General features: G+C 28.7%; 110 protein-coding genes and 1 riboswitch (2 of these 111 running past the window's edge). Of the genes, 41 read left to right on the forward strand and 69 right to left on the reverse strand.

Translation table 11 applies throughout. From position 1 onward, the window contains the following. Positions 1-950 carry the 3' portion of a glycosyltransferase family 2 protein gene (locus BW723_RS15075; protein WP_068359142.1) on the forward strand. 49 nt of this gene lie to the left of the window's left edge, so 950 of the gene's 999 nt are visible here — the last part of the coding sequence; the start codon falls outside the window, past its left edge; its stop codon occupies positions 948-950. Between the two features lie 133 nt (positions 951-1,083). Here the strand turns inward: BW723_RS15075 and BW723_RS15080 are convergent, their stop codons facing one another. The 8 genes from BW723_RS15080 to nusB form a co-directional block, all read right to left on the reverse strand. Beyond that, positions 1,084-1,704, reverse strand: coding sequence for an L-threonylcarbamoyladenylate synthase (locus tag BW723_RS15080; RefSeq protein ID WP_068359145.1), 621 nt, complete (start codon positions 1,702-1,704; stop codon positions 1,084-1,086). Between the two features lie 70 nt (positions 1,705-1,774). Further along, positions 1,775-2,476 (reverse strand): response regulator transcription factor, encoded by a 702-nt coding sequence (locus tag BW723_RS15085; protein ID WP_068359147.1) that lies wholly within the window; start codon positions 2,474-2,476, stop codon positions 1,775-1,777. 10 nt (positions 2,477-2,486) lie between these two features. Further along, positions 2,487-4,055, reverse strand: coding sequence for a sensor histidine kinase (locus BW723_RS15090; RefSeq protein ID WP_068359150.1), 1,569 nt, complete (start codon positions 4,053-4,055; stop codon positions 2,487-2,489). A gap of 112 nt (positions 4,056-4,167) precedes the next feature. Further along, complete coding sequence (gene coaE, locus BW723_RS15095; RefSeq protein ID WP_068359153.1) at positions 4,168-4,758, reverse strand: dephospho-CoA kinase; 591 nt, start codon at positions 4,756-4,758, stop codon at positions 4,168-4,170. Then, positions 4,759-5,697, reverse strand: coding sequence for a CdaR family protein (locus BW723_RS15100; RefSeq protein ID WP_068359156.1), 939 nt, complete (start codon positions 5,695-5,697; stop codon positions 4,759-4,761). Between the two features lie 104 nt (positions 5,698-5,801). After that, on the reverse strand, positions 5,802-6,095 hold the full coding sequence (yajC, locus tag BW723_RS15105; protein ID WP_068359158.1) for a preprotein translocase subunit YajC: 294 nt from the start codon (positions 6,093-6,095) through the stop codon (positions 5,802-5,804). A gap of 13 nt (positions 6,096-6,108) precedes the next feature. Beyond that, entirely contained in the window at positions 6,109-6,573 is a 465-nt protein-coding gene (locus BW723_RS15110) for a DUF1573 domain-containing protein (protein ID WP_068359161.1), read from the reverse strand. Between the two features lie 51 nt (positions 6,574-6,624). Further along, the gene (nusB, locus tag BW723_RS15115; protein ID WP_068359165.1) at positions 6,625-7,563 is read right to left on the reverse strand and encodes a transcription antitermination factor NusB; all 939 of its coding nucleotides are present in this window, start codon (positions 7,561-7,563) and stop codon (positions 6,625-6,627) included. 148 nt (positions 7,564-7,711) lie between these two features. On the opposite strand from nusB, the gene BW723_RS15120 reads away from it, so the two are divergent. After that, on the forward strand, positions 7,712-9,466 hold the full coding sequence (locus BW723_RS15120; RefSeq protein WP_068359167.1) for an ABC transporter ATP-binding protein: 1,755 nt from the start codon (positions 7,712-7,714) through the stop codon (positions 9,464-9,466). An 80-nt stretch (positions 9,467-9,546) separates the two neighbouring features. Beyond that, complete coding sequence (locus tag BW723_RS15125; protein ID WP_068359172.1) at positions 9,547-9,912, forward strand: PUR family DNA/RNA-binding protein; 366 nt, start codon at positions 9,547-9,549, stop codon at positions 9,910-9,912. A 135-nt stretch (positions 9,913-10,047) separates the two neighbouring features. Here BW723_RS15125 and BW723_RS15130 read toward each other — a convergent pair whose 3' ends face one another. Beyond that, entirely contained in the window at positions 10,048-11,088 is a 1,041-nt protein-coding gene (locus tag BW723_RS15130; protein WP_175335398.1) for a chorismate-binding protein, read from the reverse strand. 3 nt (positions 11,089-11,091) lie between these two features. Next, positions 11,092-11,508: a PaaI family thioesterase gene (locus BW723_RS15135; RefSeq protein ID WP_068359173.1), complete on the reverse strand. Its 417-nt coding sequence runs from the start codon at positions 11,506-11,508 to the stop codon at positions 11,092-11,094. 71 nt (positions 11,509-11,579) lie between these two features. Here BW723_RS15135 and BW723_RS15140 point away from each other — a divergent pair, with 71 nt between their 5' ends. The 7 genes from BW723_RS15140 to BW723_RS15170 all read left to right on the forward strand — a co-directional run bounded on the left by BW723_RS15140 (position 11,580) and on the right by BW723_RS15170 (position 24,805). Then, the gene (locus BW723_RS15140) at positions 11,580-12,068 is read left to right on the forward strand and encodes an IS1096 element passenger TnpR family protein (RefSeq protein ID WP_068359179.1); all 489 of its coding nucleotides are present in this window, start codon (positions 11,580-11,582) and stop codon (positions 12,066-12,068) included. Positions 12,069-12,257: 189 nt separating this feature from the next. Then, complete coding sequence (locus tag BW723_RS15145) at positions 12,258-13,157, forward strand: ABC transporter ATP-binding protein (RefSeq protein WP_068359181.1); 900 nt, start codon at positions 12,258-12,260, stop codon at positions 13,155-13,157. 19 nt (positions 13,158-13,176) lie between these two features. Next, positions 13,177-14,022 carry an ABC transporter permease gene (locus BW723_RS15150; protein WP_068359183.1) on the forward strand — a complete coding sequence of 282 codons (846 nt, stop codon included), beginning with the start codon at positions 13,177-13,179 and terminating at the stop codon, positions 14,020-14,022. Positions 14,023-14,221: 199 nt separating this feature from the next. Beyond that, positions 14,222-19,720: a T9SS type B sorting domain-containing protein gene (locus tag BW723_RS15155; RefSeq protein WP_076686415.1), complete on the forward strand. Its 5,499-nt coding sequence runs from the start codon at positions 14,222-14,224 to the stop codon at positions 19,718-19,720. Between the two features lie 75 nt (positions 19,721-19,795). Continuing rightward, positions 19,796-21,424 carry an acyl-CoA carboxylase subunit beta gene (locus tag BW723_RS15160; protein ID WP_068358238.1) on the forward strand — a complete coding sequence of 543 codons (1,629 nt, stop codon included), beginning with the start codon at positions 19,796-19,798 and terminating at the stop codon, positions 21,422-21,424. A 100-nt stretch (positions 21,425-21,524) separates the two neighbouring features. Beyond that, positions 21,525-23,618 (forward strand): phosphate acetyltransferase, encoded by a 2,094-nt coding sequence (gene pta / locus BW723_RS15165; protein ID WP_068358234.1) that lies wholly within the window; start codon positions 21,525-21,527, stop codon positions 23,616-23,618. Between the two features lie 2 nt (positions 23,619-23,620). Beyond that, positions 23,621-24,805 carry an acetate/propionate family kinase gene (locus BW723_RS15170; protein ID WP_068358230.1) on the forward strand — a complete coding sequence of 395 codons (1,185 nt, stop codon included), beginning with the start codon at positions 23,621-23,623 and terminating at the stop codon, positions 24,803-24,805. Positions 24,806-24,866: 61 nt separating this feature from the next. Here the strand turns inward: BW723_RS15170 and BW723_RS15175 are convergent, their stop codons facing one another. Further along, entirely contained in the window at positions 24,867-26,024 is a 1,158-nt protein-coding gene (locus BW723_RS15175) for a T9SS type A sorting domain-containing protein (protein WP_083139604.1), read from the reverse strand. Positions 26,025-26,179: 155 nt separating this feature from the next. On the opposite strand from BW723_RS15175, the gene BW723_RS15180 reads away from it, so the two are divergent. Next, the gene (locus tag BW723_RS15180; protein ID WP_068358224.1) at positions 26,180-26,896 is read left to right on the forward strand and encodes a YebC/PmpR family DNA-binding transcriptional regulator; all 717 of its coding nucleotides are present in this window, start codon (positions 26,180-26,182) and stop codon (positions 26,894-26,896) included. Positions 26,897-27,138: 242 nt separating this feature from the next. Further along, positions 27,139-28,401: a helix-turn-helix transcriptional regulator gene (locus BW723_RS15185; protein ID WP_068358219.1), complete on the forward strand. Its 1,263-nt coding sequence runs from the start codon at positions 27,139-27,141 to the stop codon at positions 28,399-28,401. Between the two features lie 66 nt (positions 28,402-28,467). Here BW723_RS15185 and BW723_RS15190 read toward each other — a convergent pair whose 3' ends face one another. Continuing rightward, entirely contained in the window at positions 28,468-29,268 is an 801-nt protein-coding gene (locus BW723_RS15190; protein WP_068358256.1) for a TIGR00266 family protein, read from the reverse strand. A 103-nt stretch (positions 29,269-29,371) separates the two neighbouring features. Beyond that, positions 29,372-29,743, reverse strand: coding sequence for a hypothetical protein (locus tag BW723_RS15195; RefSeq protein WP_068358216.1), 372 nt, complete (start codon positions 29,741-29,743; stop codon positions 29,372-29,374). 201 nt (positions 29,744-29,944) lie between these two features. On the opposite strand from BW723_RS15195, the gene BW723_RS17870 reads away from it, so the two are divergent. Next, positions 29,945-30,091, forward strand: a complete 147-nt coding sequence (locus tag BW723_RS17870) for a hypothetical protein (protein WP_169835738.1) — start codon at positions 29,945-29,947, stop codon at positions 30,089-30,091. On the opposite strand, the gene BW723_RS15200 is transcribed toward BW723_RS17870, so the two are convergent. Then, positions 30,088-30,549, reverse strand: a complete 462-nt coding sequence (locus tag BW723_RS15200) for a DUF4442 domain-containing protein (RefSeq protein WP_068358212.1) — start codon at positions 30,547-30,549, stop codon at positions 30,088-30,090. The genes BW723_RS17870 and BW723_RS15200 overlap by 4 nt on opposite strands. Positions 30,550-30,781: 232 nt before the next feature. Between BW723_RS15200 and BW723_RS15205 the strand changes: the two genes are divergently transcribed. From BW723_RS15205 to BW723_RS15235, 7 genes are all read left to right on the forward strand, one after another. Then, on the forward strand, positions 30,782-31,222 hold the full coding sequence (locus BW723_RS15205) for a DUF4870 domain-containing protein (RefSeq protein ID WP_068358208.1): 441 nt from the start codon (positions 30,782-30,784) through the stop codon (positions 31,220-31,222). 11 nt (positions 31,223-31,233) lie between these two features. Then, entirely contained in the window at positions 31,234-31,578 is a 345-nt protein-coding gene (locus BW723_RS15210) for a PadR family transcriptional regulator (protein ID WP_068358205.1), read from the forward strand. Then, positions 31,571-33,256 (forward strand): PspC domain-containing protein, encoded by a 1,686-nt coding sequence (locus BW723_RS15215; protein ID WP_068358202.1) that lies wholly within the window; start codon positions 31,571-31,573, stop codon positions 33,254-33,256. The genes BW723_RS15210 and BW723_RS15215 overlap by 8 nt, the downstream gene beginning before the upstream one ends. Before the next feature lie 96 nt (positions 33,257-33,352). Next, positions 33,353-34,078 (forward strand): head GIN domain-containing protein, encoded by a 726-nt coding sequence (locus BW723_RS15220; RefSeq protein ID WP_068358199.1) that lies wholly within the window; start codon positions 33,353-33,355, stop codon positions 34,076-34,078. Positions 34,079-34,160: 82 nt separating this feature from the next. Continuing rightward, entirely contained in the window at positions 34,161-34,664 is a 504-nt protein-coding gene (locus BW723_RS15225; RefSeq protein WP_226789293.1) for a nuclear transport factor 2 family protein, read from the forward strand. 306 nt (positions 34,665-34,970) lie between these two features. Next, on the forward strand, positions 34,971-35,285 hold the full coding sequence (locus tag BW723_RS15230; RefSeq protein ID WP_068358195.1) for a helix-turn-helix transcriptional regulator: 315 nt from the start codon (positions 34,971-34,973) through the stop codon (positions 35,283-35,285). Between the two features lie 70 nt (positions 35,286-35,355). Next, on the forward strand, positions 35,356-35,916 hold the full coding sequence (locus BW723_RS15235; protein WP_068358193.1) for a carboxymuconolactone decarboxylase family protein: 561 nt from the start codon (positions 35,356-35,358) through the stop codon (positions 35,914-35,916). Between the two features lie 81 nt (positions 35,917-35,997). Here BW723_RS15235 and BW723_RS15240 read toward each other — a convergent pair whose 3' ends face one another. The 12 genes from BW723_RS15240 to BW723_RS15295 form a co-directional block, all read right to left on the reverse strand. Further along, positions 35,998-36,828 (reverse strand): prohibitin family protein, encoded by an 831-nt coding sequence (locus BW723_RS15240; protein WP_068358190.1) that lies wholly within the window; start codon positions 36,826-36,828, stop codon positions 35,998-36,000. Between the two features lie 63 nt (positions 36,829-36,891). Then, complete coding sequence (locus BW723_RS15245; RefSeq protein WP_226789294.1) at positions 36,892-38,919, reverse strand: VWA domain-containing protein; 2,028 nt, start codon at positions 38,917-38,919, stop codon at positions 36,892-36,894. Between the two features lie 179 nt (positions 38,920-39,098). Then, entirely contained in the window at positions 39,099-39,308 is a 210-nt protein-coding gene (locus BW723_RS15250) for a hypothetical protein (RefSeq protein ID WP_068358187.1), read from the reverse strand. Between the two features lie 212 nt (positions 39,309-39,520). Further along, positions 39,521-40,267, reverse strand: coding sequence for a 3-oxoacyl-[acyl-carrier-protein] reductase (fabG, locus tag BW723_RS15255; RefSeq protein ID WP_068358184.1), 747 nt, complete (start codon positions 40,265-40,267; stop codon positions 39,521-39,523). A gap of 96 nt (positions 40,268-40,363) precedes the next feature. Further along, a complete protein-coding gene (locus tag BW723_RS15260; protein ID WP_068358181.1) occupies positions 40,364-43,327 on the reverse strand; it encodes a M16 family metallopeptidase in 2,964 nt (987 codons plus the stop codon). 105 nt (positions 43,328-43,432) lie between these two features. Further along, positions 43,433-44,305 carry a succinate--CoA ligase subunit alpha gene (gene sucD, locus BW723_RS15265; protein WP_068358178.1) on the reverse strand — a complete coding sequence of 291 codons (873 nt, stop codon included), beginning with the start codon at positions 44,303-44,305 and terminating at the stop codon, positions 43,433-43,435. 70 nt (positions 44,306-44,375) lie between these two features. Continuing rightward, positions 44,376-45,293: a UDP-3-O-(3-hydroxymyristoyl)glucosamine N-acyltransferase gene (locus BW723_RS15270; protein WP_068358175.1), complete on the reverse strand. Its 918-nt coding sequence runs from the start codon at positions 45,291-45,293 to the stop codon at positions 44,376-44,378. Between the two features lie 64 nt (positions 45,294-45,357). Then, a complete protein-coding gene (gene efp / locus BW723_RS15275) occupies positions 45,358-45,924 on the reverse strand; it encodes an elongation factor P (protein ID WP_068358172.1) in 567 nt (188 codons plus the stop codon). Positions 45,925-45,933: 9 nt separating this feature from the next. After that, on the reverse strand, positions 45,934-46,719 hold the full coding sequence (gene lpxA, locus BW723_RS15280; protein WP_068358169.1) for an acyl-ACP--UDP-N-acetylglucosamine O-acyltransferase: 786 nt from the start codon (positions 46,717-46,719) through the stop codon (positions 45,934-45,936). Between the two features lie 3 nt (positions 46,720-46,722). Continuing rightward, complete coding sequence (locus BW723_RS15285) at positions 46,723-48,114, reverse strand: bifunctional UDP-3-O-[3-hydroxymyristoyl] N-acetylglucosamine deacetylase/3-hydroxyacyl-ACP dehydratase (RefSeq protein ID WP_068358165.1); 1,392 nt, start codon at positions 48,112-48,114, stop codon at positions 46,723-46,725. Beyond that, positions 48,107-49,147: a UDP-3-O-(3-hydroxymyristoyl)glucosamine N-acyltransferase gene (lpxD, locus tag BW723_RS15290; protein ID WP_068358162.1), complete on the reverse strand. Its 1,041-nt coding sequence runs from the start codon at positions 49,145-49,147 to the stop codon at positions 48,107-48,109. The genes BW723_RS15285 and lpxD overlap by 8 nt, the downstream gene beginning before the upstream one ends. 45 nt (positions 49,148-49,192) lie before the next feature. Continuing rightward, positions 49,193-50,416: an HD domain-containing protein gene (locus tag BW723_RS15295; protein WP_226789295.1), complete on the reverse strand. Its 1,224-nt coding sequence runs from the start codon at positions 50,414-50,416 to the stop codon at positions 49,193-49,195. Positions 50,417-50,626: 210 nt separating this feature from the next. Here BW723_RS15295 and porX point away from each other — a divergent pair, with 210 nt between their 5' ends. The 5 genes from porX (at position 50,627) to BW723_RS15320 (ending at position 54,978) form a co-directional block, all read left to right on the forward strand. After that, complete coding sequence (gene porX / locus BW723_RS15300) at positions 50,627-52,174, forward strand: T9SS response regulator signal transducer PorX (RefSeq protein WP_068358159.1); 1,548 nt, start codon at positions 50,627-50,629, stop codon at positions 52,172-52,174. A 56-nt stretch (positions 52,175-52,230) separates the two neighbouring features. Then, positions 52,231-52,800 carry a DUF1287 domain-containing protein gene (locus BW723_RS15305; protein WP_083139603.1) on the forward strand — a complete coding sequence of 190 codons (570 nt, stop codon included), beginning with the start codon at positions 52,231-52,233 and terminating at the stop codon, positions 52,798-52,800. 149 nt (positions 52,801-52,949) lie between these two features. After that, the gene (gene tsaE, locus BW723_RS15310; RefSeq protein ID WP_068358156.1) at positions 52,950-53,357 is read left to right on the forward strand and encodes a tRNA (adenosine(37)-N6)-threonylcarbamoyltransferase complex ATPase subunit type 1 TsaE; all 408 of its coding nucleotides are present in this window, start codon (positions 52,950-52,952) and stop codon (positions 53,355-53,357) included. 7 nt (positions 53,358-53,364) lie between these two features. Next, positions 53,365-54,561: an alanine dehydrogenase gene (locus BW723_RS15315; protein WP_068358151.1), complete on the forward strand. Its 1,197-nt coding sequence runs from the start codon at positions 53,365-53,367 to the stop codon at positions 54,559-54,561. 48 nt (positions 54,562-54,609) lie between these two features. Beyond that, positions 54,610-54,978, forward strand: a complete 369-nt coding sequence (locus tag BW723_RS15320) for a DUF4258 domain-containing protein (protein WP_068358147.1) — start codon at positions 54,610-54,612, stop codon at positions 54,976-54,978. A 27-nt stretch (positions 54,979-55,005) separates the two neighbouring features. On the opposite strand, the gene BW723_RS15325 is transcribed toward BW723_RS15320, so the two are convergent. Together BW723_RS15325 and BW723_RS15330 are read right to left on the reverse strand one after the other, a co-directional pair. Continuing rightward, on the reverse strand, positions 55,006-55,599 hold the full coding sequence (locus tag BW723_RS15325; protein WP_317197690.1) for a YdeI/OmpD-associated family protein: 594 nt from the start codon (positions 55,597-55,599) through the stop codon (positions 55,006-55,008). After that, on the reverse strand, positions 55,596-56,273 hold the full coding sequence (locus BW723_RS15330) for a TrmH family RNA methyltransferase (protein ID WP_068358140.1): 678 nt from the start codon (positions 56,271-56,273) through the stop codon (positions 55,596-55,598). The genes BW723_RS15325 and BW723_RS15330 overlap by 4 nt, the downstream gene beginning before the upstream one ends. 65 nt (positions 56,274-56,338) lie before the next feature. On the opposite strand from BW723_RS15330, the gene BW723_RS15335 reads away from it, so the two are divergent. After that, a complete protein-coding gene (locus BW723_RS15335; protein WP_068358137.1) occupies positions 56,339-57,034 on the forward strand; it encodes an SIR2 family NAD-dependent protein deacylase in 696 nt (231 codons plus the stop codon). Here BW723_RS15335 and BW723_RS15340 read toward each other — a convergent pair. The 12 genes from BW723_RS15340 to rpsF form a co-directional block, all read right to left on the reverse strand. Beyond that, entirely contained in the window at positions 57,027-57,299 is a 273-nt protein-coding gene (locus BW723_RS15340) for an STAS domain-containing protein (protein ID WP_068358133.1), read from the reverse strand. The two genes, BW723_RS15335 and BW723_RS15340, sit on opposite strands and share 8 nt — an antisense overlap. Before the next feature lie 51 nt (positions 57,300-57,350). Beyond that, entirely contained in the window at positions 57,351-57,530 is a 180-nt protein-coding gene (locus BW723_RS15345; protein ID WP_068358131.1) for a hypothetical protein, read from the reverse strand. A gap of 108 nt (positions 57,531-57,638) precedes the next feature. Beyond that, positions 57,639-58,343 carry a LytR/AlgR family response regulator transcription factor gene (locus BW723_RS15350; RefSeq protein ID WP_068358127.1) on the reverse strand — a complete coding sequence of 235 codons (705 nt, stop codon included), beginning with the start codon at positions 58,341-58,343 and terminating at the stop codon, positions 57,639-57,641. A 12-nt stretch (positions 58,344-58,355) separates the two neighbouring features. Continuing rightward, a complete protein-coding gene (locus BW723_RS15355) occupies positions 58,356-58,679 on the reverse strand; it encodes an Hpt domain-containing protein (RefSeq protein ID WP_068358123.1) in 324 nt (107 codons plus the stop codon). Positions 58,680-58,681: 2 nt separating this feature from the next. After that, positions 58,682-59,728 carry a sensor histidine kinase gene (locus tag BW723_RS15360; protein WP_068358120.1) on the reverse strand — a complete coding sequence of 349 codons (1,047 nt, stop codon included), beginning with the start codon at positions 59,726-59,728 and terminating at the stop codon, positions 58,682-58,684. After that, positions 59,728-60,867, reverse strand: a complete 1,140-nt coding sequence (locus BW723_RS15365) for an FIST signal transduction protein (protein WP_068358117.1) — start codon at positions 60,865-60,867, stop codon at positions 59,728-59,730. The genes BW723_RS15360 and BW723_RS15365 overlap by 1 nt, the downstream gene beginning before the upstream one ends. A 223-nt stretch (positions 60,868-61,090) precedes the next feature. Then, positions 61,091-61,504: a response regulator gene (locus BW723_RS15370; RefSeq protein ID WP_068358114.1), complete on the reverse strand. Its 414-nt coding sequence runs from the start codon at positions 61,502-61,504 to the stop codon at positions 61,091-61,093. Between the two features lie 144 nt (positions 61,505-61,648). Beyond that, positions 61,649-62,116 (reverse strand): DUF6495 family protein, encoded by a 468-nt coding sequence (locus BW723_RS15375; RefSeq protein ID WP_068358112.1) that lies wholly within the window; start codon positions 62,114-62,116, stop codon positions 61,649-61,651. 61 nt (positions 62,117-62,177) lie between these two features. Beyond that, a complete protein-coding gene (locus BW723_RS15380; protein ID WP_068358109.1) occupies positions 62,178-65,306 on the reverse strand; it encodes a TonB-dependent receptor in 3,129 nt (1,042 codons plus the stop codon). Positions 65,307-65,408: 102 nt separating this feature from the next. Beyond that, positions 65,409-65,855 (reverse strand): 50S ribosomal protein L9, encoded by a 447-nt coding sequence (gene rplI, locus BW723_RS15385; protein WP_068358104.1) that lies wholly within the window; start codon positions 65,853-65,855, stop codon positions 65,409-65,411. Positions 65,856-65,870: 15 nt separating this feature from the next. Further along, positions 65,871-66,167: a 30S ribosomal protein S18 gene (gene rpsR, locus BW723_RS15390; RefSeq protein WP_015480245.1), complete on the reverse strand. Its 297-nt coding sequence runs from the start codon at positions 66,165-66,167 to the stop codon at positions 65,871-65,873. A 3-nt stretch (positions 66,168-66,170) separates the two neighbouring features. Further along, a complete protein-coding gene (gene rpsF / locus BW723_RS15395; protein ID WP_068358101.1) occupies positions 66,171-66,512 on the reverse strand; it encodes a 30S ribosomal protein S6 in 342 nt (113 codons plus the stop codon). Between the two features lie 123 nt (positions 66,513-66,635). On the opposite strand from rpsF, the gene BW723_RS15400 reads away from it, so the two are divergent. Beyond that, positions 66,636-67,538 carry a sterol desaturase family protein gene (locus BW723_RS15400; protein ID WP_068358098.1) on the forward strand — a complete coding sequence of 301 codons (903 nt, stop codon included), beginning with the start codon at positions 66,636-66,638 and terminating at the stop codon, positions 67,536-67,538. 42 nt (positions 67,539-67,580) lie between these two features. On the opposite strand, the gene ald is transcribed toward BW723_RS15400, so the two are convergent. The 4 genes from ald to BW723_RS15420 form a co-directional block, all read right to left on the reverse strand. Continuing rightward, the gene (ald, locus tag BW723_RS15405; protein WP_068358095.1) at positions 67,581-68,663 is read right to left on the reverse strand and encodes an alanine dehydrogenase; all 1,083 of its coding nucleotides are present in this window, start codon (positions 68,661-68,663) and stop codon (positions 67,581-67,583) included. A gap of 202 nt (positions 68,664-68,865) precedes the next feature. Further along, entirely contained in the window at positions 68,866-69,981 is a 1,116-nt protein-coding gene (locus BW723_RS15410; RefSeq protein WP_068358093.1) for a hypothetical protein, read from the reverse strand. A 126-nt stretch (positions 69,982-70,107) separates the two neighbouring features. Continuing rightward, positions 70,108-70,911, reverse strand: coding sequence for a hypothetical protein (locus BW723_RS15415; RefSeq protein ID WP_068358091.1), 804 nt, complete (start codon positions 70,909-70,911; stop codon positions 70,108-70,110). After that, positions 70,898-71,458 carry an RNA polymerase sigma factor gene (locus tag BW723_RS15420; RefSeq protein ID WP_068358089.1) on the reverse strand — a complete coding sequence of 187 codons (561 nt, stop codon included), beginning with the start codon at positions 71,456-71,458 and terminating at the stop codon, positions 70,898-70,900. The genes BW723_RS15415 and BW723_RS15420 overlap by 14 nt, the downstream gene beginning before the upstream one ends. Positions 71,459-71,612: 154 nt before the next feature. Here BW723_RS15420 and BW723_RS15425 point away from each other — a divergent pair, with 154 nt between their 5' ends. Continuing rightward, a complete protein-coding gene (locus tag BW723_RS15425; RefSeq protein ID WP_076686417.1) occupies positions 71,613-73,250 on the forward strand; it encodes a carboxypeptidase-like regulatory domain-containing protein in 1,638 nt (545 codons plus the stop codon). A gap of 95 nt (positions 73,251-73,345) precedes the next feature. Here the strand turns inward: BW723_RS15425 and priA are convergent, their stop codons facing one another. Then, positions 73,346-75,766 carry a replication restart helicase PriA gene (gene priA, locus BW723_RS15430; protein ID WP_068358086.1) on the reverse strand — a complete coding sequence of 807 codons (2,421 nt, stop codon included), beginning with the start codon at positions 75,764-75,766 and terminating at the stop codon, positions 73,346-73,348. A gap of 111 nt (positions 75,767-75,877) precedes the next feature. Between priA and BW723_RS15435 the strand changes: the two genes are divergently transcribed. Next, positions 75,878-76,762: an alpha/beta hydrolase gene (locus tag BW723_RS15435; protein WP_068358083.1), complete on the forward strand. Its 885-nt coding sequence runs from the start codon at positions 75,878-75,880 to the stop codon at positions 76,760-76,762. Between the two features lie 18 nt (positions 76,763-76,780). Continuing rightward, positions 76,781-77,635: an alpha/beta fold hydrolase gene (locus BW723_RS15440; RefSeq protein WP_068358080.1), complete on the forward strand. Its 855-nt coding sequence runs from the start codon at positions 76,781-76,783 to the stop codon at positions 77,633-77,635. Positions 77,636-77,720: 85 nt separating this feature from the next. On the opposite strand, the gene typA is transcribed toward BW723_RS15440, so the two are convergent. From typA to BW723_RS15495, 11 genes are all read right to left on the reverse strand, one after another. Then, a complete protein-coding gene (gene typA / locus BW723_RS15445) occupies positions 77,721-79,493 on the reverse strand; it encodes a translational GTPase TypA (protein ID WP_068358077.1) in 1,773 nt (590 codons plus the stop codon). A gap of 125 nt (positions 79,494-79,618) precedes the next feature. Further along, on the reverse strand, positions 79,619-80,671 hold the full coding sequence (moeB, locus tag BW723_RS15450) for a molybdopterin-synthase adenylyltransferase MoeB (protein ID WP_068358074.1): 1,053 nt from the start codon (positions 80,669-80,671) through the stop codon (positions 79,619-79,621). Between the two features lie 10 nt (positions 80,672-80,681). Then, positions 80,682-80,984 (reverse strand): DUF1330 domain-containing protein, encoded by a 303-nt coding sequence (locus BW723_RS15455; protein WP_068358071.1) that lies wholly within the window; start codon positions 80,982-80,984, stop codon positions 80,682-80,684. Between the two features lie 18 nt (positions 80,985-81,002). After that, complete coding sequence (gene thiH / locus BW723_RS15460) at positions 81,003-82,115, reverse strand: 2-iminoacetate synthase ThiH (protein WP_068358068.1); 1,113 nt, start codon at positions 82,113-82,115, stop codon at positions 81,003-81,005. A gap of 3 nt (positions 82,116-82,118) precedes the next feature. Then, complete coding sequence (locus BW723_RS15465; RefSeq protein ID WP_068358065.1) at positions 82,119-82,889, reverse strand: thiazole synthase; 771 nt, start codon at positions 82,887-82,889, stop codon at positions 82,119-82,121. 100 nt (positions 82,890-82,989) lie between these two features. Further along, entirely contained in the window at positions 82,990-83,595 is a 606-nt protein-coding gene (thiE, locus tag BW723_RS15470) for a thiamine phosphate synthase (RefSeq protein ID WP_068358062.1), read from the reverse strand. Continuing rightward, complete coding sequence (locus BW723_RS15475; protein WP_068358059.1) at positions 83,595-84,356, reverse strand: hydroxymethylpyrimidine/phosphomethylpyrimidine kinase; 762 nt, start codon at positions 84,354-84,356, stop codon at positions 83,595-83,597. The genes thiE and BW723_RS15475 overlap by 1 nt, the downstream gene beginning before the upstream one ends. A gap of 183 nt (positions 84,357-84,539) precedes the next feature. Beyond that, complete coding sequence (locus BW723_RS15480; protein WP_068358057.1) at positions 84,540-85,142, reverse strand: thiamine phosphate synthase; 603 nt, start codon at positions 85,140-85,142, stop codon at positions 84,540-84,542. 229 nt (positions 85,143-85,371) lie between these two features. Beyond that, on the reverse strand, positions 85,372-87,231 hold the full coding sequence (gene thiC, locus BW723_RS15485; protein WP_068358054.1) for a phosphomethylpyrimidine synthase ThiC: 1,860 nt from the start codon (positions 87,229-87,231) through the stop codon (positions 85,372-85,374). A gap of 167 nt (positions 87,232-87,398) precedes the next feature. Further along, the gene (gene thiS / locus BW723_RS15490) at positions 87,399-87,599 is read right to left on the reverse strand and encodes a sulfur carrier protein ThiS (RefSeq protein ID WP_068358051.1); all 201 of its coding nucleotides are present in this window, start codon (positions 87,597-87,599) and stop codon (positions 87,399-87,401) included. A gap of 71 nt (positions 87,600-87,670) precedes the next feature. After that, positions 87,671-87,765, reverse strand: a riboswitch (TPP riboswitch). 32 nt (positions 87,766-87,797) lie between these two features. Further along, positions 87,798-88,109 (reverse strand): LETM1 domain-containing protein, encoded by a 312-nt coding sequence (locus BW723_RS15495; protein WP_068358048.1) that lies wholly within the window; start codon positions 88,107-88,109, stop codon positions 87,798-87,800. A gap of 405 nt (positions 88,110-88,514) precedes the next feature. Between BW723_RS15495 and BW723_RS15500 the strand changes: the two genes are divergently transcribed. Further along, complete coding sequence (locus tag BW723_RS15500) at positions 88,515-90,206, forward strand: T9SS type A sorting domain-containing protein (RefSeq protein ID WP_068358046.1); 1,692 nt, start codon at positions 88,515-88,517, stop codon at positions 90,204-90,206. Positions 90,207-90,348: 142 nt separating this feature from the next. Here BW723_RS15500 and BW723_RS15505 read toward each other — a convergent pair whose 3' ends face one another. Further along, positions 90,349-91,512, reverse strand: coding sequence for a proline dehydrogenase family protein (locus BW723_RS15505; RefSeq protein WP_068358043.1), 1,164 nt, complete (start codon positions 91,510-91,512; stop codon positions 90,349-90,351). 89 nt (positions 91,513-91,601) lie between these two features. Here BW723_RS15505 and aroB point away from each other — a divergent pair, with 89 nt between their 5' ends. Further along, on the forward strand, positions 91,602-92,660 hold the full coding sequence (aroB, locus tag BW723_RS15510) for a 3-dehydroquinate synthase (protein WP_068358040.1): 1,059 nt from the start codon (positions 91,602-91,604) through the stop codon (positions 92,658-92,660). A gap of 79 nt (positions 92,661-92,739) precedes the next feature. Here aroB and BW723_RS15515 read toward each other — a convergent pair whose 3' ends face one another. Further along, positions 92,740-95,256 carry an outer membrane beta-barrel protein gene (locus BW723_RS15515; RefSeq protein ID WP_068358036.1) on the reverse strand — a complete coding sequence of 839 codons (2,517 nt, stop codon included), beginning with the start codon at positions 95,254-95,256 and terminating at the stop codon, positions 92,740-92,742. A gap of 435 nt (positions 95,257-95,691) precedes the next feature. Continuing rightward, the gene (locus BW723_RS15520; RefSeq protein WP_068358033.1) at positions 95,692-96,144 is read right to left on the reverse strand and encodes a cold-shock protein; all 453 of its coding nucleotides are present in this window, start codon (positions 96,142-96,144) and stop codon (positions 95,692-95,694) included. A 302-nt stretch (positions 96,145-96,446) separates the two neighbouring features. Between BW723_RS15520 and BW723_RS15525 the strand changes: the two genes are divergently transcribed. The 4 genes from BW723_RS15525 to BW723_RS15540 are packed head-to-tail and all read left to right on the forward strand — an operon-like array spanning position 96,447 to position 101,587. After that, the gene (locus BW723_RS15525) at positions 96,447-97,118 is read left to right on the forward strand and encodes a TetR/AcrR family transcriptional regulator (protein ID WP_068358030.1); all 672 of its coding nucleotides are present in this window, start codon (positions 96,447-96,449) and stop codon (positions 97,116-97,118) included. A 4-nt stretch (positions 97,119-97,122) separates the two neighbouring features. Further along, the gene (locus BW723_RS15530; RefSeq protein ID WP_068358028.1) at positions 97,123-98,787 is read left to right on the forward strand and encodes a peptidase domain-containing ABC transporter; all 1,665 of its coding nucleotides are present in this window, start codon (positions 97,123-97,125) and stop codon (positions 98,785-98,787) included. Positions 98,788-98,796: 9 nt separating this feature from the next. After that, positions 98,797-100,161, forward strand: a complete 1,365-nt coding sequence (locus BW723_RS15535; protein WP_068358026.1) for an HlyD family secretion protein — start codon at positions 98,797-98,799, stop codon at positions 100,159-100,161. A 28-nt stretch (positions 100,162-100,189) separates the two neighbouring features. Then, positions 100,190-101,587 (forward strand): TolC family protein, encoded by a 1,398-nt coding sequence (locus tag BW723_RS15540; protein ID WP_083139602.1) that lies wholly within the window; start codon positions 100,190-100,192, stop codon positions 101,585-101,587. A 4-nt stretch (positions 101,588-101,591) separates the two neighbouring features. Here BW723_RS15540 and BW723_RS15545 read toward each other — a convergent pair whose 3' ends face one another. Together BW723_RS15545 and BW723_RS15550 are read right to left on the reverse strand one after the other, a co-directional pair. Beyond that, positions 101,592-101,792: a helix-turn-helix transcriptional regulator gene (locus tag BW723_RS15545; protein WP_068358023.1), complete on the reverse strand. Its 201-nt coding sequence runs from the start codon at positions 101,790-101,792 to the stop codon at positions 101,592-101,594. A gap of 1 nt (position 101,793) precedes the next feature. Further along, complete coding sequence (locus BW723_RS15550; protein ID WP_068358021.1) at positions 101,794-102,237, reverse strand: hypothetical protein; 444 nt, start codon at positions 102,235-102,237, stop codon at positions 101,794-101,796. A 112-nt stretch (positions 102,238-102,349) separates the two neighbouring features. On the opposite strand from BW723_RS15550, the gene BW723_RS15555 reads away from it, so the two are divergent. Continuing rightward, positions 102,350-102,781 (forward strand): hypothetical protein, encoded by a 432-nt coding sequence (locus BW723_RS15555; RefSeq protein WP_068358019.1) that lies wholly within the window; start codon positions 102,350-102,352, stop codon positions 102,779-102,781. 15 nt (positions 102,782-102,796) lie between these two features. Here BW723_RS15555 and BW723_RS15560 read toward each other — a convergent pair whose 3' ends face one another. Next, positions 102,797-103,261: a MaoC family dehydratase gene (locus BW723_RS15560; protein WP_068358016.1), complete on the reverse strand. Its 465-nt coding sequence runs from the start codon at positions 103,259-103,261 to the stop codon at positions 102,797-102,799. Positions 103,262-103,333: 72 nt separating this feature from the next. Between BW723_RS15560 and BW723_RS15565 the strand changes: the two genes are divergently transcribed. Continuing rightward, a complete protein-coding gene (locus BW723_RS15565; protein ID WP_068358011.1) occupies positions 103,334-106,588 on the forward strand; it encodes a S41 family peptidase in 3,255 nt (1,084 codons plus the stop codon). Between the two features lie 106 nt (positions 106,589-106,694). Here BW723_RS15565 and BW723_RS17640 read toward each other — a convergent pair whose 3' ends face one another. From BW723_RS17640 to BW723_RS15585, 5 genes are all read right to left on the reverse strand, one after another. Then, positions 106,695-106,991, reverse strand: a complete 297-nt coding sequence (locus BW723_RS17640; protein WP_068358008.1) for a type II toxin-antitoxin system RelE/ParE family toxin — start codon at positions 106,989-106,991, stop codon at positions 106,695-106,697. Beyond that, positions 106,992-107,237, reverse strand: a complete 246-nt coding sequence (locus BW723_RS17645) for a type II toxin-antitoxin system ParD family antitoxin (RefSeq protein WP_068358241.1) — start codon at positions 107,235-107,237, stop codon at positions 106,992-106,994. A 93-nt stretch (positions 107,238-107,330) separates the two neighbouring features. Then, positions 107,331-107,954: a trimeric intracellular cation channel family protein gene (locus BW723_RS15575; RefSeq protein ID WP_068358003.1), complete on the reverse strand. Its 624-nt coding sequence runs from the start codon at positions 107,952-107,954 to the stop codon at positions 107,331-107,333. Then, positions 107,955-109,076, reverse strand: a complete 1,122-nt coding sequence (locus BW723_RS15580) for a DEAD/DEAH box helicase (RefSeq protein ID WP_068358000.1) — start codon at positions 109,074-109,076, stop codon at positions 107,955-107,957. Positions 109,077-109,198: 122 nt separating this feature from the next. Beyond that, on the reverse strand, positions 109,199-109,597 hold the full coding sequence (locus BW723_RS15585) for an acyl-CoA thioesterase (protein ID WP_068357997.1): 399 nt from the start codon (positions 109,595-109,597) through the stop codon (positions 109,199-109,201). A 93-nt stretch (positions 109,598-109,690) separates the two neighbouring features. Here BW723_RS15585 and BW723_RS15590 point away from each other — a divergent pair, with 93 nt between their 5' ends. Further along, the gene (locus tag BW723_RS15590; RefSeq protein WP_068357993.1) at positions 109,691-111,034 is read left to right on the forward strand and encodes an MATE family efflux transporter; all 1,344 of its coding nucleotides are present in this window, start codon (positions 109,691-109,693) and stop codon (positions 111,032-111,034) included. 185 nt (positions 111,035-111,219) lie between these two features. Then, positions 111,220-112,833: a carboxypeptidase-like regulatory domain-containing protein gene (locus tag BW723_RS15595; protein ID WP_068357991.1), complete on the forward strand. Its 1,614-nt coding sequence runs from the start codon at positions 111,220-111,222 to the stop codon at positions 112,831-112,833. On the opposite strand, the gene BW723_RS15600 is transcribed toward BW723_RS15595, so the two are convergent. After that, on the reverse strand, positions 112,834-113,508 hold the full coding sequence (locus BW723_RS15600; RefSeq protein ID WP_068357988.1) for a DUF2461 domain-containing protein: 675 nt from the start codon (positions 113,506-113,508) through the stop codon (positions 112,834-112,836). Positions 113,509-113,564: 56 nt separating this feature from the next. Between BW723_RS15600 and BW723_RS15605 the strand changes: the two genes are divergently transcribed. Next, positions 113,565-114,380 carry a DUF1853 family protein gene (locus BW723_RS15605; RefSeq protein ID WP_068357985.1) on the forward strand — a complete coding sequence of 272 codons (816 nt, stop codon included), beginning with the start codon at positions 113,565-113,567 and terminating at the stop codon, positions 114,378-114,380. 88 nt (positions 114,381-114,468) lie between these two features. On the opposite strand, the gene BW723_RS15610 is transcribed toward BW723_RS15605, so the two are convergent. Continuing rightward, positions 114,469-115,343, reverse strand: the 3' portion of a protein-coding gene (locus BW723_RS15610; protein WP_068357982.1) for an efflux RND transporter periplasmic adaptor subunit. Its footprint extends 241 nt past the window's final position; the window shows 875 of its 1,116 coding nt (coding positions 242-1,116); its start codon lies off the right edge, out of view; its stop codon occupies positions 114,469-114,471.

Below are 115,343 nucleotides of genomic sequence, written 5' to 3' on the forward strand. Positions count from 1 at the left end.
AACAGTTCTTGCCATCTATCGTAAACTTTAGTATCAATGAAGCTGAAATTTACGTGGCAGATAATGCGTCTACAGATATTTCCATTTCTTTTATTAAAGCAAATTTCCCATCAGTAAAAATTATTAAAAACGCCGTAAATGGTGGTTATGCAAAAGGTTATAATGATGCTTTGCAAAATATTGAGGCAGATATTTATTGCCTAATTAATTCTGATGTAGAAGTTACTAAAAACTGGCTCTCTCCTATTTTAGATGTTTTTAAAAGCGATGAAAAAACGGCTATTATTCAACCAAAAATTTTAGATTACAAAAACAAATCTAAATTCGAATATGCAGGTGCTGGTGGTGGTTTTATAGATTTATATGGTTACCCTTATTGCAGAGGTCGTGTTTTTAATCATTTAGAAACAGATGAAAATCAATTTAATGATATTTCAGAAATATTTTGGGCTTCTGGTGCTTGTTTATTTATTCGCTCAACCATTTATCATAAAATAGGTGGTTTTGATGAAGATTACTTTGCACATCAAGAAGAAATTGATTTATGTTGGAGAACTCAAAATATTGGTTATAAAGTAAAATATGTAGGTACTTCTACAATTTATCACGTTGGTGGTGCAACTTTACAAGAAACAAATCCACATAAAACCTATTTAAATTTTAGAAATAGCTTATTAAATGTGGTAAAAAATGTACCAAAAAAATGGTTTCTGTTTGTTGTTTTTTCTCGTTTGATTTTAGACGGAATCGCAGGTATCAAATTCATTTTTGAGTTAAGACCAATACATACTTGGGCAATTTTAAAAGCACATTTCAGTTTCTACGCGAACTTTAATAAGTTCTTAAAAAAGCGTAAAAGCTTACAAAAAAAGCAAGATTACAACTTACACACAAGTATTGTTTGGCAATATTTTGTATTAGGCAGAAAAGAGTTTAAGAATTTGAGATAGTTTTTAGAATTTAAAAAACAAATTCTTTAAAAACTAAAACTCCCACAACTTTAAGAGCTTTGCTACTATGCAACTTCGAGACTTTGAAGCTTTGAGACTTTGAGACTTTGAGACTTTGAAACCTAAAAAAAAATTAAAGTATATCTAAACTTCCTTTACCTTCTCTAATAACTTCTGGCTCAGAATCTGTTAAATCAATAATTGTAGAAGCATAATTATCTCCATAACCTCCATCAATTACCACATCAACTAAATTACCCCATTTTTCATAAATCAATTCTGGATCTGTAGTATATTCTAAAATATCATCTTCATCTCTTATAGAAGTCGATACAATAGGATTACCTAAAGTTGATACTAAAGTTCTTGCAATATTGTTATCTGGAATACGAATACCTACTGTTTTTCTTTTCTTGAAACCTTTTGGTAAATTATTACTACCTGGTAAAATAAACGTATATGGACCAGGTAAAGCGCGTTTTAATAGCTTAAAAGTAGGCGAATCTATTTGCTTTATATAATCTGATAAATGGCTTAAATCATTACAAACAAAAGAGAAATTAGCCTTTTCTAGCTTAACACCCTTAATTCTCGCTATTTTTTCTAACGCTTTGGTATTTGTAATATCGCACCCTAAACCATAAACAGTATCCGTAGGGTAAATAATTAACCCACCTTTTTTAAGAATGTTTACAACCTTATCAATTTCTTTTTGATTTGGGTTCTCATTATATAATTTAATGAATTCTGCCATATTATAAAAATACAAAAAAACTCAACTTAATACAAAGTTGAGTCTGTTTTTGTGGAAGTAATTCTCTTATTTATGATTTATCAACCAATCTAAATCCTTCTCCATGAATATTTAAAATTTCAACATTTTCGTCTTCTTTTAAATACTTACGTAATTTTGCGATGTAAACATCCATACTTCTAGAAGTAAAATAATTATCATCTCTCCAAATTTTGGTAAGTGCTAATTCTCTTGGCATTAAATCGTTTTTATGAATGGCTAGCATTCTTAACAATTTACTTTCTTTTGGCGATAATTTGCTTGGCTCACCCTCTTTACCAATAGATAAATGACGTAATTTAGAATTAAAGAAAAAAGAACCAATTTCAAACTCAAATTGTTCTGATTCAGCAGATTTATCTGTTTCTTTACGCTGTAAAATTGCTTTAATTTTATGCAATAAAACTTCAGAATCAAAAGGTTTGTTTAAATAATCATCTGCACCAACTGCATAACCTTTTAAAACATCTTCTTTTAATGTTTTAGCGGTTAAAAAAATAATTGGCACTTCTTTGTTTGTAGTTCTAATATCTTGTGCTAAAGAAAAACCATCTTTTCGAGGCATCATTACATCTAAAATACAAAGATCAAAATCGCTGTTTTTAAACATAATTAAACCTTCTATACCATCTTTTGCATGCGTAACGTTATAATCGTTTAACGCTAAATAATCTTTTAAGACTGTTCCGAAATTTGGATCATCTTCGACTAATAAAATCTTTTTACTTCCCATTTTTAAACTTTTAAATTAAAGGTAATTTCACTGTAAATATGCTTCCTTTTCCTTTTTCACTTTCAACAAACACTGTACCATGGTGTTTTTCTACAATTTCTTTAACATAGGCTAAGCCTAAACCATGACCTTTTACATCATGGACATTTCCTTTTTGTTCTCTATAAAATTTATCAAAAACATTTTTTTGAACGTTTTTGCTCATTCCTATTCCTTGGTCTTTTATTTTAACAATAAAAAACTTATTAGTACTTTGTGTATACACATCTATTATTGGTGCGCCTACTGTATATTTAATTCCGTTTTCTAAAATATTTACGAAAACATTGGTTAAATGAAACTCATTACCAGATATCTCAGAAACAATTGCTTCAAAATGGGTATGTAAAGTTCCATTTCTATCTTTTATTAATAAACTAATGTGATTCATTGCATCTTCTATCACATCATGAATATCGATAACACTTTTACTTATATCTAATTGATTTTTTTCTAACCTAGAGATTCGTAAAACATTTTCTACTTGCGTATGCATTCTTTTATTTTCGTCTCTAATCATATTAATGTAACGCAAAACTTTTTCGTTATCACTAATAATTTTTGGGTTTTTAATAGAATCTAAAGCCAAATTAATTGTTGCAATTGGCGTTTTAAATTCGTGTGTCATATTATTAATAAAATCAGTTTTAATTTCTGATATTTTTTTCTGTTTTGTTAATTGATATAATGAACTAGAAAAAGCAATAATTATTATAAAAATAAAAAATAAAGACAGTAATAATATATTAGAAATACCTGATAAAATATGCTTATTTTTGAACGGAAACGAAATATATAATAAGTATTCTGGATTACCTTCACCATCACTAAATAAAGGATATTTAATACTATCATCCTTATTTATCGTATAATAACCAGATTTTAATTTTGTTGCTAAACCATCATTACTATATACACCATATTTAAAATCTAAATTGATATTTCTTTTTTGTAACTCGTCTTTTATTGTTTCATTTAACTCTCTATTACTAACTCTACTATGAATTGGTTTAGTTTGTATAAACTCTTTAAAAATTAATTCAAACTCACTTTTTTCTATACTTTTTAATCTAGATGTAAAAGAATATCTTTTTTCGTCTATTGAAGAAAATAGGTTATCTGGACCTTTGATTAATTTTGATTGAAAAAAATCGTTTTTGCCAGTAATTCTTTTAACGATAATACTATCATTATCTAAAAAATCAGTAGGCATTTTAAAATTTTCTTCTAAAATTGTACCTCCATATGTGAATTTTTCATTGGTTGTTGTATCTATTTCTTGAAATAGAAAATTTTTAATTTGGGCCTCATCTGCAAGTACCGTATTTTCTAAAATGCCTTGATATTTCTTTTGTAAAGAAGCTCTTTCATTTTCATTAATTCTTTCGGCAACACTACCCAAAGAGATCTGAACATCGTTCTTAAATTGTTCGCGCCTACTTTCTACGGCATTGTTAATCCAATAGAGCTGAACAGCAATAATTCCTATTAAAGAAATACTCATTAAAATAACAATAAGCACAAACATTTTTTTGCCCATAAATCAAAGTTAAGTCATTAAAAAATTGCATTTCGCGTTTTTAACGTTGATTAACAAAAAAGAAAGAATTTTAAGAGTAATTTAACAATAACCTTGCAAATAAAGTAACGTATTAAGTATTTAGTGTTAAAATACTATGGATTTTACTCACTTGACTTTTAGTATCGTCAAGCTTTTCGTTATAAATAATGTAATTAGATTGAAACATTTTTTTTTGGTCATTCCACTGATTCTTCATCCTGTTTAAAACTTCTTTTTTGGTTGAAGAATCTCTTGCAATAACTCGATTAATTTTAGTATCTAAATCCGCATAAACCGTTATTATAATATCGCAATTTAAACTACTTTTACTTTCGAATAAGATTGCATTCTCATAAATAATGTAATCTTTATCATTATTTTTATTGACAAATTCCTGAAAGTGCTTTTTTACTTCTGGATGCACAATTGCATTTAATTCTGATAATTTTTCTTTGTCTTTAAATACTATATCAGCAATGTATTTTCTATTTAAAATATTATCTTTATAAGAATTTTCACCAAAATTGTTAATTAATTTCTGTTTTATAATTCCTGATGAATTCATCAACTTTTTTGCTTCAACATCAGCAATATAAATGGCAACATTATTATTTTCTGCAAAGAATTTTGCCACTGTAGTTTTACCACTACCAATACCACCAGTTAAACCAACAATTTTCATTTATTTTTGAATTAAGAAATCAATTTTAGTAGGTGTAATTTTAATATTCTTTAAGAAATCTGGTTTCGAAATTACTTTCGGAATTAAATATCCCAAATTATTTTTCTCTGCCAAAGCATAATCGCACTCAATAACAAATGAAGATGCAGATACTTTAGAAAAATTAGACAAAGCAACCACAAACACCACTTCAATACTTTCTGTTAAAGTGGTTAAATTAGTATTGTCTGGTAAATTAACAATTACAAAAGGTACTTTTAGCGTACCTTCTGTAAACTTATCTACTTTTCCAGAAATTGTTGCTTTTTTTACCTTATATTTTAAATTATTACTTTTTAAAGGATTCAAAATTTTGACTTCTTTGCTAAAATCAGTTTTTACATCTTTTAATATTAACTTACTTAATTTAAGATGATTAATGTTTTTTACTTGAGATTCGGGACCAGAAATAACAATAGAATCTGGCTGATAACTCACTTCTTCTAAAAGATCGTAACCAATATGATAATTAATTTCTAGATCGGGTTGTAAAGCTACTTTTTTAGAGGATAAAATTCCTAGATCTAAATAAATAGTATCTTGAATAATTTCTTGCAGTTCTACACCAGAAATTAGTTGCTTCTGAATTTTTAAAGATTGATTTCTAGGTAAAAAATAAAACTTAGCATTGTTTTTTCTTTTTAATCTAGATGCATCTAAATTAATTTTTTTATTTCTAATTTTAGATCTTAATATCTTAAAACCTGTAGCTTTTACAGCAATATCTATTTCTTTTATTGGGGTTTCTTGCAACAATTTATCTTGTGCAATATTTGTATAATTTACAGCAAAAGTAACTACAGAAGTATATTCTTTAGAAAAGGTAATTAATAACCAAATTAATGATGAGATGATTAAAAAGGTTATAAATGTTTTCGGTATTTTCTTTGTAGTTTTCACCTATAAATTAAATTTAATGCAATCTACTGAAAAAGCTTGTAAACAAAAAAAATGAGCTTTATCTAATTAAAGAAAAAGCTCATTTTAAAATATTTTATTAGATATTATTTTGTAGCTGGTGCTGCATATTTTTTACTCATTTCCATAGAAATTGCAGAACGTTCAAATTTAATTTTTCCTGCTCCAGTTTCTAAAGTAATGGTATTATCATTAGCATTTATCTCGATAATTTTACCGTGAATACCACTAGTGGTAATAACTTTGGCTCCTTTTTTAATTTCCGCTTGAAAAGCCTTTTCTTTCTTTTGACGGTTAATTTGTGGTCTTAAAATAAAAAAATATAAGACGATAAACATTGCCACGAATGGCAACATACTTGCTAATGTTCCTGAATCCATTATAAAAATTAAATTATGATTTTACTTTTGGTGTTACCATACCTTTAAGAGTTAAAATCTCTCTTCCTGTTTCGGTATTTGTGATTAAAGTAATATTTTTTTGTTGTCTATTTCTTTTACCACTAGTATTAAATCTTACTTGAATGTTTTCAGTTTCTCCTGGTTTAATTGGTTTTTTAGGCCAAACAGGTACTGTACAACCACAAGTTACTTTTGCATCTGTAATAATTAAATCTGTTTTACCAGAGTTAGTTACTTTAAAAACAGTTTCTACAATTTCACCTTCGTTTACAGTTCCAAAATCAAATTCTTTATTTTCGAAAGCAATTGAAGCTGCTCCTTTTTTAATAGCTACATCTCTAGATTTTGCTACTTCTAAATTCTCTTTATTAATCTTTGCACTAGGGTTTGCTTTATCACAAGAAATATATAAACTTGATGAAACTACGAATGCGAATAAAATTGTTATTTTTCTCATAATTCTTAAAATTTGGGTAAAAATAATAAATAATTGTTTAAAAGGAGCGTTTTACAGTAATCCTCTACCTATTTTAACAATTCTTTTTTCTTTTGTAAACTCTTTAGATATTTTATCTAAAACACCATTTATAAAATAACTACTTTTTGTAGTTGAGTAATCTTTAGCTATTTCTATAAACTCGTTAATAGTTACTCTTACTGGTATAGAAGGGAAACTTACAAACTCTGTAATTGCCATTTTAATTAAGATCATGTCTATATCTGCAATTCTATCAGTTTCCCAATTTGGTGTTTTTGCAGTAATATCTTCTTCGTAAGTTTTGTGTTTTAAAACTGTTTTCCTGAACAATTTAGACACAAACTCTTCATCATCTTTATCTTTATACAATCTACTTAGTATAAAAGTTTTGTCTAATTTACATTTACTAAGAGTCTTAACAACCCAAGTATTTACAAACGGAATATCATCTACCCAAGAAATCATTTTATCTTCATAATACTCTGCTAACTTTTCGTTAGGAGCAACAATTTCTTTAAAAAAGTCGATAACAAAAGCTTTGTCTACTTTAAAAGAATCATCAACAGTATTTAAATATTTCTTGTATAAATCACTTTTCTGTAATTCATCAAAAATAATTTTTACATATTCATCATCTAACTCCCAGTTATCTAGTTTATTTAACTCAACATAACCTTCTAAACTTACACTCTCTGTAAGTTGATTGATTAGTTTATTGTCTATAAATTTAGTATTTGGCTTTAAATCTGCTTGAGTAGCAAGAATTTTCTTTTTAGAAAGCGCTATTTTTTTGGCTGCCAGTTTTTGAACTTCAATTAATAATTGAAAATTTAAAACGTACAAATCGTACATTTTTAGAATACTGTGCTTTAAAAACTTCTCTTCTCTAATAATATCATCATTATGAGATTGTTGTATAGCATACACAGATTGCATTACTTTAACTCGAATATGTCTTCTGTTAATCATTGTAAAGAACTTAAAATAGCTTTTTAATTTGCTTTGCAAAAATAGTATTAATTTAGTTTCTCAACATTACTTTTTTAATTCTTTTTTAAGAAAATATATCTTTCTGATTCTCGTATATTCGTGCTTTATTTTTAATTCAATATCTCTTTTGAAAGCATTACAATATTTAAACAAATATTTTTCTAAATACAAATGGCGCATTTTAGCAGGATTGTTAATAACAGTCTTATCTAAACTACTTGCGCTTCAAGTACCTAGAATTATAAAAGAATCTTTTAATGCTGTAGAAGATTATTTAAATGGTACTATCACAGACTTAGCTATTGTTAAAGAAGCTTTGTTAATGAACGTACTTTTAATTGTTGGTTTGGCATTATTAAGTGGTTTTTTTACTTTTTTAATGAGGCAAACAATTATTGTAACTTCTAGATTAATTGAGTTCGATTTAAAAAACGAAATCTATCAGCAATACCAAAAGTTATCACTTAACTTCTATAAACAGAATAGAACTGGTGATTTAATGAACAGAATTAGCGAAGATGTTGGTAAAGTAAGAATGTATGTTGGGCCAGCTGTAATGTACACTATGAATATGATTGTGCTTTTTGCTGTCGGTTTTACACAAATGGCAAGAGTAGATTTAAAACTTACCTTATATACACTAATTCCTTTTCCTTTATTATCAATTTCTATTTTTATTTTAAGTAGAGTTATTCATAAAAGAAGTACTATAGTTCAACAATATTTATCTAAACTAACTACTTTTAATCAAGAGTTTTTTTCGGGAATAAATGTGGTAAAATCTTATGGAATTGAAGCATCAATTATTAAAGATTTTGATATTATTTCTGATTTAAGCAAAGAGAAAAACATAAACCTACAAAAAGCAAATGCTTTATTTTTTCCTTTGATGATTTTTTTGATCGGAATTAGCAACTTAATTGTAATTTACGTTGGTGGAAATCAATATATAAATGGCGAAATAAAATCTGGAGTTATCATTGAGTTTATCATGTATGTAAACATTTTAACTTGGCCAGTTGCAGTTGTGGGTTGGGTAACTTCTATGGTACAACAGGCAGAAGCATCGCAAGCTAGAATAAACGAGTTTTTAGATCAAGAACCAGAGATTAAAAATGATAGTGAAACTGCTACAGAAATTCACGGAAAAGTAACTTTTAAAGATGTTACTTTTACTTATGATGATACAAATATTACTGCTTTAAAGAACATTAATTTTACAGTTGAATCTGGCGAAACTTTAGCTATTTTAGGGAAAACTGGTTCTGGTAAATCTACAATTATAGAGCTAATTTCTAGATTATACGACACTACAAAAGGCACTGTTTTATTAGATGATAAACCAATTGAAAAAGCAAATTTAAATGATGTAAGAAGTCAGATTGGTTTTGTGCCTCAAGATCCATTTTTGTTTTCTGATACTATTGGTAACAATATTAAATTTGGTAAAGAAGATGCTACAGAAAATGAGATTATAGAAGCTGCTAAAAATGCAGTAATCCACAGTAATATTTCTGATTTTACAAACGGATACAATACTATTTTAGGAGAACGTGGAGTAACACTTTCTGGCGGACAAAAACAACGTGTTTCTATTGCCAGAGCTATTATTAAAAATCCTAAAATTTTAATTTTTGATGATTGCTTATCTGCAGTTGATACAGAAACAGAAGAAAAAATACTTTCTAACTTAGAAAAAGTTTCAAAAAACAAAACTACCTTTATTATTAGTCATCGAGTTTCATCAGCAAAAAATGCAGATAAAATTATTGTTTTAGATGATGGTAAAATTATACAACAAGGAACTCACAATCAACTTATAACTGAAAAAGGATATTATAAAGATTTGTACGAACAGCAACTTTTAGAAAAAGAATTTTAAGGTTTAACATTGCTACATTAATTATTTTGTTAGATTTGTACACATAACAAACAAAAGATAACTACTATTTAAAAAAGATTATGGCAGAGAGAGTTGAACAGGAGGAAATTTTTTCGCAAGTACTAAGAGCAGGACGAAGAACCTATTTTTTTGATGTAAGAGCTACAAAAGCAGACGATTATTATTTAACTGTTACAGAGAGTAAAAAATTTACGCATGATGATGGATCTTTTCATTATCAAAAACATAAAATTTATTTATATAAAGAAGATTTTTCTGATTTTCATGAAATGCTAAAAAAAGCAACTGATTATATTATTACAGAAAAAGGTAATGAGGTAATTAGTGAACGTCATCAAAAAGACTTTAAAAAAGAAGATAATACTGCTACAGAAGAAACGAATTCTGCTCAGAGTTTTACAGATGTTTCTTTCGATGATATTTAACAGCTAACTACTGTTTAAAAATCAACTTTTTTGGTGAAATATTTTACCCAAATATGTAGCATAAAAATATAGTATATAATTCAAATTCAATTTACACGTTTCAAAAAACTGTAAGCAATTATGCTTGCAGTTTTTTTATAAAACTTTTTTCATTGTTTTACTTTTAGAAACGGTTTCTTGCCACTCATTTTTAGCATTACTATCTTTTGTAATTCCACCACCAATATAAATAGCAGCAGTTTTATTTTTGATAGCCATACATCTTAAATTTACAAAAAGTGATGATTTTTTATCTAAATTTAATTCACCCAAAAAACCAGTATAAAAACTTCTATCGTAATTTTCGTTTTCTAGAATAAAATCTTTAGCCAAATTTCTAGGCAAACCACAAACAGCAGGTGTTGGATGCAAAGCTCTAATTAAAGATTTTAAATCTGATTTTTCACTCAGCTTCCCTTCTACTTTGGTTCTTAAATGCAGTAAATTACCTGCTTTTATAGTTTCTGTTTTATTAATTTTTAAGTTTGTTGAAATATCTTTTAATTGATCTTCTATAAAATCAGTAACTAATTGTTGCTCTTCTAATTCTTTGCTTTTCCAGATTGGTTTTATTTGACCTTCATCAACCTGAGTACCAGCCAAAGACATTGTTTTAAAATCATCATTTTTAATATTTAAAAGTGTTTCTGGCGTTGCCCCAAACCACAAACCAACTTTAGGATGAAACCAACAATACACAAATGCATTTTTATAATTATGCAGTAATTTTTTATAAATTTCTAGCAAATCAAAATCACTGATTTTAACCAACTCTTTTCTAGAAATAACAACCTTTTTTAATTCTGATTTGTTGATTTTATCAATTGTTTTTTCAACAATATTTATATGATTTTCTTTCGAAGTTTCATCAACCAAAAAAGTATTTTCATTAGCATTAATATTTTCTATTTTAATTTCTTCAGTTAAGCATTCTGATTTTTCTATAGGAAATAAAATGGCTTTTTCATTGGCATTAAAAGGCGCAAAAACAAAACCTGATTCTTTAAAATTACTGGTAAAATGTAGCTTATCATCAGTAATAAAAAAACTAGAAACCGTATTTTTTTTTGGTTTTCTATATACTACAAAAGGTAAATTTTCGTCGTAAAGACGAATTACTTTATCAAAAATTCTCATCAACTACTTTTTGTCTAAAACAATATTGGTTAGTTTACAAATAGAAATTAAGTTGTCTTTTTCATCAACAATTTTAATTTCCCATAAATGTGTAGTTCTACCTTTATGAATTGGTTTTGCAATACCAAAAACATAACCTTCTTTAACACTTTTTACGTGATTAATACTCAACTCAATTCCTTTAACAATTTTAGTTTTTGTATCTACAAATAAAGCAGATGCACAACTACCTACAGTTTCTGCTAAAGCTGCAGTTGCACCTCCATGCAAAATACCATAAGGTTGGTAAACCTTTGAATTTACAGGCATTTTTGCAGTTACAAAATCTAAACCCACATCTACAAACTCTATTTCTAAAGTTTCCATTAAGGTGTTTTTATTTAAATTATTTAAAGTAATAAGTGTTTTTTCTTTATCCATTTAAGCGTGATTAAGAATGTAAAAATAAGCATAATTTATTGTATTTTTGCAGCTCAATATTTAACGAATTTATGTACAAAATACGAGTTATCTTAGATACCAAAGAAGATGTAATTAGAACTATTTTGGTTGATGAGCATATTAATTTAGAAGTTTTACACAATTCAATTGCAACTGCTTTTGGTTTTGAAGGTCAAGAAATGGCCTCTTTTTACAAAACTGATGATGAGTGGAACCAAGGTGATGAAATTCCGTTGTTTAATATGGCAGAAGCTGGTGAAGCAATTTCTATGCAAACTTGTATTTTAAATGAAACTTTACCATTAGAAAATGATAAGCTAATTTATGTTTACGATTTTTTAAATATGTGGACATTCTATGTTGATGTTGTTGAAATTTCATCAGAAAAAAGAGCAGATTTACCACAAACTATTTTATCAGTTGGTGAAATTCCTGCAGAAGCACCTGAAAAAGAATTTATTGCTGATAAATTAGAAGGTGAAGATCATGATGATGATGAATTCGATATTTTTGATGAATTCGATTTTAATGAATATTAATTAGTATTCTGTTTCCAGTTACATTCTTTAACTTTACATTAATATTTTATTATTAGATAAAATTAAATAGCATTATTTCTATAATGTTTATAACTATATACTGCCAACTGTATACTAAAAACTGTTTTTCTACGTAACAAAATTGTATTTTAGTCGTCTTACTTTTTATAACTGACTAAATCAATTTCTTTGGAAACAATCTTATCTCTTAAAAATTTAGACAAAAAATACGGAGTTGTTCACGCTGTGAATAATCTTTCTTTTGATATTCAAAAAGGAAACGTTTACGGAATTCTAGGACCTAATGGCTCTGGAAAATCGACAACTTTAGGTATTATCTTAAATGTTGTAAACCGAACTTCTGGCGAGTTTTCTTGGTTTGATGGAAAACTATCTACCCATGAAGCCTTAAAAAAAGTAGGTGCAATTATAGAACGTCCTAACTTTTACCCTTATATGACAGCAACTCAAAATTTAGCTTTGATTTGTAAAATAAAAGGAATATCAACAGAAAAAATTAATGAAAAACTAACTACAGTAAACCTTTTTGAAAGAAGAGATAGTAAGTTTAAAACTTTTTCTTTGGGTATGAAACAGCGTTTGGCAATTGCATCTGCCTTGTTAAACGATCCAGAAATATTAATTTTAGATGAACCTACAAATGGTTTAGATCCGCAAGGAATTCACGAAATTAGAGAAATTATTAAAAAAATTGCAGCCAATGGAACTACAATTTTGTTAGCCTCTCACCTTCTAGATGAAGTAGAAAAAGTCTGTAGCCATGTAGTTGTAATAAGAAAAGGTGTAAAATTATACGCTGGTAGAGTTGATGAAATGACAGCTTCTAATGGTTTATTAGAACTTAAAGTTGAAGCTAAAGAAGAGCAATTAATTGAGTTTTTAGAAAATCACGAATCCATTTTAAAGGTTTCTAAAGATCATGAAACTATAATTGCAACTTTGAGTAAAAATTTATCGGCATCAGAAATCAATAAAGATTTGTTTAATAAAGGTTTTGTTTTAAGCCATTTGGTAAAACGTAAACCAAGTTTAGAACAACAATTTTTAGATTTAACAAAAAACAACTAATCAACAAAAACATAAAGTCATGTTAAGACTACTTACTATAGAATTTCACAAATTAAAGTATAATAGAGCAAGTAAAGTGCTGTCTATTATTTACTTTGGTTTACTTACATCAATCGCATTAATTGCTGCTATAAAATTTGAATTTGGTAATTTTAAATTACACTTAGCAGATGCAGGAATCTTTAATTTTCCATATATATGGCACTTTAATACCTACATTGCTGCTATTTTAAAATTCTTTTTATTGTTGGTAATTGTATCAATGATGAGTAATGAATACAGTTATAAAACACTAAAGCAAAACCTTATAGATGGTTTGAGTAAAAAGGAATTTATATTATCTAAATTCTATACCGTTATTGCTTTCGCAGGTATTTCTACTGTTTTTGTATTTGTAGTTTCTTTGGTTTTAGGTTTAGTATATTCAGATTATAATGAGTTTGCTATTATTGTTTCTGATCTAGAATACTTGCTAGCTTTCTTTATAAAATTAGTCGGTTTTTTCTCTTTTGGCTTATTCTTAGGTATTTTAGTAAAACGCTCTGCGTTTGCTATTGGTGCTATGTTTGTTTGGCTAATTATAGAAAATATGTTTAGAGGTTATCTTTTCTGGCAATTTAATGAGAATGAACACACTAGTAATACTGTAGATAAATTTATGCAATTTTTGCCTTTAGAATCTATGACTAATTTAATTAAAGAACCTTTTTCTAGATTAGGTGCTGTAAGATCTGCTGCAAATACTATGGGCGAAACTTTTACAAAAAGTTACTCTGTAGATTTTACAAACATCTTAATTGTTTCTTTCTGGACATTCGTATTCATTTATTTGTCTTATAAATTATTATTAAAAAGAGATTTATAATCCTCATTTATTAAATCTATAGTTTAGATTTAGGAATAACATTTCAATATAAAATGAATCAAAATCATATACTCAAAAAGTATATGATTTTTTTTAAACTATTTAGAACGTGAGTGGTCTAATATTGTAATAAGATTGGTTAATTTTTATTAATTTCTTATTATTTTTAGCAGATAATTCCTAATTAAACAATTACTCATTGAAATCTAAACTATCAGTATTCATTTTTATCCTTTTTATTTTCTATTGTAAAGATGTAAAAGCACAGTTAAGTAAAAAACATTTTATACCACCATTAACTTATGCTGAAGAAGGAAATGCAAATCCTGAAAGTCAGTATTTTTACATTTCAACACCTACAAATAAAGACGTTAGTTATACTATAAAACAAATAGGGCAAGACAATGATATTACAGGAATTGTATCAAGCTCAAATCCGCAAGAAATTTTTATTGCTACCGGAGACAGTCAATTATTTGTAAATGCCAATGAAACAGGAACTGTACATACCAATAAAGGTTACATTATAGAAGCTACAGACGTGATTTATGTTTCTGTAAGAGTTTTGGCAGGTGGTGGAGCGCAAGCAGGTGCTTTAGTAAGTAAAGGATCATCTGCTTTAGGCACAACTTTTAGAGCAGGTATGTTTACAAATGAAAATCCTCAAAGTAATTACTTAAACTTTGTTTCTGTAATGGCTTCTGAAGATAATACTCAAATTACTTTTGATGATATTACACCAGGTTTAGAGATAAAAAACTATACAAGTACTTTTCCTTTTTCTGTGGTTTTAAATGAAGGTGAAAGTTATATTGTAGCAACAAGTGCAGATGACGTTATTGTAAATAGAGATGGTTTAATTGGTACTTTAATTTCTTCGGATAAAAATATTGTAGTAAACACGGGTTCTGCAAATGGTAGTTTTCATAATGGTGGTGGACGTGATTATGGTATAGATCAAATTGTTGGTGCAGATAAAATTGGTACAGATTATATTTTTGTAAAAGGTGATGGTAGCAATGGTTGGGAAAATGTTTTAATTGTTGCTCACGAAGATAATACTGTAGTAAGCAGAAATGGAATAAACTCTACTATAAATAAAGGTGAATATACTTTAATAGAAGGTGATGAATTTAATGCAAATGGAAACTTATTTGTAAAAACTTCTAAACCTGCTTTTGCCTATCAAGGAGTTGGTGCTAATACAAGTGAAGCGAACCAAGGTATGTTTTTTGTACCTCCGTTAAGTTGCGAAAGCAGAGGAAAAGTAGATAATATACCTAATATAGAAAGTATTGGTAACACAACTTTTACAGGCGGTATTACAATTGTTACCAACGTAAATGCATCAGTAAATATCAATTCTCAACCTATCACGAATTTTGCTACTTCTGGTCCTTTTTCTATAGACATTGATAATGACGGAATTGCAGATTACGAAACTTATAAAGTAACCAACCTTACAGGAAACATTTCTGTAGATAGTAGTGATGAACTCTATTGTGCATATTTTAATGTTAATGGTGCTGCAACTTCTGGTAGTTTTTACTCAGGTTTCCCTACAGCTCCAGAAATTAATTTCGATACTACAGTTTCAACTTTAGGTAATTGTATTCCTAATCTTACTTTAGAAGCTGCAAACACCAATTTATTTGATAGCATAAAATGGGAATATTATAATGAAACTACTTCAACTTGGGAAGAAAGAAGTTCAAATAACACTTATAAACCTATAGAATCTGAACCTGGTAAATATCGTTTAATTGGTACTATAGATTGTACTGGAGCTACTTTTGAATCTATTGAAATTCCTGTTAGCATTTGTCCTGATGATTTTGATGGCGATTTAATTATAGATAATTTAGATGTAGATATTGATAATGATGGAATCCTAAATTGCGATGAATCTTTAGGCAATGCCACTTTAAATCTTGCAGATGCTGATAATCCTGAAATTATTTTTCAAGATAGCTCTACAAATTCAGCAATTCTTTCTCGAGTTTATTCAGAATCTGATGTTACAAATACATACACAGGTCAGAATAATGGAAATTTTCAATCCATCATTTATCCTTCTGTAGATTCTAAATTACAATACGAACTCAATTTTACGCAAAATGTAAATTTTAAATTCACACAAAACAGAAATCTAGATCACACCATTTCTGATGGCGAATTTTTTATTCTTAAAATTGGTCCAAGCAATAAAAACGTAACCCTTTTAGATCCTGATGATCAACTTTTAATTGATTCTAATTTTGATGGTGAATTCGAATCTGGTATTACAAATATCTCTGCTTCAGAAATCCATTTTAAGTATAAAGCCAATACAACTGGTGCTTCAAGTAATTTTAAGTTTGTTGCAAATCAAGTAGATCAAATCGATTTTAAACATCAATCTACAGGTCTTGCAGCTTCATCCACTTTTAGTGGAAATCTTGAATTAACTTGTTTTACATTAGATTCTGATGGTGATGGAATAGAAAATATGTTTGATCTTGATTCTGATAATGATGGTATTCCTGATATTTCAGAATCATCAGCAACCAAAATAATTTTATCCAATACAGATGCAGATTTAGATGGTTTAGATGATGTTTTTATAGGAATTATCACAAATATTGATACTGATAATGATGGCATTCCTAATCATTTAGATGTAGATGCAGATAATGATGGAATATTTGATTTTGTAGAAGCTGGCATAACCGAAACTGATGCAAATAATGATGGGATTTTAGATGATGCAACTACCGCAAATGTTGGTTTAAACGGATTGTTAAATGCCTTAGAAACATCCCCAGATAATAATATCTTAGCATATACAATTCTAGACACAGATGCTGATAATATTTACAATTTTTTAGAATTAGATGCTGATAATGACAATTGTTTCGATGTTTTTGAAGCTGGTTTTACAGATAATAATGATGATGGAATTCTAGACGCAACTCCTTTTTCAGTAAACAATAATGGAAAAATAATTAACAATTCTGATGGTTATACCACTCCAAACTCAGATTACATAACAAGTGCACCAATAGAAATAAATACTCCTTTTGAAGATGTTATTTTTTGCGAAAACGATACTGATGTAATTACAATAGATACAACAGCAGATAGTTTTCAATGGCAAATTTCTCCTGATGGTTCTACTTGGTCTTCAATTACAGATAATGCTGTTTACAGCAACAGTACTTCAGCAAGTTTACAGATTACAAATACACCTTTAAGTTATCATAATTATCAATACAGAGTAATTTTAAATAGAACTGGTAATGCTTGTACAGAAACTTCAAATTCAATTACACTAACTGTAAATCCCTTACCAATTTTAAAAGCAAACCCAGAATTAAATCAATGTATAGAGGTTGCTGACACCAATACAACAGTTAATTTAACGCTAGCAGAAATCAATATTTCTGAAACTACTAATGTTACTTTTGAGTATTATGAAGATATGGCTGGAGCTAATTTAATTGCAGATCCTACCTCCTATCCTGTACAAGTTAATATTACAGAAACTGTTTATGTAAAAGTAATTTCTGAGTTTTCTTGTGAAACAGATTTAAGTGAATTAACTATAAATGTTGGGCAAACAATAAGAAATTCTTACAATGATCTTCAACCACCCGTTTGCGATGATTTTTTAGATGTTGATGGAAATGATACTGCAGTCAATTCAGATACAGATAACATTACTAATTTTTATTTGGATAAAACTGCTATTATAAATGGTATAAATCCACCAATGAATACAGAAGTTTTCTTTTATGAAAATGAATCTGATAGAGACAATTCTTTGAATGAAATTGATGTTACTAATTTCAGAAACAACATTTCTAAAAATGAAGTTATCAATATTCCAAACGGAATTCAGTTCCCAATTTTCTATAAAATTCTAAGTACAATTAATAATGATTGCCAAGGAATAGGCGAATTTTACGTGCAAATTGATACTGTACCAACAGCAGAAGTAGTTCCAGATTTAGAACTCTGTGATGATGCAATTGATGGTAATGCAACAAACGGAATTGTACAATATTTTGATTTAGAATCGCAAACCACAGCCATTTTAAACGGTCAAAATGCTGCGGATTTTACTGTAACCTATCACGATTCTGAAACTGATGCGAATGCAGGAATTGACGAACTTACTTCTCCTTTTGAAAATTCAGTTCGTGATTCTCAACCAATTTATGTGCGTGTTACAAATAACACAACTGGTTGTTTTACAGATCACACTTCTTTTAATGTAATTGTAAATCCTGTGCCAATTGCCAATTTTGTGAATGATTTAGAAGTTTGTGATGACAATTCTGATGGTTCTGCAAGAAATGGTTTTTCACAATCTATTGATTTAGAATCGCAAACTGCTGGTATTTTAGGTGCTCAAGATCCAAATATTCACATTGTAACTTATCATCGTTCTTTAGCTGATGCTCAATCTGGAAATCTGCCTTTGGTTTCTCCATACACAAATAATACTATTGATAGAGAAACCATTTATGTTCGTATTTTAAACACAAATTCGATGTGTGTTAACGGAATTTCTAATTTTGATGTGATTGTAAATCCAGAACCAACTTTTGAAACTCCTACTAACTTAGCCTATTGTGATGACGATTTAGATGGTGATGATGCCAATGGAATAGTACAAAACATCGATTTAGATAGTAAAATAACAGAAATTTTAGGCGCTTCTCAAAGTCCGAATGATTTTTGGGTTACCTTTCATAAATCGCAAGCGGATGCTACTTCTGGTAATGATCCTGTAGTTTCTCCTTATCAAAATACAAATACAACAGAAACTTTTTATGTTCGTATTCAAAACAAACAAACACTTTGTGTAAATGATGATGCTACTTTTGATGTAATTGTGAATCCTCTACCAGATTTTATGGTAACTACTCCACAAATTTTATGTTTAAATGATTTACCATTAAATATAGCAGTAGAAAGTCCTAGAGATGTTTACACTTATATTTGGAAAGATGAAAATGGAAACACTTTAAACGCTACTTCTGTAGATAATATTGATGTAACAACTGCTGGTAAATACACAGTTACTGCAACTACAACCAATGGAACTTTTTGTGAAAGAACAGAAACCATTGAAGTAAATGCATCTAACATTGCTACTTTAGAAAACAGTTTTATAACAATTATTGATGAATCTAACAACATTAGTAGTGAGGATAATTCATCGATTTCTATTGATGTTATCAATAACGATTTAGGCCCTGGAGATTATCAATTTGCAATAATAAACACAACAGAAAACAACGAAAGAACACCAATGATTGGCTTTCAAGATGAACCTCTTTTCGAGAATTTAGAAGGCGGAATTTATACTATCATCGTAAATGATAAAAATGGTTGTTCACCTGATACTACTTTAGAAGTTTCTGTAATTCAATTTCCTAAATATTTTACGCCTAATGCAGATGGTTATAATGATACTTGGGTAGTAAAAGGGGCAAATAAAACATTTTATCCGAATGCGAGTATCAATATTTTTAATAGATATGGTAAATTAGTAGCACAAGAACCAATAGACAGCCAAGGTTGGAATGGTATGTACCAAGGAAAACTATTACCTTCTGATGATTATTGGTTTAATATTACTCTAATTCCTGCTGATACGAATAAACCAACTATTAATAAAAAAGGAAATTTTTCACTTTTAAGAAAATAAAAAGTCTAAATATTTGTAAAAAAAAAGCCGCTAATATTTCTTAATTTAGCATAAAACTTAAGAAATCATTTTTCAATGGATATCAACTTCAACAAAAACGAAGATTATAATAAATTATTAGTATCAGATTTAAAAAGACGTTTTGCAAAAGTAAAATTAGGTGGTGGTCAAAAAAGAATAGAGAAACATCATCAAAAAGGAAAAATGACAGCTCGTGAAAGAGTAGATTATTTATTAGATAGTAACACAAAATCGATTGAGATTGGTGCTTTTGCTGGTGAAGATATGTATGCAGAACATGGTGGTTGTCCTTCTGGAGGTGTTGTGGTAAAAATGGGTTACATAAAAGGCAAACAATGTATAGTTGTTGCAAATGATGCAACTGTAAAAGCTGGAGCTTGGTTTCCAATAACTGGAAAAAAGAATTTACGAGCACAAGAAATATCCATAGAAAATAAAATTCCGATAATTTATTTAGTAGATTCTGCAGGAGTTTATTTGCCAATGCAAGATGAAATTTTTCCTGATAAAGAACATTTTGGACGCATTTTTAGAAACAATGCCATAATGAGTTCTATGGGTATTACTCAAATTTCTGCAGTGATGGGAAGTTGTGTTGCAGGTGGCGCTTATTTACCAATTATGAGTGATGAAGCTTTAATTGTAGATAAAACAGCAAGTATTTTTTTAGCAGGCAGTTATTTAGTAAAAGCTGCAATTGGCGAATCTATTGATAATGAAACTTTAGGTGGTGCAACTACGCATTGCGAAATATCTGGTGTTACAGATTACAAAGCAAAAGACGATAAAGATGCTTTAGACAAAATTAAATTTATTGTTGATAAAATTGGTGATTATGATAAAGCTGGTTTTAGTAAAACAGAAGCTTATCCACCAAAAGAAAACGAAGATGATATCTTTGGAATTTTACCAAAAGAAAGAAATGCACAATATGATATGCTAGAAATCATAAAACGATTGGTAGACAATTCTGAATTTGAACAATACAAAGAAGGTTATGGAAAAACTATAATAACAGGTTATGCCAGAATTGATGGTTGGGCAGTTGGTATTGTTGCAAATCAACGTAAATTGGTAAAAACTAAAAAAGGAGAAATGCAATTTGGTGGTGTTATTTATAACGATTCTGCTGATAAAGCAACACGCTTTATTGCCAATTGTAATCAGAAAAAAATACCTTTAGTTTTTTTACAAGATGTTACAGGTTTTATGGTAGGTTCTAAATCTGAACATGGAGGAATTATAAAAGATGGTGCTAAAATGGTAAATGCAGTAAGTAATTCTGTTGTACCAAAATTTACTATTGTAATTGGTAATTCTTACGGTGCAGGAAATTATGCTATGTGTGGCAAAGCTTACGACCCAAGATTAATTGTAGCTTGGCCAAGTGCAGAATTGGCTGTAATGAGTGGTAATTCTGCTGCAAAAGTTTTATTGCAAATAGAAACAGCTTCCTTAAAAAAACGTGGTGAAGAAATTACACCAGAAAAAGAAGCTGAATTATTTGATAAAATAAAATCGCGATACGACAAGCAAATTTCCCCATATTACGCAGCTGCCAGAATTTGGACAGATGCTGTAATAAATCCGTTAGAAACCAGAACTTGGATTTCTATGGGAATTGAAGCAGCAAACCACGCTCCTATTGAAAAACCATTTAATATGGGTGTATTGCAGGTGTAATAAATTTTATGCCAAATTATTATCAATATTTAATGACTAATATCATAAATCGCACTTGATATAACTATTATTTTTGTAATCTAACAAATTATCACACAATATGAGTAAAGCTATTTACATTGCCACTATTGAATCTGATAGTGGTAAATCTTTGGTTTCATTAGGTCTTTTAAGAATGATGTTAACCAAATCTTCTAAAGTTGGTTATTTTAGGCCAATTATAAACGAAGTAAAAGACAGTAAGTTTGATGACCATACAAACACTGCTATTAATTTTTTTAATTTAGACATTGACTATGATGACTGTTATGCCTACAAACAAAGTGAGGTTGTAGAGTTATTAAGTGAAGGTAAATCTGATGATGTAATTCATAACGTTATCAAAAAATATAAAAAATTAGAAGCCAAATACGATTACGTATTAGTAGAAGGTACAGACTTTTCTGGTGAAGGTGGCTTTACAGAATTAGATGTAAATCTAATGATTGCCAAAAACTTAAATGCACCAGCATTAATTGTAGGTGCAGGAAATGGCAAAAAAAAGAAAGACTTTGTAAATACTATGCAACTTACCTACCAATCTTTTATCAATAAAGAAGTAGATGTAATTGGTATAGTAGCCAATAAAATTGAAGTTGATGAAGTAGAATACATTTGTAAAGAACTAAAACATAGTTTCCCTAAAGATTTACAAATAGATATTATTCCGAAAGTAGATTTCTTAACATTCCCAACTGTTAAAGAAGTTGTACAAGCTTTAAACGGACGCGTTTTATTTGGAGAACAATTTTTAGATAATGCCATTGGTAGTTATAGTACAGGTGCTATGCAATTGCGTAATTACTTAACACGTATTAAAGAAAATGCTTTAGTTGTAACACCTGGAGATAGAGCTGATATAATTTTAGGTGCTTTACAAGCAAATGCATCTAGCAATTACCCAAAAATTGCAGGTATTATTTTAACAGGTACGTTAACACCAGAAGAATCGATTCTTAAATTAATTGAAGGTGTACAATCTACAGTGCCAATTATTTTAGCTGATGGTGGAACATTTAAAATAACAAACAAAATAGGTTCTGTTAAATCAAAAATTTACGCTACACACGAAAAAAAGATTTTATTGTCTTTAGATACTTTCGATAAATATGTAAATGCAGAAGGTTTAACAAAAAAATTAACTTCTCACAAATCAGATAAGTTAACGCCAAGTATGTTTCAATATAATTTATTGCAAAAAGCAAGAGTTAAAAAGAAACATATTGTTTTACCAGAAGGCGATGATGAAAGAATTATTAGAGCTGCAGCACGTTTACAATTATTAGATATTGTAGATTTAACTTTATTAGGTGATAAAAATACCATTCAATTAAAATGCGATCAAATTGGTTTACAAATCGATTTAGACAGTATTAATATTTTAAATCCTGAAGATTCTATTCATAATGATGATTTTGCCAAAACCTTATATGAAGCTCGTAAACATAAAGGAATGACAGAAACTACTGCAAACGATTTAACAAGAGATGTTTCTTATTATGGAACTTTAATGATAATGAATGGTTTAGCAGACGGAATGGTTTCTGGTGCTGTTCATACAACAATGCATACCATTAAACCTTCTTTACAGTTGATAAAAACAAAACCGGGTGTTTCTGTAGTATCTTCAGTATTTTTTATGTGTTTGTCAGATAGAGTTTCTGTAATGGGAGACTGTGCTGTAAATCCAAACCCAAATGCAGAACAATTAGCAGAAATTGCCATATCTTCAGCACAATCTGCAGAAGCTTTTGGTATTGAAGCAAAAGTAGCAATGTTATCTTACTCATCAGGAAGCTCTGGAAAAGGAGAAGAAGTAGAAAAAGTAAGAAAAGCAACAGAAATTGTTAAAGCAAAAAATCCTAATTTAAAAATTGAAGGACCTATACAATATGATGCTGCAGTAGATATGTCTGTAGCAAAAACTAAAATGCCAAATTCTGAAGTCGCTGGTCAAGCATCCGTATTAATTTTTCCTGATTTAAATACAGGAAACAACACTTATAAAGCCATACAAAGAGAAACAGGCGCATTAGCTATTGGACCAATGTTACAAGGTTTAAACAAACCTGTAAACGATTTAAGTAGAGGCTGTACAGTAGACGACATTTTTAATACAGTATTATTAACCGCAATTCAAGCAGAACAAGAATAATTATGAAAATTTTAGTTTTAAACGCAGGATCATCATCCTTAAAATATCAATTGATAGAAATGCCTGCAGAAACTGTAAAATGCGTGGGTATTGTAGAAAGAATTGGTATGCAAGATGCTATTTTTACACATGAAAAAGACGATAAAAAACATACTGAAGTTTTACCAATTTTAAATCATGAAATAGGGTTAAAAAAAGTAGCTGAGGCTTTACTAAATAAAGAATTAGGTGTTATTTCTTCTGTTGATGATATTGAGGCTGTTGGCCACAGAGTAGTTCATGGAGGAAATAAATTTAGCAAAACAGTTATTGTAAATCAAGAAGTTAAAGACAACATAAAAGAATTATTTGATTTAGCTCCTTTGCATAACCCTGCTAATTTAACAGGCATTGAAATTGCCGAAAACATCTTTACATCAGCTAAACAAATTGCTATTTTTGATACTGCTTTTCATCAAACAATGCCTAGAGAAGCTTACCAATATGCAATTGCAAATTCTTATTTAGATGAGCATAAAATTAGAGCTTATGGTTTTCACGGCACAAGTCATAAATACGTTTCTGAAAAAGCAATTGAATATTTAGGTAAAAAGTCTAAAAATTTACTTTCTATTCATTTAGGAAATGGATGTAGTATTACTGCCATTAAAGATGGTAAATGTATTGATACTTCTTTAGGTTTAGGTCCTGCAAATGGATTAATTATGGGAACTCGTTCTGGAGACATAGATCATTCAGTAGTTTTCTTTCTGATGAAAAAATTCAATAAAACTGCAGAAGAAGTAAATAATTTATTACAGAAACAATCTGGAATGAAAGGCTTAACTGGTTTTTCTGATTTAAGAGAAATTTCTGAAAAAGCTGCAAGCGGAAACGAAGATTGCCAAAATGCTTTAAACTTAGCTGCTTACCGAATTAAAAAATATATTGGTGCATATGCAACTATTTTAAATGGGTTAGATGCAATTATTTTTACAGCAGGAATTGGAGAAAACTCGGCAATTATGAGAAAATTAGCCTGTGAAAATTTAGATTTTTTAGGCATAAACTTAGATGAAAAAAAGAATAAGGTTCGCTCTAAAGAAATTAGAGAAATCCAAACAGAATCATCTAAAGTAAAAGTTTTAATTATACCTACTAACGAAGAGATTGAGATTGCAAAACAATCTTACAATTTAATCAAGTAATAAATAAAGGTATTTCTGAAGTAATTATCTTCAGAAATACCTTATAATTTTGGGGAACTATTTATTTTTTTACAATTCTTTTGGTAGCAATAATTCCTTTTTCTGTTTCAACTTTTAATAAATATACTCCACTAGTTAAGTTTTGGATATTTATTTTATTTTCTGATGAAGTCAATACTTTTTTACCAAGTACATTATACAATTCTACTTTTTTAAGGGTAAAATTAGCATCATCAATAGTCAAAAAAGATGTTGCCGGATTTGGATATACATCAAAATCTACCATTGTTATATCTTTAGTACTTGCAGTAACTTCATTATAATTATAAGTAGTTCTATAATTTGTGTTTGATCTACTTAAAATTTTATTTACAATTCCGTTTGCAGAAAATATAAAATCTATACCGGTTTTATCTTTATAAGGATGTGAAAAATTAGCCATAAGTTGACTAGTATCAAAAGTAATGGTTTCTACAGGTTGCTCAGTTAGTACACCATTATCTAAATAAGATTCTTTTTCTGTAACTGCATTTCCATTACTATCATAAGTATATTCAGATTTATAGTCAGTTACCCAATTAGTACCATCCCAAGATTGTCCATCTTCAATTATAATTCTATCATTAGAATCGTAAGTATACACAGTTCTATCAGAATCTACCCACTTCGTATTATCCCAACTATCAGACTTAGAAATACTAACTTTATTATTTGAATTGTAACTTAAAGTTATTTTAGAAGAATCTTCACCAAATACCCAATTAGATCCATTCCATTGATATGCTATAGCTCCTGAAAGCTCATTATTTGTATTATACTCTAAAATAAACTTATCTTCAATTTCCCAAAGGCTACCACCATTAAACTCATATAAAATTTCAATTAATTTCCCATTAGAATCATAAGCATTTGTCGTTCTATATTGTGAAAATAATGTGCCATTGGTGTTATAATGTTCAGAAAGCTCAATAGTAACTTTATTATTGGCATTATAAGTATAAAAACTTGCGTAAGACTTTGTCCATTTAGAATTAGAATAATCCCAATAAAACTCAGTTTCTGCAGTTAGATTTTTATTGCTGTCATAAATAAATTCAGATTTGTTATTGTTTACCCAATTTGAATTATCAAAGTACTCTCCTAAACTGGACGTGAGTTTGTTTTGACTTACTATAATGGTTGTCATAAATGTGAAAAGCAGTAATGTAATTTTTTTCATATCAATTAAATTTTAAATTTATCAACCAAAACTATTGTTTATTATTAGAAAGGTCAATACCTATAAATAGGTATATTTTAAATATGAAACTTCAAAAAAATTGCAAGACTAATTGCGAATTTTTACCTTTGTGAGCATTTAAAAAATCAATAGAAATGGGTAGAGCATTTGAGTTCAGGAAAGCAAGAAAAATGAAACGCTGGTCAGCAATGGCAAAAACTTTTACCAGAATTGGTAAAGACATTGTTATGGCTGTAAAAGAAGGTGGTCCTAACCCAGATTCTAACTCACGTTTAAGAGCTGTTATACAAAATGCAAAGGCAGCAAATATGCCTAAAGATAATGTTGCAAGAGCTATAAAAAAAGCAACAGATAAAGATACTGCAAATTATAAAGAAGTTTTATTTGAAGGTTATGCTCCTCATGGTGTTGCTATTCTTTTAGAAACTGCTACAGATAACAATAATAGAACAGTTGCTAATGTTAGAGCTGCTTTTAATAAATGCGATGGTAACCTTGGTACTTCTGGTTCTGTAGTTTTTATGTTTGATCATACGTGTAACTTTACTGTAAAAAAGGAAGACATTACTATTGATATGGAAGAACTAGAATTAGAACTCATCGATTTTGAAGTTGAAGAGGTTTTTGATGATGAAGAAGGAGTTATCATTTATGCCCCTTTTGAGCAATTTGGTTCATTACAATCTTATTTTGAAGAAAACAATATAGAAATTTTATCTTCTGGTTTCGAAAGAATACCAACTACCACTGTTAAATTAAATGAAGATCAAAAAGCAGATGTAGAAAAATTATTAGAAAAATTAGAAGAAGATGATGATGTAAATTCTGTTTATCATTCTATGGAAGAATAATCAGTTAAATTCTAATTTTTAAACAAAAGCAAAAGTCGTGATTTTTAACAATCACGACTTTTTTAATTTAATGTAAAATATCCCCCAATATTCAATACACTAATATAAATATTAATACCACAAATATAACATAGTATTTAGCATATGTTAAAATTATATCACTACTAAGCTACTACATAAGTTATTTTTTAACTATAAAACTACTATATTTACACTCTAAAGTATATACTAAGTTAAAAAAAATGAAAATTCTTCATAAAATTAAATCTATTAGGTTTGTTTTAATATTTCTTAATATTTCTTCCGTTTTATCTCAAGACATTCTAATTAAGAACGAAGAAACATGGTATTATTACGATCAAGATTATTTAGAAACTGATTGGTATAAAGATTTAAATTTGTCGAATTGGAAAACTGGTATTACTCCTATTGGTTATGGTGATAGAAAAAATAATACAACTATTCATACAGAAAAAGATAAAAATGTAAGAAAAGTAACTAAATATTTTGCTAAGAAAATTTTTATTAAAAACACACATTTAGCCTATGAGTTTAAATTACTTAGAGATGATGGAGCTGTAGTTTATGTTAATGGTAAAGAATTATTTAGAGATAATATGCCAAACTCTACTATTGGTGCAAAGACTGTAGCAATTAGTACCGTTAAAGATAAAGATGAGCATAAATATTATCAACACTTTTTTGATAACAGTATTTTTAAAGAAGGAGAAAATACAATTTTAGTATCTGTACATCAATCTTATATTACCTCTAGTGATTGCATATTTAGTTTAGAGTTATTAGGTCATGAAAGTTTAGAAATTTTATCTTTTGTAGTGGAGAATAAAAATAAAACAACCTCAAATTTAGAAAATAGAATTGAACTATTAAATTTAAAATTTGAAAACGAAAAAACACTTAGTAAAAAAGAAAATTTAGAAAATGTAAAATTCAGTTTACAGATTTTAGTTTTTATTTTAAGTGTACTTTTAATAATTTCTATAGTAGTTATTTATTTTACTTTGCAAAATGGTAAAAAAAGAATTGCAGAAATAAATCAAAATTTAATTGCTTCAAAGTCAGAGCTTTTAGAGAAAGAGAAAGAAATGGTTTCATTATCTACAAATTTACTGCATCATAAACAATATTTTAAAGAGATTAAAGCTGATGTAAAAGGAATTAAAACAGAAGACAAATCGTTAATTAAAAGTATTAACCATCAAATCGATTATGTTTTAGAGAATGATGAAGATTGGCAAATTTTAAAACAACACTTTAATGCTGTTCATGAAAACTTTTTTGATAAACTATTAGCAAAACATCCTTCGATAACAGAAACAGAATTAAGGCATTGTATGTTTATAAAACTGCATTTACAAACTAAAGAAATTGCAAGAATTTTATTAATAGATCCTAGATCTGTACAAACTGCCAGATATCGAATAAAAAAGAAAATGGATTTAAATGAAGAAATAGATTTAAGAGACTATTTACTTAATATTTAAAAATCTGATAAAAGATAAAAATCCCAAACTTAAAAGTTTGGAATTTTTTATGAGTTATTAAAACTATTAAAACTTATTATCACCATCTAAAATATCTCCTATTCCTCCTAAAATAGAGCCTTCTCCTCTACTTCCGTTACCTGTTTTTGGTGCCATAGCCAAAACTCTACCTGCTAATCTACTAAAAGGTAAAGATTGAATATAAACAGTTCCTGGACCAGTTAAATTTGCAAAAAACAAACCTTCTCCTCCAAAAACGGTATTTTTAATTCCGCCAACAAATTCAATATCATAATTTACGGTTTGTGTAAAACCAACAATACAACCTGTATCTACTTTTAAAACTTCGCCAGGTTGTAGAACTTTTTTTGCCATTGTACCTCCTGCATGAATAAACCCTAATCCATCACCCTCCATCTTTTGCATGATAAAACCTTCTCCTCCAAATAAGCCTCTACCTAGTTTTTTAGAAAATTCAATACCTATAGAAACTCCTTTTGCTGCACATAGAAAAGCATCTTTTTGGCAAATAAATTTTCCTCCAAATTCATTTAAATCAATGGGAATAATTTTCCCTGGATAAGGAGAAGCAAACGAAATTTGTTTTTTACCTACACCATCATTCGTAAAAACAGTCATAAACAAACTTTCTCCTGTTAAAATTCGTTTACCAGCAGAAAATATCTTTCCTAAAATTCCTTTATCTTGATTAGATCCATCACCTAAAATAGTATTCATTTTAATATGATTATCCATCATCATAAAAGTACCAGCTTCTGCAACAACACCTTCTTGAGGGTCTAATTCTATTTCTACAAATTGCATTTCTTCACCGAAAATTTTATAATCAATTTCGTGAGCGTTCATATTATTATTTGACGAGTTATTTGGTAATCTATCTTGGAACATATTTTTTAAGTTTTACTATTAGAATAACAAACTAAACTTTTGTTACAAAAAAATATTGTAATTACTCAAATTTAAGAAATTTAGCCTCAATAAAAAGTTTTTCAGAATCTCTAGCAACTATTCTATCTGGTATTTCTTGCTGAACATTACTAGAAAATTTTGTTACTAATACAGCATCTGCACCTACTTCTTTACCTTTATTTACTATTAAAGTTGTAATCTCATTTCTATCATCATTATCATAAATTGGTTCAGCATTAAAGGTTAATAAACCCATTACTTTATATTTTTCTTGTATTTCATTTTCATCAAAATAAACAGAAACATCTGTTGTGGGCGCATAATTATTACCTAAGTAATTTAATGTTGGGCTACATTGAATAAGTAGCAATGCTGTTAAAATTAAAAAAATTAATTGTTTTTTTTGTTTCATTTTTATAAGGTTTTGAGGTACCTAACTACAAACTTTATACCAGTTTATAAGTTTTAAAATGAATTTTATATTTAAATTATTGTCTTAACATTATAATCTATTATAAACATAGATTTAAAATTAAACAGTGAATTTTAAAGTTTTCTTAACTTAACAGTTTTAACAAAACAATTACTTTTGGTCTAAAATTAAACAACAAATATGAAATATTTAACTCCTGAAATCGAAGCGTTATCAAAAGAATTTGAAATCACTAAATCTCTAGCAAGAACAAATGTGTCTTGTGGAATTTTTCAAGATTGTGATTATAATGAAGAAAGACCTCAATTGTATCAAAAGCAAAGTTAAGCTTCGCTTTTTACTTTTATACTCCAATGAAAATGGAAATTAGACACTTCAACTCCTTCTGTGTTTCTTCCAATAGAAGTTAAAACAATCAACTGCCCCTCACCTGTTTCTATAGATTTTTGAATTGCTTCTCTAATCTCATTACCTCCAGAGCAAGTGAATACAATTCTACCAGTTGCCTTTTTGTAAAAATTGGCTTCTTGATGTGTAACTAACATCGATACTTTTCGTTTAGAATCGTAAATGGCTTTCATTACTAAAATACCTGTTGGCATTTCTGCAGCCATACCTTGTGCAGCCCAAAACATACTTTTAAACGGATTTTGATTCATCCATCTATGTTTTATAGTTACAACTACTTCAGAATCTGTAATCGATTTTACTCTTACACCTCCAAAAAATGCTAAAGGCAGCTTTATTAGGTTAAAAAAATTGACTTTTGCAGGTGTAAATTTCATTTTTAGTTTGTTAAAATTGATAATAAGTATTTTTTAATCTTTTTTTTAAAATCAATTAGCAAGATAGTTATTTTATAATTAAACTCAATCATACCAAACGTTTTCAGCAATAATCATTACAAATAATTTCAAATCACAATTGTTAAAAAAATGTTAATTATAGTACTATGTATTGCATAATACCTTTTTTAGGATATATATTTGCATAAGAAAGTATTATATATTTTAGAAAATGAAAAAAAATAACGAAAACACCAATGCCTTTTTAATTCATATATCTGCATTTGCGGGTTTTATGTTTCCTTTTGGTAATATCATTACACCTTTAATTGCTTGGCAAACTCTAAAAGATAGAAGTGTATTTTTAGATGAACAAGGTAAAGAAGCTGTAAACTTTAATATTAGCTATACACTTTATGTATTTCTAATTTCTATAGTATTTATACCTTTTGCCTTCGGATCTATTTTTAACAATCATCGTCGTCATTTTAATTGGAATAATTTTAATCTAAATCTAGATTTTGACACCCATAATTTATTTGGCTTTTTAGGTTTTGGATCTGTTGCAGGTTTGGTATACATTATAGGTATTGCACTGGTAATTATAGCATCGATTAAAGCAAGAGAAGGTGAAAATTACAAATACCCTTTAACAATAAAATTTATAAAATAAAATCACAATATATGAAGATTGAAAACACAAAAGCGCAAATGCGAAAAGGTGTTTTAGAGTTCTGCATTTTATCTATCCTAAAAAATGGTGATGCATATACTTCTGAAATACTTTCTACGCTAAAAAGCGCAGAAATGATTGTGGTTGAAGGTACTATCTATCCACTACTTACTCGCTTAAAAAACGCAGGTTTGTTAACTTATAGATGGGAAGAATCAACTTCTGGACCACCAAGAAAATATTACGTTTTAACCGAAAACGGAGGTATGTTTTTGAAAGAATTAAGCAAAACATGGAATAATTTAGTAAACGCAGTACACCAAGTAACTAGTAAAAAATCGACTACCAATGAATAAGACAATAAATATAAATTTAGGCGGATTTTTCTTCCATATAGATGAAATTGCCTATCAGAAATTACGAAGATATCTAGAATCGATTTCTAGATCTTTAAGTGATGATCCGCAAGGAAAAAACGAAATTATTGCAGATATAGAAGCTAGAATTAGTGAGCTTTTATCAGAAAAAATAACAGATGCAAGACAAGTTGTTAATGAAGGTGATATAGATGATATCATTAAAATTATGGGACAACCAGAAGATTATGCAGATGCTGAACAAGAATATAGCGATTCTAGCTATTCTTATAAAAGAAATAGCGCATCTGGTAAAAAATTATTCAGAGATGGTGATGATAAGTTTCTTGGAGGTGTTGCCTCTGGTATTGCTCATTATTTTGATATTGATACCATTTGGATTCGTTTAGGATTATTAGCTTTATTCTTTGGTGCTGGTTTTGGAGTGTTACTTTACATTATACTTTGGATTTTACTACCTGAAGCAAAAACAACTTCAGAAAAATTACAAATGGAAGGCGAACCTGTAAATATCGATAATATTGAAAAAAAGATTCGTGAAGAGTTTAGTAATGTATCAGACAAGGTAAGTGTGGTTGCCAAAGAAGCATCAGAAAAAATAAAAGATGGTGCTAATGAATTTTCTGATAAAATGAGTAAAACTTTTTCGGGAAAGACCAAAAAAAATAACGGAGCAAGTGATTTTTTAGATACTATTGGTAAAATTATTTTAACCATTTTTAAGGTTATTGGTAAGTTTATTGGTATCCTAATTATCTTTATTTCTGCTGCTGTTATTTTATCTCTAATTGTTGGAGGGTTTTCTTTAGGTAGTTTAGAATGGTTAAATGTTGATGCTAATTTACAGTATCCACCATTTTTCTACGATTCTGTAATACCAACCTGGGCGCTTACTTTATGTAGCTTTTTACTAATAGGTATTCCATTTTTACTATTGTTTATTTTAGGTTTAAGAATCTTATCTAGCAATGTAAGAAAGCTAAGTAAACCAACATCTTTAACACTTTCTGGAATTTGGATTGTTTGTTTATTAGTCATCATATTTACAGGGATTGAGTTTGGTACATCTCATTCAGTTGATGGTCAATCATCAGAAAAAAAGAGTTTAAATATTATTAAAAATGACACTTTAAATTTAAAAATAATCAATGATGATGAGATTTATTATAGACATAATCTAAGGTCAAATTCTTATAGAGAAGAAGTTTATGTTGATAATAAAAAGATGGTTTACAGTAATAATGTAAATGTTGATGTTAAAAAGAGTAATTCTGATGAGAGCTATATGATTATCTTAAAAAAATCTCAAGGTAAAAATAGAGGTAATGCTAGTCATAATGCAAAAATAGTAAGTTACAATTATAAAATTGAAGGTAACACAGTAATTTTAGATGCTTATTATTTGTCTTCCTTTAAAAATATTTGGAAGGATGAAGAAATAGAAATCACCATTTATTTACCTGAAGATGTAACTATTTATTTTGATAATTCTACCAAAAACTTTTTAGATGATGTTAAAAATGAAGGTGATATTAAAGATAGAGATATGGCGAACCAACACTTTATAATGACAGATAGAACTTTAAAATGTACAGATTGCGAGATTGAGTTTGATGATGAAGAAAATACTGAATCTGAATTAAAAGAAACTTTTTAAAACAATTCATCATAAAAAAACAACAACTGAGTAACCTTAGTTTCTTTTTAAGCGTCTAATAAAAGACCTTTACAATGTAAACTTAAAACAAACACCATGAAAACATCAACCAAATCATTTTTCGCAATCTTATTTTTAGCAACATTATTAAGTTCTTGTAATGTTAATATGTTCAATAGAATTAACGGAAACAGAAACGTAGTAACTGAAGACAGAAGTTTAAAAGAAGATTTTACTAAAATAAAAGTAAGCACTGGTTTAGACTTATATATTTCTCAAGGAAAATCAACAGAGATTACTGTAGAAGCAGATGAAAATTTGCAAGACATTATTATTACAGAAATTAATAATGGAGTTTTAAAAATTTATTCAGAAAAGAATATTTGGAAAGCAAAAGCAAGAAAAGTATATGTTACTGTTACCACTTTAGAGGGTGTTACTGCAACAAGTGGTTCTGACGTATATACCGAAGAAACTATTAAAGTAAACAACATTTCTGTTAGCGCAACAAGTGGTGCAGATATTAGAATGGCTTTAGATGCAAATTCAGTTTCTAGTAGTGCAACAAGTGGTTCTGATGTAGAAATATCTGGTATTACAAACCAACATTCTGCAAGTGCAACAAGTGGTGCTTCTATAGATGCTTACGATTTAGAAAGTAAAAACGTAACTGTAAAAGTTACAAGTGGTGCAGATATTAATGTTTATGCGTCAGAAAGTATCGATGCTAAAGCTACAAGTGGTGGAGATATCGACTTTAAAGGAAGCCCAAAACAAGTGAATAAAAAATCGTCTTCTGGTGGAAGTATTTCTGCTAAGTAGATTTTAATTACAATAAAAATCAATCAACCAAAGATTTCTTGAGGCTGGAAACAGCCTTGAGATTTCAATTAAAAAATAAGCTATGAATTCATTTATCGAAGCTTTTAGAGATTCTTTTATCATAAAAGTATTTATTGCCATTATTATGTTCTTACATAGCTTTTTTACATCTGCTCAAATAGAAGAAATTCCTGAATATAAAATTGTAAATACTAAGTTATACAGCGAAATTGTAAAAATGGATAGCATTTATTTTACAGCTTATAATAAGTGCGATATAAAAACTCAAGCTTCTATTTATAACGAAAACATTGAATTCTTTCACGATAAAGGAGGTTTAGCTACAGATAAAAAACAACTTTTAAAATCTATTGAAGAAAATATCTGCAATAAAGTTACAAGAACATTAATTAAAGGTAGTCTAGAAGTTTATCCTATACATAATTATGGTGCTATCGAAATTGGGTATCATAAATTTTATAATGAGGAAGAACCAAATGCAAAATCGGTTCCCAGTAAATTTATTGTTACTTGGAAAAAAGAAAATGAAAATTGGACAATTACTAAAGTAATTAGCCTTCATTAAAATATTTAAAAAACTGTAAAAATTAGAATAGCTAACTCTAATAACAGTACTAATACTTGGTTTTATTAGTTTACTTGGTAAGTCGTCGTTTTGTAAAAAGCGACGCTTACTTTTTTTTTGCTGATATTCTTTTTAAAAATAAAATCTTATAAATCCATTAAAAAATCATTTTTAAACTTTACATTTTAAAATTGATTCTCCTCAAAAAGCATCACCCTAAAAATTTAAGATTTTTTAAAGACACTTTCAATTTTAAATAAACGAACTTGTGCTTAAAAGCTACAAAGCCATTTAAATATTTTAAATATGGAGATTATAGATAAATTTAATGCCTTAGTTGATGAACATTTTATAGAAGAACATCACATTTCATTTTATGAAAAGAAACTAGATTTAAAACCTAAATATTTAAGTAAATTATCTAAAAAATACAACTCTCCTCCTCCTTGTCAAGTATTGCTTCAAAAACAAATTACACATTGCCAAGATCTATTAAAAAACACCAATAAAAACATTAAAGAAATTGCTTTAGAAATGAACTTTAAAGATGAGTTTTATTTTAGTAGAATCTTTAAAAACAAAACAGGAATAACGCCTACAGCATATAGGCTTGCCAAATAGTGAACCTTTGTCCATTGTTTGTAAAAGGAGTTCGTTTTAACTTTGTGTCATCAAATTAAAAGATAAAAAAATGAAAGAATTTATAAAACATACTATTGAAAGTGCACCAGAAGCATCAAAAAAAAACCTAGAATATGGGCAAAAAAAATACGGAATGTTGCCTAATCTTTTTAGATATATGGCTGGAGCTCCAGCTGCATTAGATGCTTATATTAATTTATCTAAAATATTTAATGATACTAGTTTTTCTGTTGGTGAACAACACGTAATTATGTTGGCTGTAAGTGTTGTAAATAACTGCGATTACTGCACAGCTGCACATTCTAGAGCTGCAAAAGCAAACGGAATTTCATCTACAATAATAAATGCAGTTCGCAAAGGAAAAGAAGTGCCAGATGCAAGATTAGCAGCTTTGGTTGCTATTTCTCAAAAAATAACAGAAACTCGTGGTCATATAGAAGGTGAAGATTTAAGTACTTTTTATAGCCAAGGTTTTTCACCAGAAAATGTTATGGAATTAATTGTAGGTATTTCTATAAAAACAATAAGTAATTACATTAATCATATTACAGAAAATATTATTAATGATGAGCTAAAACCTTTTGCTGTTGGTAAAGAAATTGAAGACTAATTTATTTCTAAACAGCATTAATAACAACAAAAAAATCCAGCTTTTAGCTGGATTTTTTAATATCTTAAAAGTAAAAACTACTTACTGGTTTCCTAAAATAATTGGCATACCAGATTTACCAGAACCAATTACTACAACTTTACTATTTGGTGATTCTGATAGTTTTAAAGTTGCTTCAATACCTTTTTCTTGTAAAATTTTATCGGTTAAAGACGCACTTAAAATCTTATTTGCAGTTGCTTTACCTTCTGCATCAATTTTTTGTCTTTCAGCCTCTTTTTTAGCTTTTGCTAAACGAAACTCATATTCTAAAGATTCTTGTTCTTGCTTTAATTTAGTTTCAATTGCAGTTCTAATTGTAGTTGGTAATTTTACATCTTCTACCAAAACTCTTTTAACTGATAAATACTGTCCTTTTAAAATATTCTGAACTTCGTCTAAAATTTCTTGCTCTATAACATCTCTTTTGCTAGAATATAGTTGTTCTGGTGTATATCTACCAACAACGCTTCTTGCAGCTGCATTAATTGCAGGGTCTAATAATTCACGCTCATAATCTTCACCTTTAGTCTTAATAAGTTTCCCTAAGTTTTCAAATTCTGGCTCATACCAAATTGTACCATTTACTTTAACTTCTAGTCCGTTTACAGAAAGTACATTCATCTCATCAGAAATAGATTGCTGACGTACTTTTCTAATGATCATCTTGTTCCATGGTAAAACAATATGAAAACCTTCTCCATAAGATTTTTCTGTATTAATACCTTTACCTAAAGATTCGAAAATTACACCTCCTTCTCCAGGACCAATTGTAACTGTAGATTTAGAGAATAGTATGATTGCAGCAACTGCAATTATGATTAAGAAAACTCCACCTTTTGGAAAGTTTAAATCAATTTGATTATTTGCCATTTTAATATTTTTTAAATTTTATCAAATTTACAATTTCTATTGCTGAAACCCAATGCATATATTTTATATTTTACCAAAGTATTTTCTCAAAAACCATTCTGCAGTTAAAAGTGCAATTATCAAAAATAGAATCCATTGCCAATCAATTAAATTTACTTGCTTTTTAGTTGATTTTTGTACTGTGTAAAATGATTCATTAGCCAACAATTCCTTGGTAATTTCATCAACTTGATTTTTATAAAATAGCCTTCCTCCTGTTTTGTCTGCTAACTTTTGTAATTTTTGAATATTAGCATTTGTAAACTGTTCTTCTATATTATAATCTGTTATTTTAAAACGACCATTTTTACTGATATTCTGACCCAAAACTGTTACCTGATAAGTATAATCTCCAGGATTTAAATTTTCAATTTCTGTTTTAAAAGCATTATTTACTAAAGAAAAAGGAACTTTAGTAATTGCATTAGTAGAAGTATTTGTTAACGTTATTTCTAAACTTGCTCTAGGATCAAATTGATAATTTTTATCTGTATAAAATGCCGAAATTTTTATTGTAGAATTTGCAGGATATAAACTTTCTGCATCTACTTCTAATCGATTTCTTTTTTTGTTTGATGCCAAAAACTGAACGATATTCCCAATAAATTTATCGAAATCTTCGAAAGAATTTGTGTTTAAAAAACTGTTGGCTCTCCATCTCCAAATGCCTTCTCCAAATAAAATTCCAGATTTTTGATTGTTGATATCAAAAGTAGCTAACAAAGGTTGTTGCGTTTCTAAACCATTCATATTTTGATACAATAAAGTTTGATGTTCTTTACTAATATTCACCTCTCCAAATTTATCCATTAAAGGCGGATAATTATCAAAACCAATATCTTCTTGTAAAAAAGTTAGAAAACCATCATTAAAAACAGCTCCATAATTTTCAGTTTCATTAATCGCATTTTTTCTAAAACCTAATTGTTTTTGGTTGATAAAATTCCAGTCTGTATTAGCTCCAGAAACAAATAAATAATTACTATTATTTTGTTTTATCCGACTAAGAACATCATTAAACTTATCATTTAATTGATATAATATAATTAACTGATAATCATATAATTTATTATTAAAATTTTCAATATTTACAATGTCTACAGAACGTTGTTTATTACTTTCTATCGCCTTTTTAAATACCCCCAAATCTGGATGTAAAACTGAAGTTAATAATAAAACCTTAGTTTGTTCATCTATAACTTCTACTGAGAAACTTTTTGAATTATTCTTAATGTTTTTCTCGTTTTCTATTTTAGATATTGATGCGGTATAATATTGCAAACCTTCTTTGGTTGATGTTAAATTTGCAGTAACTGTTGCCGATTTTTTAGAATCAGAAAAACGTACATTTTTTCTAAAAACTGTTTTTCCTTTACTAAATATTGAAAACTGCGCGGTTACATTTTTACTCCCTTCGTAATTTAAAATGACTTCTACAGGAAATTTATTTTTAATATAACTGTATTTATTTACGTTTAGTTGACTGATTTTAACATCAACATATTTTGTAGTATCACCAATTACAATTGGATAAATAGGTTGTTTTGCATTAATAAATTCGTAATCTTGACCAATAGTTTGATTACCATCTGAAATTAATACAATGGGTGAAATTTTATCATTCTGCAATTCATTTACACCAAGTATTGCATCAGAAATATTTGTTTGATTTTTTGCAAAAGAAAGACTATCTAAAACCTGTAAATCATCAGCAAAAGAAAACTTTTGAACATCAAATTTATTATTGATTACTTTATTACTTTCTAATTCTTTTATAAAAACCTCAACATTATTATCCTCTTTAAAAAATGAAACAGAATTAGAATTATCAACCAAAAAAGATAAAACCGGTTTTATATTGGTGAAATTGGTCTTTTCTATGTTTGGGTTTATCAATAATAAAATCAACAAAAACACACTTAATGTTTTCAAAACAAAAAGAATAGCTGTAATTTTTAGCTTATTTTTTACTTTAAAATAATATTGAAAGTAAGCAATTGCTAAACCTAATAACAATGCTAAAATGAGAAATAAAATTAAAGTAGTTTGCAATAGATTTATTTTAATGGGAAAGATATAAAGAACTATTTAAAAAAGAAAAAACCTACAATATTTATATTGTAGGTAATTCTTAATTCTCAATTTACTTAGAGGTAAATTTAGGAGTTTTTTAGGGTACTAGGGGTTCACTTTTGGGGTGCTATTATAGTTCTATTTTTAGGGTATTAATTTTAATTTGACTCTATGTAATGATATTTAACATTCTGTTTTGTATAACTTTTTAGTATTCCCTTATTTTTAAGTTCATCTAAAACATTATAAACTACAAGTATTAATTTAAAACTATTGATTCTATTTAAAATTTGAAAACTTGTTAAGTGTTCGCTTTTTAATTCGTTTACAACTGCTAATTGTCTTGTTGATAATTCTTGTGTTTTCATAAGTTTTTTTGTTTTACACTGTAAAGATACTACCCTTTAAAGCTTTAAAAACTGAAAATTAGACAGGTAATAAGTTAGGTTAGGTGATTGGTATTAAAATGTAGACGAACAAAAAAACACCTGTTTGCACAGGTGTTAAGTATATGTTAATTAAATATTTAAGATCTTTTAAAAAAAAAATATTTAAATTGATAAATTGTAGATTGTAAAAACTAGGTTAACATTCCACCATCTACAGATAAAGTTTGCCCAGTTATATAAGCACTCATATCTGAAGCTAGAAATACACAAGCATTTGCAATATCTTCTGGCTTACCTCCTCTTTTTAAAGGAATTGAATCTCGCCAACCTTGAACTACCTTTTCATCTAATTTTTCTGTCATTTCAGTTTCTATAAAACCAGGAGCAATTACATTACTTCTAATATTTCTAGAACCTAACTCTAAAGCCACAGATTTAGAAAAACCAACAATACCAGCTTTTGATGCTGCATAATTAGTTTGACCTGCATTACCTTTTAAACCTACCACAGAACTCATATTAATAATAGAACCTGCTCTCTGTTTCATCATTGGTCTAATTACCGCTTTTGTTAAGTTAAATACAGATTTTAAGTTAACTTCAATTACTTTATCGAAATCTTCTTCAGAAATACGCATTAACAAATTGTCTTTGGTAATACCTGCATTATTTACTAAAATATCTATAGCTCCAAATTCTTTTTGAACTTCTTTTGCTAATTCTTGAGCAGCAGTAAAATCTGCAGCATTAGATTGATATCCTTTTGCAGCAACTCCAAATGCTTTTAATTCGTCTTCTAAAGCTTTTGCAGCATCTACAGAAGAACTATACGTAAAAGCTACATTTGCACCTTGTTTTGCAAATTCGATAGCAATTCCTCTTCCTATTCCTCTAGTTGCCCCAGTAATTATAGCTGATTTATTTTCTAGTAATTTCATATTTGTTGGTTATTTTTAAGGCTTCAAAGATACTAAAATAAAAAAACTCGTAAAGTAAATTTACCTTACGAGTTTTAAATTTAAAATTAGATAAAGTTAAGATTTTACCTTTTTCTCATCAATATAATTAAATAAGTAATCTACTTCTAATTCTTTTATATTACCTAGTTTCTGAAGCGATTTTACATCTAAATCTTTCTTGTTACCAATTACCATAACATTATATGATTCTCCTTTAACGTTCTTGTCAAAAAAGGCTTTTAAATCTTCCATTGTCATATTCTTTATGGTGTTGTACATAGCTTCTCTATTGTCATTATCAATCCCTAATTTTTGTAATCTTTCATAAGACCAAAATATATTAGATTTTGTAATTCTTTGCGCTGCTAATTTTTTTAATGTAGATTCTTTTGCAGCTTGAAACTGTTTATCTGCCTCTGGCATATCATTCATCAATTCCATCATTGCATCTACAGCTTGCTCTAATTTGTTAGCTTGTGTACCCACATATGCCATAACATAATTTGGTGAGTCTTTTTTTGATGCTCCTTGATAAGCTGCAAATGCAGAATAAGCTAAAGATTTAGATTCTCTAATTTCTTGAAATACAATTGATGATAAACCACTACCAAAATAAGTATTAAACAATGTTGATGCTGCCATATTTTCTGGTTTAAAAGGATCTCCTTTTGCCAAAAACAACATTTCTGTTTGTACCATATCATAATCTGTAAAAAACACATTACCTCCAGTTTCTGTTTCTTTGTATTTTTTTGCTATAGGATATTCTTTTAATTCTCCATAAATTTTATGTTGATTGTTTAAAGCTGCAACAGCATTATCTACATCTTTTCCATAATAAAAAACACGTTGCTTATAATTTTTCATATCTTTAATTAGCGCTACCAATTCTTCTGGATTAATTGACTTTAATTCATCTATTTGCATAATATCTCTTAAAGGAGAATTCTCTCCATATTTACCATAATTCATTAAACCATTCCAAAGGATATTTCCTTTTTGGGTTTTTCCATCTTGGCGCCCTTTATAGATTTTTTCTACATATTTATTATAAGCCTCTTCATCTGCTTTAGCATTATCCCATAAATGTTCTAACAATTCTAAACCTTTAGGTAAATTTTCTTTTAATCCGTTTAAACCTACATAGGTTTTATCACTTCCTGTACTTACATAATAAGAGATTCCTAATTTATAAAATTCTTTCTTTAACTCTTCATTTGTATATTTATCTGTGCCTATATATTCTAAATAACCAGCAGCTAAAGATAATTTTTTATCATTATCACTACCCATATCAAAAATTATATTCATATCAAACAAATCATTTTTATCATTTAAAACATAAGAAACTTTAATATCATTTTCTGTTTTCGTTTCTTTAATTGCTGTTTTATAATCTACAAACTGAGGTTTTAGCTCTTCAGATTCCATTTTATTAAATGCCTGTATGTATTCTGAACTTTTGTCTCTATTAAGATTTACTGGAGTAATTCCTGGGTTTTCAACTTTTACGATGTTATTATCTTCACCTTTTCTCTTATAGGTAACTACATAGTTATCTTGATAAAAAGTGTTTGCAAAGGCAACTAATTCTTCTTTAGATACTTTTTTTAAATCATCTAAAAATTTTACTCTATCAGACCAATTTTGCTGATAAATAAAAGCTTCTACATATTTATCTGCCAAAGCTGAATTGTTTTCATATTGACGGGTTTCATTTAATTTTAGATCATTTACTACTGCTTCTATCATCCATTCATCAAACTCACCATTTTTTAATTTAGTAACTTGTTCTAATAATAAATCTTTTACTTCATCTAAAGTTTGTCCTGATTTTGGAGAGCCTGTAAATGTATGATAACCATAATCATTTAAAAATGTTGGTGAACATGATGCTCTTTGTACTACTTGTTTCTGATTTAAATTTAAGTCGATTAAACCTGCATTACCATTGGCCATAATCATATCAACTAAAGTTACCATCTTTTCATCTTCAGTATTTACACCTCCAGATCTATAAGCTATGGAAATATTTTCTGATGTAGGCCCAAAAACTTCATTTATAACAGGTTGAGTAATTGGTTCTTCTTTTGGTAAAGTAGGATGAGTCAGTTCTTTCTTTTCAAATTTACCAAAGGTTTCATTTATTTTTGCTATAGTTTTATCGAAATCTAAATCACCCACTAAAACAATTGCCATATTATTTGGCACATAATATTTATCAAAATAATTATGAATATCTATCATTGAAGGGTTTTTTAAATGCTGTCCTGTACCAATTGTTGTTTGTTGTCCATAAGGATGATTTGGAAATAAACCATCTAACATAGCAGCATAACGCTTTCTAAAATCGTTATCTTGCCCTCTATTAAATTCTTCAAAAACTGCTTCTAATTCTGTGTGAAACAATCTTAACACTAACGTACTAAAACGTTCTGACTCTAAAGTAATCCATTTATTAAATTCGTTTGCCGGAATTTTATTTGTGTAAACAGTTTGCTCAAACCACGTATATGCATTTGTTCCTGTAGCTCCTAAAGAAGCCGTCATTTTATCATATTCATTTGCAATTGAATAATTAGATGCTTCTAAAGAAACTTTATCAATTTCTTGGTACAGTGCTTTCTTTTTCTCTGTGTCTTCTTCTGTTCTGTGTTTTTCATACAAATCAGAAATTTTCTCTAAATATTCTTTTTCTTTTTCCCAATCTACAGTACCTACTTTGTGAGTTCCTTTAAAAACCATATGTTCTAAATAGTGTGCTAAACCAGTAGATTCTTTTGGATCGTAATTAGAACCAGCCCTTACAGCAATATAGGTTTGAATTTTGGGTTCGTCTGCATTTTTGCTTAAATACACTTTTAAACCATTGTCTAAAGTATATAGCCTTAAACCTGTAGGGTCATTTTCTACAGTTTCATAAGTTATTCCGTTTGTGTCTTTTTGCGCAGTTACTTTGTAGCTTTTATTGTTATCGGTATTACAACTAATGGCTGTAATTAACAACAAAATTAAAGCAAGTCGTTTAATTTGTTTCATAATAATTGAATTTGGTTGAATAAAAAAATCCGTTGAATTTACAAATTCAACGGATTTTAATAAGATTTATTATAAAAGTTTAACGATTATTTAATAAAATAAAGTTTACTTTAAAACATTCGCAACCATTTCTCCAATTTTAGCAGGTGAACTTACTACGTGTACACCATTTGCTGCTAAGATTTTCATTTTAGCTTGTGCAGTATCATCTGCTCCACCAACAATAGCTCCTGCATGCCCCATAGTTCTACCTGCAGGTGCAGTTTGCCCAGCAATAAAACCAACAACTGGTTTTCTATTACCATCAGCTTTAATCCATTGTGCAGCTTCAGCTTCTAAATTTCCACCAATTTCACCAATCATTACAATGGCTTCAGTTTCATCATCATTCATTAACATTTCTACTGCTTCTTTGGTAGTAGTTCCAATAATTGGATCTCCACCAATACCAATTGCTGTTGTAATTCCAAAACCTTGTTTTACAACTTGATCAGCAGCTTCGTAAGTTAAAGTACCTGACTTAGAAACAATACCTACTCTACCTTTTTTAAAGATAAAACCTGGCATAATACCAACTTTAGCTTCATCTGGAGTAATAACTCCAGGACAGTTAGGACCAACTAATCTTGTGTCTCTATCTGCAATATAAGCTTTAACTTTTACCATATCTGCAGTAGGTATACCTTCTGTAATACAAATAATTACTTTAATACCTGCATCTGCAGATTCCATAATTGCATCTGCAGCAAATGCTGGTGGTACAAATATAATTGAAGTATCTGCTGCTACTTTTTCTACAGCTTCTGCAACTGTATTAAAAACAGGTTTCCCTAAGTGTTCTTGACCACCTTTTCCTGGAGTTACACCACCAACAACATTGGTTCCATAATCAATCATTTGACCTGCGTGAAAAGTACCTTCACTACCAGTAAAACCTTGTACAATAATATTTGAATTCTTATTAACTAAAACACTCATTTGCTCTGATATTTTTTTTGTTTTACAAAAATAGTTTATTGTTTACTTTTATAAAAAAGTTATTTACTATTTATTTTTCTTTTAGCAATCTTTTTAAGCCTGCTAATTGTTTTAATTTTTCTCTTGATTCTTCTATCGGAGTCCCAAAATAAGATTTACCACCAGATACAGATTTTGTAACTCCAGTTTGCCCAAGAATCACTGCTCCTTTACCTATTGTAATTCCGCTGTTAGTACCAACTTGCCCCCAAATAGTAACCTCATCTTCAATAATTACACAACCTGCAATACCTGTTTGCGAAGCAATTAAACACTTTTTACCAATAACTGTATCATGCCCTACATGCACTTGGTTATCGATTTTTGTACCTTCTTTTATAGTTGTATCTCCTGTTACACCTTTATCAATAGTACAAGAAGCGCCTAAGTCTACATAATCTTCTAAAACTACTCTACCTCCAGAAATCAATTTATCGAAACCTGTTGGTCTGTTTTTATAATAGAAAGCATCTGCACCTAAAACTGTATTTGCGTGAATAGTGCAATTATTACCAATAATTGAATTATCGTAAATGGTTACATTTGGATGAATAACACAATTAGCACCAATTTGAACATTATTACCAATAAAAACATTTGGCTGAATTACAGTACTTTCTCCAATAATTGCACTTTCTGAAATACTTTCTTTGGATGCTATAAAGGGATTAAAATGTTTGGTAATTTTATTAAAATCACGAAAAGGATCATCAGAAATTAATAAAGATTTACCTTCTGGACAATCTACTTTTTTGTTGATTAAAACAGTTGTAGCGGCAGAATTTAATGCTTTATCATAATATTTTGGATGATCTACAAAAACAATGTCTCCTTTTTCTACAACGTGAATTTCATTAATACCAAGAATTGGAAAATTTTTATCACCAATAAAATCAACCTCTAATAAAGAAGCGATTTCTTGTAATGTTTGTGGAGTTTTGAATTTCATAGTTCGCTATTAAAAATTGGCTAATCATTTTTAGAAAAACCTAAAAACAAAAAGCAATTTCCAATTATTCTTTAATACGTTCTTGGTAAGTTCCTTTTGTAGTTTCTATCTTAATTTTATCACCTTCATTAATAAATAAAGGTACATTTACAGAGGCACCAGTTTCTACAGTTGCTGGTTTTGTTGCATTTGTTGCTGTGTTTCCTTTAACTCCTGGCTCTGTGTGAGTAACTTCTAAAATAACACTTTGCGGCATTTCAACAGATAATGGCATATCATCTTCAGAATTGATTATGATAGTAACAACTTCTCCTTCTTTCATTAATTCAGGAGTATCTAAAGCATTTTTTTGCAATTGAATTTGAGAATAATCTTGCTCATTCATAAAATGATAGGTATCTCCATCATTATATAAATACTGAAACTTGTGTGTTTCTACTCTTACATCATCAATTTTTCTACCAGCAGGAAAAGTATTATCTACTACTTTGCCATTGGTTACACTTTTTAATTTTGTTCTTACAAAAGCAGGACCTTTACCAGGTTTTACGTGTAAAAATTCTACAATTTTATAGATATCATTATTATACCTAATACATAATCCGTTTCTAATATCTGATGTTGTTGCCATTTATATAATTTAATTTGCTTTATAATATCCTTTCATTATCCCTCTGTGAGAATCTTTAATAAATTGAATGATTTCATCACGTTCTGGAGTTGCTTCCATTTCTGCTTCTATAATATCTATTGCTTGAGAATTATTGTAGTTTCTCTGAAATAGAATTCTAAATATTGCTTGAATTTCTCTAATTTTTTCTGTGGTATAGCCTCTTCTTCTTAATCCTACTGAATTAATACCTACATAGGATAAAGGTTCTCTTGCTGCTTTTACATAAGGAGGTACATCTTTTCTTACCAAAGAACCACCTGTAACAAAAGCATGATTACCAATAGATGCAAATTGATGCACAGCAACCATACCTGCTAAAACCACATGACTACCAATAGTTACATGACCTGCTAAAGTTGTATTGTTAGAAAAAATACAGTTATCGCCAACTAAACAATCATGTGCAATATGGCAATAAGCCATAATTAAACAGTTGTTACCTACAACAGTTTTCATTCTGTCTTTAGTACCTCTATTTATAGTTACACATTCCCTTACAGTAACATTGTTACCAATTTCTACTGTAGTTTCTTCGTCGTTGAATTTTAAATCTTGTGGAATTGCAGAAATTACAGAACCCGGAAAAATTCTACAATTCTCTCCAATTCTTGCACCTTCCATAATTGTTACGTTAGAACCAATCCAAGTTCCAGAACCAATTGTTACATTATTATGTATGGTAGTAAAAGGTTCTATTACAACATTTCTTGCAATTTTTGCTTGGGGGTGTACGTAAGCTAAAGGTTGATTCATAATTTATTTTTTTCTAGCTATTTGTGCCATTAATTCTGCTTCTGCTACTAATTTTCCGTTTGCATAAGCGTACGCTTGCATATGACAAATACCTCTTCTAATTGGTGTAATTAACTCTGCTTTAAAAGTTAAAGTATCTCCAGGTAAAACCTTTTGCTTAAATTTAACATTATCCATTTTCATGAAATACGTTAAGTAATTCTCTGGATCTGGAACTGTACTTAATACTAAAACTCCACCACATTGCGCCATCGCTTCTACTTGTAAAACTCCTGGCATAACTGGCGCTCCTGGAAAATGACCTACAAAGAAATTTTCATTCATTGTTACATTTTTCATTCCCACAACGTGTTTGTCTGATAGCTCTAAAATTCGATCTATCATTAAAAATGGTGGTCTGTGAGGTAAAATATCCATTATTTGATGAATATCTAATAATGGTGGCGCATTTAAATCGTATTGAGGAACATAGTTTCTCTTTTCTGTTTTAATAATTTTTGCCAATTTCTTTGCAAACTGAGTATTTACTAAATGCCCAGGTTTATTTGCAATTACTTTACCTTTTATTCTTGTACCTACTAAAGCTAAATCGCCAATAACATCTAATAATTTATGACGAGCAGCTTCATTTGCCCAATGCAAAGTTAAGTTGTCTAAAATTCCGTTTGGTTTTATAGAAATATTGTCTTTTTTAAATGCCTTTTGCAATTTTTGCATTGTACTATCAGACAATTCTTTATCAACATAAACAATAGCGTTGTTTAAATCGCCACCTTTAATAAGGTCATTTTCTAGTAACATTTCTATTTCATGTAAAAAACTAAAAGTTCTTGCAGCTGCAATTTCTTCTTTAAAATCAGCAATATGATCTAAAGTAGCATTTTGAGTTCCTAAAATTTTAGTGCCAAAATCTACCATAGTTGTTACTTGATATTCATCCGAAGGCATTAAAATAATTTCGCTACCAGAAACTTCATCTTTATAAGAAATAATTTCTTTTACAACATATTCTTCTATTTCTGCTTCTTGTTCTTTAATACCTGCTTTTTCTAAAGCTTCTACAAAGTATTTTGATGAACCATCCATAATTGGTGGTTCTGATGCATTTATTTCTATTAATAGATTATCGATATCTAAACCAACAGCTGCTGCTAAAACATGTTCTGAAGTTTGAATTTGAACACCATTTTTTTCTAAGTTAGTACCTCTTTGCGTGGTAACTACATATTCAGCTTTTGCCTCAATGATTGGAGATCCTTCTAAATCGATTCTACTAAAAGCAAAACCGTGATTTATTGGTGCTGGCTTTAACGTCATTGACACATTATTACCAGTGTGTAAACCAACACCTGATAAAGTAATTTCTGATTCTATTGTTTTTTGTTTCTTACTCATATTTTTCACTTAGAGTATTAAGTCTTTTTTCTATTTTATTAACTGATTCTACTACTGTTGGTAAGTTTTTAAAATGCACATAAGCTTTAAAATAATCACCATAATTAAAAGCTGGTGTACCTTGTACTTTTAAACCATCTTTTAAATTTTTGCTGATGCCTGATTGTGCTTGTATTTGTAAATTATTACCTAAAATTAAATGTCCTGCAATACCAACTTGCCCTCCAATCATACAATTCTCGCCAATTTTTGTAGAACCTGCAACTCCTGTAAGCGCAGCAATTACAGTATTTTTACCTATTTCTACATTATGAGCAATTTGTATCTGATTATCTAGCTTTACACCTTTTCTTATTATTGTAGATCCTAATGTAGCTCTATCTATAGTAGAACCAGAACCTATATCTACATGATCTTCTATAATAACATTTCCTATTTGTGGAATTGCCTTAAACTCTCCTTTTTCATTGGGTGCAAATCCAAAACCATCAGATCCTATGATACAACCTGAATGTATTTTACAGTGTTTACCAATCTGAGTTTCTGAATAAATTTTTACTCCTGCGAAAATTACACAATCATCACCAATAGTTGTATTATCACCTATATAACAATTAGGATATATTTTTACATTATTACCAATAGTTACATTTTCTCCTATATAAGAGAATGCTCCCAAGTATTCATTTGTGCCTACTTTTGCAGAATCTGCTATAAAATGTGGTGCTTCTCTACCTGTTTTATTATTTTTTACTTCGTTGTAAAATTCTAATAATTTAGAAAAAGATTTATATGCATTTTCTACTTTTATAAGTGTTGTAGAGATTTCTTTTTCTAACAGAAAATCATCATTTACAATAGCAATAGAAGCATTTGTAGTATATAAATAAGGATTGTATTTTGGGTTCGATAAAAAGGTTAAAGAGCCTTTTTCACCTTCCTCTATCTTAGATAATTTAGAAACTTCTTCATCAGGATTACCAACTACTTTACCTTCTAAAATATCTGCTATTTGTTGTGCTGTAAATTTCATCAACCGCAAAAGTATAAAATTTATAGGTATTTGGCTAATATCATTTTACTTTGGGTAACAAATAAAATGTTTAATTACTGGTTTTGTGAGTGCTTGCAGGTTTAATTGATCTGATGCTTTTGCAATATCTTTTAACTTTCCTTTTTTATTTAATATATAAATTGGTTTATCTGTCTGATATGCTAGGTTTCTTATTTCTTGAGAAAAGATAAAATATGCTACATCTTGTTCTGATATTTCTAACTTCTTAGAAAACTTATTCTTCTTTTTACTGATGTAAGCTTCAGCAAATGGTTTATTCTGAATTTCTATTCTTAATAATTTACGATCTACAATCATTTTACATAATAAGGATAAAACTTTATCTTTATGATGTACCCATTCTTTTATGGCAGATAAAATATCGTAATCATCTAGTTTAGAAAACATTTCTAAAGTTTGATCTGTAAAATTATCTTGATTTATTTGATGATATAAAAAGTAGTTTAAGGCTGTACTTGCATACAATTGCTCTCCTTTTTCTGCCAATTCTTTTGCTCTTTTTAAAACATTAACCAACATATTTTCTGCTACCAAACCAGTTTTATGCAAATACACTTGCCAATACATTAAACGTCTAGCAATCAAGAACTTTTCTACAGAATAAATTCCTTTTTGTTCTATAACTAATTCATCATCTTTAACATTCATCATGGCAATTAATCTGTCTGATGAAATATTACCTTCTGTTACACCCGTATAAAAACTATCTCGTTTTAAATAATCTAAACGATCTATATCTAATTGACTAGAAATTAACTGACATAAAAATTTTCGATGATATTTCCCTTCAAAAATTTCTATAGCTAAATCTAATTTGCCATCAAATTCTTCGTTTAATTTCTTCATAAATTTTAACGAAATTTCTTCATGAGAAATTCCGCTAACAATACTATGCTCTAAAGCGTGAGAAAAAGCGCCATGACCAATATCATGTAATAAAATAGCAATGTATACTGCATTTTCTTCATCCGTAGAAATAGCAATTTGCTTAAAACGTAAAACTCTAACTGCTTTTTCCATTAAATGGATGCAACCTAAAGCATGATGAAAACGTGTGTGATTCGCTCCTGGATATACCAAATTAGATAAACCCATTTGCGCAATTCTTCTTAATCTCTGAAAATAAGGATGTTCTATGATATCAAAAATTAAAGAATTCGGAATTTGTATAAATCCGTAAATAGGATCGTTTAATATTTTGAGTTTATTGGGCTTTTTTTTCTTCAAAAGACGGGTTTTATCAATATGATGCAAAGTACGAAGTAATGCCTTTAAATCGCAAATTTTAAATATTTAATTTCATATTTTCAGTTATTTTCTGATTGATAATTATCCTTTCAATTTATTATTTTTAGCAATAATTTATCATTTTATACCATTAAAAAACATATCAAAGCAGTACATTTAACCTTAAATGTTAAAATTTAAAAACAATATATGAGCAGTATACAAATTTTATGGGTGGATGATGAGATTGAATTATTAAAACCTCATATTCTTTTTTTAGAACGTAAAAATTATAAAGTTACAAAATGCACAAATGGTGCTGATGCTATAGATTTAGTAGATGAACAGAATTTTGATATTGTATTTTTAGATGAAAATATGCCTGGTTTAACGGGTTTAGATACACTTGCAGAAATTAAGCAAAAACAAGCCAATTTACCTGTGGTTATGATTACCAAAAGTGAGGAGGAATATATTATGGAAGAAGCCATAGGTTCTAAAATTGCTGATTATTTAATTAAACCTGTAAATCCGAGTCAAATTTTATTAAGCCTGAAGAAAAATTTAGATCATTCACGTTTAATATCAGAAAAAACAACTTCTAATTATCAACAAGAATTTAGGAAAATTTCTATGGATTTGGCTATGGTAAATTCTTACGAAGAATGGATTGATTTATATAAAAAACTAATTCACTGGGAGCTAGAATTAGAAAACATTAGTGACCCTGGAATGTTGGGTATTTTAGAAAGCCAGAAACAAGAAGCTAATAATCAGTTTTTTAAATTTATTAAAAAGAATTATGAAGATTTTTTAACAGCTCACGATAAACCAACTTTTTCGCATACTTTATTTAAAGATTATGTGGTTCCTGAACTTAATAAAGACCAAGGTGTTTTATGGGTTGTTATAGATAATTTACGTTATGATCAATACCGAATTTTAGAACCATTAATTAATAATCATTACAAAAAAGACGAGGAATATTCTTATTTTTCTATTCTACCAACAGCAACTCAATATGCTAGAAATGCAATTTTTTCTGGCTTAATGCCATCAGAAATGGAAAAACGTCATCCAAATTTTTGGAAAAATGATACTGATGAAGGTGGAATGAATATGTATGAAGATGAATTTTTATCAGCACAAATAAAAAGATTAAGTCTAAATATTAAACACGACTATTATAAAATTACTTCGTTAAAAACTGGAAAAGAATTGGCCGATAATTATAACGGCACCAAACAAAACGATTTAACAACAGTTGTTTATAATTTTGTTGATATGCTTTCGCATTCTAAAACCGAAATGGAAGTAATTAAAGAATTGGCTGGAGATGATAAAGCGTATAGAAGTTTAACATTGAGTTGGTTTAAAAATTCGCCTTTGTTCGAAATTATACAGAAAGCGCAAAATCTAGGTCAGAAATTAATTATTACTACAGATCATGGAACTATTAACTGTAAAAATCCTACTAAAGTAATTGGTGATAAAAACATCAGCTCTAATTTACGTTATAAAACTGGCAGAAGCTTGAGTTATGAAGAAAAAGATGTTTATGCGGTTCGTAATCCTAAAGATATATTCCTACCAACTGTAGCTATGAATAGCCCGTTTATATTTGCCAAAGAAGATTTGTTTTTTGCTTATCCTAACAACTTTAATCATTTTGTAAAGTATTATAAAAACACTTATCAACATGGAGGAATTTCTTTAGAAGAAGTTATTATTCCTTGTGCTGTTTATAGTCCGAAGTAAAAAATTCAGTAGTCAGTAGTCAGTAGTCAGTAGTCAGTAGTCAGTAGTCAAAGCTAATGAAAAAGTTATTTTTAATTTTATTGATATGTTTATTTCAATTTTCTTTTGCACAAGAAGATAAACTGTCTGCAGCTGCTTTAGAATTGACAAAAGATAAAGTGGTTTATGACCCAAGTTATTTTTCTATAGATTATCCTAATGGAGATGTTCCTAGTGATAAAGGTGTTTGTACAGATGTAATTATTAGAGCGCATAGAAAATTGGGTATTGATTTACAAAAAGAAGTTCATTTAGATATGAAAAATAACTTTAATCTCTATCCTAAAATTTGGGGATTAAAAAGAACTGATAAAAATATAGACCATAGACGAGTGCCCAATTTAATGACATTCTTTTCTAGAAAAGGTACTGTGAAGCCAATTACTAAAAACCCAAATGATTACAAACCTGGAGATATAATTTGCTGGAATTTAGGTGGTGCAATTACACACACAGGAATTGTTGTTAATAAAAAATCTGCCGATAATAAACGCTTTTTAATTGTCCATAATATTGGTTCTGGGCAAGTTTTAGAAGATTGTTTGTTTAGTTTTAAGATTATTGGTCATTATCGGTATTTGAATTAGTTTTCTAAAAACCATAAATTATAAAAAAAGAGGAACTTAAATGCTCCTCTTTTTTTTAAAGATTTTCTATAAATCAATATTTATACACTATAAATTAAGATATTCATAAAATCTGTAATTATTAAATAACTTCACTATTTTTGTACAATATGAACAAAAACTATTCTTTACATAATTTATCCCAAATTGCTGCTGAAGTTATTGCATCAGCAGAAAATAAAATTTTACTGTTTTATGGAGAAATGGGTGTGGGTAAAACCACTTTAATTAAAGAAATTTGTAAGCAATTGGAAGTTTTAGATACTATTTCTTCTCCTACCTTTTCTTTGGTTAATGAATATCGATCAGAAAAAAATGAAAAAGTATATCATTTTGATTTTTATAGAATAAATGACGAAGAAGAAGCTTTAGATATGGGCATTGAAGAATATTTTGATAATAATGCTTGGTGTTTAATTGAATGGGCAGAAAATATCAAAAATTTATTACCTTTAGATGCTGTTGAAATTCATCTTAATTTATTAGAGGATAACCAACGTAATATTCAACTAAAATAACCAAACTATGAGTTCATTTTCTCCTTTTAGCAAAGAAGAATTAATACCACAAACAGAAATGTTAGAGGTTAAAAAGAAAAAAGGGGAATTATTTATAGGCTTGCCTAAAGAATCTTATACAGGTGAAAAACGTGTTTGTTTAACTCCAGATGCTGTTACTGCATTAACTGCTCACGGACATCGAATTGTAGTTGAAACTGGTGCTGGAGATGGCGCAAATTACACAGACAAAGAATATTCTGAAGCTGGAGCAAAAATTTCTTATAATGTAGAAGAAGCTTTTAAATGTAGTATTGTTTTAAAAGTTGCTCCTCCTACTGAAAAAGAAATAGATTATATTAATCCACAGACTATTTTAATTTCTTCACTTCAATTAAAAACACAGTCTAAAAAATATTTTGAACTTTTAGAGAAAAAAAGAATTACTGCTGTTGCTTTCGATTATATTAAAGATGATCATGACACATATCCTGTTGTAAAATCTTTAAGTGAAATTGCAGGAATTGCTTCTATATTAATTGCGGGTGAATTAATGAGTGGAGCTAATAAAGGTAATGGTTTACTTTTAGGAAATATTGGTGGTGTACCACCATCTAGCGTTGTTATTTTTGGTGCTGGAACTGTAGGAGAATTTGCTGCAAAAACTGCATTAGGTTTAGGTGCTCGAGTAAAAGTTTTCGATAATTCAATTTCTAAATTAAGAAAATTACAACATTGTTTAAATGCACCTATTTATACATCTACAATTCAGCCAAAATCTGTTGCAAAAGCTTTAATGCGCTGCGATGTTGCTATTGGTGCTATTAGAGGTAAAAATAGATCGCCTATTTGTGCAACTGAAACTATGATAGAGACTATGAAAGAAGGCGCTATTATTGTAGATGTTAGTATAGACAGAGGTGGGTGTTTTGAAACTTCTAGTGTAACATCTCACAACAATCCTACTTTTGTAAAACACGGCATTATACATTATTGTGTACCAAACATTCCTTCTAGATATGCAAGAACAGCTTCTGTTTCAATCAGTAACATTTTTACACCTTATCTATTAAATATTGCTGATGAAGGTGGTTTTGAAAATGCTGCACGTTTTGATAAAAGTTTAAGAAACGGAATGTATTTTTATCACGGAATTTTAACAAATAAAACTGTTGCAGATTGGTTCGATATACCTTACAGAGATATTAATTTATTAATTTTATAAGCTCTTTTTTAATTGTAAAAAAGTACATTTGCAGTTCAAAATTTTACAATGTTACTTAAAAGAATAGGGTATTTTTTAGTGGGCGTTTCTATCAGTTCAATTGGGGTATACTTTTTTTGGCAAAAGAAAAATGCAACTTTCGATTACGGAATGGATGCAAGAACACTAAAGACAATTAGAATAAAAAAACGTTTTTATTCTGAAGATGCTAAAAAAGTAATGCTAAATTCTGATATTGATACACTTAAAATTGCTACTATTTTATATAATGGCGATGTTGATTTTGGCAATAGCAAACCTAGACAAAAACCTTGTGCAGAATATTATATTACAGGTAAAAGAGAATTAGAAAATGTAAGCTTATACGTTTCTAGATGCGATTCTACTGCAACTATAGAAAAGATAATTCTAGATTAAATTTTATTTTTCTGATAAAATCTAGGTTTAACAATTCTTATACTTATCATACAAACCTAAACCATTTAAAATCATTGGAATAATTTTTTCTAATCTAGTTTGTTTTGTACTTGCTCTTTTTGCTGATGAAATATATTCACAAAATTCTCTCTGTTTACTGTTTGTAAAAGTTTCAAATTTTGAATTTAATTCTTCATTTTCTGATAATTTTTCGGCTAATTCATCAGGAATTGTTACCTCTTTTTTAAATCTATCTGCTTTAATTTCTTTGCCTAATTTTACATTTTCGATAGCTTCTAAAACGTAAGTCTTAATAAATTCAGCATTTATATCTTCTATAGAATAAAACCGCCATTGCAACATTGCTTTTGTTTTTCCTTCTTGTGCATTAATAAATACTTTTTGTTCATCTTTTAATAAAGCACCCTGAAAAAACCACAAACCACAATAGTTTTTAAAAGCTGCTAAACCCACAATATTTTTACCTTTATAAACATAAGTAGGCGCTCCCCATTTTATAGTTTCTTCTAAAGGTAAACTGGTTATTATTGCTCTTAATAATTCTAATTCTTGTTTCCAGTTATCTTTTTTAGCAATATATTCTTCAATTTTATTCATCATTTATCCTTTAAATTTTCTAAATAATGTGTTTCAATTTTATCAACATTTTTAATTGTTTTCTTAACCCAATCAAAATATAAAATTTCTTTTTCTTCTTCGGATAATTGCCAATCTAATTCAGAATTTCTAAGTTTTGTAGTAACATCTTGTAAAATAATTGCAGCTGCCACAGAAATATTTAAACTTTCTGTAAAACCAACCATTGGTATTTTTAAAAATCCGTCTGCATTATCTTTTACATAATCAGAAACTCCTTCTGCTTCTGCTCCTAAAACAAATGCAGATTTTTGATTAATATCAAAATTATGCAATAAACTAGAATCACTATGAGGTGTTGTAGCAATAATTTGATATCCTTTTTTCTTTAAATCATCTAAACAATTTTTGGTATTATTTCCATCCGTTTTATAACGATGAGAAGTAATCCATTTTTGTGAACCTTTGGCAACATATCTAGAAACTCGATTGATATATCTATTTTCGATAACCTGTAAATCTTGAATTCCGAAAATATCGCAAGTTCTTACAACAGCACTAGCATTATGAGCTTGATAAATATCTTCTAAAACTACAGTAAAATGACGAGTCCTATTTTCTAAAACTGTTTTAAAAGTATTTTTTCTTTTATCCGTTAAAAAGCTCTCAAAATATGCTAATAGTTTTTTATCAATCATAAATACAAAATTATGATTTTATTCTTATTTTTATACACTTAGTCTTTTTTTTTAAAATATAGTGAATGAAAAAAATTGTTGTTTTAACAGGTGCAGGTATATCTGCAGAAAGCGGTATACAAACCTTTAGAGATGCAGATGGTTTATGGGAAGGTCATGATGTTATGGAAGTTGCATCACCAAAAGGTTTTGCTGATAATCCTGAATTAGTCCTAGATTTTTATAATAAACGTAGAAAGCAGCTATTAACGGTTAAGCCTAATAAAGCACATTTAAATTTAGCGGAATTAGAAAATCTTTTTGATGTTGAAATAATTACACAAAATGTAGATAATTTACACGAAAAAGCAGGCAGTACAAAGGTTACTCATTTATATGGCGAACTTTTAAAAGTAAGAAGTACTGTTGATGAAACTTTTGTTTTAGATTGGCAAAAAGATTTACTTCTTGGCGATTTATGCATACACAATAGCCAATTAAGACCTCATATTGTTTGGTTTGGAGAAATGGTGCCAATGCTTGATAAAGCTATAGAAATAACTCAAAAAGCAGATATTTTAGTAATTATAGGAACCTCTATGCAAGTATACCCTGCTGCGAGTTTAATAAATTACGCGCAGCAAAATATTCCTATTTATTTTATTGATCCAAAACCTTCAGTTTCTGAAAATAATTTTAATAATCTTAAAATTATTAAAAACTTAGCTAGTTCTGGTACAGATGAATTAATTAATTTATTAAAAGCTAAAACTTTTAACTAGCTTCATTAAAATGATCGTAAATTTCTTTACAACCACCACCCACTATAGAAAAGTTTTTGTCTTTAGAAGTTGCTAGCGTCATTAATTCTTGAATTGCATTTAATCCATTTCTATCAATTTCAATAGCTTGTTCAATGTTTAAAGTAATTTTGTTTTTCTTATCAATTTTAGTTGTAAAGTAATTCAAAAACTTAGGGACATTTAACGTGTTTACATTACCTATTAGATGATAAACATTCTTCTTTTTAGAGATTTTTAAGTACATAGGGTAAAATTTTAGGGTTAATTTTTAACTTTTCTACTGCATTTATTAATATTAAAATTTTATATTTAAAAATAAATTTGAAATTGGAAAACTAGTGGTTTTAGTAGTTACCATATCTTTATTAATATCAGATGTAATTTCTTCTAATTGTTTATCACTTAATTTACCATAACAATTAATGTTTAAAACTGTTTGTGACAATAAAACTACAATAATTAATATATTTTTCATAATATATATTTATATCATAAAAGTAATTATTAATTAAACTTTAAATTTAATTACTCGTTTTACATCAAAATATGTTCGATGAAAGGAAATTAAACTGCGATAAATTAATTATAATAAATCTAAACGTTTCATTAGCTCAGGTCTGTTAGATCTGCTTACTGGTATAACATCTTTTTTAATTAAAACGCTATTATCTTCTATATCTATAATCTTTTTTACATTTATTATGTAAGAACGGTGTACTTTTAAAAACATAGAATCTGGCAGTTTTTCTTCAATCTTTTTTAAAGTTGAATGTACAGTATAATCTTTGTTATCAGTTTTAATATCGATATAATCTCCTTTTGCCTTTATTAAATAAATACTAGATAAATCAATTTTAATTAATCTACGATCAATATTAACATAGAAATCATTCTTTATTGCTAACTCTTTTTTAGCTTCTATTTTAGCATCTGATAATTGTAGTTTTTCTGCCTTTTTAATTGCTTTTTCGAACCTTGGTAACTCAATTGGTTTTAAAAGGTAATCTGCAATAAAATCATATTCAAAGGCTTCTATAGCAAATTTAGGGTCTGATGTTGTGAAGATAATTTTTGGTGGGTCTTTTAGTGTTTTAATAAAATCTAAACCACTAAAATTTGGCATATGTATATCTAAGAAAATTAAATCTACGCTATTTTCGTTTAAATATTTCATAGCATCTATTGCACCTGAAAATTCTTCAACGAGATTTAATATTTCTACTTCATTGCAAAGAGTTCTTATAATGACTCTTGCCATTTTTTCATCATCAATAACAATACAATCCATGGGGGGAAGCGTCTAAATTGTTTTCAAAAATAAAGATATATCTAATAATGTCTGGTCAAAATGTGCTTTCTGCATTGGATCTAAATTGTGTTCTCGAAGATTTTTTTCAAACTCATTCGCCTTCTCGTAACTAGTTTCAAGTCCTAAAATACTAAATTTATGTTTAATGCGATGAACATTATCTTCAATTTCTTTAAAATCTTTTTTCTCGATACTATTTTGATACTTTTTTTTCTCTTCTGGAAACTCTGTTTTAATAACTTCAATCAAAGTATTTCTTATAGATTCGTTGCCTCTAGCTAGTTTTTCGATGTATTCTAAATTTGGTATTTCCATAGTTATTTTTTTAATGTAAAAATAAAGGTTGTTCCTTTACCAGCAATAGATTCTAAAGATATTTTTCCATTATAAGCTTCTACAATCTTTTTTACAATAGATAATCCTATACCCGTAGATTTATAATCATTTTCGAGTTTTTGAAACGCAATAAATATAGTTTCGAAATAATGTTTTTCTATTCCTTTACCATTATCTCTTACCTTAAATTTCCAATAATTACCTTCATCAGAAAAAAGAATTTCTACTACACCATATTCTCCTTTATCATTAAAATTAACAGCATTGCTTATTAAATGATAAAACAAAAGTTCTAATCGATGTTGATCTCCATAAATTGACGGCAAATCTACTGGAATATAAATCTCAATATCGTTAGGATTGTCTAGTGTTAGAATTAAATCATCTATTAAAGAATTTAAATCTACCTTATAACGTTTCTTTTCTAAGTTACCAATGGTAGAATACTCCAAAATACCTTTAATTAAAGTATCCATTTTTTCTACATTTTCTTTAATTAAATTTACTATTTCTCTACCTCCTTCCCCTAAGTTTTCGTAATAGTCTTCTTTAATCCAACTTGTTAAAGCATCTATACTTTGTAATGGAGATTTTAAATCATGAGAAACCATATGAGCATAATCATTCAATTCTTGATTTTGCTGTTCTAAACTTGCTACTAATTTATCTTTTTGTTTATTAATTTCGATAATTTCTTTAGTTTGATTATCGATAAAGTCTACTAATTTTAATGAATCTAAAGCATCATGATTTTTTACATCATCTAATTCATAAAACTTTAAATTATTAATAACATTATTTAATTTAGAAATAATTTCTCTTTGTGCTAATGACTCTTTTTTTAATTTTTGATTCGATTGAAAAAGTTCTTCAGAACTTATAGAAGCTGCTCTTTGTAGCATTACAAACTGATCTTCTGAAGTAATATAAGATCTATTTACGGCATCTAAAAAAGCTTCTAAATCTTTGCTAGATTGAAGTTCTTTGGGTAAATATTTTCTTATTTGTCTTTTTAAAAGGGAGTTCATTATTCACTAATTAAAGTAATAGCCATAGTTTGGTTATGTAATTGACAACTTATTTCGTCATTAAAAGGGGCAATTTCGCCATATGAATACAAGCCACATACAGTAGCATCTTTACCCAAAACTTCAATTACTTCTTCTACTTCTTCTTCTATTCTTTGATCTAAAACTAATTTTCTACCAATACAGCTGATTAAAATTGCTAATTCTGGCTTAGTTTTTCTATAATTTAAAGCTTTTTGGGCTCCTATTTCTGCTGCATTTACAATACTATCTACATTCGTCATCATCAACTGCACTTGAGAACCTTCTTTTATATCACCGGCTAAAATTACTGAATTATTTTCTTCATTAATATTAAGAATAGTTCTTACAATAGATTTAGTTTCGTCTGAAGATTTTACCTTTAATGGATACAATAAAGCTGCACCTGGCAATTCTTTACTTTTTTCTCCTAAATAGGTTTTGTATAAATCTAATGCAGGTTGCCCATCTAATTCGAATAAAATATTACCATCAGATTTTGTAACAATTCTTTCGGGTCCAAAAGGTGTCCAACCTCCTTTTGTTGCAAAAGAAACTTCTAAAGAATCTCCATATAAACCAATGGCAACAATTTTACCTTCTTTTGGTGATTCATTGTAAGAGGTTAAAGTAGTTTCAAATCTTGGACCATCACCACACAATGCACCAGTAATTAGCAAGTTGTTTTGTGTAGCTGCATTCATTCCTTTAGTTAACTGGCTTCCGTTTATAAAACTACCATCAGAAAGTACAAAAACATATTTTAAATTTTCTTTAGGTAATTGTCTTATTAACTCTCTACCTGTTCTAAAACTATCAATTTTAATATCAGAATTTAAAACATTGGTTGTTTTTATTGCAAAAGTACTTTTCTCGAATTCTATGGCTGTAATAGCAATAGTTTCATCTTCTACAGATTCTGAAGTAATGTCTCCGGCTGTAGATCCAAAAACAATATGTCCATCTTTAAAAATTTCTCTTATTTCGTTGTAGATATTCTTGTCTTGCAACATAAACCTATTACCAAATACAAATACCAAAGGTTCTATTAAAATGAGTTTTTCTGATAAATAAGTTATTTCATCATTCTTACTCTTTTTTAATTGAACAATTTTCATTTCTATATTTTTTGAAGGTTGAAATAAATTTTATGCAAAATTTGCTTAAAAAGAAAATATTTCTGGTAACTATAAATTTACAAACTTTTTAATAATTGATATATAAAATGCGTAAAAATTACTAATCATTACACTATTAAATCATCAAAAACTTTAGAAATTCTTATAACCTTTGTATTTCTAAATCAAATAATTGTAAAAAGTAAAAAGAGAAAGGAAAAGCTTATAGCTTTCTTAGTTCATTTACACTCCAATAAGCTAAAACTGTTTCAATTTTTTTAACATAATCTTCGTATTTTAAAGGTTTTAAAACGTAACCAGACATACCAGTTCTGTAACATTCTAACAAATCTTTCTGATTACTAGATGTTGTTAAAATTATGGTAGGAATATGTTTTAAATCATCATTAGCCTTGATAATTTTTAAAAACTCGATTCCGTTTATTTTAGGCATATTTAAATCTAACAAAATAATATCTGGAATATTAGATTTATCTTCTAAAAATTGTAATGCTTCTTCACCATTTTTTGCTTCGTGAATTGTATGTTTTAATTTTAATAATGAAATGGTTCTTTTCATTTTCATTATTTCAATTAAATTGTCTTCGACCAATAAGACTTTTAATATATTCTCCATTTATGGTTAAAGGTTATAAGGATTTATAAACATACAAAATACGTTTAAAGTTTCTATTTTTTGTTAGTAAGCGTGTTTAAAGGTTAAAAACCTTGGTTAAAATACAAAAAAGTGTCGATAAGCTGTTTTTTATAAAATTAACAATTAATTAATAAGTTGATTAAAATATTCAAAAATTTCTCCTTTAGAAATTGAACTTCCTTTTTCAATTAAGTCAAAAACTTCTTTATTTCGTTTGTTATTATAAGGTTTAGAGCCTTTAAAAATATCTACAGAATTGTCTAACGGATTTTTCATTAACCACTCAAAACCTTCTTGTTTTAATAAATTAATATCCCAATTTACCTTAATTGCTATTCTTTGAATTTCTTCTTCACCGCATTTAAATAAATTTACTGATGTTTCTGAAAAGTGTTCTAAATAGTTTGTTTTTTTTAAAACATCATCCCAAACAATATCAGAAAAAATATTCATTTCTTCTTCTGCAACCTCTGGTTTATCTTTTTTAATTAGATTCCATTCTTTTGCATCTATACTTTGTGTTGCTAAAAAATGAGCAAACTCGCTATGTAAGCTTTCAAATTGTTCTTTGGTAAGTTGTCTGTACTTCATATATTTTTATAAAAAAACCGCCCAATTTTGGGCGGTTCAAATATCTTAAAAATTTATTCTATTAGAAAATATAACGTAAACCAACTTGTGCTTGCCAACGTGAATCTAAATTAGATGAATATCCAAATGTACTTGTTTGAGTACCATCAAAAGTATAAACTGGTGCACCAGCAGCATCAAAACTAACACCTATTGGTTGTACACTATTTGGTTGCTGAATTAATCCCCATTTAGAGCTTAATAAGTTACCAAAGTTTAATATATCTACACTAAATTGAATTGTATTTGTTTTATCATTACCAACGTTGATATTTAAATCTTGTAAAAATTTAATATCCCATCTACCTCTCCAAGGTGCTAAAGCTCCATATCTTTCTGCATATTGACCTCTTCTATCACTTAAATAATCATCTTGTTCAATAAAAGCATCAAAAGCTGCTCCTTGACCTGCTGCAGAAAATTGCATTTGAGAAATTTCGCTAGTTGTTGGTACATAAATTAAATCGTTACCAAAAGCACCATCACCATTAATATCTCCACCATAAGTATAGTTAAAACGACCACCTTGTGCGTACTCAAAAAATGCAGTTAAGGTAGTTGCCCATTTATCATCTGTACCATAAGTCCATTTTTTACTAGCAACACCAATAAAACGATGTGTATCTCCATATTTAGAATAACTTAATTGCTCATCATTTACATTATTTAAAGCAGGATTAAATGCAAATGCATCTCCAGTAATTTCTGCTTCTATAGAGTTAACATCTTTAGCATTTAAATAGTTATAAGCTAAACTTGTATATAAACCATCATCAAAAGTTTTTTGTGCTTTAAAAGAGGCATTCCAAATTCTACCTTTATCAGAATTCGTTAAAGTATAAGCATTTGCATTACCTAAAAATGAAGTTGCATGATCTTCTGCTAAATAAACAGGTCTGCTATCTACACCAGTTAAAGTACCTGTAGGCGCTTTTAATCCCCAGTTTTGTACATGAACTCCATTAATATCTTTTGTATAAGAAATATCTGTTGTTAAAACTACACCACTTTCTAAACGCTTATCTACACCAATATTAGTTCTCCAAACTTGTGGGAATTTGAAATCTGGATCTACAACTTGATAAAAGAATACATCAGAACCACTTACTTGGTTACCTATCCAAACAAAAGGCAAACGACCTGTAAATAAACCTGTACCTCCTCTAATTTGTAAGCTAGCATCTCCATTAGTATCCCAATTAAAACCAACTCTTGGCGAAATTAACCATTGATTTGATGGCATTTCTGTAGAATCAAATACATAAGGTTGCCCATCTTCTGGATTATAATATTCAATATCTGGCACAAACCATTCTGAATTCTCTGTATCAATAAATTTTTGAGCTAAATCTGATGTATTAAAATATAATGGTTTATCGAATCTTATACCATAAGTCAACTTAAAATCGTTGCTCACTTCCCATTCATCTTGTACATAAAATGCTAACTGACCAAAATTCATTTCAGCTAAATTCCAACCACCATCAACACCATCTTCTAGACTATTTCTACCATTAAAAGTAGTTTGGGCAGCAGCTAATGCAGCAGCATAATTATTTGCATCAAAATCTGCAATATCTACACTACCAAAAACATCGAAACCATAACCTTTTAAGTTAAAAGAGTTTTCGAACATAAATTTTTCAAAAGAAAAACCAACTGTATAAGTATGATCTCCTTGAAAGAAATTCATATTATTGGTTAATTGAAAAACTTTTTGATCTAATTTATTGTTGATAGAAAAAGGTTCGTGACCTGCAATAATGTAAGGAGAACCGTTTTTATAAATATTAATTACTGGTGCTGGCGCAGAAAATGGATCTCTTGAATCTTCGAAATGAGAATACCCTACTTGTAATTTATTTGATACATTATCTGTTATTGTTGAGTTATATTCTAACTGAAAAGAGTTTAAAACGTTATTAATTGTATAACCCGAATTTTGGAATTGTAAAGTATTAAAATCTGGCCCTCTTCTATTAATTGCTGTTGGGTGTGCAGGTTTATCTTTAGAAGCATCTAAGAAATTATAAATAAAAGCCAAACGATTGTTATCATTTATATTCCAATCTAATTTAAAAATACCTTTTACAGATTCTGTTTGGTGTGTATAACCTTCATAAGTACCAGGATCATAACCAATACCTAATAAAGCATCTCTAACATCAATTAAATCTTGTTCTAAAACTCTAGATTCGTTAATTGCTCCAGAACCTGTATTTGCTACCCAACTCTGTCCTAAATCTTTACGTTGATCTTGCTCAAAATTTGCGAAGAAAAATAATTTATCTTTAATAATTGGTCCACCAATACTAAAACCTACTTGGCTTTGCGATAATTCTGGCACAAATATTTTATCACCATTTACTTTGCTACCTGTTAAATCTTCGTTTCTATAAAATCCATAAACAGTTCCTTTAAATTCATTTGTTCCACTTTTAGTTACTGCATTTACAGAAGCACCTGTAAAACCAGATAAAGTAACATCATAAGGTGCAGTAGATACCGAAATTTGATCTATAGCATCTAAAGAAATTGGTTGAGAACCAGTTTGACCTCCAGGAGTTGGAGCATCTAAACCAAATGGATTATTAAAAATGGCTCCATCTAAAGAGAAATTATTGAATTGATCGTTTCTACCACCAAAAGAATTACCACTTGCAGATGGCTCTAAACGAGTAAAATCTGATGAAGATCGAGAAATAGTTGGTAAAATTTTTAATTGAATTGCAGAAACACTTGTTTGTGCTCCAGTTCTATCACTATTAAAAGTTTTATTTTTAGATGATGATATAATAACTTCATCTAAAGCCTCACCTTCTTCTGCCAATTTACCATTAATTACAGTAGTTTTACCTAAAAGTAAAAAGACATTTTCTACAACTTGAGGTTTGAATCCCAAATAACTAAAGGTTATTTTGTAAGGTCCACCTACTCTTAAATTTATAACAGTAAATCTACCATTATCTTGTGTAGTAGTTCCAGTTAAGGTTCCTGTTGGCTCATGTAAAACTGATATTGTTGCTCCTAGCAGAGGCTCACCAGTATTGTCTGTAACTAATCCTTTAATTTTAGAGGTTGTAACTTGGGCACTTGCGTAACCAGCCACTAATAAAACTAAAGACAACATTAAAAGTAATTTTTTCTTCATTTTATGATTTTTATTTGAATTCAACACAAAAATAAACCATAAAAAAAACACCTGCTTAAAAGCAAGTGTTTATTTCTTAACAAATAGTTAACAAATTTGTAACTATTCTGCAACTACTTCAAAAGTAATATCAGCAACTACTGCTCTATGTAATCTTACAGTAGCATCGTATTTACCTAATCTTTTTACAGAACCACCAACAACTTTAATAAATTTCTTGTCTAATTCTGTACCAGCTTTTGTTAAAGCAGCAGCTAAATCTATATTGTTTACAGAACCAAATAATTTGTCTCCTGAACCAGTTTTAGATGCAATTTTAATTTCATAACCTTTAATTGTTTCAGCAATTGCGTTAGCGTCTTCAATTAATTTAGCTTCTTTATAAGCACGTTGTTTTAAATTCTCTGCTAAAACTTTCTTTGCAGATGAAGTTGCTAAAACAGCTTGCCCTGTTGGGATTAAAAAATTTCTACCATAACCGTTTTTAACAGATACAACATCATCTTTAAATCCTAAATTTTCTACGTCTTGTCTTAATATCAATTCCATTTCTCTAGGTATTTATTATTTTAACATATCACCAACGTAAGGCATTAACGCTAAATGACGCGCTCTTTTAATTGCTTGCGCAACTTTACGTTGATATTTTAATGATGTTCCTGTTAAACGTCTTGGTAAAATTTTACCTTGTTCGTTTACTAAATACATTAAGAAATCTGCATCTTTATAATCGATATATTTGATACCTTTTTTCTTAAATCTACAGTATTTAGCTTCCTTTTTAGTTTCTATATCTAATGGCGTTAAATATCTAACGTCAGCAGATTTACCACCTTTTGCTTGTTGTTCTATTGATGCCATTTCTTATTTTTTTGAAGATTTTACTCTTTCACTTCTAACTTTAGCCCAAGCTGCAGCATGTTTGTCTAATCTAACAGAAAGGTAACGCATAACGCTATCATCTCTTCTAAATTCTAACTCAAATGCAGCAATCTCTTCTCCAGCTACTTTGTACTCTAATAAGTGATAAAAACCACTTTTTTTCTTTTGAATTGGATAAGCTAATTTTTTTAAGCCCCAATCTTCTTTAGAAATCATTTCGGCACCTTTAGAAACCAAATAGTCCTCGAACTTTTGTACTGTTTCCTTTATCTGAGTATCAGATAAAACGGGATTCAAAATGAAAACAGTTTCGTAATGATTCATAATTAAAAATTTAATGTTTAATTTTAAGGCTGCAAATATACTAACTTTTTTGTATTTACAGCATCTTTTTTACAATTTAAAAGTCTTATTTTTAAAACCTTAAATTCCACTTAAAAAGAACATATGGAAATACCCCAAATACCTGACTTAATTCATTACGCAATTCCTTTTTTTGCGTTTACAGTGCTTTTAGAAATAATTTTAACTGTAAAGGTTAAACTCGAAGAATATGAATTTAAAGATGCTGGGACATCTATATTAATGGGTTTGGGTAATGTTTTTGTAGGCTTATTTACTAAAGGAATTATTTTAACCTGCTTTTTATTTTTGTATAAATATAGATTATTTACCATAGAGTTTACTTGGTGGTCTTGGTTAATCATTTTATTTGCAGAAGATTTTTGTTATTACTGGAATCATAGAATTGCTCATGAAAGTAGATTATTTTGGGCGAGTCATGTAGTACACCATTCATCAGAAAAATATAATTTAAGTACTGCTTTAAGACAAACTTGGACAGGTAGTTTTTATACATTCATCTTTTGGTTTCCTTTAGTTTTAATTGGTTTTCATCCTGTAATGGTAATTGTACAAATGTCTATCAGTTTAATATATCAATATTGGATACATACAGAAATGATTGATAAAATGCCCAAATGGTTCGAAGCCGTTTTTAATACTCCAAGTCATCATAGAGTTCATCACGCTACAAATCCGCAGTATTTAGACAGAAATCACGCAGGTATTTTTATTATTTGGGATAAACTTTTTGGCACTTTTGAACCCGAAGTTGAAAAACCTATTTATGGTTTAGTTACAAACATTAACACTTATAACCCTATTAAAATTGCTTTTCTAGAATGGAAAAATATGTTTAAAGATTTTTATAATTCTAAAACAACGGTATTTAATAAATTAAAGTATTTAATAAAACCTCCTGGCTGGAAACACGATGGAACAGGAATTTTATCTACAGACCTTAGAAAAGATTGGGAAGAAAATAATGGAAAAAGAAAAAAGAGGTAAACATCACATAAACCTCTTTTTTACAATAAAAACCAAAAATAATTAATCAAAAATACCTTCTAATTCTTTATATACTATTTTACCATTTACAATATTTAATCCTTTAGCTAGGGTTTTGTCTGCTTCGCAAGCTTTTTCCCAACCAAGATTTGCTATTTTTAAAATGTAAGTAAGTGTAACGTTTGTTAATGCCATAGTAGATGTATAAGGTACAGCTCCTGGCATATTTGCAACACAATAATGTACTACATCATCTATAATATATGTAGGGTCTTCATGTGTTGTTGCTTTTGTGGTTTCGAAACAACCTCCTTGATCTACAGCTACATCTACAATTACAGTTCCTGGACGCATTTCTTTAAGCATATCTTTAGTGATTAGTTTAGGGGCTTTACCTCCTTTTACTAAAACACCTCCTACAATTAAATCGTGTGTTTTTATGTGCTCTCTTATACTATATTCGCTAGAAAAAGCAGTAACTACATGGTTTGGTAATACATCATTTACATAACGTAAACGTTTCATATTAATATCCATAATAGTTACGTGTGCACCTAAACCTGCAGCCATTTTTGCTGCTTGCACTCCAACAACTCCCGCTCCTAAAACCAATACTTTACCTGGTTTTACACCTGGTACACCGCCTAGTAAAATTCCACGTCCTTTAATAGGCTTTTCTAAATATTTTGCTCCTTGTTGTATAGACATTCTACCAGCTACTTCAGACATTGGTGTTAACAAAGGCAAACTACCATCTTCATCTTCTACAGTTTCGTAAGCAATACAAGTAGCTTTGCTTTTAAGCATAGCTTTTGTAAGTGGCTCACTTGATGCAAAATGAAAATAAGTAAAAACAATCTGATTTTCTTTAATTAAAGGATACTCTAGAGCTATAGGCTCTTTTACCTTTACAATCATATCACTTTTACTGTATATATCTTCTATAGTTGGTAAAATTGTAGCACCAACTCTTACATAATCTTTATCAAAAAAACCGCTACCTGCACCTGCATTAGATTGTACATACACAGTATGGTTATTTTTAGTTAACGAAAAAACTCCTGCAGGCGTCATTCCAACTCTGCTTTCGTTATTTTTAATCTCTTTAGGGATTCCTATTATCATCAAATTTTATCGAAATAATTATGATGTAAATTTAAAACCTTTTTGTTTTATTTTAAACAAAAAGGTTTTAAATAGTTATTTTTATGATTATGACATAATCTTAACATCAGAATAATAAAATGATAAATTTTACTTATATTTTTTAAATATTATGTGTTTTTTAATAAAAATATGTAATCAAAAGCAATGAATATTATCATTTTTAATTCAAATCTAAACGTATTCCCATAGAAAAGTTTCTAGTTTCGGTATTTTTAAACAACGGATTTAAATCATATTTCACATAAAAACTTGTACTTCTATATCCTATATATGTACTTAATCCGTAGTTGAAAATATTCATGTTAAAATTATCGAATTGCAATTGCTCAACTTCTACATTAGTATCGTCTCTGTATTCTAAATACTGTCTTGTACCTAACTTAAAGCCTACAAACCCTCCAACACCTAAACGTAAACCTCTATTAGTTCTATCTCTTACTCTGCCATCATCGTAAGTTCGATTTTTAGAAAAATCTAATTCTAAATGCATAGGAAAATTCATTTGTACGTGACGCAATCTACTTTCAGATAATTGGTTACTGAAAGTTTCAATTTCTGTGATATCTCCGTTTTTAACGTGAATTTTATTATCTTTTAAACGTAAGTTGTTCCATAGAAAAGAGAAACCGTATTTGAAATATAATTTTGATGGTTGTCTAGACAATCTAGTTTTCCAGGTCCAGCCTAATTCGTAAAAATGAGATTGCCATAATTTATAATCAGAATTATCTAAAGAAGATAAATCATTATCATTTAAAACATTATTTAATCCCATTGCAAAAACAAATTGAGTTGTTGTAGTTCTTTGTTTTTTGTTTTTAGTTTTCCATCTTTCTTTTCTTCTGTTATTGCGTTCTTCTAAATCGCCCTCAGAAATATTAAGTCTAAAAATTTTACTACCAATGGTAAAAATATTGTCTTCGTCTTCGTCTGTAATTGATTCTTCAACATCTTCTGAAGTAGCAATTTTACCATTGGTTTTGTCTTGTACTAAAAGTTGTAATAAACGTTCTTGCTCACCAACCAATTTTTCAATTCGTCTTGCATGATAAGTAGCAACTTCTTTTTTAAGCGTTTCTGCAGTTGTATTTGTAATTTCTCCTTTTTCTAATCTTTTATCAATATCGATAACTTTTGCTTTTAAAGAATCTTTTTGTTGTTTGGTAATTCTTTCTATTCTTTTTGATATTTTACTTACTTCTTTCTCGAAAGTTTTTTCTTGAGATTGGGCAATTGTTGTACATAACAACACTAGTATTAGTAGTATTCTTTTCATTTTTAATGGGTTTTAAAGATTTTATTTGTTTTTTGTTCTGAAATTCTAACTTTAGAGAGAAATCTCAAATTAGTTTTTTATAAGATTTCTCTACTACACAATGTTTAAGTTTGTAATAAAAGATTTTTAATCGTTTCTACTGGCTATTGCAGAGGCAATATCTGTTACTCTTCTTTTTAATGATTTCATAAAGTTATTCTGAAAAGCATCATCATCTATTGTGCGTTCTACTTCTGCTAAAATAGTATTCGGATTTACTTTTAAATTCGATTTTTTGAGCTCATTTTTAATCGTTTTAAGTACATCTTCTCTATTCACATTGTATTTTGCATAATATTCTTTTACTTCTCTTGGGCTGTGTGTAACTGCATATAATAAATCGTCTGCATTTATTTTTATTGTACTATTTGGGTCTTGTTCTAAGATTCCTGTTTTATTTATTGGTGATTTTTCTATTTCAGTAGGAATTATATTCTTATTTTCAACATCAACTTTTGCAATAACTGTTTGTTCTTTTTTAGTATTATTATTTTTTTTATGTCGATATTTTTCTTTCTTAACAATAACCTTTTCGGTATTTTTTTTGTTTTCGATTTCTACCTCTTTTTGCTTTACCAAAGCTTCTTCAACCGGAATTTCGTTAATAAATTTTTCTATTTTTTTATCAATCAAATTCGTATCAATTGGTGATATCACAATTTGATCTTTAGGTATAATTTCTTCTGTATCATTTGTAAACATTTTAATACCTATTGTAACCAATAACAAAATACTTGCTGCTGCACCTATATAAAAAAACCAGCCTATTTTCTTTTGTTTCGGTTGTTCGTCTAACTGTACAGACAAACGTTCCCAAGCAGAAGCTGATGGCTTAAAAGTTCTGTTTTCGAACTTTTGTTTTATGTCTTTATCTATTTTATTTGTCTTCATTAATTACTTTATTCATTTTAATATAATTCTGTTGCAATAATTTACGTGCTTTAAATAACTGCGACTTTGATGTACTTACAGAAATGCCCAATTGCACTGCTATTTCTGAATGTTTGTAACCTTCTATGGCGAATAAATTAAACACCATTTTATAACCTTCTGGTAATTGATCTATCAATTTTTGAATGTCTTCTACAGAAGTATTTTCTAAACTTTCTGTAGCTGCATCATTAAAAACATAATCTTCATCAGATAAATCGATTCTATTTTTTTTTCTGAGATAAGAAATACAAGTATTTACCATAATTCTTCTTATCCAACCTTCAAAACTGCCTTCGTGTTTAAATCTGTGTAAGTTGGTAAAAACCTTTAAAAAGCCTTGTAACATTAAATCTTCTGCGTGATGTAAATCTTTTACATACTGCCTACAAACACCCAACATTTTAGGCGAATGCTGCTCAAACAATTGCTGCTGCGCTTCTCTATTGTTGTTAATCGCCTTTTTTATTAGCGATTTTTCTTGATTATGCAATTTTATAATTTTCAAGCCTCTTCAGTTAGTTTTTATTGCCTTACAAATATAGAGACTACTAAGTTTTAAAAAAGGTTGCTTTGCATATTAAAAAAAATACATTTTATTCTGATATCATTTAAAATAGGCATAAAATTTGATACATTTATAACCTAAGTATTTTACAACTATGAAAAACAAACTTGCTATATTCTTACTCTTAATTCCTTTTTATTTTTTTGCACAAACAAATAATAATGATAATCTTAAAACTATATCTGGTTATATAAAACATAAAGATAAAGCTGTTTCTAATGCAACCGTTTTTGTAGAAAACACAATGCGTTATACTGTTTCTGATACAAATGGGTTTTATAGTATTAAAGCTAAAGTTGGAGAAACCTTAAGCTATAGTTACTCTGGCTTTTTAAAAGTTTACATAATTGTAGAAGATGTTTCAGAAACATTGAATATAGATATGATTGTTGAAAATAAATCATCTAAATTAAAATTTAATTCCAACCCAAAATTGGGTAATGTAAATATTGGAGAAAATGCTCCTGAATTTGCCATTTTTAAAATTGATGGAAAAAAATTAAACAAATATGCTACTTCATTAACCAGAGCTCTTGTAGAAAAGCTCCCAATTTTTTATATAAAATTTAATAAATATGGAGAAGAAACACTTTATTTAAAAGGTAAGGAATTTAATGGTTCTGCTGTTTGGATGATTGATAACTATGAGTTTGATATTCCTTTTCCTATTCTGATATCCGAAGTAAAAGAAATTATTGTGATGAATTCTGAAAAAAATAATCCAATAATTAGAGTTAGTACGAATATAAATTACAAAGAATTAAAGAATATCGATTTTAATAATTACTTTTTTACTGAGGATGATTTTTATAGTTATGATGCAAAAAAAATTAAGAAATTAAAAAACACTTATCCTTTTTTAGATAAATTCAAGAAAATTTCTAAAGAAAAAGAAGCGCTAGAATTATTTAAAAACACTTATAAAATAGATAAAAACAATAAATATTATTTCTCAAGAATTCATAAATACTTTAAAGATAAAAAATTTGATAATACCTTTTTATCAGAAATACTAACAATATATAAAGAGGAAGCTAATGATAATCCTGAAGTTTTAAAGGCGATTGCGTATAAATACCAAGAAATTAATGAAAATGAAAAATCGATTGAAATTTATAAAAAAATTGTAAAATTAAGACCCAACTACCTTCAATCTTTTAGAGATTTAGCAAATGCCTTTTTAGAACAAAAAGAATATAATGAGTTTTGGAGTACTTATTATTACTTCTTAAATAAAGGTTATAAAGTAGAAGAAGATGATGTAAGTGAAATTATTTCATCAGAAATTATATCAGCATATAATTTAGATGTCGAAAACGGTAATAGTCGTAAAAAAATTAAAATTGAAAATCCGAATAAGAATATTTTAAGTGATGTAAGACTTGTTTTTGAATGGAATACCACAGAAGCAGAATTTATTATAGAATTTGTAAATCCTAATTTAGAGACTTATAAAATTGAAAATTCTTTTAAAGAAAATCGAAGTTTAATAAAAGATCAAAAACAAAAGGGATATACTTCTAAAGAAGTTTTTATTGATAAATTAACTCAAGGTTTTTACTTAGTAAACCTAACTTATTTAGGCAATAAGCAAGAAAAACAGACTACTTTTAAAATTACCACTTACTATAATTGGGGCAAAGAAAATCAATCTAAAAAGATTGAAGTATTTGATTTTTCAAATAAAAATGTAAAAACACAATTATTAAGATTGAGTAGAAAATACCTGTAAAGCAATAATTTTATAATTGAAATTTACATCAATTTAAAAAAATAGAGCAACTTTCAATTTTGAATGTTTTTGAGATTTCTTAAAATTGATTTATTTTAATACGCATCAACATCCATAATAAAACGGATTGGTCTAAAATCTTTTACAGCTTCGAACGTATTCTTAATTTTAGCAACTTGATTTTTAGTATTTGCTAAGCTTTGTTTTGGAGGAATTTTAATCACAATATTTTTAATATACTGATTTCTAATTCTAGAAACCGCAGGTGCTGTTGGTCCTAAAACGTGTTCTCCAAAAGAAGCATATAAAGCTTTAAAAAGCCAATTTACTCCACTATCAACTTTATTGTAATCTCTATGTTTTAGGGTAATTTTTATCAACCTATAATAAGGAGGATATTTAAATTGCCAACGTTCTTGCAATTGCTCTTTATACATTTCTGTATAATTTGTAGTAGAAACTTGTTGCAAAATTTGATGATAAGGATTGTAAGTTTGTATAGCAACATTACCTTGTTTTTTGTTTCTACCTGCTCTACCAGAAACTTGCACCATCATTTGATAAGCTCTTTCGTGTGCTCTAAAATCTGGAAAATTAAGCATAGTATCTGCATTTAAAATTCCAACAAGGGTTACATTATCAAAATCTAATCCTTTAGATAACATTTGTGTACCTACTAAAACATCAATTTCTCTTGCTTCGAAAGCCCCAATTATTTTTTGATAACCAAATTTACCACGAGTGGTATCTAAATCCATTCTTCCTATTTTATAATCAGGAAACAATTCTTTTAATTCTAATTCAATTTGCTCTGTACCAAAACCTTTGGTATCTAGAGTATTGCTACCACAAGCAGAACAAGAATTTGGCATTGCTCTTTGGTAACTGCAATAATGGCAACGTAATTCGTGTCTGAATTTATGAAAGGTTAAACTTACATCGCAATTTGGGCATTGAGGAGCCACTCCACAAGTTTTACACTCTACAATTGGCGAATATCCACGTCTGTTCTGGAACAAAATTACTTGTTCTTTTTCATCTAAAGCTTCTTGAATCAATTTTAGCAAACGATCAGAAAAATGACCTTTCATTTCTTTTTTCTTATGCTTCTCTTTTACATCTATCAATTCAATTTTTGGTAATTGCACATTATTAAAACGTCTATTTAATACTACAAAACCATATTTGTTTTGTTGTGCATTAAAGTAACTTTCTAAAGACGGCGTTGCAGAACCCAATAATATTTTTGCTTGATGCATTTTTGACAAAACTATGGCTGCATCTCTAGCATTATATCTTGGTGAAGGCTCAAATTGCTTGTAAGAAGTTTCGTGTTCTTCATCTACAACAATTAAACCTAAGTTAGAAAAAGGTAGAAATATTGATGAACGAGCTCCTAAAATAATTTGCGCTTTTGTTTTATTTTCAAGAACGTTATTCCAAACTTCTACTCTTTCGTTCATTGAGTATTTAGAATGAAAAACAGAAATTTGTTCTCCAAAATAAAATTGTAAACGGGTTATAATCTGAGTAGTTAAAGCGATTTCTGGCAATAAAAACAGCACTTGTTTACCATCATCTAAAACCTCTTGAATTAATTTTGTATAAATCTCAGTTTTACCAGAACTTGTAATTCCATGTAAAAGCGTAACATCTTTTTTAGTAAAAGTTTCTTTAATTTCAGAATAGGCTTTTTCCTGAAACTCATTTAAAGTTTTAAGTGTATTTGTATCGCCTTTAAAATTGATTCTATCTGTTTGTATTTCGTAAAATTCGAAGATATTTTTATCAACCAAAGATTTTAAAACTGCTGATGAAACATTGGCTGTTGTTTCTAAATCTTTAGCTTTAATCGGTTTTTTAGAGGTTGATAATTGAAAAAATGTTAAAACCGCAACTCGTTGTTTCTTGGCTCTAGACAAATCTTCTAGTAACGAATTTAAAGAATCATCAGAAGTATAATCAGAGTGTAAACGAACATACTTTACCAATTTAGGTTTGTATTGTTCGTAAATTTTTTCTTGAATATAAATAGCCGATTTTTTTATCAACTCATTTACAATTGGCATTACTTTTTTCTTACCTAAAATATCTGCAACTTGATGAATGGTAAGTTGAGATTGATGTTGTAAGGCTTCAAAAATTAAAAATTCATCATCTTCTAACTCATTTTCATTAATAAAAGCTTCGTTTTTATAAACAATAGTTTCGCTTTCTAATAAAAAAGCAGAAGGTAAAGAAGCTCTAAAAACATCGCCTAAAGCACATATATAATAATTAGCAATCCATTGCCAGTGTTTTAGTTGATGTTCATTTACCAAAGGTTTATCATCTAAAATTTGATGAATATCTTTAGCTTCATATAATATTGGTGCTTTTTGATGAATATTAAAAACTAAACCTGTAAAAAGCTTTGTTTTACCAAAAGAAACAGCAACTCGCATACCTTTCTTTAAAAAGTTATACTCTTCATCAGTAACAGAATACGTAAAAGTTTTCTGAATTGGAATGGGCAATATGACGTCTATGTAATAAATATTGTAAAAGCTTTAACATTAAAAAAACCAAAATTAAAGAAAAAATAGTACCTTTATGCAAAATAATTTAGCAATTAATCCCCCATAAACATGACTGCTGAAAACTGGAAAAACAAAGGTAAATTTGTTACTATAGAAAATAAAAAAGTATTTGTAATAGATGAAGGTGATAAACCTGGAACTCTTGTAATACTTCATGGCTACCCAACCTCTTCTTACGATTATCATAGAATAATACCAGAACTTACAAAATATTTTAGAGTTGTTGTACACGATCATTTAGGATTTGGTTTTTCTGATAAACCAGATTCTTTAACCTATTCTTTAATAGATCAAGCTGATATTGCCTTGCAACTTTGGCACAAATTAGGTTTAAAAAGTGTTTCTATTTTAGCACATGATTATGGTACATCTATAGCAAAAGAAATCTTAGCTAGAAAAAACAATAATTTAATTCCGATAAGAATTAATAAAATGTATTTGTGCAGTAGTAGCATGAGGCTAGAACATTTACATTTAAGAAACATAGACAAACTACTTAAAGACAGAAAACTAGGTAGATATGTTTCTAGACTTACAAGTTATGGGTATCGTAAAATTAAGAGAAAATTTAAAAAAGATAATATCAATTATCAAATTGAAAAAGATTACGATATTAATGAAATGTGGAATCAATTAAACTCTAATGAAGGGCAAAAAGAAGTTCATTTTTTAAGTAATTTTATAAACGAACGCTACACATATTGGCATAGATGGACCAATGCTTTAAAAGAAGCTAAAATACCTGTAAAAATTTTCTGGGAAAAAACAGATCCTGTAGCTATAAAAGAAATTGCTATAGTTTTAGCAACAGAAGACGTAAGCAAATACTTAGTTTGGATTGAAAATGTAAAACATTATTCAATTATAGAAACGCCAAATAGCTGGATAAAATTAGTTTTTGACTATCAAAATCAAGATAAACCTGTTTTTTAAACTTTATAGATTATTCTAATGACAATAAAAGAATGGGCACAGAAGGGTAATATGATTTCTGTACTAAAAAAGAAAGTATTTGTAATTGACGAAGGTACTAGCGACAAAACATTAGTGCTTTTCCATGGTTATGCAACTTCTTCTTTAGATTTTTATAAAGTTTTGCCAGAGTTAAGCAAACATTACAGAGTAATTATACAAGATTTTATTGGGTTTGGTTTTTCTGATAAACCAACCAATTATTACATAAACGTTCAAGAACAAGCCGATTTTTGTCTAGAACTTTGGCGTATTTTAGAACTGAAAAACATTACCCTTTTAAGTCATAATATTAGTACTCAAATAGCTTTAGAACTTGTAACAAGACAAAGAACAAATTTTGTTAAAATTGATATTCAAAAACTTATCATATTAAATAGTACAATTTCTTTTGATCAGTCTAATTTATCTGATGCAAATGTACATCCGTTAGAACATTTTTCTAAAAAGAGTAAATTAATGCTGAACTCTTTTCAGTTTTATAAAATGAAAATTAAGGACTTTTTCTATGCAGAAAACAAAATAACTGAAGAAGAAATTGAAGCCAAATGGTTGTTAATTCAGCAAAATAACGGACGAGAAATGATTGACTTTTTATCAAGTTTTATCATAGAAAGTAAGTTATTATGGAATAGATGGCACACAACTTTACAACTAAACAACATTCCTGTTAAAATAATTTCTGGTAAAAATGATATTATTTTTAACGAAAATGAAGCAACTCATTTTTCTGAAGAATGTAATAACAGCCACTTACATTTTATTGATAATTGTGGCCACTACCCTATGCTAGAAAAACCAACAGAATTAATTAGTGCAATTTTAGAATCCTAAAAAATAAATTCTTTAAAAGAAAAAAAGCTTAAGTAATGTACTTAAGCTTTTTTTGTTATTTAGATTTACAAAAAATCTTATATTCTTATGGTCTAAAATTAATTTTACGCATACGTAGGCTTTCTGGAGTAACTTCTAAATACTCATCAGCTTTAATATACTCCATACATTCTTCTAAAGAAAAATCAATTTTTGGGGCAATTTTTACACTATCATCTGTACCAGAAGAACGAACGTTTGTTAATTTCTTTCCTTTGATTAAGTTTACACCCATATCATCAGACTTTGAGTTTTCACCAACAACTTGACCAATATATATATCTTGATTAGGATCTATAAAGAAACGACCTCTATCTTGTAATCTATCAATAGCATAAGCTGTTGCTTTACCTGCTGCAGAAGAAACAATTGCACCTTTAATATCCTCAGAAAACTCTCCTTTAAAAGGTCCATATTCAGAAAAACGGTGGTTAATAATTGCTTGACCAGCTGTTGCAGTTAAAATTTTATTACGTAAACCGATTAAACCTCTAGAAGGAATTGTAAACTCTAAGTGTTGTAAATCTCCTTTTGGCTCCATAATTAATAAATCTCCTTTTCTAAGAGATACTAAGTTAATGGCTTTAGAAGCAACATCTTCTGGAACATCGATAGATAAAGTTTCGTAAGGCTCACATTTTACTCCGTCAATTTCTTTTAAAATAACTTGTGGTCTACCTACTTGTAACTCATATCCTTCTCTACGCATAGTTTCGATTAATACTGATAAGTGTAAAACTCCACGTCCGAAAACGTTAAATTTATCTTCAGAATCTGTAGTATCTACTCTTAATGCAAGGTTTTTTTCCATTTCTTTGAACAATCTGTCACGTAAATGACGAGATGTTACAAACTTACCTTCTTTACCAAAAAATGGTGAGTTGTTAATTGTAAACAACATACTCATTGTTGGCTTATCAATTTCAGTTCTTGGCAATGCTTCTGGGTTTTCTAAATCTGCAATTGTATCACCAATTTCAAAATCTTCTACACCTGTAATTGCACAAATATCTCCACAAGGAACTTTATCTACTTGTACTTTACCCATTCCTTCAAAAACGTGTAATTCTTTAATTCTAACTTTTTTAGTAGAACCATCAGCTTTACATAACATATAGTCTTTACCAGCTACTAAGTCTCCTCTAAAAATACGACCGATTGCAATTCTACCTGTAAAAGCAGAAAAATCTAAAGAAGTAATTTGCATTTGAGGTGTACCCTCATTGTATTTTGTTTCTGGAATCGATTCTAAAACTGCATCTAATAAAGGTACAATATCAGTAGTTTCGTTTTTCCAGTCTGTAGACATCCAGTTGTTCTTTGCAGAACCATAGATTGTTGTAAAGTCTAATTGCTCTTCTGTAGCTTCTAAAGCAAACATTAAATCAAAAACTTTTTCGTGAACTAAATCTGGAGTACAGTTTTCTTTATCAACTTTATTTACAACCACAATTGGTGTTAATCCTAATTCTAAGGCTTTACCTAATACAAAACGAGTTTGTGGCATTGGCCCTTCGAAAGCATCAACTAATAATAAAACACCATCAGCCATTTTTAATACACGTTCTACTTCACCTCCAAAATCGGCGTGACCAGGTGTATCAATTACGTTAATTTTAGTGTTTTTGTAGTTTACAGAAACGTTTTTAGAAAGAATAGTAATTCCTCTTTCTCTTTCTAAATCGTTATTATCTAACAATAAATCTGTACGCTCTTTTCTGTCGTCTAAGATTTTTGCTTGATCTATAATTTTATCTACTAACGTTGTTTTTCCGTGATCAACGTGTGCAATGATTGCGATGTTTCTGATGGATTGCATTTATGAATTCTTAAATTTCGTGCAAAAGTAGTTGATTAAATGTAATTTATTGCAATTCTACATATTAATTTTAGATTGTTATTTTTTTAAACACCATAAATAGTAGCAAATACTAACGCTAAAAGTTAAAAACAACCGTTTTTTAAATTTATTAAAATTATATTTTTATTATTTTCCTTCAAGATATCAATTGCTTTTTTACTTCTGAGACCAGAAGCACAATACACAACAATTGGTTTTTGAATATCAACCTCATCAAATCTATCATCTAATTCGCTTAACGGTATGTTTTGCCCGCCAATATTAAAATCTTCGTGTTCATATTCTTCACGCACATCTAACAAATTATATAACTCTATATTTTTTTCAACCTCATCTATAGTAATTTCGTTTTTTACTGATTTAATTCCGCAGAAAAAATCATAATCTTCTTCTAATTTAGTAATGCTTTCTTTTTCTGATTTCTCAAATTTTAATGTTAGCTGACGCATTGTTAACGTATCATAAATAAGCACCTTGTTTGTTAACACCTCTCCTATTTCACATATCATTTTAATGACTTCATTGGCTTGAAAACTTCCAATAATTCCGGGTAAAACACCTAAAACACCAATTTCAGAACAATTTGGTGATTCATTTGGTTTTGGCGGGGTTGGATACAAACATCTATAACTTCCACTTCCATTAAAATTAAACACACTCACTTGACCTTCAAACTTAAAAATAGCTCCGTAAACTAGAGGTTTTTTGGTAATAATTGATGCATCATTGGTTAAATAACGAGTAGAAAAATTATCACTACCATCTACGATAATATCATATTTTTCAAATAAAGAAACCGCATTTTCTCGTGTTAATTGCTCTTGATACACATCAAATTTTACAAAAGGATTTAATTTTGATAATCGTTTTGAAGCTGTTAATGCTTTAGAAACTCCAATATCATCAATCGTATATAAAATTTGACGTTGCAAATTACTTTGATCCACAACATCATCATCTATAATTCCGATTGTTCCTACTCCAGCAGCAGTTAAATATTGTAAAACTGGGCAACCTAAACCTCCAGCACCAATCACTAAAACTTTTGCTTGTTTCAATTTTAATTGTCCTTTTTCTCCTATTTTATCTAAAATAAGGTGACGATTGTACTGTTTTTTTTCTTCGGATGTTAACATTTTTATTTAGCTATAACTTTTCTCCTTTAATTAAAATAGAAGATTGAATTGATTTTTCTTTTAAATGCAAAAATTGTTTTCTTTCTTCATCTTTTTTGAAATTTTCAAAATCTGCTTCACTATCAAATTCTACCAAATGAATTTCATAAGGTTGCTTAATATTTGCTTCAATGATAGTTTTTGAATTTGGTCTAATGCGCAAAGTTAATCTGCCATTATACTTAAGAATAATAGGTATAGCAACAGCTTCAAATTCATTAAAGATAGCTTCTTCACCCTCATTTATATAAATTAACTGCGTGATATAAATCATAATAATTATTTTAAAATCTTAATTACTAAAGTGCTCCCAATCTTTCCACACAACTTCTAAACCTCTAGTTTTTAACATTTCTACTACTTTTTCTGTACTTCGTTCATCAGAAATTTCAAATTGTTCTAAAGATTGTGGTTCAACTGAATAACCTCCAGGATTTGTTTTAGATTCTGCACTGATTGATGTAATGCCCAAATTAACAATATTATTTCTAAAAATTTCACTTTCTCTGGTAGACATTGATAATTCTACATCTTCATCCAGCAAACGAAAAGCACAAATTAGCTGAACCAAATCTGCATCTGTCATTTCTACTTTTGGATCTAATCCACCAGAATGTGGACGTAACCTCGGAAAAGAAATAGAATACTTTGTTTTCCAATATGTTTTTTGCAAATATTTTAAATGTAAAGCTGTAAAAAAACTATCAGCTCTCCAATCTTCCAATCCGAATAAAGCGCCTAAACCAATTTTATGTACTCCTGCTTTTCCTAATCTATCTGGAGTGTCTAAACGATAATCAAAATTCGATTTTTTCCCTTTAGGATGATGTTTTTTATATTCATCTCTATGATACGTTTCTTGATATACCAAAACCGCATACAAACCATTTTCTACTAACAATTCATATTCATTTTGATCTAAAGGTTGCACTTCTATGGTAATATTAGCAAAATGAGAACGGATTAATCGAATCGCATTATTGATATAATCTACACCCACTTTTTGATTCGCTTCTCCTGTTACCAATAAAATATGATCGTAACCTTTGTTCTTTAAAAATGCGACTTCCTCTAAAATTTCTGTATCTGTTAACGTTCTTCTCGGAATTTTATTCGTCAAACTAAAACCACAATAAGTACAAATGTTTTGGCATTCGTTACTCAAATACATAGGTGCATACATTTGCATCGTATTTCCGAATCTTTTTTTAGTTAAAACCTGACTTTTATATGCCATTTCTTCTAAAAAAGGTTTGGCTGCAGGAGAAATTAAAGCTTTAAAATCTTCTAAATCCAACTTATCTTTTACTAAAGCTTGTTTTACTTCAACTGCTGTTTTATTAAAAATACTTTGTAAAGTAAAATCCCAATTATAAGTATCAAAAAGTGCTTTAAAATGACTCATACTTTAACTTAAAAAACTCGTTAACGGACTACTAGCTTCTGCTTGTTCTTTAATTGGCGCTAATTTTGCTTCGAAAGCCATTCTACCAGCTTCAACAGCCATTTTAAAAGCTTTTGCCATCGCAATCGGATTTTGAGAAACCGCAATTGCCGTATTTACCAACACTGCATCTGCACCAATTTCCATAGCGTGAGCTGCGTGAGAAGGAGCACCAATACCTGCATCTACAATAACTGGCACATTAGATTGTTCTATAATAATGTCTAAAAAATCAAGCGTTTTTAATCCTTTATTGCTTCCTATTGGTGCTCCCAAAGGCATTACACATTGTACACCAACTTCTTCTAATCGTTTACACAAAACAGGATCTGCGTGAATATATGGCATTACCACAAAACCCAACTTTACCAATTCTTCTGCTGCTTTTAAAGTCTCTATAGGATCTGGCAATAAATATCTTGGATCTGGATGAATCTCTAATTTCACCCAATTGGTTTCTAAAGCTTCTCTAGACAATTCTGCTGCAAAAACAGCTTCTTTTGCGGTTCTAACTCCTGATGTATTTGGCAATAAATTGATATGAGATTGATTCAAATGCGATAGAATATCGTCTTCTTTGTCTTTTACGTCTACTCTTTTTAAAGCTACTGTTATCAATTCACTTTTGGATGCTAATAAAGATGTTCTCATCAATTCAGAAGAACTAAATTTTCCTGTTCCTGTAAATAAACGTGAGCTAAATTCTTTATCTGCTATTTTTAATTTTTGATTCATTATAAATATATTAGATTGTCTGGTCGAGCGCAGTCGAGACCTTTTAATAATTTAGTTAAATTAAGAACCTCTCGACTGCACTCGAGAAGACATTGATTTCTCAATTTAATATTTCTTGAAATTTGGAAACATTAGTAACGTCTTTCGTGATTTCTCCAGAAACTGCAATTCCGTAAATACCAATATTTATAATTGCTGTAACATCTTCTAATCTAATTCCGCCAATAGCAATAATTGGTGTTTTAGTTTGTAATTCATTTATTATTTTCTGATAACCAGCAACTCCTAAAATGGGACTTAAATTTTCTTTTGTTTTGGTAAATTGATAAGGTCCTAAACCAATGTAATCTACTTTTTTATTAAGCAAAACAGTACAGTCTTTTACTGTATTTGCGGTTCCTCCAATTATAAAAGAATTTCCTAAAAAATCACGCGCTATTAACGGACATTCATCTTTTTTGCCCAAATGAACTCCGTCTGCATTTACTGCTTTTGCTATTTTATAATAATCATTTATGATTAATTTTGTTTGATACTTTGATGTTATTGCTCTTGCTTTTTTGGCAGTTTCTAAAACAACATCAACATCCATATTTTTTAATCGTAATTGCACCCAATTGGCACCAGCAATACACGCTTTTTCTAAATTTAATAAATGCTCTTCTGGAGTTTTTCCTTGAGTGATATAGTGTAATTTACTAATCATTAATTTTGATAATTATGTGTTCCTAATAAGGTTTTGTTAGAACTTAAGAATTGTTCTGTATATAATTTTGCGTTTTTACAAGCGTCTTCTAAAGGAATATCTTTTGATAAATTTGCAGCTAAAGCTGATGATAAAACACAACCACTTCCGTGTTTTTCGAAAATTGGTTTTTTGGTTATTGGTGGAATATTCAGTTTTACGATTTTACTATAATACACTTCATCCCAACCAATTTTATCTTTTCTATGACCTCCTTTTAGATAAATATTTGTTTTTTTTAATATAAATTCAATAGTTTCTTCTATAGATTTATCAGGAAATAAATCTTTGATTTCGTTGTAATTTGGTGTGATAAAATGACAGTTTTGTAATACTTTTTCAAAAATTACTAAATCTTGTTTTCTATGAAAATCAAATCCTGCACTTGCTTTTAAAATGGGATCTAACACTATTTTTAGTTCTGAATTATAACTTTTTAACAGCAATACAACTTCTAACAAAACTTCCCAAGATTGAATGATTCCTATTTTTACAACCGAAATCGAAAATCGTTCTAAAAGCAATTCAATTTGATTTAAAATAACTTGTTTCTCTATCCAAATACAGTTTTTAAATTCAATATCATTTTGCACTGTAACTGCTGTACAAACCGATAATCCATATATATTATGTGCTTCAAATGTTTTAATATCTGATGTAATTCCTGCTCCACTTGACGGATCTAAACCTGCAATGGTTAATATGTATTTTTTTTGATTCAAATTTTTAAATATACTTTTAGATGGAATTAAATTATTCTCGATACTTTTTTATTTCGTTATCACTTCATAAAAACACTCGAACTGACAATCGTTATTCGTTTTTGGGTTTCTTTCTTTTGTTTTTAATTGAAAGTTTTTAAAATACAGAGTTCTCGACTGCGCTCGAACTGACAAACGAAAACATTAACTATCTGTAAACATCTCATAAAAATGTTTTATGCTTTTAAAACTCTCTACAGGATTTTCTACATTCCAAACGCCACCTAAAACGCCAATTCCTTTAAAACCTAGTTTTATGGTTTCTTCGATGGTTTCTGAATTAATTCCTCCCATACCAACAATTATTTTATTGATATGATTTACATTAAAACCTCTACCTTCATATCCTTTTTTAGAAATAGAAGAAAAAACAGGGCTTAATAAATGATAATCGAATGTTAAATTACAAGCCGCTAATTCTTCTGGTTCGTGAAAAGAACTGCTCATTGTTTTACCATTCATTTTTAAGCCATTAAAATATCCAATTCCTTTTTCTAAAGAATCTATTCTTTTTTGTTCCTGAAAATGAATGCCTTTTAAATTGAAATCATTGATTAATTCGTGATAAAAATGTACTACAATTCTATTGTGATATTGTTTGTCTATTTGATTTAAATACGCAACGTGTTCATCGTAATTTTTATCTGGTTTTCTAAAATGATAAAATTGTAAACCTTCTTTAAATAATTGATGTAATATTTCAATTTCATTTGGAGTGTCTTTTTCTGGAGCGATTAGAATTATCATAATTTTAGTAGCTTTTTGATATTAAAAGATTGAAATTATCTTGTCTTACTGTTTTTTTTATGACGTTACTTGGTTTTTGAGTTAGGGATTGAAGTGGCATCCTTTTGCTGTCAGTTCGAGTGAATTTATGTAGTGAAACGGAATAAATTTGTATCGAGAACCAGCAAAAGATATAACGTAAAGCCCGACCACGCTTTTTTTTCTAAAGCGTGGGAACTTCCTAATTATTTTACAAATACACTTCTGATCCTTTTTCTTTAAATTCTTTCGATTTCTCTTCGAAACCTTTTGCAATCACTTCATTATCTACAATATCATTTTCTGCAGCAAAATCACGAACCTCTTGTGATATTTTCATTGAACAAAATTTTGGCCCGCACATAGAACAGAAATGCGCAATTTTTGCTCCTGCAGCTGGTAACGTTTCATCGTGATATTCTCTAGCTCGTTCTGGATCGAGTCCTAAATTAAATTGATCTTCCCAACGAAATTCAAAACGCGCCATACTTAATGCATTGTCTCTGTGCTGAGCTCCTGGATGACCTTTTGCCAAATCTGCAGCGTGCGCTGCCAATTTATAAGTAACAACTCCTACTCTTACATCTTCTTTATTGGGCAAACCTAAATGTTCTTTTGGTGTTACATAACACAACATTGCACAACCAAACCAACCAATCATTGCAGCTCCAATACCAGATGTTATATGATCGTAACCAGGAGCAATATCAGTGGTTAAAGGGCCTAAAGTATAAAAAGGAGCTTCGTCGCAAACCTCGATTTGCTTTTCCATATTTTCTTTAATCATATGCATTGGCACGTGACCTGGCCCTTCTATAAAACATTGTACTTCGTGTTTACGAGCAATCTGAGTTAACTCGCCCAACGTTTCTAATTCAGCAAACTGAGCTTCGTCATTGGCATCTGCCACAGAACCTGGACGTAAACCATCACCTAAAGAAAAAGCAACATCATATTGTTTTAAAATCTCGCAAATTTCTTCGAAATGCGTGTATAAAAAACTTTCTTTATGATGTGCCAAACACCATTTTGCCATAATAGAGCCTCCTCTAGAAACAATTCCTGTAACTCGTTTTGCAGTCATTGGCACATAACGCAACAAAACACCTGCGTGAATGGTAAAATAATCAACTCCTTGTTCTGCTTGCTCAATTAAAGTGTCTTTAAAAATTTCCCAAGTTAAATCTTCTGCAACTCCGTTTACTTTTTCTAAAGCTTGGTAAATTGGCACTGTACCCACAGGAACTGGTGAATTACGTACAATCCACTCACGAGTTTCGTGAATATTTTGTCCTGTTGATAAATCCATAATATTATCTGCTCCCCATCTACAAGCCCAAACTGCTTTTTCTACTTCTTCTTCTATGGATGAAGTTGTGGCAGAATTACCAATATTTGCATTTATTTTTACCAAGAAATTTCTACCTAAAATCATCGGTTCTGCTTCTGGATGATTGATGTTTGATGGAATTACAGCACGACCTCTGGCTACTTCGCTTCTTACAAATTCTGGTGTAATTTTCTCAGGAATTGATGCGCCAAAATGTTCGCCTTTGTGTTGTTTTCTAATTTCGGTCATTTCATCAATTCGTTGATTTTCACGAATTGCGATGTATTCCATTTCAGGAGTAATGATTCCTTTTTTAGCATAATGTAATTGCGTTACATTCTGACCTTTTTTGGCACGCATTGGCTTTTTTAAATGTCCAAAACGCATATGATCTAAACTTGTATCGTTTAAACGCTCATTACAATATTTAGATGAAAATCCGTCTAATTGCTCTACATCATTTCTATCTAGAATCCATTGTTCTCTAATTCTTTCTATTCCATTATGAACGTTGATTTCTTTATTAGGATCTGTGTAAGGCCCAGAAGTATCATAAACAGTTACAGGTTCGTTTGGTGTTTTCTTTTTGGTCATCGAATCTGTGGTATCACTCAAAGAAATTTCACGCATTGCCACTTTTATTTGTGGATGCAATTTTCCTTGTACATAGATTTTTTTCGAATTCGGAAATGGATTTCTTGTTACTTGTCCTTTTTTTGGAGCGGTGTCTTTATTCTTCATATTATATTTTAAAAGGTGTTGTTTTGTTTACTATTTAAACTATTGTGCATTATTTTAATCTTATTCAGCTCTTGTGAATTTTGCGGTTTCAAAAAGCTCTCGATACAATTTTTCGTACCTTAAAATCACTCGAACTGACATTTTCGAATATTTAATTACTTGTAGATTTATCCACCTTGGGTAGATTTAATAATTAAAACAACATCTTCTTCTTGAAGAATTTTAGAAGACCAATCTATTCTTTTAACAACACTGTTATTTATAGCAATAGCAATGCCATTGGTGGTAATTTTTAAATCATCAACCAGTTTTTGTAATGTTGTTTTGTTGGAAATTTCTTGTCTTTTGTTGTTTACTTTTATATACATCGTACTTGATTTTAAAGTAAACTTTAGAAGAAAAATAAATACATAATTGTACCACAAAATGTACAAGCACGCATTTAAGAATGACTTTTTCCTACGTTGGTATTAACCAAATCAGGTTCTAAGGATATTTCTCAAACTAGTTACCTAGCTACTCCTAAAGTTTAATAATTCAAATATATTATATTATTATGATATATTTTATAAAGTCGATTTTTTATTTTTATCACCAGGTAAATCATCTTGAAATGCTGATGGTAAAATATCTGGTATTAATTTGATTAAAAGCGGTAATAATAAAGCGCCACCAGGCAGTAAGAAAACAGCTAAAGCAGGAATTGCTTTACAAATATCTAACAACTGAATTTTAATTTTTTCTTTTTCTTCTTCTGTTAAATTTGAGTGTGTAGATTTTCTTATTAATTGCATTGCTTCTTTGCTCTGCAATAATTCTCGATGCAAACGTAATTTATTTCTTTTCAGTAAAAACTTTATTTCATCTATGGTTTGCATTATTATTTTTAAATTAAATATCTAATTATGGTATAATTAGAAAAGATAACAAACTTTGTATTGCAAAAATATTTTTTGTAATCTTTTAATTAAGAGTTTTATTTTAATAAATTTTGCCAATTATTCTGTTGAATTTTATACTTTAAAAAAGTAGGAAACATAAATTCTTCTTTATAAAATTAATCAAATAGAATATAGCAAAGATATAATTAGACAATAAATAATGAATAATAAATTTTACTATTTAGCATCTAGATTATAAAAGCATTCCATTCATATTTATAACAAGTTTTTATTTAAAATAATAAACAAACACTTTATTACTTTTTTTTGTATTTCTCACAGGTTAGCACAGGTAAGTTAAGTTCTTAAATATTGTTAATTTTAGAGTATAAATAAAATTTTATGAATAACTTATTTAAGTTGCTATTAAACATATCTATATGTTTAAGTTATTTCTTAACAAATGCACAATCTGTTGGAGAAGTTACTAAGGTAGGTGATACTTGGACAACTACAGTAGATGGTATTACGAAATATACAGGAATAAATATGATAGATGCTGTTAACGGTGCTTGTTTAAATATGGGTGCTGGAACCATTAATGTTAGAAGTTCTGGAGATTCCGGACCTGGAAATAGCGCTATTAAAGGATGTTTAATACAAAGTAACCAAACAATTGATTTTCATGGAAATACAATGAACTGTACAGGTGAACCATTATTAGTTGTACCCGTAAAAGCTAGTGATAAAACTAATATAACTGTAAAAAACCTAAACGTTACAGGTACACCACGTTATGTAATTTGGTATACTAACGAGTGCAAAAATATGACATTAACCAATATTACAAGTAACACCACTAGAGGTAATGGTATTCGAATAGCAGGCACAAAGATTAAAGGCAATCCAAGTATACTAAAATATGCTAGTAATTTAACAATTAATGGTAATATTAATATAAAATCTAAAGGGCATTCAATTGAAACTTTATTGGTTAAAAATGTAGAAATTGATACTGTTTATGTATCTGCTGAAGTTGGGTGTGGTGTTCTTTTAAATACATCTGAAAACTGTAATATTAATGCTATTTATGCAACAGATTGCGATTATGGAAGTAGTTATGCTGGTTTTAGACAAGCTAATGACAATGGTACAACCCATTTAAAATATCTAAACGCCAAACACTGTGGTAGAGGAATGTATACACTAACAGGAAGTGAAAATGTTACCGTAGATGAAGTCGATATTGATGACTGTTCAGAATCTGGTATAAGTACCGCTACAACAGCTAAAGGTGTTCGTGTTTTAAGTGGTACCGTAACTAATTCTAATAAAAATATAGATATCTGGAATGGCGCTTCTGATATTTGTTTAAATGTAAATAATGAAAGTTTTGGTGATGCTTGTGATCCTGTATATTATGAATTAGTAAACAAAAATAGTGGAATGAGTATAGCTGTTGATGGAGCTAGTGATTTAAATGATACCAATATCATACAAAAAACTTCTAATAATACAAACATTTCACAACAATTTGAAGTTTCAAACATAAACGGATATTACTTTATAGTAAACAAAGGATCTGGTAAAGCTTTAAGAGCTTCTGGAGACAATGTTATACAATTTACTTTTGATGCAACATATTGGTCAGAAATGTTTTCAAGAATTGATGCTGTAGATGGACATTATCTTTTTAAAAACAGAAATACCAGCAAGTGTATGAGTGTAGAAAATAATTCTTCTTTGGATGGCGCAAGTATTGTTCTACAAAATTGTGATGAAAACGATTCAAGTCAACAATTTGCTTTAAATAAATTAAATATAACCTTAAGTAGTGAGTCTATTTCTTTTAAAAATAAGAACTATAATATATATCCTACAATAACTAGTAATAATATAAATATTGATTTTTCAGATACATTAATAAGTAAAACCAAGCTCACAGTTTCGAATATTAATGGCAAAAAAGTATTTTCTAAAACTTTAACAGATAAAAAGAATGAATTAGACTTTTCTAATTTTAGTTCTGGAATATATTTTTTAAAATTAGTGAACAGTAAATTAGATGAAACTGTAAAAATAATCAAGCAATAAACCTTACTTTCTAATCTAAATCCTAGGATTTTATTAATTTAATGTACCTTTTTTGAAGAGAAACATACCAAAATTTTAAATAAATTATCTACTATTTTAGCTATTACTATTTTTAAATTTAGTAAGATACATAAATAAGAATTTATATTTTCCTACGTTTACGTTCTATTTTTAACAGATTTAATTCTCTACTTGTTTGCCCAGCAACAGAAGTATTTTCTTCTGCTCTTCTAATTAAATAAGGCATTACATCTCTAACAGGTCCAAAAGGTAAATATTTTGCAACATTATAACCTTGATTTGCTAAATTATAACTGATATGATCGCTCATACCAAACAGCTGCCCAAACCATAGACGATTATCATCTGGTTTTATATCATATTTTTTTGCCAATTCCATTAATAAATAAGAACTCTCTTCATTATGTGTACCTGCAAATAATGCCATTTTAGGATGTTCCATCATATATCGAATAGCCGCATCATAATTGATGTCAGTCGCATTTTTATCTTTACAAATTGGTGAAGGATAGCCTTTTTCTTCAGCTCTTTCACGCTCTTTTTCCATATAAGCACCTCTAACTACCTTAATACCAATATAAAAATCTTTTTCTTTTGCTTTTTGATGTAAAGCCTCTAAATATTCCATTCTATCGTGTCTGTACATCTGTAGCGTATTAAAGACTATGGCTTTTTCTTTATTATACGTTTCCATTAAACCTTCAATTAAATCGTCTGCAGCTTTTTGCATCCAACTTTCTTCGGCATCAATTAACAACGGAACATCTTTTTGTACAGCAACTTTACAAACTTTATGAAAACGATCTTCTATTCTGTTCCATTCTTCTTTTTCTTCGGATGTTAAATCTATACCTTCAGATATTTTTTGATATAAGCCAAATCTACCAAAACCAGAAGGCTTAAAAACGGCATAAGGAATCGATTTCTTTTCTTCACAGAAATTAATGATTCTTAGTATTTTTTGCAAAGCACCATCAAAACTAACCTCTTCATCTTTACCTTCTACAGAATAATCTAACACACTGTGCACGTTTCCATTATCATACATATTATCAATAATTGGCAAACAATCATCTTCTGTAACTCCACCACAAAAATGATCGAATACCGTAGAACGAATTAAACCTTCTATAGGTAAATGAGCTTTTAATGCAAAATTTGTGACTGCACTCCCAATTCTAACCATTGGCTGACTTTGTATCATTTTGAACAAAAAATAGGCACGTTCTAATTGGGAATCAGATTTTAAAGCGAAAGCAACTTCTGTGTTGTCAAAAAGTTTCATAATTTGAATTTTACTGAAAACAAAGATAGTTGAAGAGTGCAAATAATTCAATTATTTATTTTTAATTTGCATACTTAATAAATACACCAATGCAAACGATACAAGCAGTTTCTTATCCTGTTCATTTTCAGGAAGAAAGCTATAAAGCACTTTCTAATTTAATCGAAGAAAATAATTATTCTACAATCTTTATTTTGGTTGATGAAAATACTCTTGAGCATTGTTATCCGAAGTTTATACCGAATTTATCTACAGATAAAAAGATTGAATTGATAGAAATTGAGTCTGGAGAAATCAATAAAAATCTTGAAACTTGTATTGGAGTTTGGAATGCAATTACAGAATTAGGTGGAGATAGAAAAAGTTTACTAATTACTTTAGGTGGTGGTGTTATTACAGATTTAGGTGGTTTTGTAGCTTCGTGTTTTAAACGTGGAATCGATTTTGTAAACATACCAACAACCTTATTATCTATGGTTGATGCTTCTGTGGGTGGTAAAACAGGTGTAGATTTAGGTGTTTTAAAAAATCAAATAGGATTATTTGCAAACCCAGAAATGGTTATTGTTGATAATGCGTATTTAGAAACTGTAGCGCCTAGAGAAATTAAATCTGGAACCGCAGAAATTATTAAATATGGTGTAACTTACGACATCAATTTATTTAATGAAATAAAAGATAACAAAGACTTAAATATTAGCGATTTAATTTTTAGATCTGTAGAAATTAAAAACGAAGTAGTTTTACAAGATCCTAGAGAGAAAAATTTACGTAAAATTTTAAATTTTGGACATACATTAGGCCACGCCATAGAATCTTTTTACTTAGAATCTGAAGACAAAGAAAACTTAACGCATGGAGAAGCCATTGCAATTGGAATGGTTTGCGAATGTTATATGTCTGCTAAATTATTAGGTTTTCCTGAAGAAAAAGTTACTGATGTTAAAGACGTTGTAGTATCTATTTATGATAAAACCACTTTACTAAAAGAAGATTTTTCATCAATCTTAGATTTACTAAAACACGATAAGAAAAACGTTAACGGACAAGTAAATTTTGTTTTATTAAACGATTTTGAAGATTTTAAAATTGACTGTAAAGTTCCTGAAGCCTTAATTATTGAAAGTATGGAGTTTTATAATCAATAAAAACTAGATTAAAGAACATATAAAAAAGACCTTTCTATTTTACTATAGAAAGGTCTTTTTACTTTTTTAAATTATTATTTTAAAACTCTCGTTTTCCAAACTCGCTATCAATAAATTTCGATTTATTTTTAGCTGCATTAAAACTATAAGACAAGTTTAAAGTAACCATATCTACTTCATATACATAATTTGTAGTTGTATAAAATTGATTGGCTCTAGAGGTTGTAATTCGTTGTTCGTTTGTATTTAGCAAACCCATATCTATATTTTGCCATTGAAGTGTAGTTGTTAATCTATCGTCCATAAACTTTTTACGGAAAGTTAAATTTGGCGAGTAAAAACGAGAATCTTCACCCATTGCTGTATTTCTATCGGATAAATAATTAAAGGTGAATTGCAAAGATGCATTATCCCCAAAATTGTAAGTTGAATTTAAATTGATAGCATAAATTGTTGATTTAGAATCGATATCATAACTTCTTTCAACTCCATCTCTGTGTTTAAAATTTAAAACACCATCAATAGCATAATTATACACATTTACACCAATAAAATTAGACCAACTCTCAGTTGGTTTTAAAGTTGCACCAACCTCTAAACCTAAAGAATTACTTTTACCAACATTAGAATATACTCTGTTTATAATACTATCTAAAACTTGTCCATTTGCTTGATAAGCCAACGTATTTACACGATTTATAACATTGGTTACATTTCTAAAATAGGCAGTTGCATACACTGAATTTCCTCCTTTTAATTTTTTAGTGATTCCTAATTCTACTAAATCTATAAATTCTGGTAATAAAGTATTATCACCTTGTTCAAAAACCTCAGAATGCTCGCGTTCTGCAAAACTATTCATTTTAAAAGTAGTTGTTCTTTCTACTCTTTTGCTATAAGCGGTTTTAATATTGGTTTTATCATTAATTTTATATTGTAAAGAAGCAGAAGGAAATAATTTTACAAAATCATAATTATATACATTTTCTGTAGATTCACTCTGTAAAGCTTCTTTATACTCTCTATCCATAGATTCTACACGAACACCTGCTGCATAATTCCATTTACTTTTATCACCAGAAACCTGAGCATAACCAGAATGGATTTTTCTTTTTAAGCTAACATCACTAGAAAATTCAGGTACTAAAACTCCATCTCTTTCATACACAAATTTACCTGTATGATCTAAATCTCTATATTGATAACCGGTTTCTAAAGTACCAAAAGCAAAAGGTTTCCATTTGTAATCTAAATTAAAACGAGCACCATATAAAGGATTATCATTGGTATTGTATTCTCTTTGATAAACAATATTATTATCAGGATGACCTAAATTATCATTCTCAGTCGGACCTCCTAAAAAAGTGTATTCATATAAAAATGATGTAGAAAGTTTAGAATCATTATCAAACTGATGCGAATAATCGAAACTTCCTAAAGCAAAATCTCCTTTTCTTATTCTTAAATTATGATTGTAATAGGCAAAAGTATAATCTCTTGTAGATCCGCCAATTGGCGATATTGAATGATTATCGTAATACACAATATCTGCCAAACGCTCTTTAGTTCGTTTGCCTGCAAAAAATCCTAAAGAAAAAGCATCAGATTTATTTGGTGTATAATCTACATTAAAACGACCATTGTACGTTACTTCATCAAAACTACGCTCACCATCCGAAGGCAAAAAAGTAGTTTTATTTTGGGCAGCATTTACAATAAACATATCTCCTTCTCTTCTTCCAGCTTTATCATTTCTTTGATAACTAGCACCAACAGAAACATTCCATTTGTCTGTTCTGTTATTTACAGTTACATCAATTCCGTATCTTTTTGCTGCCACTTTTGTATCGTAATCTTCTATAGAAGGCAAACCGCCTTTTACATTTACTTGTGCAAAAGTTCCGTTAATTGCACCTTTTTTAGTGATAATATTTAAAATTCCACCTTTACCTTCTGGATCGTATTTTGCAGAAGGAGCAGTAATTAATTCTACTGCTTCTAATGCATTTGCTGGCAATTGTGCTAAAATAGCACTGGCATCACCTTGGGTTGGCTTCCCATTAATTAAAACTGTAAAACCTTTACTACCTCTTACACTAATATCACCTAAACCATCAATAGTAACAGAAGGTAAGTTTTTAACCACATCTACAGCATTACCACCAACCGTATTTTGAAACTTTTTAGTATCAAAAACCTGTCTATCAATCTTATGTAAAACTGTTTGTTTTTCTGAGTTGATAACTACTTCATTTAATTGGTTACTAGTACCTAAAATCAATTTTATAACTCCTAAATCTTTCTTTTCTCCTTTTTTATTGATGTTGATTGATGCTATTGTTTTTAATTGATAACCAATAAATGAAGCTTCTATATAATAATTACCTGGTTTTATATTATCAATAGAAAAAATACCATCAAAATTGGTTACAACACCATTTACTAATGTTTTTGTAGCTGAATTATACAGCGTAACTGTAGCGTATTCTAGTGGATAATTTTCATCATTTTCAATAACTTTACCAGTTATTTGTGCAGTTGCAATCTGACTCAGCAATAAAGCCAAAATTAAAAACATACATTTTGTTAATTTCATTGTTTTACTTTTTAGTTAATTCTATTTGGTTTGACTATGTGTGTAATTTTGGACAAAATATTAGCACAAATTTTATTGGATAGATTTATTACTTATCCTTTGAAATTTGAGTTCTAAAATTAATCCTTAACAATATTAAACAAATGTAATTTTGAAACTAGTAGTAAAATGGTCTATTTGAAAAACAAATGTTCTAAGTAGTAATATTTTTTAATATAAATGACTTTAGAGTTTCATTGTTATACCTAAGTTAAGTATTACAATCTTAGCAACCTTTATAATTCTTAAATTTTTATGTATTTATAATCTGCTATTTTAATATAGGTATTGATAGTGTTTTTCATCAATAACAAACTTTAAATTTTTCTAAATAAAGGGCATAAAAAAAAGCCTTTTAATTACAAAAGGCTTTTAATTATTTGTTGTTAAATAAAGTTATATTTTCTTCACTTTTACAGCATTCATACCACGCATTCCTTTTTCAAGTTCAAAAGAAACTTTATCGTTTTCTGCAATTTGATCTATTAAACCACTAACGTGAGTAAAATATTTTTCACCATTATCAGAATCTATAATAAAACCAAATCCTTTAGAAGTATCAAAGAAATTTACTTTACCTTTTCTTACAGGATCTTCTTCTGGTAAATCTTCTTTTTTAGTTACAGATATCTGAATATCTTCTAACTCGTATTCTACTTTTAATTCTGGATCTGGTGGAGTATCTGTTAAATTTCCATTATGATCTACATAAGCAAACTGAATTCCAGAAGTTCCATTTTCTTCTTTATTTGCTTTTCTTGCTTCCATTTTTTTACGCTTATCTGCTCTCTTCTTTAAGCGTTTTTTTTCTTTTTCACTTTTACTAAATGTCTGTTGCGATTTTGCCATTAACTATATAAATATTTTTAATATGATTTAACCTATACTCGTTTGAGAAATTTTCTTTTTTCTAAGAATATAAGCTTTTGAAAATTGTCTTAAACCTAAATTTATAAAGACAATATAGCTAAGTAGGTAATTTTAAGAAATTTCTCAGTTTTACAAAGGTATTATAAAAAAAAAGGTTTTCAAAATTGAAAGCAATATTAAATTATTTCTCTAACCCTCAAAATGTTAATAAAACATTAAATATACAAAAAATCTCATTATTAATAGTATTACTATTATATTTGCATTTTAAATTACCAAGTATGAAAGATTTATTATCAGTTTTAAAAATATCTGTGCCTAATAAAATTTTTATAAAAGACCCTGAAACGTCAGAATTAGGAAAAAGAATTATAGAAAATAGCATCATTTTAATTAATGATATTGGTTTTGAAAGTTTTACTTTTAAAAAATTAGGTATTAAAATCAAGTCGAACGAAAGTTCTATTTATAGGTATTTTGAGAGCAAACATAAATTATTACTCTATTTATCTTCTTGGTACTGGGCTTGGTTAGAGTATCAATTAGTTTTAGAAACATTTAGTATTTCTGATAAAAAAGAAAAACTAGAAAAAGCCATTTTCATAGTAACAAAAACAGTAAAAGAAGACAGTAATTTTTCGCACATAAATGAAACATTATTATATAAAATAATTGTGAATGAAAGTTCTAAATCTTTTTTAACCAAAGAAGTAGATAAAGATAATAAAGAAGGTTATTTTGAAGTCTATAAACGATTAATTACTAGATTAAAAGCAATGATTGTAGATGTAAGTCCAGATTATAAATATCCATTAAGTTTAGCGAGCACAATACTTGAAGGTGGTTTACATCAACATTTTTTAAACGAACATTTCCCTTCTATTACTAATAGTAAAAAAGGAAAAACACCAACAAAATTTTTTATAAATCTTATACATCAAACTTTAAATTAATTCAATGGAAAACAAACAACTAACTCCTTGGCAACGTTTTATTGGATTGTTGAGATTAGAGAAAAGAGATATTTTTCAGATCTTTTATTATGCTATTTTTGGCGGATTTGTAGCACTAACCTTACCTCTTGGTATACAAGCAATTATCAACTTAATACAAGGCGCACAAGTTTCTACTTCTTGGGTAGTTTTAGTAGTAGTGGTTACAATTGGTGTACTTTTTTCTGGTGCTTTACAATTAATGCAATTAAGAATTATAGAAACCATTCAGCAAAGAATTTTTACAAGAGCTTCTTTTGAATTGAGCTATCGATTTCCTAAAATAAAAATGCATGAGTTGCACAATTATTATCCACCAGAATTGGCAAACCGTTTTTTTGATACGATTACCATTCAAAAAGGTTTATCAAAAATTTTAATTGATGTACCTACTGCTATTCTACAAATTATTTTTGCGTTGATACTGTTATCATTCTATCATCCTTTTTTTATCATTTTTGGTATTCTTTTGCTGTTTTTAATATTTATTGTTTTTAAATTCACAGCTCAAAGGGGTCTAGAAACCAGCTTATTAGAGTCTAAAATTAAATATAAAGTAGCACATTGGATTCAAGAAGTTGCAAGAACCGTAGTAAGTTTTAAACTTTCTGGTAACACCAATTTAGCAATGACTAAAAATGATGATTTAGTAAATAAATATTTAGAAGCTAGAGAAAATCATTTTAAAGTTCTACTCTTACAATTCAGTCAAATGATTGGTTTTAAGGTAATTGTAACTGCAAGTTTATTACTAATTGGTGGAGCGTTAGTGCTAAGTCAAGAAATGAACATTGGGCAATTTGTAGCTGCAGAAATTATTATTCTTTTAGTAATTGGCTCTGTAGAAAAATTAATTATTGGTTTAGAATCTTTTTATGATGTATTAACATCTATAGAAAAAATAGGCCAAGTTGTAGATAAAGAATTAGAATCTCAAATTGGAGAAAAACCAATCTTTAAAAAAGGATTAATCTTAGAATTGGATGAAATTTTTTATGATGTAGATGATCGCGAAAAATCGATAATTAAAAACCTTTCATTAACCCTAAAACCTGAAAGTAGAATTTTAGTAATGGGAGAAAGTGGTGCAGGTAAATCGAGTTTATTACGTTTAATTTCAGGAATTATAGAACCAACTTCGGGTAATATTTACGTGAACAACTTATCCTTAAGTAGCTTACATAGAAATCATTATAGATCTCAATTAGGCTTATCTCTTTCTGAAGAAAATCCTTTTGAAGGTACCATAAGAGAAAACCTAATTTTTGGTAATGATAAAGTAAAAGACAGCCAAATTTTTGAAGTTTTACAAGTTGTTGGTTTATCGCAATTTTTAAAAGAACAACCTAATGGTTTAGATACCATTTTGTATCCAGAAGGTAAACAGATGTCTTATACTATTGCTAAAAAAATAATTTTAGCAAGAGCCATTATAAAGCAACCTAAAATAATGATTTTAGAAGATCCTTTAGATCAATTTAATCTAGAAGAAACTGTACGAATTATTGATTATTTAACTGATGTAAAAAAAACTTGGTCGCTAATTGTGGTGAGTAGCAAAAAGAGCTGGAGAACAAAATGCAATCAAATTATTACACTAGAAAAAGGAGAAATTAAATCTATAAATTAAGAAAAAGTCATGTTAAATATTTCTAACAATCAATTAAATAAGACTGTAGATTTAAAAAAGTTTAAATCTGGTAAAAGTATTTTTACCAAAAATTATTACAAGTCTTTTAATAAATTTTTATTGGCTGCTGCAATCTTTGGTTTTATTGTGCTCTTTTTACCTTGGACACAAAATATTACAGGTAATGGTTTGGTAACTACCTTAACACCAGATCAAAGGCCACAAACTATTCAATCTCAAATTCCTGGTAGAATAGAACAATGGTTTGTGAAAGAAGGAGATACTGTAAAAAAAGGAGATGTAATTTTAAGAATATCCGAAGTAAAAAGCGATTATTTTGATAACAAATTAATAGAAAGAACCAATGAGCAGATTAATGCAAAAACCTCTTCTGTAAATGCTTATAAATACAAAGTGGAAGCTTTAGATAGACAGGTAATTGCCTTAAAAGAAGAGCGTAAACTAAAATTAGAACAAGCGCAAAACAAATTATTACAGTCTAAATTAAAAGTAAAAAGCGATAGTATCGATTTTGAAGCTGCAAAAACAAATATTAAAATTGCAGAAAGACAATTTAACAGAACTCAAACTTTACAAAGCGAAGGTTTAAAAGCTGTAAAAGATGTTGAAGAAAAACGTTTAAAATTGCAAGAAACTCAAGCAAAATTAATTGGCAAAGAGAACAAATTATTAGCTACAAAAAATGAAGTTTTAAACGCAAAAGTTGAAATATCTAGAGTAAAAGCAAGTTATGCTGATAAAATTTCGAAAGCAGAAAGCAATCGTTTTACAGCACAATCTAGTGGTTATGATGCTAAAGCACAGGTTTCTAAATTAGAAAATAGCAATAGTAATTACAAAGCAAGAAATAGTTTATTAAATGTTACTGCTCCTTTTGATGCGATTATTAACAAAGCTTTAAAAGGCGGAATTGGAGGTACCTTTAAAGAAGGTGAAGATTTAGTGGGTATTATGCCAATTAAATACGATTTAGCTGTAGAAACTTTTGTAAGACCAATAGACTTACCTCTTTTACATATTGGTGAAAAAGTTCGTGTTCAATTTGATGGTTGGCCAGCAATTGTATTTTCTGGATGGCCAAATGTTTCTTACGGAACATATGGTGCAAAAGTAGTTGCAATAGAAAATTTTATAAGCAATAATGGAAAATATCGAGTTCTTTTAGCACCTGATGAAACAGATCATAAATGGCCAGAAGCCATTAGAGTTGGCTCTGGTGCTAAAACAATTGCGCTATTAGAAGATGTACAAATTTGGTACGAACTTTGGCGACAACTAAACAGTTTTCCTCCAAATTATTATCAGCCTGAAAATAGTAAAAAAGGAACATCAGACAATAAAGATAAAAAATAGTATGCGTTCATTTTTAGATTATAAATCGATGAAAAATTACATTATAATATTGTTTTTATTAATGGTTGCCCATTTTTCTGCACAAGAAAAAGTAACTTCTGTAATGAGCTTATCAGAATATTTAAGCTATGTAAAAAAGTATCACCCTATTGTAAAACAAGCCAATTTAGTAATTAATAATAGCGAAGCAAAACTACAAAAAGCTAGAGGTGCTTTTGATCCTAAAATTGAAGTTGATTTCGATCAAAAAAAATTTAAGGAAAAAGAATATTACAATAAATTAAATGGTGCTTTTAAAATACCTACTTATTACGGATTGGAATTTAAAGCCAATTTTGAGAATAATGAAGGCGAATACCTAAACCCAGAATCTACAGTACCAACAGATGGTATATATGCTGTTGGTGTTTCTGCTTCTTTATTAAACGGATTGCTGATTAACAAAAGAATGGCAGCTTTAAAACAAGCAAAATTTTTTATCAATCAAGCAAAAGAAGAACAACAAATATTGGTAAATGAAATTTTATACAATGCAGCACTCTCCTACTTTAATTGGTTAAAAACCTATAATGATAAATTGGTTTATGATGCTTTTTTAGAAAATGCCAACATCCGTTTTAACAACACAAAAAGAGCTTTTCAAGAAGGCGAAAAACCTGCCATAGACACTTTAGAAGCAGGAATTAATTTAAACACCCGAAAACTTAATTTAGAAAAAGCACGTATAAAATTGGTAAAATCTTCTCTAGAATTATCTAACTTTCTTTGGATGAATAACAACACACCTATAGAATTACAAGATCATATTATTCCTGATGTTTCTACTTTAGATAACGTAGATACTACTTTTAACATTGCACTTTTTAACGATGCTAATTTCGACATCAACAACCATCCAAAAATTAAAGCTTTAGAGTTTAAAATAGAAAGTTTAACTATTGATAAAAAATTAAAAATGAATAACTTATTACCAAAATTAGATGTTCAGTATAATTTTTTAACTACTACTCCAGAAGAATCAAATTCTTTAAATGTAGATAATTACAAAGCAGGCATTAATTTTAAATTACCTATTTTTTTAAGAAAAGAACGCGGCGATTTAAAACTTGCAAAAACAAAATTACAAGATGCCAAACTAGAAAATGAAGCGACTAAAATATCCATCAAAAATAAAATAAATGCATTGCAACAAGAGTTAACTTCTTTTGTAATTCAAAATGAATACATTACCAATATTGTAAGAGATTATGACACTCTGTTAAAAGCTGAAGAACGCAAATTCTTTTTAGGAGAAAGCTCTTTGTTTTTAGTAAATTATAGAGAATCTAAATTGATAGAAACCAAATTAAAAGCTATTGAATTAGAGAATTCTTTCTTTAAATCGAAAGCCAATTTATTTAAAGCTGCAGTAATTACTATCAATTAAAAGATTAATCCTCATCATCTAAAGTAAAAAAATCATTTACAGAAATATTAAAAACTGCTGATAATTTTAAAGCCAAAACTGTAGAAGGCACATATCTATTTTTCTCAATAGAATTAATCGTTTGTCTAGAAACTCCTATTTTTTTTGCCAAATCATCTTGGGTTAAATCTAAAATAGCACGTTGTACTTTTAAGGTATTTTTCATATTAACGATTCATTCTTTTTAACTGCCAAAAGAACATCAACTGAACAATCAACATAAAAAATAATACCTGAAAATAATTAAAACCTTGTAGCGTTTCATTTTCATCAAGCAAAATACCTACTCCATAATTAATTAAAGGTTGCACTAAAGAATACACAATAGCTATTAAAAAAGCCAGCCTATAAGATTGAGATCGTAAACTATCTATAAACTCATCTTCTTCTTTACTTTTTGATAAAGAAATTATCAATAAACCCACTAATAAAAAAGCTTGTAAAATTGGTCTAATCCATTCTGAATTGTCAATAAATTTTCTGCCGAGCATTAAAGTAAAAGCAGCAATAGCAATTATTAATCCGATTTTTTTATACTGATAACCCAATTGAAACTTATTCATTTTTTCTAAATGAGTTCTTTCTCTTTCACAAATTGATTGTTTATACATCTTGTTTATTTGACAAATTAACTTATTAATATGTCAAATATACTTTACATATTTAACATAGACAAATATTTTTTATTACATTTATAACTTAACTAACTAAACTTTTTAAATTATGGCAACTATTACCAAACCTTCTAAATCTTTCTGGATCATTAGTGTTTTAGCACTTCTATGGAATGCAATTGGTGTGCTTGCATATCTTGGGCAATCTTTTATGACTGATGATATGAAATCGTTAATACCTGCAGATCAATTAAAATTAATAGAAAATACACCATCTTGGGTTACAGCAGCTTTTGCTGTTGCAGTTTGGTTTGGCTTATTAGGATGTATTTTACTTTTAGCACGCAAAAAATTAGCTCATAAAGTATTTATCATTTCTTTATTAGGGGTTCTCGTGCAAACAGGTTATACATTTTTTATGACTAACGCCATTGAAGTTTATGGTAATACAGGTTTAATTCAGCCAATATTAACAATTTTAATCAGCTTTTACTTGGTGTTTTTTGCTAAAAAGTGTGAAAATTCTGGAATCTTAGCCTAATACATACAATTATATTTATTCAAATAGAGCCACCAAAAATTCGGCAACACAAGCTGGTTTTTGTTGGCTTTTAATTTCTATAGTACAAGCAAATGTTATTTTAATTCCGTTATTATCTAAATCTTCTATTTCTTTAACAGAAGAGTGCATTCTTAACTCACTATTTACAGGTACAGGACAAGGAAAACGAACTTTATTTAAACCATAGTTTAAGCCCATCTTAACACTTTTAATAATAAACATTTCACCCAACATTTTAGAAATCATTGCTACAGACATAAATCCGTGAGCCACTGTGCTTTTAAACGGACTTTCTTTTTTAGCTCTTATTTCATCAGTATGAATCCATTGTTTGTCTAAAGTAGCATTTGCAAAATCATTTATCATCTCTTGAGTAATTGTGTACCAATCTCCTATGGGTAACTCCTTCCCTTTCATTAATTTAAAATCTTTTAAATCTGTAAATTCTAATGGTTTCATATTCGTCTTTTTTTAACTTTTTTTAGGTATTAAACTATTACAATTCATTAAATTAGTCAAAATTTTTAACCTATGAGATCAATTCTACTAATTCTTACATTTTTATCTATTTCTATTTACGGCCAAGACAATCCTCAATGGATGAGGCATTCTGCTATTTCTCCTGATGGAACACAAATCGCTTTTACATACAAAGGAGATTTGTATAAAGTGAGTGCCAATGGTGGTACAGCAAAACAACTTACCTATCACAATGCACACGATTATAAAGCAGTTTGGAGCAAAGACGGTTCTAAGTTAGCTTTTGCATCTAACAGATATGGAAATTTTGATATTTACACAATGAATTCAGAAGGTGGAGCAGCAACGAGATTAACTTTCCATTCTAATGATGAAATCCCTTTTTCCTTTTCTTCGGATGATAAAAATGTTGTTTTTGGAGCTTTAAGACAAGATGATGTTAATCACAGACAATATCCTTCTGGCTCTCAATCAGAATTATATAGTGTTCCTGTAACTTCTGGTAGAGTTTCTCAAATATTTACAATTCCTGCAGAATATATTCAGTATTCTAAAGACGGACAAACAATGTTATATCACGATAAAAAAGGTGGAGAAAATGAATGGAGAAAACATCACACATCATCCATAACCAGAGATATTTGGTTGTATGATGCAAAAACGAACAGTCATAAAATGATTACTACTCATAATGCAGAAGACAGACATCCATTTTTTACTGCTGATGAAAAAAGTATGTATTATTTAAGTGAAAGAAGTGGTTCTTTTAACATTCATAAAATGAATTTAGAAACTAAATCCGATATAAAATTAACCAATTTCAGTTTGCATCCTGTTCGTTTTTTAAGTGTAGCAAATGGTATTATTTCTTTTGGTTATGATGGAGAATTGTATACGATGAAAGAAGGAGCATCACCTAAAAAATTAGCAATTAAAATTATAACTCAAGATAAAGAAAATACAGAAAAATTTATTGCTGTAAATGGTGGAATTCAAGAAATGGCAGTTTCTCCAAATGGAAAAGAAATTGCTTTTATTGCTAGAGGCGAAGTATTTGTAACTTCTGTAGATAAATCTTTTACAAAAAGATTAACCAATACACCAGAAAACGAGCGTTTTGTTTCTTGGGGACCAGAAGGTAAATCTGTTGTTTACAGCAGCGAAAGAAATGGTAAATGGAGTGTTTTTAAATCTGAAAAAGTTAGAAAAGAAGAGCCATTTTTCTATGCATCAACATTAATAAAAGAATCTACTTTAATAGAAAACAAATTAGATAATTACTTAGCTGAGTATTCTCCAGATGGAAAAAAAATAGCTTTTATAGAAGGCAGAAGAACACTTAAAATAATTGATGTTGCCTCTAAAAAAGAAACTACATTGTTAACACCTGAAGATTTATTTCATATGAGAGATGGAGATAAATACTTTACTTGGAGCTCAGATAGCAAATGGTTATTGGTAGATTGGAGCAAAACTTTAAGCAATAGTGAAGTACTTTTAATGGCTGCTGATGGTTCTAAAAGAATCAATTTAAACGAAAGTGGTTATTATGATTATTATCCAAAATGGGTAAATGGTGGTAAGCAAATGTTGTGGTTTAGCAACAGAAACGGTTTAAAATCTTATGCAACAAGTGGTCGATCTCAATCAGATGTGTATAGTATGTTTTTTACTCAAGAAGCTTGGGATGAATTTAATTTAAGTGATGAAGAATACAAATTAATGCAAGCCATAAAAGAAGAGCAAAAAAAGAAAAAAGAGGAAGAAAAGAAAGACGAAAAAGACGAAAAAAAATCTAAGAAAAAAGACGCTAAATCTAAAGAAAAGAAAGAAGAAGAAAAAACAAAAGCTCTTGAGTTTGACTGGGCAAATATGAAAGACAGAACCAAAAGACTAACCATACATTCTTCTAGTTTAGGTGATGCTGTATTGTCTAAAAAAGGAGATTTTTTATATTATTTAGCAAGTTTTGAAGGTAAATCGAATCTTTGGAGTACTAATTTAAGAACTAGAGAAACCAAAATGTTAATGCCATTAAATACTCGTTCTGGTAGTTTACAATGGGATAAAGAAATGAAAAACCTTTATTTACTGAGCAGTGGCAGAATTACAAAACTAAATCCGGCAAGTAAAAAACAAGAAGGTGTTTCTATAAAAGGTGAAATTTTATTAGACGAATATGCAGAAAGAAAAGCCATGTTCGATCATGTTTGGATTCGTACAAATGCCATTTTTTATCATCCAGATTTTCACGGAATTAATTGGGGTAAAATGAAAGAAGAATATCAAAAATACCTACCTCACATTTCTAACGGTTATGAATTTTCTGAAATGTTATCAGAAATGTTAGGAGAATTAAACGTTTCTCATGCAGGTGCTAGATACAGTGGTAGTAGCGTTTCTAATGCAGATGCAACAGCTTCTTTAGGTGTTTTTATGAATTACGATTTTAAAAATGATGGAATTTTAATTGATGAAATAATATCAGGAGGTCCTTTAGATAAAGCTAAATTTAAAGTAGAAAAAGGAAACATTATCACAAAAATAGATGGTGTAAACATCTCTAAAGATCAAGATATAGCCAAATACTTAAACCGAAAATCGGGTAAATTTATGCTCTTAGAAATTCTTGATCCAAAAACAAAAAAGACGCAAACCATAACTGTAAAACCTATTTCTTTGGGCCAAGAAAACAGATTACTATACAATAGATGGGTTAAAATTAATGAAAAAGAAGTAGCAAAAGAAAGTAAAGGGCAATTAGGTTATGTACATATTCCGGGCATGAGTGATGGACCTTACAGAAGTATTTACCAAGATATGATGGGTAAATATGCTGATAAAAAAGGTGTAATTATTGATACTCGTTTTAATGGTGGTGGAGATTTAGTAGCAGATTTAGCTATGTTTTTTACTGGAGTACCATTTATAACTTATGCTACAGAAGCAAAAGTTGTGGGTGGAGAACCAACTTCTAGATGGACAAAACCAACTTTATCTATCTTTAACGAAAGTATGTATTCTGATGGACATTGTTACGCTTCTGGTTATACAGATTTAAAAATAGGAAAAACTGTTGGTATGCCAGTACCAGGAACTTGTAGTTTTGCAGGTTGGGAAGGTTTACAGAATGGTGGTTACTGGGGAGTTGTACCTGTAAGCGCTAAAAACAAAGCTGGTGAATGGATGGAAAACAACCAAACAGAACCTACTATTAAAGTTAAAAATATGCCTGGTAAAGTAGATAATGGTATAGATGAACAATTAATGCGTTCTATTCAAGAGCTTTTAAAGGATGTAAACTAAATTATCAAAATCGATATTGTAAAATGACCTTTCTAATTTCTTAAGAAATTGGAAAGGTCATTTATTATTTTATAAATAAATATTTTTCATCCAATTTATAAAATCATTACTTTAACCTTTCTTCAATATTCATTCTTTGATGTAAAATACGAATAATTTCTATTTGTGATTTTTGGTAATTGATTTTATAAAAGATAAAATGCGATTTTACTTTAGTTTTAAAATAGCCGTCTTTTACATAACTAAAATCTAAACCTAACATAGGGTTCTTACAGATAAAATCTATTTCCTGAAAAATTAAGTTAATATATCTATCAGCTTGTGCAATAGACCAAGTTTCAAAAGTGTAGTTCCAAATTTTTGTTAAATCGATTTCAGCCTCAATACTGATTTTAAAATCCATTTATTTCAAAGCATTTTTGTGCATTTTATCTAAGAAAGTATTCTTATCAAAATTTTCTATAAAACCAGAATTTTCACCTTTTTCAAGTGCTTTAATCAACTCCTTTTTCTTGTTTTCTTCTTGTTCAAAAAATCTTAAAGCAGTTCTTACTACCTCACTTGCAGAAGAATAACGACCACTACTAATTTGTTCATTTATAAAATTATTAAAATAGTTACCTAAAAGTATCGATGTATTTTTCGCCATTTTTATTCTTTTCATCAAATATACCAAGTCTTGGTATTATTTGCAAATAATAAATATTTTGATAGCAATTAAAGTAATTCAAAACAATATTTTCTAAGATTTAGAAAATAAATCATCCTTAATTTTGGGCAACTCTAAATGAAATTTTACAGCAATTAACCTGATGATAACAATTATAGAAGCAGAAATAATAAAAACAATATCCTCAGAAATTCCGAAATAAGAAAGACATAAATAAGAAACTCCGCCAACTAAACAAGCAGAAGCATAGATTTCTTTTTCAAAAATTAAAGGAACCTTATTGGTTAGTACATCTCTTAAAACACCTCCAAAAACTGCAGAAATCATTCCCATTATAATTGCGATAATAGGATGTAATTCGTAATTCAAACCTTTTTGCAAGCCTAATAAAGTAAATACACTTAAACCAATAGTATCAAACAAAAACAACGTTTTACTTAAAAACGCAATTTTACTTTTGAATAAAAATGTTAAAACAACAGCAGTTAAAATTGTCCATAAATAATTCAGGTCTCCAATCCAATTTATAGGATGAGCATCAATTAAAACATCACGTAACATTCCACCACCAACAGCAGTTACAAAAGCAATAATAATTACACCAAATAAATCGAACTTTTTATCAGATGCAACCAAAGCTCCACTAATTGCAAAAGCAAAGGTTCCTAATATGTCTAAAACATAAATTAGTTCCATTTAAACAGTAACTTCTGTAAATTTTATATTTAATTCTTTCTGTAGTTCGTGCACTCTTTCTAATTCGTAAGGTAAAACTAAAGCTAAAGAAACACCTGTTTTTCCTGCTCTTGCAGTTCTTCCAGATCTATGTGTATAATAGTCTGTTTGTTCTGGTAATTGATGGTGAATTACAAACTCTAACTCTTTTACATCAATTCCACGTGCAGAAACATCCGTAGAAATTAAATATTGTAAACTTTCATTTTTAAAAGCACGCATAACTTTATCACGTTCTTTTTGTTGCATATCACCTTCTAAAGCTGCTGCAGAAAAACCTTCTTCTGTTAATTGTTTGGCTAGATTTTGAGCGCCTGCTTTTGTTCTACAAAAAATAATACCTCTTTGAGCTTCTCTTTTTTCAAGAAAAGTAATTATTAAATCTGTTTTTTCTTTAATAGTTGTTTTGACAAAATGATGTCTAATATTCTCATTCACCAAAGATTTAGGGTTTACCTCTACTCTTGGTGCATTTCCATCCATATAAGTTTTAATAATCTTCTTAATTTCTTCTGGCATTGTAGCCGAAAATAACCAAGTTTTTCTGTCAGATTTTGTCGTAAACTTTAAGATTCTATTCAAATCTTGTTTAAAACCCATACTTAACATTTCATCAGCTTCGTCTAAAATAACGGTTTTTACGTGGCTAATGTCTACTGCTCCTCTTTCTATTAAATCGATTAATCTACCAGGTGTTGCAACTACAATATGGGTTGTTCTTTTTAAATTATTCATTTGTCTATCTATCTTTTCTCCTCCAAAAACGGCTTCTAGAAAAATACGTTCATCAACATATTTTGTAAACTTGAATAATTGTTTTTTAATTTGCTGTACCAACTCTCTTGTTGGCGATAAAATTAAAGCCTGAATATGCTCTGAACTAGCATCAATTTGATGTAAAACAGGCAAACCAAATGCAGCAGTTTTACCTGTACCTGTTTGTGCTAAACCTATAAAATCGGTTTTAGATTTTAATAAAATTGGTATGGCTTTTTCTTGTATTTCAGTAGGCTTAGAAATCCCAATTTCTTGGATTGATTTTATATAATCTTTACGAATTCCGAGTGCAGAAAATGTTGACATTGTTTCTTAATTTTTTGCAAAGATACTTTTATTAATGTGTACTGACACAAATTACACAAATTGTACAAAAAATAACAACAATTTTAAGTTAAGAATGATTTTTACTGTAAAATTAAAATGGATTAATTCTGTAGCACTTTTAAAACATCTTCTCTAATTCTTGTAGGCTTAAATGTTTTGGCATTTAACATTGCCCAAGTTGTTTTTGCTTTTACCAACAACACATTACCTTTATAAAACTCCATAAAACGTATAGACGTTATTCCTTTAGTTTCTCCTACCCAAGTTTTTACAGTAATTTCATCGCCCAAACCTGCTTGCTTTAAATAATCAATTTCGTGTCTTATTACTACCCAAACATATTGTGGCAAAGGATTTTCTTTGGTTAAAAAAGACCAATGTGTTGTGGCAATTTTATCCATCCATTTTACATAAACCAAATTATTTACGTGTTGTAAATTGTCTATATCTTCTGCAGAAACAGTAATTTTTAACGTGAAAACGTTTTCTAATTTATTCATTATAGCAAACATAGATATTTTAATAAACCTATAATAATTATTGATAATAGTTTAACAAAAAGCTTTTAATTTATGTTGATATTTGCAACTCTTATGGCAAAACTAGCAAACGATTTAGGTACAGAAAAAATTAGTAGTTTATTGATAAAACAAGCAGTACCAGCTACAATTGGTATTCTTGTGATGTCTTTAAATATGATTGTAGATACTATTTTCGTTGGACAATGGGTTGGGGTTTTAGCAATTGCAGCCATAACAGTGGTTTTACCCATTGCTTTTTTAATTTCATCTATAGGAATGGGAATTGGTATTGGAGGAAGCTCTATTATTTCTAGAGCTTTAGGCGCAGAAAACTCAAGTAAGGCTTTTTTAACCTTTGGTAACCAAATTTGTTTAACACTTATTTTAGCCATTATTTTTGTGCTTTTAGGTAACTTTTATAGTGTACCCATTTTAAATTTGTTTGGAGCTAAAGGAGATATTTTACCAATTGCATCAGAATATTTTGCTATGGTAATTTTTGGAGTACCTTTTTTAGCTTTTGCAATGATGGGAAATCCTGTAATTAGAGCAGAAGGCAAACCTAAATTTGCAATGTATGCAATGATAATTCCTGCAATTTTAAACATTGTTTTAGATGTTGTTTTTATTAAGTTTTTTGATTGGGGTATGACAGGTGCTGGTTTAGCTACTTCTATTTCTTATGCAAGTATTGGTTTGTATATTTTATATTTCTTTTTATCAAGTAAAAGTGAACTTAAAATTATACCCAAAAACTTTGCTTTAGATGGTAAAATTGTAAGAGAAATTGTTGAATTAGGTGGAGTTTCAGTTGTTAGACAAGGTGCAATTAGTGTATTAATGATCGTTTTAAATTATTCGCTTTTTACTTATGGTGGAGAGATTTCTATTTCTATTTTCGGAATTATAAATCGAGTAATGATGTTTTCTTTATCGCCAGTAATGGGCGTTTCTCAAGGTTTTTTACCTGTTGCAGGTTTTAATATTGGCGCTAAAAAGAATGATAGAGTTAAAGAAACCATTAAAAAATCTATATACTTTGGTTCTATTTTAGGGACATTCATTTTCTTGGCAATCATTTTGTTTAAAGAACAAGTAATACAGATTTTTACAGATGATATTACTTTGTTAAATGAAACCCCAAATGCAATGCTCATTGTGTTTATTGCAACCCCTATTATTACAATGCAATTAATTGGTTCTGCTTATTTTCAGGCAGCAGGTAAAGCAATGCCTGCTTTATTACTAACCTTATTAAAACAAGGAATTTTCTTAATTCCTCTAGCCTATATTTTACCAAAATATTATGGTGTTCTTGGTGTTTGGTGGTCTTTCCCAATAGCAGATATTTTATCAACAATAGTTACTGTTTTGGTTTTAAAAAGAGAGATTGATAAGAATTTAATTTCTGCTTAATTAGCCAATATTAAATTTATAATTATAAGAATTGGACATTTTGTTGATGATATAAGTAATAATTATGCTTATAAAAATTAAAAATTTTATCACAAAATGTTAAAATAAATAAATTTAGAATTCTTATTACTAAATTTATAAATACTAAACAGCTATTTAAGAATTTAATTCAAACTGATTCATCAATGCCTTTTCTTAGAATTTTAAAAAACAATAAAATTATCTTTTTAATTCTTTGTATATTTTTCTCAACAACTTATTATTCTCAAATAAAAACTAAAATTAGAGGAAAAATACTTGATAAAACCACAAAACTACCAGTTTCTTATGCTACTATCCTTTTAAAAAAAAATAGTTTAGGATTGTATGCAAATGAAGAAGGTGATTTTTTAATTTCTAATAGTTTAAAATATCAATCAGATACCATTATTATTTCTTCTATTGGTTACAAAAAAATATATCTACCTATAAAAGGTCTATCAAAAAAAGAAATAAATAAAATCTATTTACATCAAGTTAAAGAAACCCTAGATGAAATTACTATTGTGTCTAATAAAAAGAAAAATAAGGTACCTTCTAAATCATTAATTAAAGAAGCAATTAAACGAATACCACAAAATTACCCATCTAGTTCTTTTTCTATATTATCTTATTACAGAGATTATTTAAAAAGAAATGGTACATATTATAATTTAAATGAAGCCATTATTCAAACTATAGATAGCGGTTTTTTAACGCCACACTATAAAAATAACTTTCGCCTTTTAAGTTATAAGAACAACCCAAATTTTACTAGAGAATCATTTATTCCTGATGATTATGATAGTATTAATCAAAGTCCTGATTATCAAAATCCAAAAAAATATGTTCCTTATGCTAAAATTCCTAATAAAGGTGGAAACGAATTATTTATTTTATTAGGCCATGATCCTTTAAGAAATTACAATACCACTTCATTTTCGTTTATAAATAAATTAAAAAGAGATTTTATAAAAAATCATTCCTTTAAAAAACCCATTAAAATATTTCAAGATGAAACAATGTTTTATAAAGTACCTTTTTATACTCATAAAAATATTATTTATAATGGTAAACCTGTACATAAAGACGCCAATAAGAATGTAATAGATACTAAAGAACAACAAACTGATATTGCTTTAATTGAAGGAGAAATTGTTATTAATCCTAAAGATTACACCATACATCAAATTAAATATAAAGCAATATTAGAATCGACTAAAAAGCAAGTTTACGAATTACGATTAGAATATGGTTACATAGATAATACCAAATCTTTAATGCGTTTAAATTATGTTTCTTTTAATAATGAGTTTTTTACAGTAGATAATAATGATAAAGATTATTTTAAAATTGTTAATTACAAAAGAAAAGATAATTATTTATCCATCAAAACAAATGCTGTTATAGACGCTAAAAACGCAACAAACAAATCACTTTATAACATTTATAATAAAAAAGATAAAATTAAAATTAAAATTAAGAATGTAAAAATAGTTGGAAATGAAATTAGAGTATTTTTTAAACATCCTTATCAACTTAATTTAGAATTAAAAATAGATATTAGGAATATTAAAGACAATAAAGGAAGAATTATTAACCAAAAAAAATTACTTCGTTACTATCAGTTTAGAGAACTTTTTGTGCAACAGTTTAATAAAGAGGTTTCTTTTACAAACAAATGCTATATGCAAAATGTACCTTTACATAAAAATTGTATTTCTAAATCTGCTGAAACAAAAGATTTTTTAATGAATAGCCCGTTTCAAAAAATTGATTAATTAATCAATAATACTTTCTCCATTTAAATTAGTAGTTAAAATATCACTAAACAAATTAAAGAAAGGTCTTAAAGCTTTAAAACTTTCATCTAATTCTGATAAAAAATTAGGCGATAAAACCTCTGCATCTGTAAAATTTCTAATTGCTATAAAGCCTTTTTTTCTTAATAAATCTATGTCTTTATGTGTTTTATCAAAACCCCTTGGAGCAGATTTTAATTCATCTCCGGCAAATTTACCTCCAAAATGTTTTATATAATTTTTATCATTTAAAATATCATAAAATTCTGATGCGTCTTGCTCAATTTCTTTTCTTAATCTAAATAAATCATCTTTTTCTGGCTGCCAAAATCCACCTCCTAAAAATGTTTCTCCAGGCTTAATTTGTAAAAAATAACCTCCTCTTAATGCTGCACCTAATCTAGAAAATGAAACTGCTAATCTTGGATTATAGGGAGTTTTATCTTTAGAAAAACGTACATCTCTATAAATTCTATAGATTTTCATTTTTTCTATTTCATCGTGTTTTTCTAAATTTAATTGCATTTCTAAAAACACTTCTTTTACCTGACTTTGAATTTTAGTAAATGTAGGTTTGTGTTCTGCAAACCAATCTCTATTATTATTTTTTTGTAAATCTTTTAAAAATTGAAACGTTGATTTCTCTATCTGCATTCTAATAACATTTAAAACCTCAAGTTACAAAATAGATTTGTAACTTCGATTTTGAAATGCATCAAAAAACAAAAGACATTCAAAATAGATATGATGGCTTTTTACAAACGCCTAGTTTGTGGAAAAATAAAGATGTATATGAATTACATCAATTTAAAATTGAACCCAAAACTTTAAAAATTGATTTTAATATTGATGAAAAACTAAGATTAGGTAAATATATAGAACGTTTTGTTTCTTATCAATTAGCACAAGAAAAAGACATTAATATACTTTGTGAAAATATTCAAATTCAGCAAAATAGAATTACTTTAGGCGAATTGGATTGTATCCTTCTAAAGGATAAAAAACCAATTCATTTAGAGGTAATTTATAAGTTTTATTTGTTTGATGACACAGTTGGAACCACTGAAATTGATCATTTTATTGGGCCAAACAGAAAAGATGCTTTAGTAGAAAAACTCACTAAACTGAAAGAAAAACAATTGCCACTACTCTATTCTAATGAATGTGAAAATTATTTAAAAAGCATCCATTTATCATCAGAAAAAATAGAGCAACAAGTATATTTTAAAGCACAATTATTTGTGCCTTATGCATTTAAAAATATGCAATTAAAAACTTTGAATACAGATTGTATTTCTGGTTTTTACATCAATCAAAAAGAACTTACAGCGTTTAATGATTGTAAGTTTTTTATCCCTAATAAAAAAGATTGGTTGGTGAATCCGCATCAAAATGTAAAATGGTTTAATTATACCGACTTTAAAGAAAAATCTGCTGCATATTTAGCCAGAAATTTTTCGCCTCTTTGTTGGTTAAAAATGAAAAATGGAGAAATTTTTAAATTTTTTCTAGTTTGGTGGAACTGACTTTAACTTCAGCAATAAAATTTAATACATAAAAAAAAGAACTCAAAATATGAGTTCCTTTTTTATTCTTATTGAAGTTATAACTTAATTAGTTATTACCATCATTTTTATCATCTTTAGAAACTTTGTTCCAGATTTTAATTTCGTCAGTTTCAGAAATTCCGTCTAAAACTTCTACGTTTACGCCATCAGAAGTTCCTAATTTTAAAGTTCTTTTTTCAAAAGTTCCTTCTCCAGTTTTTACTTCTACATATGGTTCTTCTGTTTTTTTATCAAATTTTAATAAAGCTTCTTTAATTGCTAAAACACTGTCTTTTTTTTCTAACACAATATCTGCATTGGCACTATAACCAGCTCTAATAAAATAATTGTCGTCTAAAGAAACATCTGCCTTAATTTTAAACTGAACTGCACCAGATTCTTCTGTACCTTTTGGTGCGATAAAGTTTAATTTTGCAGGAAACATTTTCCCTTCTATAGCTCCAATTGAAACCTCAATATCTGAACCACTTACTAATTTACCAACTTCTGATTCATCTACTTTACCTTCAAAGATCATTTTGTTCATATCTGCAATAGATGCAATAGTTGTACCTGCATTAAAGTTGTTAGATTGTATTACTTGGTCTCCTTCTTTAACCGGAATTTCTAAAATAGTTCCAGACATTTGAGCCATAATATTTGTGTTCGCAGAACCACCTGAACCTGCAGAACCTTTTTTAATAATCATATAATCGTTCTGAGCATTTTTTAAATCTTGCTTTGCTTGATTATAAGTTAACTCTACATTCTCGAATTCTTGTCTAGAAATAACACCTTTATCGAATAAATTTTTATTTCTTTTGTAAGAAATCTCAGCATTACTCAAGCTAATTCTAATATTATCTACTCTACCTTTTGCACTAATTAAAGATTGCTCATTAGGTACAACTCTTACAGTTGCAATTAAATCACCTTTCTTTA

Source organism: Polaribacter reichenbachii, from assembly GCF_001975665.1.
GTDB lineage: Bacteria > Bacteroidota > Bacteroidia > Flavobacteriales > Flavobacteriaceae > Polaribacter > Polaribacter reichenbachii.

Coding starts and splice junctions, on each gene's coding strand:
- BW723_RS15080 (WP_068359145.1), bottom strand. CDS start 1,704: ATGGCAGAATTCATTAAATTATATAATGAGAACCCAAATCAAAAAGAA.
- BW723_RS15535 (WP_068358026.1), top strand. CDS start 98,797: ATGTTAAATATTTCTAACAATCAATTAAATAAGACTGTAGATTTAAAA.
- rplI (WP_068358104.1), bottom strand. CDS start 65,855: ATGGAATTGATATTAAGACAAGACGTAGAAAATTTAGGATTTAAAGAT.
- BW723_RS15260 (WP_068358181.1), bottom strand. CDS start 43,327: ATGAAACAAATTAAACGACTTGCTTTAATTTTGTTGTTAATTACAGCC.
- BW723_RS15555 (WP_068358019.1), top strand. CDS start 102,350: ATGGCAACTATTACCAAACCTTCTAAATCTTTCTGGATCATTAGTGTT.
- thiE (WP_068358062.1), bottom strand. CDS start 83,595: ATGATTAGTAAATTACACTATATCACTCAAGGAAAAACTCCAGAAGAG.
- BW723_RS15180 (WP_068358224.1), top strand. CDS start 26,180: ATGGGTAGAGCATTTGAGTTCAGGAAAGCAAGAAAAATGAAACGCTGG.
- BW723_RS15565 (WP_068358011.1), top strand. CDS start 103,334: ATGAGATCAATTCTACTAATTCTTACATTTTTATCTATTTCTATTTAC.
- BW723_RS15380 (WP_068358109.1), bottom strand. CDS start 65,306: ATGAAGAAAAAATTACTTTTAATGTTGTCTTTAGTTTTATTAGTGGCT.
- BW723_RS15525 (WP_068358030.1), top strand. CDS start 96,447: ATGAAAGATTTATTATCAGTTTTAAAAATATCTGTGCCTAATAAAATT.
- BW723_RS15520 (WP_068358033.1), bottom strand. CDS start 96,144: ATGGCAAAATCGCAACAGACATTTAGTAAAAGTGAAAAAGAAAAAAAA.
- tsaE (WP_068358156.1), top strand. CDS start 52,950: ATGAACAAAAACTATTCTTTACATAATTTATCCCAAATTGCTGCTGAA.
- BW723_RS15540 (WP_083139602.1), top strand. CDS start 100,190: ATGAAAAATTACATTATAATATTGTTTTTATTAATGGTTGCCCATTTT.
- BW723_RS15545 (WP_068358023.1), bottom strand. CDS start 101,792: ATGAAAAATACCTTAAAAGTACAACGTGCTATTTTAGATTTAACCCAA.
- BW723_RS15505 (WP_068358043.1), bottom strand. CDS start 91,512: ATGAAACTTTTTGACAACACAGAAGTTGCTTTCGCTTTAAAATCTGAT.
- lpxD (WP_068358162.1), bottom strand. CDS start 49,147: ATGAAATTTACAGCACAACAAATAGCAGATATTTTAGAAGGTAAAGTA.
- BW723_RS15465 (WP_068358065.1), bottom strand. CDS start 82,889: ATGAATCAAAAATTAAAAATAGCAGATAAAGAATTTAGCTCACGTTTA.
- BW723_RS15110 (WP_068359161.1), bottom strand. CDS start 6,573: ATGAGAAAAATAACAATTTTATTCGCATTCGTAGTTTCATCAAGTTTA.
- BW723_RS15315 (WP_068358151.1), top strand. CDS start 53,365: ATGAGTTCATTTTCTCCTTTTAGCAAAGAAGAATTAATACCACAAACA.
- BW723_RS15345 (WP_068358131.1), bottom strand. CDS start 57,530: ATGAAAAATATATTAATTATTGTAGTTTTATTGTCACAAACAGTTTTA.
- BW723_RS15400 (WP_068358098.1), top strand. CDS start 66,636: ATGGAAATACCCCAAATACCTGACTTAATTCATTACGCAATTCCTTTT.
- BW723_RS15220 (WP_068358199.1), top strand. CDS start 33,353: ATGAAAACATCAACCAAATCATTTTTCGCAATCTTATTTTTAGCAACA.
- BW723_RS15085 (WP_068359147.1), bottom strand. CDS start 2,476: ATGGGAAGTAAAAAGATTTTATTAGTCGAAGATGATCCAAATTTCGGA.
- BW723_RS15250 (WP_068358187.1), bottom strand. CDS start 39,308: ATGAAAACACAAGAATTATCAACAAGACAATTAGCAGTTGTAAACGAA.
- BW723_RS15305 (WP_083139603.1), top strand. CDS start 52,231: ATGAAAAAGTTATTTTTAATTTTATTGATATGTTTATTTCAATTTTCT.
- BW723_RS15590 (WP_068357993.1), top strand. CDS start 109,691: ATGGCAAAACTAGCAAACGATTTAGGTACAGAAAAAATTAGTAGTTTA.
- BW723_RS15585 (WP_068357997.1), bottom strand. CDS start 109,597: ATGAATAAATTAGAAAACGTTTTCACGTTAAAAATTACTGTTTCTGCA.
- BW723_RS15325 (WP_317197690.1), bottom strand. CDS start 55,599: ATGATGAATAAAATTGAAGAATATATTGCTAAAAAAGATAACTGGAAA.
- BW723_RS15375 (WP_068358112.1), bottom strand. CDS start 62,116: ATGAAGTACAGACAACTTACCAAAGAACAATTTGAAAGCTTACATAGC.
- BW723_RS15230 (WP_068358195.1), top strand. CDS start 34,971: ATGGAGATTATAGATAAATTTAATGCCTTAGTTGATGAACATTTTATA.
- lpxA (WP_068358169.1), bottom strand. CDS start 46,719: ATGAATCAACCTTTAGCTTACGTACACCCCCAAGCAAAAATTGCAAGA.
- BW723_RS15530 (WP_068358028.1), top strand. CDS start 97,123: ATGGAAAACAAACAACTAACTCCTTGGCAACGTTTTATTGGATTGTTG.
- BW723_RS15575 (WP_068358003.1), bottom strand. CDS start 107,954: ATGGAACTAATTTATGTTTTAGACATATTAGGAACCTTTGCTTTTGCA.
- BW723_RS15090 (WP_068359150.1), bottom strand. CDS start 4,055: ATGGGCAAAAAAATGTTTGTGCTTATTGTTATTTTAATGAGTATTTCT.
- thiS (WP_068358051.1), bottom strand. CDS start 87,599: ATGTATATAAAAGTAAACAACAAAAGACAAGAAATTTCCAACAAAACA.
- BW723_RS15185 (WP_068358219.1), top strand. CDS start 27,139: ATGAAAATTCTTCATAAAATTAAATCTATTAGGTTTGTTTTAATATTT.
- ald (WP_068358095.1), bottom strand. CDS start 68,663: ATGATAATAGGAATCCCTAAAGAGATTAAAAATAACGAAAGCAGAGTT.
- typA (WP_068358077.1), bottom strand. CDS start 79,493: ATGCAATCCATCAGAAACATCGCAATCATTGCACACGTTGATCACGGA.
- BW723_RS15195 (WP_068358216.1), bottom strand. CDS start 29,743: ATGAAACAAAAAAAACAATTAATTTTTTTAATTTTAACAGCATTGCTA.
- rpsR (WP_015480245.1), bottom strand. CDS start 66,167: ATGGCATCAATAGAACAACAAGCAAAAGGTGGTAAATCTGCTGACGTT.
- BW723_RS15140 (WP_068359179.1), top strand. CDS start 11,580: ATGTACAAAATACGAGTTATCTTAGATACCAAAGAAGATGTAATTAGA.
- BW723_RS15270 (WP_068358175.1), bottom strand. CDS start 45,293: ATGAAATTCAAAACTCCACAAACATTACAAGAAATCGCTTCTTTATTA.
- BW723_RS17870 (WP_169835738.1), top strand. CDS start 29,945: ATGAAATATTTAACTCCTGAAATCGAAGCGTTATCAAAAGAATTTGAA.
- BW723_RS15240 (WP_068358190.1), bottom strand. CDS start 36,828: ATGGCAAATAATCAAATTGATTTAAACTTTCCAAAAGGTGGAGTTTTC.
- BW723_RS15350 (WP_068358127.1), bottom strand. CDS start 58,343: ATGGATTGTATTGTTATTGATGATGAAAAAATGGCAAGAGTCATTATA.
- BW723_RS15175 (WP_083139604.1), bottom strand. CDS start 26,024: ATGAAAAAAATTACATTACTGCTTTTCACATTTATGACAACCATTATA.
- yajC (WP_068359158.1), bottom strand. CDS start 6,095: ATGGATTCAGGAACATTAGCAAGTATGTTGCCATTCGTGGCAATGTTT.
- sucD (WP_068358178.1), bottom strand. CDS start 44,305: ATGAGTGTTTTAGTTAATAAGAATTCAAATATTATTGTACAAGGTTTT.
- BW723_RS15440 (WP_068358080.1), top strand. CDS start 76,781: ATGACAATAAAAGAATGGGCACAGAAGGGTAATATGATTTCTGTACTA.
- aroB (WP_068358040.1), top strand. CDS start 91,602: ATGCAAACGATACAAGCAGTTTCTTATCCTGTTCATTTTCAGGAAGAA.
- BW723_RS15355 (WP_068358123.1), bottom strand. CDS start 58,679: ATGGAAATACCAAATTTAGAATACATCGAAAAACTAGCTAGAGGCAAC.
- BW723_RS15605 (WP_068357985.1), top strand. CDS start 113,565: ATGCATCAAAAAACAAAAGACATTCAAAATAGATATGATGGCTTTTTA.
- BW723_RS15330 (WP_068358140.1), bottom strand. CDS start 56,273: ATGATTGATAAAAAACTATTAGCATATTTTGAGAGCTTTTTAACGGAT.
- pta (WP_068358234.1), top strand. CDS start 21,525: ATGAGTAAAGCTATTTACATTGCCACTATTGAATCTGATAGTGGTAAA.
- BW723_RS15320 (WP_068358147.1), top strand. CDS start 54,610: ATGTTACTTAAAAGAATAGGGTATTTTTTAGTGGGCGTTTCTATCAGT.
- BW723_RS17640 (WP_068358008.1), bottom strand. CDS start 106,991: ATGGATTTTAAAATCAGTATTGAGGCTGAAATCGATTTAACAAAAATT.
- thiC (WP_068358054.1), bottom strand. CDS start 87,231: ATGAAGAATAAAGACACCGCTCCAAAAAAAGGACAAGTAACAAGAAAT.
- thiH (WP_068358068.1), bottom strand. CDS start 82,115: ATGAGTCATTTTAAAGCACTTTTTGATACTTATAATTGGGATTTTACT.
- BW723_RS15160 (WP_068358238.1), top strand. CDS start 19,796: ATGGATATCAACTTCAACAAAAACGAAGATTATAATAAATTATTAGTA.
- BW723_RS15205 (WP_068358208.1), top strand. CDS start 30,782: ATGAAAAAAAATAACGAAAACACCAATGCCTTTTTAATTCATATATCT.
- BW723_RS15125 (WP_068359172.1), top strand. CDS start 9,547: ATGGCAGAGAGAGTTGAACAGGAGGAAATTTTTTCGCAAGTACTAAGA.
- BW723_RS15455 (WP_068358071.1), bottom strand. CDS start 80,984: ATGATTTATATCACGCAGTTAATTTATATAAATGAGGGTGAAGAAGCT.
- BW723_RS15550 (WP_068358021.1), bottom strand. CDS start 102,237: ATGTATAAACAATCAATTTGTGAAAGAGAAAGAACTCATTTAGAAAAA.
- BW723_RS15365 (WP_068358117.1), bottom strand. CDS start 60,867: ATGAAAATTGTTCAATTAAAAAAGAGTAAGAATGATGAAATAACTTAT.
- BW723_RS15425 (WP_076686417.1), top strand. CDS start 71,613: ATGAAAAACAAACTTGCTATATTCTTACTCTTAATTCCTTTTTATTTT.
- porX (WP_068358159.1), top strand. CDS start 50,627: ATGAGCAGTATACAAATTTTATGGGTGGATGATGAGATTGAATTATTA.
- BW723_RS15235 (WP_068358193.1), top strand. CDS start 35,356: ATGAAAGAATTTATAAAACATACTATTGAAAGTGCACCAGAAGCATCA.
- BW723_RS15560 (WP_068358016.1), bottom strand. CDS start 103,261: ATGAAACCATTAGAATTTACAGATTTAAAAGATTTTAAATTAATGAAA.
- BW723_RS15215 (WP_068358202.1), top strand. CDS start 31,571: ATGAATAAGACAATAAATATAAATTTAGGCGGATTTTTCTTCCATATA.
- BW723_RS15135 (WP_068359173.1), bottom strand. CDS start 11,508: ATGGATAAAGAAAAAACACTTATTACTTTAAATAATTTAAATAAAAAC.
- BW723_RS15515 (WP_068358036.1), bottom strand. CDS start 95,256: ATGAAATTAACAAAATGTATGTTTTTAATTTTGGCTTTATTGCTGAGT.
- BW723_RS15580 (WP_068358000.1), bottom strand. CDS start 109,076: ATGTCAACATTTTCTGCACTCGGAATTCGTAAAGATTATATAAAATCA.
- BW723_RS15130 (WP_175335398.1), bottom strand. CDS start 11,088: ATGAGAATTTTTGATAAAGTAATTCGTCTTTACGACGAAAATTTACCT.
- BW723_RS15600 (WP_068357988.1), bottom strand. CDS start 113,508: ATGCAGATAGAGAAATCAACGTTTCAATTTTTAAAAGATTTACAAAAA.
- BW723_RS15200 (WP_068358212.1), bottom strand. CDS start 30,549: ATGAAATTTACACCTGCAAAAGTCAATTTTTTTAACCTAATAAAGCTG.
- BW723_RS17645 (WP_068358241.1), bottom strand. CDS start 107,237: ATGGCGAAAAATACATCGATACTTTTAGGTAACTATTTTAATAATTTT.
- BW723_RS15360 (WP_068358120.1), bottom strand. CDS start 59,728: ATGAACTCCCTTTTAAAAAGACAAATAAGAAAATATTTACCCAAAGAA.
- BW723_RS15285 (WP_068358165.1), bottom strand. CDS start 48,114: ATGAGTAAGAAACAAAAAACAATAGAATCAGAAATTACTTTATCAGGT.
- BW723_RS15480 (WP_068358057.1), bottom strand. CDS start 85,142: ATGATAATTCTAATCGCTCCAGAAAAAGACACTCCAAATGAAATTGAA.
- BW723_RS15415 (WP_068358091.1), bottom strand. CDS start 70,911: ATGAAGACAAATAAAATAGATAAAGACATAAAACAAAAGTTCGAAAAC.
- BW723_RS15210 (WP_068358205.1), top strand. CDS start 31,234: ATGAAGATTGAAAACACAAAAGCGCAAATGCGAAAAGGTGTTTTAGAG.
- coaE (WP_068359153.1), bottom strand. CDS start 4,758: ATGAAAATTGTTGGTTTAACTGGTGGTATTGGTAGTGGTAAAACTACA.
- BW723_RS15500 (WP_068358046.1), top strand. CDS start 88,515: ATGAATAACTTATTTAAGTTGCTATTAAACATATCTATATGTTTAAGT.
- BW723_RS15435 (WP_068358083.1), top strand. CDS start 75,878: ATGACTGCTGAAAACTGGAAAAACAAAGGTAAATTTGTTACTATAGAA.
- moeB (WP_068358074.1), bottom strand. CDS start 80,671: ATGTTAACATCCGAAGAAAAAAAACAGTACAATCGTCACCTTATTTTA.
- BW723_RS15190 (WP_068358256.1), bottom strand. CDS start 29,268: ATGAACGCTCACGAAATTGATTATAAAATTTTCGGTGAAGAAATGCAA.
- BW723_RS15340 (WP_068358133.1), bottom strand. CDS start 57,299: ATGTACTTAAAAATCTCTAAAAAGAAGAATGTTTATCATCTAATAGGT.
- BW723_RS15410 (WP_068358093.1), bottom strand. CDS start 69,981: ATGAAAAGAATACTACTAATACTAGTGTTGTTATGTACAACAATTGCC.
- nusB (WP_068359165.1), bottom strand. CDS start 7,563: ATGATTAACAGAAGACATATTCGAGTTAAAGTAATGCAATCTGTGTAT.
- BW723_RS15495 (WP_068358048.1), bottom strand. CDS start 88,109: ATGCAAACCATAGATGAAATAAAGTTTTTACTGAAAAGAAATAAATTA.
- fabG (WP_068358184.1), bottom strand. CDS start 40,267: ATGAAATTACTAGAAAATAAATCAGCTATAATTACTGGGGCAACTAGA.
- efp (WP_068358172.1), bottom strand. CDS start 45,924: ATGGCAACAACATCAGATATTAGAAACGGATTATGTATTAGGTATAAT.
- rpsF (WP_068358101.1), bottom strand. CDS start 66,512: ATGAATCATTACGAAACTGTTTTCATTTTGAATCCCGTTTTATCTGAT.
- BW723_RS15225 (WP_226789293.1), top strand. CDS start 34,161: ATGAATTCATTTATCGAAGCTTTTAGAGATTCTTTTATCATAAAAGTA.
- BW723_RS15335 (WP_068358137.1), top strand. CDS start 56,339: ATGAAAAAAATTGTTGTTTTAACAGGTGCAGGTATATCTGCAGAAAGC.
- BW723_RS15170 (WP_068358230.1), top strand. CDS start 23,621: ATGAAAATTTTAGTTTTAAACGCAGGATCATCATCCTTAAAATATCAA.
- BW723_RS15595 (WP_068357991.1), top strand. CDS start 111,220: ATGCCTTTTCTTAGAATTTTAAAAAACAATAAAATTATCTTTTTAATT.
- BW723_RS15150 (WP_068359183.1), top strand. CDS start 13,177: ATGTTAAGACTACTTACTATAGAATTTCACAAATTAAAGTATAATAGA.
- BW723_RS15370 (WP_068358114.1), bottom strand. CDS start 61,504: ATGGAGAATATATTAAAAGTCTTATTGGTCGAAGACAATTTAATTGAA.